The 115343-nt window shown below is 66.7% G+C and carries 100 protein-coding genes, 4 tRNA genes and 1 riboswitch; of the genes, 31 read left to right on the forward strand and 73 right to left on the reverse strand.

Going from position 1 to position 115343, the window contains the following annotated elements; genetic code table 11:
* From U7114_RS02680 to U7114_RS02705, 6 genes are all read left to right on the forward strand, one after another.
* Positions 1-1529 (forward strand): transketolase-like TK C-terminal-containing protein (locus U7114_RS02680; RefSeq protein ID WP_416235538.1); only part of this gene is annotated, 1529 nt, incomplete at its 5' end.
* Positions 1530-1683: 154 nt separating this feature from the next.
* Positions 1684-2928, forward strand: coding sequence for a PucR family transcriptional regulator (locus tag U7114_RS02685; protein ID WP_157241925.1), 1245 nt, complete (start codon positions 1684-1686; stop codon positions 2926-2928).
* Between the two features lie 88 nt (positions 2929-3016).
* Positions 3017-3946, forward strand: a complete 930-nt coding sequence (locus U7114_RS02690; protein ID WP_323056495.1) for an ACP S-malonyltransferase — start codon at positions 3017-3019, stop codon at positions 3944-3946.
* A complete protein-coding gene (locus U7114_RS02695; RefSeq protein ID WP_157241923.1) occupies positions 3943-5004 on the forward strand; it encodes a beta-ketoacyl-ACP synthase III in 1062 nt (353 codons plus the stop codon). The genes U7114_RS02690 and U7114_RS02695 overlap by 4 nt, the downstream gene beginning before the upstream one ends.
* Before the next feature lie 79 nt (positions 5005-5083).
* A complete protein-coding gene (locus tag U7114_RS02700; RefSeq protein ID WP_009359314.1) occupies positions 5084-5329 on the forward strand; it encodes an acyl carrier protein in 246 nt (81 codons plus the stop codon).
* 162 nt (positions 5330-5491) lie between these two features.
* Positions 5492-6727, forward strand: coding sequence for a beta-ketoacyl-[acyl-carrier-protein] synthase II (locus U7114_RS02705; RefSeq protein ID WP_321213783.1), 1236 nt, complete (start codon positions 5492-5494; stop codon positions 6725-6727).
* Between the two features lie 88 nt (positions 6728-6815).
* Here the strand turns inward: U7114_RS02705 and U7114_RS02710 are convergent, their stop codons facing one another.
* The 17 genes from U7114_RS02710 to U7114_RS02790 form a co-directional block, all read right to left on the reverse strand.
* Entirely contained in the window at positions 6816-7319 is a 504-nt protein-coding gene (locus U7114_RS02710) for a DUF3145 domain-containing protein (protein WP_157241921.1), read from the reverse strand.
* 242 nt (positions 7320-7561) lie between these two features.
* Positions 7562-8488, reverse strand: a complete 927-nt coding sequence (locus tag U7114_RS02715; RefSeq protein WP_323056496.1) for a tyrosine recombinase XerC — start codon at positions 8486-8488, stop codon at positions 7562-7564.
* Positions 8489-8577: 89 nt separating this feature from the next.
* The gene (gene dprA, locus U7114_RS02720) at positions 8578-9777 is read right to left on the reverse strand and encodes a DNA-processing protein DprA (RefSeq protein WP_157241920.1); all 1200 of its coding nucleotides are present in this window, start codon (positions 9775-9777) and stop codon (positions 8578-8580) included.
* Positions 9774-11318 (reverse strand): YifB family Mg chelatase-like AAA ATPase, encoded by a 1545-nt coding sequence (locus tag U7114_RS02725; RefSeq protein ID WP_323056497.1) that lies wholly within the window; start codon positions 11316-11318, stop codon positions 9774-9776. The genes dprA and U7114_RS02725 overlap by 4 nt, the downstream gene beginning before the upstream one ends.
* A complete protein-coding gene (locus U7114_RS02730; RefSeq protein ID WP_157241919.1) occupies positions 11319-11675 on the reverse strand; it encodes a YraN family protein in 357 nt (118 codons plus the stop codon).
* Between the two features lie 138 nt (positions 11676-11813).
* Positions 11814-12140: a DUF2469 domain-containing protein gene (locus tag U7114_RS02735; protein ID WP_157241918.1), complete on the reverse strand. Its 327-nt coding sequence runs from the start codon at positions 12138-12140 to the stop codon at positions 11814-11816.
* A gap of 50 nt (positions 12141-12190) precedes the next feature.
* Positions 12191-12991, reverse strand: coding sequence for a ribonuclease HII (locus U7114_RS02740; RefSeq protein ID WP_323056498.1), 801 nt, complete (start codon positions 12989-12991; stop codon positions 12191-12193).
* A gap of 2 nt (positions 12992-12993) precedes the next feature.
* Positions 12994-13821 carry a signal peptidase I gene (gene lepB, locus U7114_RS02745; RefSeq protein WP_323056499.1) on the reverse strand — a complete coding sequence of 276 codons (828 nt, stop codon included), beginning with the start codon at positions 13819-13821 and terminating at the stop codon, positions 12994-12996.
* Positions 13822-14499 (reverse strand): signal peptidase I, encoded by a 678-nt coding sequence (lepB, locus tag U7114_RS02750; RefSeq protein WP_323056500.1) that lies wholly within the window; start codon positions 14497-14499, stop codon positions 13822-13824. It lies immediately after the preceding gene.
* A gap of 85 nt (positions 14500-14584) precedes the next feature.
* The gene (gene rplS / locus U7114_RS02755) at positions 14585-14944 is read right to left on the reverse strand and encodes a 50S ribosomal protein L19 (RefSeq protein ID WP_050054723.1); all 360 of its coding nucleotides are present in this window, start codon (positions 14942-14944) and stop codon (positions 14585-14587) included.
* A gap of 270 nt (positions 14945-15214) precedes the next feature.
* On the reverse strand, positions 15215-16039 hold the full coding sequence (gene trmD / locus U7114_RS02760) for a tRNA (guanosine(37)-N1)-methyltransferase TrmD (RefSeq protein WP_157241914.1): 825 nt from the start codon (positions 16037-16039) through the stop codon (positions 15215-15217).
* Entirely contained in the window at positions 16040-16588 is a 549-nt protein-coding gene (rimM, locus tag U7114_RS02765) for a ribosome maturation factor RimM (RefSeq protein WP_323056501.1), read from the reverse strand.
* Between the two features lie 110 nt (positions 16589-16698).
* Positions 16699-16941 carry an RNA-binding protein gene (locus U7114_RS02770; protein ID WP_018759999.1) on the reverse strand — a complete coding sequence of 81 codons (243 nt, stop codon included), beginning with the start codon at positions 16939-16941 and terminating at the stop codon, positions 16699-16701.
* 1 nt (position 16942) lies between these two features.
* A complete protein-coding gene (gene rpsP / locus U7114_RS02775) occupies positions 16943-17365 on the reverse strand; it encodes a 30S ribosomal protein S16 (RefSeq protein WP_321213791.1) in 423 nt (140 codons plus the stop codon).
* A gap of 217 nt (positions 17366-17582) precedes the next feature.
* On the reverse strand, positions 17583-18023 hold the full coding sequence (locus U7114_RS02780) for a hypothetical protein (protein WP_321216262.1): 441 nt from the start codon (positions 18021-18023) through the stop codon (positions 17583-17585).
* A gap of 164 nt (positions 18024-18187) precedes the next feature.
* A complete protein-coding gene (locus tag U7114_RS02785) occupies positions 18188-19063 on the reverse strand; it encodes a VOC family protein (protein ID WP_157241911.1) in 876 nt (291 codons plus the stop codon).
* A gap of 99 nt (positions 19064-19162) precedes the next feature.
* On the reverse strand, positions 19163-20245 hold the full coding sequence (locus U7114_RS02790) for an amidohydrolase family protein (RefSeq protein WP_323056502.1): 1083 nt from the start codon (positions 20243-20245) through the stop codon (positions 19163-19165).
* A 79-nt stretch (positions 20246-20324) separates the two neighbouring features.
* A riboswitch (TPP riboswitch) is annotated at positions 20325-20432 on the forward strand.
* Here U7114_RS02790 and thiC point away from each other — a divergent pair.
* The gene (thiC, locus tag U7114_RS02795) at positions 20427-22247 is read left to right on the forward strand and encodes a phosphomethylpyrimidine synthase ThiC (RefSeq protein ID WP_323056503.1); all 1821 of its coding nucleotides are present in this window, start codon (positions 20427-20429) and stop codon (positions 22245-22247) included. Its footprint overlaps the riboswitch before it by 6 nt.
* A 4-nt stretch (positions 22248-22251) precedes the next feature.
* On the opposite strand, the gene U7114_RS02800 is transcribed toward thiC, so the two are convergent.
* Both U7114_RS02800 and ffh read right to left on the reverse strand, forming a co-directional pair.
* Positions 22252-22983: an alpha/beta fold hydrolase gene (locus tag U7114_RS02800; protein WP_157241908.1), complete on the reverse strand. Its 732-nt coding sequence runs from the start codon at positions 22981-22983 to the stop codon at positions 22252-22254.
* A 105-nt stretch (positions 22984-23088) separates the two neighbouring features.
* Positions 23089-24672 (reverse strand): signal recognition particle protein, encoded by a 1584-nt coding sequence (gene ffh / locus U7114_RS02805; protein WP_323056504.1) that lies wholly within the window; start codon positions 24670-24672, stop codon positions 23089-23091.
* Between the two features lie 118 nt (positions 24673-24790).
* Here ffh and U7114_RS02810 point away from each other — a divergent pair, with 118 nt between their 5' ends.
* On the forward strand, positions 24791-26194 hold the full coding sequence (locus U7114_RS02810) for a glucose-6-phosphate dehydrogenase (protein WP_323056505.1): 1404 nt from the start codon (positions 24791-24793) through the stop codon (positions 26192-26194).
* Positions 26195-26316: 122 nt separating this feature from the next.
* Here the strand turns inward: U7114_RS02810 and U7114_RS02815 are convergent, their stop codons facing one another.
* On the reverse strand, positions 26317-26655 hold the full coding sequence (locus U7114_RS02815; RefSeq protein WP_013601408.1) for a P-II family nitrogen regulator: 339 nt from the start codon (positions 26653-26655) through the stop codon (positions 26317-26319).
* The gene (locus tag U7114_RS02820; RefSeq protein ID WP_323056506.1) at positions 26652-28001 is read right to left on the reverse strand and encodes an ammonium transporter; all 1350 of its coding nucleotides are present in this window, start codon (positions 27999-28001) and stop codon (positions 26652-26654) included. The genes U7114_RS02815 and U7114_RS02820 overlap by 4 nt, the downstream gene beginning before the upstream one ends.
* Before the next feature lie 234 nt (positions 28002-28235).
* Between U7114_RS02820 and U7114_RS02825 the strand changes: the two genes are divergently transcribed.
* Complete coding sequence (locus U7114_RS02825) at positions 28236-29477, forward strand: MFS transporter (RefSeq protein ID WP_157241904.1); 1242 nt, start codon at positions 28236-28238, stop codon at positions 29475-29477.
* Between the two features lie 26 nt (positions 29478-29503).
* Here the strand turns inward: U7114_RS02825 and ftsY are convergent, their stop codons facing one another.
* The 7 genes from ftsY to coaD form a co-directional block, all read right to left on the reverse strand.
* The gene (gene ftsY, locus U7114_RS02830) at positions 29504-30712 is read right to left on the reverse strand and encodes a signal recognition particle-docking protein FtsY (RefSeq protein ID WP_323056507.1); all 1209 of its coding nucleotides are present in this window, start codon (positions 30710-30712) and stop codon (positions 29504-29506) included.
* A 76-nt stretch (positions 30713-30788) separates the two neighbouring features.
* Positions 30789-34376, reverse strand: coding sequence for a chromosome segregation protein SMC (gene smc, locus U7114_RS02835; RefSeq protein WP_323056508.1), 3588 nt, complete (start codon positions 34374-34376; stop codon positions 30789-30791).
* A 94-nt stretch (positions 34377-34470) separates the two neighbouring features.
* The gene (gene mutM / locus U7114_RS02840; RefSeq protein ID WP_157241903.1) at positions 34471-35451 is read right to left on the reverse strand and encodes a bifunctional DNA-formamidopyrimidine glycosylase/DNA-(apurinic or apyrimidinic site) lyase; all 981 of its coding nucleotides are present in this window, start codon (positions 35449-35451) and stop codon (positions 34471-34473) included.
* Positions 35452-35455: 4 nt separating this feature from the next.
* Complete coding sequence (gene rnc / locus U7114_RS02845; RefSeq protein WP_157243108.1) at positions 35456-36178, reverse strand: ribonuclease III; 723 nt, start codon at positions 36176-36178, stop codon at positions 35456-35458.
* A gap of 21 nt (positions 36179-36199) precedes the next feature.
* A complete protein-coding gene (gene rpmF / locus U7114_RS02850; RefSeq protein ID WP_009356569.1) occupies positions 36200-36403 on the reverse strand; it encodes a 50S ribosomal protein L32 in 204 nt (67 codons plus the stop codon).
* Between the two features lie 36 nt (positions 36404-36439).
* A complete protein-coding gene (locus U7114_RS02855) occupies positions 36440-36964 on the reverse strand; it encodes a YceD family protein (protein WP_323056681.1) in 525 nt (174 codons plus the stop codon).
* A 123-nt stretch (positions 36965-37087) separates the two neighbouring features.
* Positions 37088-37588: a pantetheine-phosphate adenylyltransferase gene (gene coaD, locus U7114_RS02860; RefSeq protein WP_157241901.1), complete on the reverse strand. Its 501-nt coding sequence runs from the start codon at positions 37586-37588 to the stop codon at positions 37088-37090.
* Positions 37589-37631: 43 nt separating this feature from the next.
* Between coaD and U7114_RS02865 the strand changes: the two genes are divergently transcribed.
* Complete coding sequence (locus U7114_RS02865) at positions 37632-38861, forward strand: aminotransferase class I/II-fold pyridoxal phosphate-dependent enzyme (protein ID WP_323056509.1); 1230 nt, start codon at positions 37632-37634, stop codon at positions 38859-38861.
* Positions 38861-39649, forward strand: coding sequence for a fused MFS/spermidine synthase (locus U7114_RS02870; protein WP_323056510.1), 789 nt, complete (start codon positions 38861-38863; stop codon positions 39647-39649). The genes U7114_RS02865 and U7114_RS02870 overlap by 1 nt, the downstream gene beginning before the upstream one ends.
* 30 nt (positions 39650-39679) lie before the next feature.
* Here the strand turns inward: U7114_RS02870 and rsmD are convergent, their stop codons facing one another.
* Genes rsmD through thiL form a run of 4 tightly spaced genes read right to left on the reverse strand, consistent with a single transcriptional unit; the run spans position 39680 to position 44565 of the window.
* Positions 39680-40303, reverse strand: a complete 624-nt coding sequence (gene rsmD / locus U7114_RS02875) for a 16S rRNA (guanine(966)-N(2))-methyltransferase RsmD (protein WP_323056511.1) — start codon at positions 40301-40303, stop codon at positions 39680-39682.
* A 45-nt stretch (positions 40304-40348) separates the two neighbouring features.
* Entirely contained in the window at positions 40349-42616 is a 2268-nt protein-coding gene (locus U7114_RS02880) for an ATP-dependent DNA helicase RecG (RefSeq protein ID WP_323056512.1), read from the reverse strand.
* Positions 42606-43592 (reverse strand): DAK2 domain-containing protein, encoded by a 987-nt coding sequence (locus U7114_RS02885; RefSeq protein ID WP_323056513.1) that lies wholly within the window; start codon positions 43590-43592, stop codon positions 42606-42608. The genes U7114_RS02880 and U7114_RS02885 overlap by 11 nt, the downstream gene beginning before the upstream one ends.
* Positions 43593-43614: 22 nt before the next feature.
* The gene (gene thiL, locus U7114_RS02890; RefSeq protein ID WP_323056682.1) at positions 43615-44565 is read right to left on the reverse strand and encodes a thiamine-phosphate kinase; all 951 of its coding nucleotides are present in this window, start codon (positions 44563-44565) and stop codon (positions 43615-43617) included.
* A 229-nt stretch (positions 44566-44794) separates the two neighbouring features.
* Between thiL and U7114_RS02895 the strand changes: the two genes are divergently transcribed.
* Entirely contained in the window at positions 44795-45298 is a 504-nt protein-coding gene (locus U7114_RS02895; RefSeq protein ID WP_321213809.1) for a DUF3515 domain-containing protein, read from the forward strand.
* A gap of 17 nt (positions 45299-45315) precedes the next feature.
* Here the strand turns inward: U7114_RS02895 and U7114_RS02900 are convergent, their stop codons facing one another.
* The 6 genes from U7114_RS02900 to leuC form a co-directional block, all read right to left on the reverse strand.
* Positions 45316-46464, reverse strand: a complete 1149-nt coding sequence (locus U7114_RS02900; protein WP_323056514.1) for a D-alanine--D-alanine ligase family protein — start codon at positions 46462-46464, stop codon at positions 45316-45318.
* Between the two features lie 2 nt (positions 46465-46466).
* Positions 46467-47519, reverse strand: a complete 1053-nt coding sequence (locus U7114_RS02905) for an NAD(P)H-dependent glycerol-3-phosphate dehydrogenase (protein ID WP_323056515.1) — start codon at positions 47517-47519, stop codon at positions 46467-46469.
* Positions 47516-48289 (reverse strand): lysophospholipid acyltransferase family protein, encoded by a 774-nt coding sequence (locus U7114_RS02910; protein WP_321213812.1) that lies wholly within the window; start codon positions 48287-48289, stop codon positions 47516-47518. The genes U7114_RS02905 and U7114_RS02910 overlap by 4 nt, the downstream gene beginning before the upstream one ends.
* 9 nt (positions 48290-48298) lie before the next feature.
* Positions 48299-49624 carry a UDP-N-acetylglucosamine 1-carboxyvinyltransferase gene (gene murA, locus U7114_RS02915; RefSeq protein WP_157241893.1) on the reverse strand — a complete coding sequence of 442 codons (1326 nt, stop codon included), beginning with the start codon at positions 49622-49624 and terminating at the stop codon, positions 48299-48301.
* A gap of 140 nt (positions 49625-49764) precedes the next feature.
* Positions 49765-50376, reverse strand: coding sequence for a 3-isopropylmalate dehydratase small subunit (gene leuD / locus U7114_RS02920; RefSeq protein WP_323056516.1), 612 nt, complete (start codon positions 50374-50376; stop codon positions 49765-49767).
* An 8-nt stretch (positions 50377-50384) separates the two neighbouring features.
* On the reverse strand, positions 50385-51839 hold the full coding sequence (leuC, locus tag U7114_RS02925) for a 3-isopropylmalate dehydratase large subunit (RefSeq protein ID WP_157241891.1): 1455 nt from the start codon (positions 51837-51839) through the stop codon (positions 50385-50387).
* A 113-nt stretch (positions 51840-51952) separates the two neighbouring features.
* Here leuC and U7114_RS02930 point away from each other — a divergent pair, with 113 nt between their 5' ends.
* Both U7114_RS02930 and U7114_RS02935 read left to right on the forward strand, forming a co-directional pair.
* Positions 51953-52672 carry an IclR family transcriptional regulator gene (locus tag U7114_RS02930; protein WP_009356552.1) on the forward strand — a complete coding sequence of 240 codons (720 nt, stop codon included), beginning with the start codon at positions 51953-51955 and terminating at the stop codon, positions 52670-52672.
* A gap of 55 nt (positions 52673-52727) precedes the next feature.
* On the forward strand, positions 52728-53279 hold the full coding sequence (locus U7114_RS02935) for a DUF1697 domain-containing protein (RefSeq protein ID WP_157241890.1): 552 nt from the start codon (positions 52728-52730) through the stop codon (positions 53277-53279).
* Between the two features lie 24 nt (positions 53280-53303).
* Here U7114_RS02935 and U7114_RS02940 read toward each other — a convergent pair whose 3' ends face one another.
* From U7114_RS02940 to U7114_RS02960, 5 genes are all read right to left on the reverse strand, one after another.
* Entirely contained in the window at positions 53304-54920 is a 1617-nt protein-coding gene (locus tag U7114_RS02940; protein ID WP_323056517.1) for a GTPase, read from the reverse strand.
* The gene (locus U7114_RS02945; protein WP_416235539.1) at positions 54917-56710 is read right to left on the reverse strand and encodes a dynamin family protein; all 1794 of its coding nucleotides are present in this window, start codon (positions 56708-56710) and stop codon (positions 54917-54919) included. Before U7114_RS02945 ends, U7114_RS02940 begins: the two co-directional genes overlap by 4 nt.
* Before the next feature lie 7 nt (positions 56711-56717).
* The gene (locus U7114_RS02950) at positions 56718-57806 is read right to left on the reverse strand and encodes an acyltransferase (protein ID WP_323056518.1); all 1089 of its coding nucleotides are present in this window, start codon (positions 57804-57806) and stop codon (positions 56718-56720) included.
* 87 nt (positions 57807-57893) lie between these two features.
* Positions 57894-57969 (reverse strand) — tRNA-Glu (locus tag U7114_RS02955).
* Between the two features lie 137 nt (positions 57970-58106).
* A tRNA-Gln gene (locus U7114_RS02960) sits at positions 58107-58178 on the reverse strand.
* Positions 58179-58338: 160 nt separating this feature from the next.
* On the opposite strand from U7114_RS02960, the gene U7114_RS02965 reads away from it, so the two are divergent.
* A complete protein-coding gene (locus U7114_RS02965; protein WP_323056519.1) occupies positions 58339-58992 on the forward strand; it encodes a hypothetical protein in 654 nt (217 codons plus the stop codon).
* On the opposite strand, the gene U7114_RS02970 is transcribed toward U7114_RS02965, so the two are convergent.
* The 16 genes from U7114_RS02970 to ilvD form a co-directional block, all read right to left on the reverse strand.
* Positions 58989-59726 carry an HAD family hydrolase gene (locus U7114_RS02970; protein WP_157241885.1) on the reverse strand — a complete coding sequence of 246 codons (738 nt, stop codon included), beginning with the start codon at positions 59724-59726 and terminating at the stop codon, positions 58989-58991. The genes U7114_RS02965 and U7114_RS02970 overlap by 4 nt on opposite strands.
* The gene (gene gltX / locus U7114_RS02975) at positions 59726-61240 is read right to left on the reverse strand and encodes a glutamate--tRNA ligase (RefSeq protein ID WP_321213816.1); all 1515 of its coding nucleotides are present in this window, start codon (positions 61238-61240) and stop codon (positions 59726-59728) included. The genes U7114_RS02970 and gltX overlap by 1 nt, the downstream gene beginning before the upstream one ends.
* A 50-nt stretch (positions 61241-61290) precedes the next feature.
* On the reverse strand, positions 61291-62067 hold the full coding sequence (locus U7114_RS02980; protein WP_321213817.1) for a fumarylacetoacetate hydrolase family protein: 777 nt from the start codon (positions 62065-62067) through the stop codon (positions 61291-61293).
* A gap of 41 nt (positions 62068-62108) precedes the next feature.
* The gene (locus U7114_RS02985) at positions 62109-62909 is read right to left on the reverse strand and encodes an MBL fold metallo-hydrolase (protein WP_323056520.1); all 801 of its coding nucleotides are present in this window, start codon (positions 62907-62909) and stop codon (positions 62109-62111) included.
* 82 nt (positions 62910-62991) lie between these two features.
* Positions 62992-64104: a branched-chain amino acid aminotransferase gene (locus U7114_RS02990; RefSeq protein ID WP_157241881.1), complete on the reverse strand. Its 1113-nt coding sequence runs from the start codon at positions 64102-64104 to the stop codon at positions 62992-62994.
* A gap of 104 nt (positions 64105-64208) precedes the next feature.
* On the reverse strand, positions 64209-65261 hold the full coding sequence (locus U7114_RS02995) for a 3-isopropylmalate dehydrogenase (protein WP_323056521.1): 1053 nt from the start codon (positions 65259-65261) through the stop codon (positions 64209-64211).
* A gap of 141 nt (positions 65262-65402) precedes the next feature.
* Positions 65403-66146 carry a class F sortase gene (locus tag U7114_RS03000; RefSeq protein ID WP_323056522.1) on the reverse strand — a complete coding sequence of 248 codons (744 nt, stop codon included), beginning with the start codon at positions 66144-66146 and terminating at the stop codon, positions 65403-65405.
* 125 nt (positions 66147-66271) lie between these two features.
* Positions 66272-67108 (reverse strand): hypothetical protein, encoded by an 837-nt coding sequence (locus tag U7114_RS03005; RefSeq protein WP_323056523.1) that lies wholly within the window; start codon positions 67106-67108, stop codon positions 66272-66274.
* Between the two features lie 222 nt (positions 67109-67330).
* Positions 67331-68893 carry a methionine--tRNA ligase gene (metG, locus tag U7114_RS03010; protein ID WP_323056524.1) on the reverse strand — a complete coding sequence of 521 codons (1563 nt, stop codon included), beginning with the start codon at positions 68891-68893 and terminating at the stop codon, positions 67331-67333.
* 34 nt (positions 68894-68927) lie between these two features.
* Positions 68928-69683 (reverse strand): ABC transporter ATP-binding protein, encoded by a 756-nt coding sequence (locus tag U7114_RS03015; protein ID WP_157241878.1) that lies wholly within the window; start codon positions 69681-69683, stop codon positions 68928-68930.
* Positions 69680-72475, reverse strand: coding sequence for an ABC transporter permease (locus U7114_RS03020; RefSeq protein ID WP_323056525.1), 2796 nt, complete (start codon positions 72473-72475; stop codon positions 69680-69682). Before U7114_RS03020 ends, U7114_RS03015 begins: the two co-directional genes overlap by 4 nt.
* A gap of 216 nt (positions 72476-72691) precedes the next feature.
* Positions 72692-74281 (reverse strand): phosphoglycerate dehydrogenase, encoded by a 1590-nt coding sequence (gene serA, locus U7114_RS03025; protein ID WP_321213824.1) that lies wholly within the window; start codon positions 74279-74281, stop codon positions 72692-72694.
* Positions 74282-74407: 126 nt separating this feature from the next.
* Entirely contained in the window at positions 74408-75433 is a 1026-nt protein-coding gene (ilvC, locus tag U7114_RS03030) for a ketol-acid reductoisomerase (RefSeq protein ID WP_321213825.1), read from the reverse strand.
* A 90-nt stretch (positions 75434-75523) separates the two neighbouring features.
* Positions 75524-76036, reverse strand: a complete 513-nt coding sequence (ilvN, locus tag U7114_RS03035) for an acetolactate synthase small subunit (protein ID WP_009356538.1) — start codon at positions 76034-76036, stop codon at positions 75524-75526.
* A 2-nt stretch (positions 76037-76038) separates the two neighbouring features.
* Positions 76039-77943 carry an acetolactate synthase large subunit gene (locus U7114_RS03040; protein ID WP_157241875.1) on the reverse strand — a complete coding sequence of 635 codons (1905 nt, stop codon included), beginning with the start codon at positions 77941-77943 and terminating at the stop codon, positions 76039-76041.
* Between the two features lie 384 nt (positions 77944-78327).
* Positions 78328-80046 (reverse strand): dihydroxy-acid dehydratase, encoded by a 1719-nt coding sequence (gene ilvD, locus U7114_RS03045; RefSeq protein ID WP_323056526.1) that lies wholly within the window; start codon positions 80044-80046, stop codon positions 78328-78330.
* A gap of 266 nt (positions 80047-80312) precedes the next feature.
* Here ilvD and U7114_RS03050 point away from each other — a divergent pair, with 266 nt between their 5' ends.
* Positions 80313-81386 carry a hypothetical protein gene (locus tag U7114_RS03050; RefSeq protein ID WP_323056527.1) on the forward strand — a complete coding sequence of 358 codons (1074 nt, stop codon included), beginning with the start codon at positions 80313-80315 and terminating at the stop codon, positions 81384-81386.
* 286 nt (positions 81387-81672) lie between these two features.
* Positions 81673-81745, forward strand: a tRNA-Lys gene (locus tag U7114_RS03055).
* A 220-nt stretch (positions 81746-81965) separates the two neighbouring features.
* On the opposite strand, the gene U7114_RS03060 is transcribed toward U7114_RS03055, so the two are convergent.
* Positions 81966-82424, reverse strand: coding sequence for a MarR family winged helix-turn-helix transcriptional regulator (locus U7114_RS03060; RefSeq protein WP_157243103.1), 459 nt, complete (start codon positions 82422-82424; stop codon positions 81966-81968).
* Positions 82425-82519: 95 nt separating this feature from the next.
* Between U7114_RS03060 and bcp the strand changes: the two genes are divergently transcribed.
* From bcp to U7114_RS03100, 8 genes are all read left to right on the forward strand, one after another.
* Positions 82520-82993, forward strand: a complete 474-nt coding sequence (gene bcp, locus U7114_RS03065) for a thioredoxin-dependent thiol peroxidase (protein WP_157241872.1) — start codon at positions 82520-82522, stop codon at positions 82991-82993.
* Between the two features lie 99 nt (positions 82994-83092).
* Positions 83093-83174, forward strand: a tRNA-Leu gene (locus U7114_RS03070).
* A gap of 245 nt (positions 83175-83419) precedes the next feature.
* Entirely contained in the window at positions 83420-84094 is a 675-nt protein-coding gene (locus U7114_RS03075) for a fasciclin domain-containing protein (RefSeq protein ID WP_321213829.1), read from the forward strand.
* 211 nt (positions 84095-84305) lie between these two features.
* Positions 84306-85976, forward strand: a complete 1671-nt coding sequence (locus U7114_RS03080; protein WP_323056528.1) for an ABC transporter substrate-binding protein — start codon at positions 84306-84308, stop codon at positions 85974-85976.
* Positions 85977-86055: 79 nt separating this feature from the next.
* A complete protein-coding gene (locus tag U7114_RS03085) occupies positions 86056-87558 on the forward strand; it encodes a malate:quinone oxidoreductase (RefSeq protein WP_323056529.1) in 1503 nt (500 codons plus the stop codon).
* 69 nt (positions 87559-87627) lie between these two features.
* Entirely contained in the window at positions 87628-90861 is a 3234-nt protein-coding gene (locus tag U7114_RS03090) for an efflux RND transporter permease subunit (protein WP_323056530.1), read from the forward strand.
* Positions 90862-90987: 126 nt separating this feature from the next.
* Positions 90988-92097 (forward strand): LLM class flavin-dependent oxidoreductase, encoded by a 1110-nt coding sequence (locus tag U7114_RS03095; RefSeq protein ID WP_157241868.1) that lies wholly within the window; start codon positions 90988-90990, stop codon positions 92095-92097.
* Positions 92097-92579 carry a MarR family winged helix-turn-helix transcriptional regulator gene (locus U7114_RS03100; protein ID WP_323056531.1) on the forward strand — a complete coding sequence of 161 codons (483 nt, stop codon included), beginning with the start codon at positions 92097-92099 and terminating at the stop codon, positions 92577-92579. The genes U7114_RS03095 and U7114_RS03100 overlap by 1 nt, the downstream gene beginning before the upstream one ends.
* Here U7114_RS03100 and U7114_RS03105 read toward each other — a convergent pair.
* Both U7114_RS03105 and U7114_RS03110 read right to left on the reverse strand, forming a co-directional pair.
* A complete protein-coding gene (locus U7114_RS03105) occupies positions 92576-93382 on the reverse strand; it encodes a transglutaminase family protein (protein ID WP_323056532.1) in 807 nt (268 codons plus the stop codon). The genes U7114_RS03100 and U7114_RS03105 overlap by 4 nt on opposite strands.
* Positions 93383-93456: 74 nt before the next feature.
* The gene (locus U7114_RS03110) at positions 93457-94269 is read right to left on the reverse strand and encodes a hypothetical protein (protein WP_416235540.1); all 813 of its coding nucleotides are present in this window, start codon (positions 94267-94269) and stop codon (positions 93457-93459) included.
* Between the two features lie 144 nt (positions 94270-94413).
* Here U7114_RS03110 and U7114_RS03115 point away from each other — a divergent pair, with 144 nt between their 5' ends.
* Positions 94414-95073, forward strand: coding sequence for a DUF1684 domain-containing protein (locus U7114_RS03115; RefSeq protein WP_157241865.1), 660 nt, complete (start codon positions 94414-94416; stop codon positions 95071-95073).
* Positions 95074-95101: 28 nt separating this feature from the next.
* On the opposite strand, the gene U7114_RS03120 is transcribed toward U7114_RS03115, so the two are convergent.
* From U7114_RS03120 to U7114_RS03140, 5 genes are read right to left on the reverse strand one after another with little or no spacing between them, the layout of a single operon-like run.
* Positions 95102-96256: a cysteine desulfurase family protein gene (locus U7114_RS03120; RefSeq protein ID WP_323056533.1), complete on the reverse strand. Its 1155-nt coding sequence runs from the start codon at positions 96254-96256 to the stop codon at positions 95102-95104.
* 7 nt (positions 96257-96263) lie between these two features.
* The gene (nadC, locus tag U7114_RS03125; protein ID WP_323056534.1) at positions 96264-97151 is read right to left on the reverse strand and encodes a carboxylating nicotinate-nucleotide diphosphorylase; all 888 of its coding nucleotides are present in this window, start codon (positions 97149-97151) and stop codon (positions 96264-96266) included.
* The gene (gene nadB, locus U7114_RS03130; RefSeq protein WP_323056535.1) at positions 97144-98949 is read right to left on the reverse strand and encodes an L-aspartate oxidase; all 1806 of its coding nucleotides are present in this window, start codon (positions 98947-98949) and stop codon (positions 97144-97146) included. Before nadB ends, nadC begins: the two co-directional genes overlap by 8 nt.
* Positions 98949-100253: a quinolinate synthase NadA gene (gene nadA / locus U7114_RS03135; protein ID WP_323056536.1), complete on the reverse strand. Its 1305-nt coding sequence runs from the start codon at positions 100251-100253 to the stop codon at positions 98949-98951. The genes nadB and nadA overlap by 1 nt, the downstream gene beginning before the upstream one ends.
* A complete protein-coding gene (locus U7114_RS03140) occupies positions 100250-100960 on the reverse strand; it encodes an NUDIX hydrolase (protein WP_104998334.1) in 711 nt (236 codons plus the stop codon). The genes nadA and U7114_RS03140 overlap by 4 nt, the downstream gene beginning before the upstream one ends.
* A 244-nt stretch (positions 100961-101204) precedes the next feature.
* Between U7114_RS03140 and U7114_RS03145 the strand changes: the two genes are divergently transcribed.
* From U7114_RS03145 to U7114_RS03155, 3 genes are all read left to right on the forward strand, one after another.
* The gene (locus U7114_RS03145; protein ID WP_323056537.1) at positions 101205-102635 is read left to right on the forward strand and encodes an amino acid permease; all 1431 of its coding nucleotides are present in this window, start codon (positions 101205-101207) and stop codon (positions 102633-102635) included.
* 67 nt (positions 102636-102702) lie between these two features.
* The gene (locus tag U7114_RS03150; protein WP_323056538.1) at positions 102703-103530 is read left to right on the forward strand and encodes an alpha/beta fold hydrolase; all 828 of its coding nucleotides are present in this window, start codon (positions 102703-102705) and stop codon (positions 103528-103530) included.
* Positions 103531-103549: 19 nt separating this feature from the next.
* Positions 103550-104197, forward strand: a complete 648-nt coding sequence (locus tag U7114_RS03155) for a phosphoribosyltransferase (protein WP_157241859.1) — start codon at positions 103550-103552, stop codon at positions 104195-104197.
* 131 nt (positions 104198-104328) lie between these two features.
* Here U7114_RS03155 and U7114_RS03160 read toward each other — a convergent pair whose 3' ends face one another.
* The gene (locus tag U7114_RS03160) at positions 104329-105783 is read right to left on the reverse strand and encodes an MFS transporter (protein WP_323056539.1); all 1455 of its coding nucleotides are present in this window, start codon (positions 105781-105783) and stop codon (positions 104329-104331) included.
* A 290-nt stretch (positions 105784-106073) separates the two neighbouring features.
* On the opposite strand from U7114_RS03160, the gene U7114_RS03165 reads away from it, so the two are divergent.
* Positions 106074-106808: an IclR family transcriptional regulator gene (locus U7114_RS03165; RefSeq protein ID WP_197432489.1), complete on the forward strand. Its 735-nt coding sequence runs from the start codon at positions 106074-106076 to the stop codon at positions 106806-106808.
* On the opposite strand, the gene U7114_RS03170 is transcribed toward U7114_RS03165, so the two are convergent.
* From U7114_RS03170 to U7114_RS03185, 4 genes are all read right to left on the reverse strand, one after another.
* Positions 106805-108211 (reverse strand): MFS transporter, encoded by a 1407-nt coding sequence (locus U7114_RS03170; protein ID WP_416235541.1) that lies wholly within the window; start codon positions 108209-108211, stop codon positions 106805-106807. The genes U7114_RS03165 and U7114_RS03170 overlap by 4 nt on opposite strands.
* Before the next feature lie 98 nt (positions 108212-108309).
* The gene (locus U7114_RS03175; protein ID WP_323056540.1) at positions 108310-111378 is read right to left on the reverse strand and encodes an SMC family ATPase; all 3069 of its coding nucleotides are present in this window, start codon (positions 111376-111378) and stop codon (positions 108310-108312) included.
* Positions 111375-112559, reverse strand: coding sequence for an exonuclease SbcCD subunit D (locus U7114_RS03180; protein WP_157241854.1), 1185 nt, complete (start codon positions 112557-112559; stop codon positions 111375-111377). Before U7114_RS03180 ends, U7114_RS03175 begins: the two co-directional genes overlap by 4 nt.
* Before the next feature lie 56 nt (positions 112560-112615).
* A complete protein-coding gene (locus tag U7114_RS03185) occupies positions 112616-113554 on the reverse strand; it encodes an aquaporin (RefSeq protein WP_157241853.1) in 939 nt (312 codons plus the stop codon).
* Between the two features lie 159 nt (positions 113555-113713).
* Here U7114_RS03185 and U7114_RS03190 point away from each other — a divergent pair, with 159 nt between their 5' ends.
* A complete protein-coding gene (locus tag U7114_RS03190) occupies positions 113714-114835 on the forward strand; it encodes an ADP-ribosylglycohydrolase family protein (RefSeq protein WP_321213836.1) in 1122 nt (373 codons plus the stop codon).
* On the opposite strand, the gene U7114_RS03195 is transcribed toward U7114_RS03190, so the two are convergent.
* Entirely contained in the window at positions 114816-115295 is a 480-nt protein-coding gene (locus U7114_RS03195; RefSeq protein ID WP_323056541.1) for a DUF4395 domain-containing protein, read from the reverse strand. The two genes, U7114_RS03190 and U7114_RS03195, sit on opposite strands and share 20 nt — an antisense overlap.
* Between the last annotated feature and the right edge of the window lie 48 nt (positions 115296-115343).

The following is a 115343-nucleotide window of genomic DNA, read 5'->3' on the forward strand; positions in this document are numbered from 1 at the left end:
TCAAGGGCTACGGCCTCGGACCGCACTTCGAGGGCCGCAACGCGACCCACCAGATGAAGAAACTCACCCTGGATGACCTGAAGAAATTCCGCGACCACCTGCGGATCCCCATCACGGACGAACAGCTCGAAAAAGACCTGTACCAGCCCCCGTACTACCACCCCGGCAACGACGCTCCCGAAATCAAATACATGATGGAGCGCCGCGCAGCCCTGGGCGGGGCCGTCCCGGAACGACGGTCCAAGCACGCCGAGATCACCTTGCCGGACGCGAAGTCCTACGAGGTCGCCAAGCGGGGCTCGGGCAAGCAGCAGGCCGCCACCACCATGGCCTTCGTGCGCCTGCTCAAGGACCTGATGCGGGACAAGAACTTCGGCAAGCACATCGCCCCGATCATCCCCGACGAGGCCCGCACGTTCGGCATGGACGCGTTCTTCCCCACGGCCAAGATCTACAACCCCAAGGGCCAGAACTACCTCTCCGTAGACCGCGACCTGGTCCTGGCCTACAAGGAATCCGCCCAGGGCCAGCTGATCCACCCCGGCATCAACGAAGCCGGCGCCGTGGCAGCTTTCACCGCCGCAGGCACCGCCTACGCCACCCACGGCGTGCCCCTGGTCCCGGTCTACGTGTTCTACTCCATGTTCGGCTTCCAGCGCACCGGCGACGCCTTCTGGGCCGCAGCCGACCAAATGACCCGCGGCTTCATCATCGGCGCCACCGCAGGACGGACCACCCTCACCGGCGAAGGACTCCAGCACGCCGACGGCCACTCCCCCCTGCTCGCCTCCACCAACCCCGCCGTCGTCACCTACGACCCCGCCTACGGCTACGAAATGGGCCACATCATCCGCGACGGCATCGAACGCATGTACGGGCCGGACTCGGAAGACCGGAACCTGATGTACTACCTCACCGTGTACAACGAGCCGATCACCCAGCCCGCAGAACCCGAGGAACTCGACGTCGAGGGCGTCATCAAGGGCATCTACCTGCTCGCCCCGGCAAAGATCGACGGTCCCCGGACCCAGATCCTCGCCTCCGGCGTGTCGGTGCCGTGGGCCATCGAAGCCCAGCGGATCCTTGCAGAAGACTGGTCCGTGTCAGCAGACGTCTGGTCCGTCACGTCCTGGAACGAACTGCGCCGCGATGGCCTCGCCGCCGAAGAGGAAGCCTTCCTCAACCCCGGCGAACCCGCCCGCGTCCCCTTCGTCACCCGGCAGCTCGAAGGAGCCACCGGACCCGTCGTCGCCGTGTCCGACTACATGAAAGCCGTCCCCGACCAGATCCGGCAATTCGTGCCCAACGAATTCGCCACCCTCGGCGCCGACGGCTTCGGCTTCTCCGACACCCGCGCCGCCGCCCGCCGCTTCTTCAAGAACGACACCCACTCCATCGTGGTGCGTTCACTGGAGATGCTCGCGCGCCGCGGTGAAGTGGATTCGCAGGCTCCGATCAAGGCGATTGAGAAGTACAGGCTCCACAACGTCAATGCCGGCACCACCGGCAACGCCGGCGGCGAGGCTTAGCACCTCCCCGCAGTAGAACCGCGACGGCGGCTCCCTCCGAAAGGCGGGGGCCGCCGTCGTCCGTTTCGGCAGGAGTGTCCTGTGACGCAGGCCAATGCGCATTGTAGCCTTTGCACAAATGGAGGTTGCGCGGCGGGGCCCGTATGCTCAGAGAATGCCAGCACCTGCCACCCCGTCCGCCAAGCGCAAACCGTCCACGCCCAGGGTCACGCCGGAGAAATCCGAGACGCTGAAGAAACTGCGGGCAAACGTGGGCCAGCTGTCCACCACCACCATGCGCGAGCTGGAAAAGTCGCTGCCTTGGTACAGCCGGCTCAGCTCGGACGAACGCTCGGCCCTGGGCATGGTGGCCCAGAACGGCATCGCCGCTTTTGTCACCTGGTACGAGCGGCCAAGCTCGCCGTCCTGGATCCTCACGGACGTCTTCGGCACCGCGCCCACCGAACTGACCCGGTCCATCAGCCTGCAGAAGGCGCTGCAGCTGATCCGGATCGTCGTCGAGGTGGTGGAGGACCAGGTTCCCGTGATTGCGCCGGAAGCCGACCAGCCATCACTGCGGGAAGCAGTGTTGAGGTACTCGCGGGAAGTCGCTTTCGCTGCCGCCGACGTCTACGCCCGGGCCGCCGAATCCCGCGGTTCCTGGGACACCCGGCTCGAAGCCCTCATCGTGGACGCCATCCTGCGCGGGGAAAACACGGACGCCCTGCGCTCCAGGATCGCGGCACTGGGCTGGAAGGCACAGGAGCGCTTCACCGTCATGGTGGGCAATTCTCCCTCGGAGCCCAGCGCCAGCTACGTCAGCGAACTGCGCCGGATGGCCGGCCGGTATGCGGAGGACGCCCTGGTGGGCATCCAGGGTGACCGGCTCATCCTCATCCTGGGTGGCGTCCAGGACCGGGAAACGGCGTATGTGAAGCTCAGCGAAATGTTTGCGCCCGGGCCGGTGGTGTACGGCCCGGAGGCCGGTTCCCTGCTGGAAGCCAGCGGATCGGCCCAGTCGGCCTTCGCCGGGCTGACCGCGGCCAGGGCATGGCCCGCCGCGCCGCGTCCGGTGGCCGCCGACGATCTGCTCCCGGAACGAGTTATATCCGGGGACGACGCCGCGCGCCGTTCCCTCGTCAAGAACATCTACCGCCCGTTGCTGGCGGCGTCCAACGGCCTGGTGGAGACCCTGGGAACCTACCTGGAATTGGGCCATTCGCTGGAGGCAACGGCGCGGGAACTCTTCGTCCATGCCAACACCGTCCGGTACCGGCTCAAGCGTGTCTGTGACGTCACAGGCTGGGATCCGCTCCTGCCCAGGGAAGCCTTTGTCCTGCAGGCTGCGCTCGTGGTGGGGCGTCTTTCCGCCCCGCCTAAAGCTGCCGCGGAGCGCCTGCCGTCCCGGAATCAAGCCTAAGGCGTTGTAGACTTCCTACAACCTGACCCCGTGAGCTTGGTGCGGACAAACACCGCTGGAGCACACAGTAATTTGGAAAGCTGGATACGTGCTTGCAATAGTTTGCCCTGGACAGGGCTCACAGACCCCGGGTTTTCTGGCCCCTTGGCTGGAACTGCCCTCGGTGGCAGGCCAACTGGCCTCCTTGAGCGAGATCGCAGGCATTGACCTGACCGCCCACGGAACCACCTCGGATGAGGAAACCATCAAGGACACCGCGGTCGCGCAGCCCCTGATCGTCGCAGCCGGCCTTGTTGCCGCGGGTTCGCTGTTTGATGTTGAGCTCAGTTCCCTTCCGGTTATCCTCGCGGGCCACTCCGTAGGTGAAATCACCGCGTCCGCCCTCGCCGGAGTGCTCACGGAGCAGGAAGCCATGACGTTCGTGCGCGAGCGTGCCAACAGCATGGCAGCGGCTGCGTCCGTCACTCCCACGGGCATGAGCGCCGTAGTTGGCGGCGACCCCGCCGAGGTCCTTGCGGCCATCACGGCCGCGGGCGCGACCCCCGCCAACGTCAACGGGGCGGGCCAGACCGTCGCAGCAGGCACTTTTGAACAGCTGAACGCCCTGGCCGCGAACCCGCCCGCTAAGGCCAGGGTCATTCCCCTTAAGGTGGCCGGCGCGTTCCACACCAGCCACATGGCCCCCGCCGTCAGCGCCCTCAAGGCGCTGCAGCCGCAGTTGAAGCCGCAGGCACCGAAGGTGCCGCTGCTGTCCAACTACGACGGCGGCGAAGTCACTGACGGGAGCGCCGCCGTCGACAGCCTTATTGCCCAGGTGTCACGTCCCGTCCGCTGGGACCGCTGCATGGAGGCGATGGTAGCCCGGGGCGTCACCGGCGTTATTGAACTTGCCCCCGCCGGCACCCTGGCCGGCCTCGCCAAGCGGGGCATGCCCGGCGTCAAGACCGTAGCCGTCAAGACCCCCGACGACCTTTCCGCCGCCCTGGCACTCTTCGCAGAACTGGAGGGAGACGCATGAGCGTTCCCACGCTGAAGCAGGCTCCCATCCAGGAGCACACCCGCATCCTTGGACTGGGCGCCTACCGTCCCAGCGTCATCGTCACCAACGAGGATGTCTGCCAGTGGATCGATTCCTCCGACGAGTGGATCCGCCAGCGGACCGGCATCGTGACGCGCCACCGTGCCCCCGCGGACATCAGTGTCATCGACATGGCCGAGGGTGCGGCACGCGAGGCGATGGAAAAGGCCGGCATCGAACCTTCCCAGCTCGGCGCCGTCATTGTGTCCACGGTGACCCACCCGTATGCCACCCCGTCCGCCGCAGCCAGCCTGGCTGACCGCCTCGGGGCAACCCCGGCTCCTGCCTTCGACATTTCGGCCGCCTGTGCAGGATACTGCTACGGCATCGCCCAGGGTGACGCCCTGGTCCGCTCCGGTGCCGCCAAGTACGTCCTGGTGGTCGGCGCCGAAAAGTTGTCCGATGTCATCGACAACAGGGAACGCACCATCTCGTTCCTGCTCGGAGACGGAGCCGGCGCCGTCGTCATCGGCCCCTCCGACACCCCCGGAATCGCCCCCTCTGTCTGGGGATCGGACGGCAGCAAATGGGACGCGATCGGCATGACCCGTTCCATGCTGGATGTCCGCGACCTCGGCATGGCCGCCCGGCAGTCCGATTCCACAGGCGACCTCGCCCTCCTGGAAGAGGCCCAGGAGTTGTACCCCACCCTTCGCCAGGACGGGCAGACCGTTTTCCGCTGGGCCGTCTGGGAAATGGCCAAGGTTGCCCAGCAGGCCCTTGATGCCGCCGGCATCCAGGCGGAGGACCTGGTGGCCTTCATTCCCCATCAGGCGAACATGCGCATCATCGACGAGATGGTGAAGAAGCTGAAGCTGCCGGAGAGCGTTACAGTGGCACGGGACATCGCTGACGCAGGCAACACCTCGGCAGCATCCATCCCGCTCGCCACGCACCGCCTGCTGCAGGAAAATCCGGAGCTAAGCGGCGGACTGGCCCTGCAGATCGGTTTCGGCGCGGGGCTGGTCTTCGGCGCCCAGGTAATTGTCCTTCCCTAGGAACGCCCCAACGGGCCGCATCCGCGGCCCGGACCATTTCCGGCAGCACCTGCCGGCAATACAAGAAAAGGAGCCATCAATGGCTAGCAACGAAGAGATCCTGGCCGGCTTGGCTGAAATCGTCAACGAGGAAACCGGCCTGGCCCCCGAGGCCGTGGAGCTGGACAAGTCCTTCACCGAGGACCTGGACATCGACTCCATCTCCATGATGACCATCGTGGTCAACGCCGAGGAAAAGTTTGGCGTCCGCATCCCCGACGAAGAGGTCAAGAACCTCAAGACCGTCGGCGACGCCGTCAGCTTCATTGCCGGAGCGCAGGCCTAGCCAAGGCTTCCGCCGTTACGGCATGGCAGGGCTGCCGGTCCGGATGACCGGACCGGCAGCCCGCCGCATTTTTCCGGCACCTTCCGCCCGTTGGAACGGTGCCGATCATCAAAACGCGGGACCTCCGGAAGACGGATTCCCCACCGACGAAAGAGTGATCCCATGACACGCAAAGTAGTCATTACCGGTCTGGGTGCCACCACGCCCATTGGCGGCGATGTACCCACGATGTGGAACAACGCGCTCAAGGGGGTCTCCGGTGCCCGCACCCTGGAGGACGACTGGGTGGCCAAGTACGAGCTGCCTGTCCACTTCGCTGCGCGCTGCAGCACCCCGGCCCTGGACGTGCTCAGCCGCGTCGAAGCCAAGCGCATGGACCCCTCCACCCAGTTCGGCGTCATTGCGGCCCGTGAGGCCTGGGCCGATTCCGGCATCACCGAGTTCGACAAGGACCGCCTCGCTGTTGCCTTCGCCACCGGCATCGGCGGTGTCTGGACACTTCTGGACGCCTGGGACACGCTCAAGGAGAAGGGCCCCCGCCGTGTGCTGCCCATGACCGTTCCCATGCTGATGCCCAACGGTGTCGCCGCTGCGGTCAGCCTGGACCTCGGTGCCCGCGCCGGCGCCCACACCCCTGTTTCGGCCTGTGCCTCGGGTACCGAGGCGCTGCACCTGGGCCTGGATTTGATCCGCTCGGGCAAGGCGGATGTGGTCATGTGCGGCGGCGCCGAGGCTGCCATCCACCCCATGCCCCTGGCGGCATTTGCATCCATGCAGGCACTTTCCCGCCGGAACGACGATCCCCAGGGGGCATCCCGCCCCTACGACACCGGACGTGACGGGTTTGTCATGGGCGAGGGTGCCGGCGCACTGGTCCTCGAAGCTGAGGAACACGCACTGGCGCGCGGTGCGCGTATCTATGGCGAACTGGCCGGAACGTCGGTCACTGCCGACGCGTACCACATCACCGCTCCCGACCCCCAGGGCCTGGGCGCCACGCGTGCGCTGAAGGCCGCCATGTTCGACGGCAGGATCCAGCCCGAGGATGTGGTGCACGTCAACGCGCACGCCACGTCGACGCCGGTGGGCGACAAGCCTGAATACACCGCCCTCCGCGCCGCCCTCGGATCCCATGTGGACAATGTGGCCGTCTCCGCCACGAAGTCCCAGATGGGGCACCTCCTGGGCGCCTCCGGCGCCGTCGAGGCCGTACTCACGGTGCTTGCCGTGTACGACCGGAAGGCACCCGTGACCATCAACCTGGAAAACCAGGACCCGGAAATCCCGCTCGACGTCGTCACCTCCGCCCGGGACCTGCCCGCCGGCAGCATCGTCGCGCTGAGCAACTCGTTCGGCTTTGGCGGCCACAACGCCGTGATTGCCGTCCGCAGCGTCTAATGCCCCGGATTTGATCCGTTTACGAGAGGAGGCCCCGCCGGTTGGCGGGGCCTCCTCTTTGCTATGGAAAACGTCAGCTCGACGGCGGTCAGCCCACCTGGTGGAGCCAGCGCACGGGAGCGCCTTCAGCAGCGTGCCGGAACGGTTCGAGTTCTTCGTCCCAGGCTTCGCCCAGGGCGAGGGAGAGTTCGTGGTAGACGGCGGCGGGGTCACCGGCGCCCGACTCGTAGGCGTAACGGATCCTGTCCTCGGACACCATGATGTTGCCGTGGACGTCGGTGACGGCGTGGAAGATCCCAAGCTCAGGGGTGTGCGACCACCGCCCGCCGTCAACGCCCTGGCTTGGCTCCTCCGTGACCTCATACCGAAGGTGCGCCCACCCGCGCAGGGACGACGCAAGCTTGGATCCTGTCCCGGGGGCGCCGGTCCATGACAGCTCTGCCCGGAACATTCCGGGCGCGGCAGGCTGAGGGGTCCACTCAAGATCCGTCCGCTTGTCCACGACGGATCCGATGGCCCACTCAACATGAGGGCACAGGGCCGTAGGGGCCGAGTGAACGAACAGCACACCGCGGGTCATTGCATCAGACATTCCATCCTCCATAGCTCTAGGTACGTCTTCCCCAACGACCTCTGCCTGGATGGAACTGCTGGTGCCTGCACTGCGGCGGCGTTCCTGCCTGCCTATTCAGATGTATCAGATAAAGCTGTGTCCGGACTTGCTGTGACGCGAAAAGCCGCAAGCTTCACGCAGGACTTGAAAGTTACCGGACGTGACTCTCATTGTGCCGTACCCCACGAAATTACGCCAGTGCGATTCATGGCGGTGCAGGCTCACGCCCTCGGGTGGGCCTGCTGGTAGCTCTGCCGGAGCCGGTCCACCGAGACATGGGTGTAGATCTGGGTGGTGGCCAGGCTGCTGTGGCCAAGGATTTCCTGTACGGCGCGGAGATCGGCCCCTCCGTCCAGCAGATGCGTGGCCGCCGAATGCCGCAGGGCATGCGGCCCCGAGGCCGAGGTATCGCCAAGCCCTGCGAAGAGGTCGTGGACCATGGCGCGGACCTGGCGCTGGTCCACCCGGCCGCCGCGGGCGCCCAGGAAGAGCGCCGGCCCGCTGCTGCCCTTGGCGAGCAGGGGCCTGCCCCGCCGCAGCCAGTCGTCCACGGCCAGGGCAGCGGGAACACCGTAGGGCACCGTGCGTTCCTTGTTGCCCTTGCCGATGACGCGCAGGGTGCGGCGGTCGGGGTCCAAATCATCGATGTCGAGCCCTGCCAGTTCGCCCACACGGACACCGGTGGCGTAGAGCAGTTCCACGATGGCACGGTTCCGCAGGGAAAGCGGCGCGCCCTCGGCCGCCGCATCGTCCAGGGTGGCCAGCAGCCGGGTCACCTGTGCGGCCTGCAGGACGCCGGGCAAAGCTTGTTCCCGCTTGGGAGCCTTGAGACGCAGGGCGGGATCCGCAACGATGAGCTCCTCCGCCAGCGCCCAGGCCGTGAAGACCCTTACGGAGGCGGACCGACGGGCGAGGGTTGCCCGTGCTGCTCCGGCCTGGCTCTGGTCCCCGAGCCAGCGACGGAGCGTTCCAAGCTCCAGGTCCCCAAGGCGGAGGGCCCCTTCCGCCGCGGCGTGGGACAGGAGGCTCCGGACGTCGCCCAGGTACCCTCGGAGCGTGTGTGGAGAAACGGCGCGCTCGGCGGACAGGTACCGCGCGAAGGCCTCAAGCGCCGCGCGAAGCTCCGCGGGCAGTTCCTCATTTTCCACCCCCCTACTGTCTCAGTTCCAGCGCCGAAAGGAGCGCTGACACGCACCTCCCGTCCCGCCCGTACGCCCACAACGGCGGATCAGGCGCATCAGCTGGTTGCCTTTCCGCGTTTCCAGCCGCCCCGCTCCGAGACGGCCAAGCCCAGTAAACCCAACCGGCCCAAGCCGGCCCGGACGGATTCCTGGCCCAGGCCCGCGACCGTGGAGAGCTTTTCGACGGACGTGGTGGAGCGCAGCGGCAGGGCGTCCAGAAGAATCAGATCCTCCAGGGTCAGTCCGTCCTGAACGGCGGCCTGGCCTTGGCGCGCGTCAGGAAGGGCAGAACCGCTGGGTCCCGCCAGTTCGGCAACCTCGGCGGCGTCCGTCACGCAAACGGCCCCGCCATCCCGAAGAAGACGGTGGCAGCCGGCCGAGTTGGCGCTGTGCACGGATCCGGGAACAGCACCGACAGCACGGCCGAGGGTCTCGGCGTGGTGGGCGGTGTTCAGTGCCCCGGACCGCCACCTTGCCTCGACAACGACGGTAACGGCTGACAGCGCGGCAATAATGCGGTTGCGCTGGAGGAACCTGTAGCGGGTGGGGGCGGACCCTGGGGGAACCTCGGCGAGGACTGCGCCCTGGTTGCACACGGCCCGCAGGAGGTCCTCGTTTCCCGAGGGGTAGAAACGGTCCACTCCCCCGGCCATCACCGCAATGGTCGGCAGGGAATCCGACGCACCGGCAAGGGCTGCCCGGTGGGCATGCGCGTCTATGCCGTAGGCGCCGCCGGACACCACGGTGAATCCGCGCTGGGCCAGGGAGTAGGCCATATCGCCCGTGACCGATGCTCCATAGCTCGTGCTGTCCCTGGACCCCACAATGGCAACGGCTGTGGCCGCATCGGGAAGCCTCTGTTCCTGGCCCCGCCACCAGAGGCAGATAGGCTCCTGGATTCCGAGGTCTGCCAGCTGGGCAGGCCATAACCCGTCCGACGGAATGATCAGGCGCCCGCCGAGCCGTGCCATGGTTTCAAGGTCGCGTTCGGGAGCGAGATCGGGGACGCGGGGCTTCCAGCGTTTGAGGGCGTTGGCCATCCCGGCCCAGACCGCGGCCGAACCGCCGTCCGTGAGGAGTGCGGTAATCTCCCGCTCCATATCCGGCCCTGCCGCCACCTCGCCGGTAGCGATCCGCAGTGCGTCCACCGCCCCGGCCACCTGCACAAGGGCCAGACCTGCCGCGTCCTGCGGCTCCATCAATCGCGAGAGGGCGGCACGGGAACGCCGTTCGATGTCCCTGGCTACTTGAGTCATGCCGCGGCCGCCGCTGCCTGCCGAAGGCCCAGGGCCTGCCCGATGTCGTTGGTGTCCGGCTGTTCCCGGTGCCCGAGGTCTGCCAGGGTCCAGGCCAGCCGGAGCACCCGGTCGTAGCCGCGGGCCGTGAGCACGCCCCGTTCCAGCGAATGGTCCAGGATGCGGGTCACGGCCGCCGGCAACCTAAGCTCACCCCGCAGGATGCGGCCCGGGACCTGTGCATTGGTCTCCAGCCCATAGCGTGCCAGCCGCTCGAACTGCCGCCCCCGTGCGCCGCGCACCCGGCACGCCACGGTGGCGGTATCTTCCTCCGCTCCGGCTTGTCCGAAGTCGGCCAGGGAGACCCGTTCCACCTGCAGCTGGATGTCCACGCGGTCCAGGAGCGGCCCGGACATCCTGGCGAGATACCGCCGACGCATCATGGGTGTGCAGGTGCACTCGAGTCCCTTTCCGGAAGCTTTGCCGCAGGGGCAGGGATTTGCCGCGAGGACGAGCTGGAAGCGGGCGGGATAGGCGGCGGTTCCGGCTGACCGGTGGATCACCAGCTCGCCGCTTTCCAGCGGTTGGCGCAGCGCGTCCAGCACCCGGCGCTCGTACTCCGGGGCCTCGTCAAGGAACAGGACGCCCCGATGTGCCCGGGAGGCCGCCCCCGGCCGGGGAAGCCCGGAGCCGCCGCCGATGATGGCAGCCGCGGTTGCCGAGTGGTGCGGGCTTTCGAACGGCGGCCGCCGGAGCAGCTGGACTGAGGAGGAAGGCAGCCCGCACAGCGAATGGATGGCTGTAACCTCCATGGACTCATGGTCGCCAAGATCGGGCAGGAGCCCGGGCAGGCGTTCCGCCAGCATGGTTTTCCCGGCGCCCGGCGGACCCGTCAGGAGGAGATGGTGCGCCCCGGCGGCCGCCACCTCCAGCGCACGCCGTGCATCGCCTTGGCCCGAGACATCGGCCATATCGGGGTACGCCCCCGATTCGCCGGCTGCCTCGTCGGCACTGTCCGCGTCCTCGGGTTCGAAATCCAGCGCGAGCTCCTGGGGATCTGCACCGAAGTCCAGTGCCAGCCTGGCCAGCGTGCTGTACCCCCGCACCTTGGCATCGGGGACCAGTGCCGCCTCCGCGAAGTTCGCCTGTGCCACGACGATGTCCGGATATCCGGCCTGCACCGAGGCCATCACGGCCGGCAGGATGCCCCTGACCGGGCGCAGCCTGCCGTCGAGCCCAAGCTCCGCGATGAACACGGTCCGCCCCGTGGGTTTGATGTCATTGGCGGCGCGGAGCACTGCCATGGTGACGGCAAGATCGAATCCCGAACCGCGTTTGGGCAACGAGGCGGGGATAAGGTTGGCGGTGATTTTCCTCCGGCTCAGGGGAATCCCGGAGTTCTTCGCGGCGGACCGGATGCGCTCCTTCGCCTCGTTGAGGGAAGCGTCGGGGAGGCCGAGGAGGACGAACGCCGGGAGGGTCTGGCCGATGTCGGCCTCAACCTCCACCATGTATCCGTTCAGCCCCACCAGGGCAATGGAGTAGGTGCGGCCCAGTGGCACTTATCCCACCCCCTTGAGGTGTTCCACCAGGGGTGTCCCGCCGCCGTCGTCTATCACCGCGATGACGTCAACACGCCGCAGCGGCATCCGCAGCTCCCGGTCCCTGCACCACGCAGCCCCAAGCCGGTGGAGCCGCGCAAGTTTTTCCGGGCCCACGGCTTCGAAGGGATGGCCGTAGTCCAGGGTGCGGCGGGTCTTTACTTCGGCGATGACCAGGGCGTCGCCGTCGAGGGCAACTATGTCTATTTCGCCTTCGGTGCAGCGCCAGTTACGCTCAACCACCAGCATGCCCAGGGTTTCAAGATAGCCGGCGGCGAGGTCCTCGCCGTGCCGGCCCAACAGGTCTTTCGATTTCATTTCTACCTCCGCAACCAGCCTGTGGTGGCTGGAGCACGGAGGACAGGACGATGACCGCCTATGTGGATTAAATGCGGTCAGGTGCCCCTGTGCAGGAGGAGTCCGCTTTACAGGGAGGGTCCGGCCGGCGGAACGGAGCTAGTTGCCCAGGTCGACGTCCTTGGGAAGGGAAAGTTCCTCGTTGCGGGGCAGCTCTTCGACGTTGACGTCCTTGAACGTGAGGACCCTGACGCTCTTGACGAACCTGGCCGAGCGGTAGACGTCCCACACCCACGCGTCCTGCAGGGTGAGGTCGAAGTAGACTTCGCCGTCGGCGCTGCGCGCCTGCAGGTCGACATGGTTGGCCAGGTAGAAGCGGCGTTCGGTTTCGACAACATAGCTGAACAATCCGACCACGTCCCGGTATTCACGGTAGAGCTGGAGCTCCATGTCGGTTTCGTAGTTTTCAAGATCCTCAGCACTCATGCTTCCATCTTGCACCATCGGCGGGGCAGCCGCTGCCCGCGCCGGAGCACTCAGGCGTCGACGGCGGGATCCTCGCCATCCGGATCTTCACCGTCCGGATCCTGCCCGTCCGGCAGCCCGCCGTCGAGCAGGTCTCCGCCAAGCAGGCGCCAGCTGACCCGGTGGTAGGGCGTCGGCCCGGCAGCGCGGAGGACGTCGCGGTGCAGGGCCGTGGCGTAGCCCTTGTTGATGTCCCAGCCAAAGTCGGGGAACTCGACGTGCAGTTCCCGCATCATCCTGTCCCGTTCAACTTTGGCGATGACGCTTGCCGCAGCGACGCTCAAGCACTGCATGTCAGCTTTGATCTTGGTATGCACTGGGGCGTCACAGCTGGCCTCGACAACGGGTTCGTCAAACAATGACAGCTGCTCCGCGGGGGAAAGCCAGTTGTGGCTGCCGTCCAGGAGCACCGCCTCCGGACGGATGCCTGCCTCAAGAACCTCCCGCCAGGCCCGTGTTCCGGCGAGGCGCAGGGCGGCAATGATGCCGATGGAGTCAATTTCCTGGGCGGAGGCATGGCCGACTGCCGAAGCCACGCTCCAACGGCGCACCAGCGGTTCGAGCCGCTCCCGTTCGGCGGGGCTCAGGAGCTTGCTGTCCCGCACGCCGGCCAGCGGCTTCTGGCGTTCCAGGTCCACCACGGCAATGCCCACGCTGACCGGGCCGGCAAGCGCGCCCCGCCCCACCTCGTCCACCCCTGCGAGGTACCGTATCCCCTGTGCCTTGAAGGCCCGCTCGTGCCTCAACGTAGGGGCCTTTGCGCGCGCGGGCGGCCTGGCGGGACCCGTCCCGGGCTTGATTGCCGTGGACATGGTCAGGGCGCCGCCGGCACGTTCCGGAACACGTCCGGGTAATTGCCAAGGGTGGTGATGCGGTTCAGCGGCCAGGCAATGACCGCCGCCTTGCCTTCGAGGTCGTCGAGGTCGATGAACCCGCCGTCGGAATCCATGTGGGCCCGGGAGTCGGCGGAGTGGTTCCGGTTATCGCCCATCACCCACACCTTCCCTTCAGGGACAACTACATCGAAGGTGCGGATCTGCGGCACCTCGGCGGGGTTGACGTAGCTTTCGTTGATTGCCGTCCCGTTAATGGTCAGTTTACCGCCGGCATCGCAGCAGACCACGTGGTCCCCCGGCAGTCCGATGACCCTTTTGACCAGGTGCTGTTCAGAGTTGTCCGGCAGCAGGCCGACGAAGGTCAGGCCGTCCTGGATCCAGGTGAAGGGCCCCTGCTCCTTTTCCGGCGCGGCAGGCAGCCAGCCCTTGGTGTCCCGGAAAACCACCACGTCGCCGCGGCTAAGCGAGAACGGTTCAGGCACCAGGAGGTTGACGAAAATCCGGTCGTCGACGTCCAGCGTATTGACCATGGACTCGGACGGGATAAAGAACGCCCGGAACAGGAACGTCTTGATGAGGAAGGACAGCACGACGGCGATCACCACCACAGTGGCGATTTCCTTCAGCCAGGCAAGGACCGGGCTGCCAGCGGATTTCCCGGCTGCCTTGGCGGCAGAGCGGCTGTCCGCGGCGGCGGGGGCGGGCGCCGCGGGATCCCGGGCGGCCGTCACCGGAACCGCATCGGCGGGTGTGCCCGAAGCCCCGTCCTGACGTGGTTCAGGAATCCGCGCGTGGTTCTCGGGCATCTACTGTCCGTTCTCTGTTGTTGGTCCTGCCGCAGGCGGACGTGGTACTGAAGCAAATCTATCAAGGGGCCAGATGATCTGGACCGGCCTGCCGATAACCCTGTCCAGCGGGACCATGCCGCCGCCGGGGGCACCGAGCAGGCTTCTGGAATCGGCGGACAGCGACCGGTGGTCACCCATCAGCCAGAGGCGCCCCTCCGGGACCACGACGCTGAACTTCTGGGTGCTGGGGGCGTCACCGCTGAAAATGTACGGCTCCTCCAAGGGCTCGCCGTTCACCGTCACGTTGCCGCCGGCGTCGCAGCAGGCTACCGAATCGCCCGGCATGCCGATGACCCTTTTGACGTAGGTTGTGTCGCTGCCCGTAAGGCCGGCCCATTGGGTAATGGCGGCCGCCGCATCCATGAGGGGGCCGTTGCCGCTCTTGAGCGGGGCGAAGGTACCCCGGCCGTCAAAGACGACGATATCCCCGTGCCGGACCGGTTCGTCCCGGAAGTCGGTCCGGGAAACCAGGATACGGTCCCCGCCTTCCAGCCCGGGCTCCATGGAGGCAGACGGGATGAAATAGACATCGAGCCACAATGAGCGGACCAGCCCGCTGACGGCAACGGCCAGGAAGACGGCGAGGAACGCAAAACGCCAGCCCGTTTTTCGGGGCTGGCGTTTTGTCTGGTCCATGGTCCGTATCCTGGGCGCTGGTGCTGGATGGCTCCGGCGCTGGCCGGATACGGCTGTGGCCCAGCCTCTGTAGGTCCGAAGGGACTTACTTGGCGGTGCTGAAGTCGCGCTTTTCCTTGATCTTCGCAGCCTTACCGCGCAGTGCACGCATGTAGTAAAGCTTCGCGCGGCGGACGTCACCCTTGGTGACGACCTCGATCTTTTCGATGATCGGGGAGTGAACCGGGAAGGTACGCTCCACGCCGACACCGAAGGACACCTTGCGGACGGTGAAGGTTTCGCGGACGCCTTCGCCCTGGCGGCCCAGGACGAAGCCCTGGAATACCTGGACACGGGTGTTCTTGCCTTCGATGATGTTCACGTGAACCTTGAGGGTGTCACCGGCGCGGAACGCGGGAACATCGGTACGCAGCGAGGCTGCATCGACGGAATCGAGAATATGCATAATGTGCACTCCTGGTGAACGCCACAGGTCATTCACTTTGGGTCACGGCAGGCAAGCCCGGACGCTGGTGGCGTACCCGGAGATTGCTGCCGAAAGTTAAGTGGTCCGGCCGCTTCACTGGTTGACGGGGCCGGTTGTCTTGGCTGTTGGTTGCGCTCCCCCTGTGGCAGGTGCGGACCCAGCAGACACAAGGACTAATTTTGCCACATTGCGGAGGCTACAGCCAATCCCCGGGGCCGCCGCCGAAAAATGGCTGCCCCGCCGCCCGCCCTAGGACCTGGATGAGTCCGCCTGGGCGCCTTCAGCACCGGGGCGGCGGCGCAGGCGCCCGTCGACGACGTCGTACCCCAGCTCCTGCAGTTCGGCGCGGTCCGCGCGCGGCAGCTTTCCGGCGTCGAACGTTTCAAGGAGGTCCGGCCGGCGCTCCGCCGTCCGGCGGAACTGTTCGTGCCGGCGCCACTGCGCGATCTTGCCGTGGTTGCCGCTCAACAGGACGGCCGGCACTTCACGGTCACGCCACACGGACGGTTTCGTATAGACGGGATACTCCAGGAGCCCGTCGGAGTGGGATTCCTCCACAAGGGACTCGGGATTGCCCACCACGCCCGGCAGGAGGCGGCCGATGGCCTCCACCATGGCCAGGACTGCCACCTCGCCGCCGTTCAGGACGTAGTCCCCCAGGCTGACGGGACGGACGTCGAAATGCTCCCTGGACCACTCGATGACGCGTTCGTCAATGCCCTCGTAGCGTCCGCAGGCGAACGCCAGGTGCTCCTGTTCCGCCAGTTCATAGGCCAGCGCCTGGGTGAAGCGCTCCCCGGCGGGCGAGGGAACTATCAATACCGGCCGGGCCGCCCCTTCCGGGCGGTCTTCGGCAATCGAGGCCAGGGCCTGCGCCCACGGTTCGGGCTTCATGACCATGCCGGCGCCACCGCCGTAGGGGGTGTCATCCACCGTCCGGTGCCGGTCCGTGGTGAAGGAGCGGAGATCGTGGACACGCAGGTCCAGGATCCCGTCCTGCCTGGCCTTGCCGATCAGCGACAGTTCCAGCGGTGCCAGGTACTCCGGGAAGATGCTGACGACGTCGATCCGCATCTACGCTTTGCCTTCCGGCTCCGAAGGGGCTGCTTCGGCCTCCGCGTTCAGCTCGAAAAGACCCTCCGGCGGCGTCAGGAGGATGTAGCCCTCCTCGATATTGACTTCCGGAACAATCTGTTCGACGAACGGAACCAGGATCTCGCCGCCTTCCGGAGTGGTGACCATCAGCAGGTCCTGCGCGGTACCGGTGTTGAGGGCGGCAACCTTGCCCACAACGGTTGAGCCCACCCGGGCCTCCAGGCCGACGAGCTCGTGCTCGTACCAGCCCTCGTCGTCGTCCTCCTCCAGCTCCTCGGTTTCGATGAAGAGCTTGGCACCGCGGAGGGTTTCCGCTTCATTGCGGGTTTCGATCCCGTCGAAGCCCAGCAGCAGGATGTCCTTGTTCCAGCGGGCACTGTTCACGGTGAGCGGGCCCACGGCCGCCGGATCAACCGTGAACTCGGCGCCCGGGACAAACCGGTCCCCAGGGGCATCGGTCAGGACCTGGACCGTTACTTCCCCGCGGATGCCATGGGGTTTGCCGATTCGTGCCACCTGAAGCTGCATGTGTTCCTCTGTTCGGGTTGTGGTTTATCCACGGTGTTCTGGTGAAAGCACTCCGGCCCCTCCACCGCGTTGGTGGAGGGGCCGGAGCTAAAACTGATATTGCCGAGCGCTCAGCGGCGGCGGTCGGTGTCGACGACGTCGACCCGCACCGGCTCCCCGCCGGCCAGGGCTGCCACCACGGTGCGCAGTGCACGCGCCGTGCGGCCCTGGCGGCCGATCACCCGTCCGAGGTCGTCCTGGTGAACACGCACTTCGAGGGTGTCCCCGCGGCGGTTGTTCTTGGAGCTGACCTTGACGTCATCCGGGGAATCAACGATTCCGCGGACCAGGTGTTCCAGCGCTTCTGCCAGCAATCTACTCAGCCTCGGTGGTCTCTGCTTCGGCCTCGGCGGGTGCTTCGGCTGCATCAGACTTGGATGCCTTCTTGGTGATGGCTTCCGGGATGATCACGGAACCCTTTTCCGGGGCAACGAAGGCAGCCTTCTCAGACTTGGTCTTCAGGGTGCCTTCCTGGCCCGGCAGGCCCTTGAACTTCTGCCAGTCACCGGTGATCTTGAGGATCGCGGCAACCTGCTCGGACGGCTGGGCGCCGACGGACAGCCAGTACTGCGCACGCTCGGAGTTGACCTCGATGAATGAGGGCTCTTCGGTGGGGTGGTACTTGCCGATTTCTTCGATGGCACGGCCGTCACGCTTGGTGCGTGAGTCCGCGACGACGATGCGGTAGTACGGTGCGCGCATCTTGCCAAAGCGCTTAAGGCGAATCTTTACGGCCACTGTTGTGGTCACTCCTGTTTCAGAAAAGGGGGTGAACCCGGCTTTCTGCACCCGTGGGGCGGGCCATACTTGCGGGCTCGAAGGACAGGATCCTGACGCGGAGAGAGGGGCCACGCAGATCGAGTACCTGTTTATTGTGCCAGATCAGCGTTCGGATTTCGACTTGACACGTCCTGGCGCGGCCCCGCCGCGCCCGGACAGACGGGGCAGGAACGGCTCAGGCGGACCAGACGTAGAGGCCGGCGCGCTCCGAGTCGGCGATTCCGCTGGCCATTTCAGCGAGCTGCCGCACGTAGGTGCGCGCCTGGGCGGCATCGAAGGGCATGTCATCCTGCGCCGCCCACTGCTCAGCGACGTCGTCGAGGACGTCGCCCTCCCCTTCGGTTTCATAGGAGAGCAGGTCGGCCAGGGCACGCACCATCGCGGGCGGAACCGCAAGGAGCGAATCGCTCGCCACGTCCACCATGGTCAGCTCATAGTCTGCCCCGCCGGCATGGACGGCGGTGCCGGCCAGGTCGCCCAGCTGTTCCACTTCAAAGTCGCTGATTCCCGGGATCCGGACCGCGTCGCCGGCAGGGGCGCTGCCGCCCTTGTCCAGGATGCCGCCGCGCTTCAGTGCGGCGTCGTGGGTGGCAACAAAGATTTCGGTGAAGCCCATGGGAAGTGCCCTCATTCCGTTGACGGTGCGGCCCGCCGGGATGCAGCGCGCGCTGCCCGGCAGTTCGGTTTCAGCCTAGTACAGGGACCGCCGGAGTTTTCCGGCAACGCCGGTCGGCGGCCCAACCACCGCAGGGTTCGCAACCTTTGCCCGGGGGGCGCCGGTCAGCGGACTGCCACCCGGATCCTGTTGCGCCACGGATCCTCGAACCGGAGTTCGGCTCCGGTGTGGTGGGCGGCAACACCGGCAACCTTGAGGCGGTCGGCGAGGGCGCCGACGTCGTCCCCCGACGGCACTTCGATGAGGACCTCACCCAGGCCGAGGGTGTCCTTGCGCGGCCCCGCGCCGCGGCTGTTCCATACGTTCATTGCCATGTGGTGGTGGTAGCGGCCCGCCGAGACGAACAGGGCCTGGCCGTGCCAGCCTGCGGTCTTTTCGAAGCCGAGGGTCCCCACGTAGAAGTCGCGGGCGGTCTGGACGTCGCCCACCTGGAGGTGCACATGGCCCACGCCCGCAACGGTTCCCCGCTGGCGTTCCAGGGACTCCTCAGTGAGGTGCTGCTCCAAATAGCGCTGCGGCGGAAGGGCCAGGCTGTCCATCACCACGTCAGTGCCGTTCCAGGACCAACTGCTGCGCGGCCGGTCCCAGTAGAGTTCGATCCCGTTGCCTTCGGGGTCGGTGAAGTAGAAGGCCTCGCTGACAAGGTGGTCTGCGCTGCCGGTGAAGGAACGGGGTTCAAACTGCGCGGCCGTGGCGATGGTCGCGGCCAGGTCTGCCTGGTTCTCGAACAGGAGCGCGGTGTGGAAGAGGCCGGCCTCTCCCCGGCCCGGAAGCGTCAGGCCCGGAGCGGGAGCCAGGTGCACCAGCGGTTTCTGCAGCCGGCCGAGGTAGAGCCCGCCGTCCTGCTCCGCGACGACCTCCAGGCCGAGGGCCCGCTGGTAGTAATCGGTCATGACCTTCATGTCGCCCACCTTGAGCATCACGGTGCCCATGGCGAGGTCGGCAGGAAGGAGATCCTGGCGGGCGGCTGCGTCGGTCATTTGAAGGCTCCTTGTATTGGAGGCCGTCCCGTCGGCGGCCTGTCACATATTAAAATTACTTGAAGCTTCAATTTATTCCAAGTGGCGGCCTCAAATAACTCAGCGGATGATGCGGCCGCCCAGCACCACGTGTTCCAGCGCCCTGATCGTTTCCGGGGTGGTCCGCGGGTCTTCGCGGCACACCACGACGTCGGCCCGCGCGCCTTCCTCCAGGTTGTCCGCTCCCAGCCACGTGCGGGCTGCCCAGCAGGCGGCATCCAGGGCCGCAGGCATGGGCAGGCCGGCCCCGTGCAGGGCGAGGATCTCATCTGCGATCCTCCCGTGGCGGACCACGCTGCCTGCGTCCGTCCCGGCAAAGATGCGTACGCCGGCGGAATGGGCCTCCGCCACCCGTTCCAGCCTGCGTTCCCACAGGGCACGCATGTGGGCGGCGTAGCGCGGAAACTTGGCGTCTGCCTGCTCCGCTATGTCAGGAAAGGTAGCGATGTTGATGAGCGTGGGCACGATCGGCACGCCCTGCTCCACGAACCGGGGCAGGTGGCGGGGCAGCAGCCCCGTGGCGTGCTCAATGCAGTCAATGCCGGCGTCCAGCATCTGGTCCAGGGTGTCCTCGGCGAAGCAATGCGCCGTGACCCGGGCACCTTCATCATGGGCAGCCTGGACAGCGTCACGGACGACGGCGGCAGGAAAGGAGGGCGCGAGGTCGCCGGCGCTCCGGTCGATCCAGTCGCCCACCAGTTTGACCCAGCCGTCGCCGTCGCGTGCTTGCTTCCGCACGGCCTCCACGAGCCCGTCGGGTTCGACCTCCGCCGCAAAGCCGCGCAGGTAGCGGCGCGTGCGGGCCACATGCCGTCCTGCACGGATCAGCACCGGAAAGTCCCGGCCGCCCTGCATCCAGCGGGTATCGGCAGGTGAGCCGGCGTCGCGGACCAGCAGGGTTCCGGCGTTGAGGTCAGCCAGCGCCTGTTCCCGTGCAAGGGCGGGTTCGACCGGGCCGGCGGGGCCCAGTCCGATGTGGCAGTGGGCGTCAGCGAATCCCGGCAGCACCCAGCCGTCGAGCTCCCGCGCCGGAAGGGCAGTTGGCCGGCTGAACGTGAGGCTGCCGTCCACCGACCAGAGTCCATGGCGTACCCGGTCCGGTGCGGTCAGGACGGGTCCGCGAAAGTGAATGATGTCTGCCATCGGGCTTCCTTTCGATGCCCGGTCAGGCTAGCACCCGCAAATGTGACACCGCCCTTCCGGGGGCGTGTGGTAGCTTACATCTTGACCACACGGGTGCCCCTGCAGGGGCTGAGATCGGGCTGACGCAGCCTGCGACCGTTGAACCTGTCCGGGTAATGCCGGCGAAGGAAGTGAGTATTCCTTGAGTACACAAAATGCACAGCTGAACCCTGCCCAAGACCGTCCGGCCATGGGAGCAGCCGGCAACCAGCCAACGGTGACCCAGTCCCTGAAATCCCATTCACTGGCCTACCTTGAGGATGCCGGCACGGGGATCAGGGTCCCGGTGACGGAGATTGCGCTGGAACCTTCCCCGAACGGGACGCCGAACAGGCCGTTCCGGACCTACCGGACGGCAGGACCTGGCAGCGACCCCGTCATCGGCCTCCCTCCCTTCCGGACGGACTGGATCGAAGCACGCGGAGACACCGAGGCGTACAGCGGCAGGGAACGGAACCTGCTCGACGACGGCCGCTCGGCTGTCCGCCGCGGCGCCGCCAGCGCCGAGTGGAAGGGAGCGCGCCCGGTGCCCCGCCGCGCCGTCGACGGCAGGACCGTGACGCAGATGCACTACGCGCGGCAGGGCGTGATCACCCCGGAGATGCGCTTTGTGGCGCTGCGCGAGAACTGCGATGTTGAACTGGTCCGCAGCGAGCTGGCCGCGGGCCGCGCCATCATCCCCAGCAACATCAACCACCCCGAGTCCGAGCCGATGATTATCGGCAAGGCCTTCCTGGTGAAAATCAACGCCAACATCGGCAACTCGGCCGTTACCAGTTCCATCGCGGAGGAGGTGGACAAACTGCAGTGGGCAACGCAGTGGGGCGCCGACACCGTCATGGACCTTTCCACCGGCGATGACATCCACACCACCCGCGAATGGATCCTCCGCAACTCCCCCGTCCCCATCGGCACCGTCCCCATCTACCAGGCCCTCGAGAAGGTCAACGGGGAAGCCAATGCCCTTACCTGGGAGATCTTCCGCGACACCGTCATTGAACAGTGCGAGCAGGGTGTGGACTACATGACCATCCACGCCGGCGTCCTGCTGCGTTACGTGCCCCTGACAGCCAACCGGGTGACAGGCATCGTATCCCGCGGCGGTTCGATCATGGCAGGCTGGTGCCTGGCCCACCACCAGGAGAACTTCCTCTACACGCACTTCGATGAGCTGTGCGAAATCTTCGCGAAGTACGACGTCGCCTTCTCCCTGGGTGACGGGCTGCGGCCAGGGGCGACGGCGGATGCCAACGACGCTGCCCAGTTCGCCGAACTGGACACACTGGCTGAGCTGACGGCGCGCGCCTGGGAATTCGACGTGCAGGTGATGGTGGAAGGTCCGGGGCACATCCCGTTCCACCTGGTCCGCGAGAACGTAGAGCGCCAGCAGGAGCTGTGCAAGGGTGCGCCGTTCTACACACTCGGGCCCCTGGTTACCGACGTTGCACCGGGCTACGACCACATCACCTCGGCCATCGGTGCCACGGAGATCGCACGTTACGGCACTGCCATGCTCTGCTATGTCACCCCGAAGGAACACCTGGGGCTGCCCAACAAGGACGACGTCAAGACCGGGGTGATCACCTACAAGATCGCCGCACACGCGGCAGACCTTGCCAAGGGCCACCCGGGGGCGCACGAGCGCGATGATGCGCTGTCCAAGGCACGCTTCGAATTCCGCTGGCGCGACCAGTTCGCGCTGTCCCTGGACCCGGTCACGGCGGAAGCCTTCCATGATGAGACCCTGCCCGCAGAACCTGCCAAGACCGCGCACTTCTGTTCCATGTGCGGTCCCAAGTTCTGCTCCATGAGGATCAGCCAGGACATCCGGGACGAATTTGGCTCGGCGGAGTCGCAGGCGGCCCTGGCGGCGGCCGCGGGGATGAAGGGGAAAAGCGAGGAATTCCGGGCGGCCGGCGGCAAGGTGTACCTGCCGGAGCCCCGTGTTGCCGCCGGAAGCTAGGGCGTCAGGAGGCGCGTGCCCGGACCCGGCTGGCATCGCCGATGAACGAGCGGATGATGCGGTCCCCCTCTACTGAATCCTGGGGCCGGTGCCCTCCCGCCGCAGTGCGGTGGAGGGCGCCGGTCTCCCGGAGGTAGCCCGCGATCTCTTCGTAGAGCGGCTCCCAGCCGCCCGTGAGGACGAGCGTAGGCACGCCCGGCACGATGTGCAGCGGAGCTTCCCACGACGGCACCTGCAGCCGGAGCCGCCGCGCGGACCGCTTCTCTTCCACGGTGACCGGGTGCTGCAGGTCCGTGGCGTAGACCCGGCGCACGAATTCCCGCTGGAAGTCCTCGTCGCCGAGTTGGTGCCGGACGTCCAGGAGCGGCTTCATCAGCGCAATGTGCGCCGCCGTCGCCGGCAGTTCCGCGGTCAGCGACAGGCAGGCCGGCTCCACCAGCGTCAGCGAGTAGACAAGGTCGGGGCGTTCGACGGCGGCCATCATCGCTGCGACGGCGCCTTGGGCATGTGCCACGACGTGCCCGCCGACGGCGCCCCTGCCGTCGTCGGCCAGTGACCGCAGCAGGATCCCCGCGTCCTCTTCGAAGGATGATTCCACCGGCTCTGCCACGGGATCGTAGCCGTGGCGGCGCAGGAACAGTGCGTCATAGGACAGTGCCAGGCCATGCTGGCGGGGCCAGGCCGCGGCGCCGAAGCTGCCCGCGCCGTGCACGAACACTACCCTCTGCTTGAACATGACCCAACCCTAATCCACAGCCCCGACATCCCAACTAAGTAGCGCCAAGTGTCGTTATGAACCGTCAAAACGACACTTGGCGCTACTTAGTTGGGCCAGGCGTGCTTACTTGCCGAGGAACTTGTCGAAGCCCTTGGGCAGGTTCAGCTGGGACGGATCGAAGTCGCCCGTCTGCTGGCCGAAGGCGGCGCCGGTCGGCAGAGCCTTGGCCGCGTTGGCCCGGCGGGCCTCGGCGTCCTTCCGCTCCTGGGCAGCCTTGGCGGGGTTGCCTGACTTCGCCTTCTTCTTGGGGGCGTTCTTGGCGTTCTTCCGCGCCCCGCCGCCGGCACCCGGCATGCCTGGCATCCCGGGCATGCCCGGCATGCCGCCCTGGGCCATCTTCTTCATCATCTTCTGGGCCTGGGCGAAGCGCTCCAGGAGGCCGTTGACCTCGGAGACGTGGACGCCGGAGCCGCGGGCAATACGGGCGCGGCGGGAGCCGTTGATGATCTTGGGCGCAACACGCTCGTGCGGGGTCATGGACCGGACGATGGCCTCGACGCGGTCGATCTCGCGTTCGTCGAACTGCTCCAGCTGCTGGCGGATGTTCTGCGCACCCGGCATCATCATGAGCATTTTCTTCATCGAGCCCATGTTGCGGATCTGCTGCATCTGGGCCAGGAAGTCCTCAAGGGTGAAGTCTTCCTGGTCGGCGAATTTCTTCGCCATCCGGGCGGCTTCGTCCTTGTCCCAGGATTTCTCCGCCTGCTCAATCAGCGTCAGGACGTCACCCATGTCCAGGATGCGCGACGCCATCCGGTCCGGGTGGAACAGCTCGAAGTCGTCAAGGCCTTCGCCGGTGGAGGCGAACATGACGGGTTTGCCGGTGACGGACGCCACCGAGAGCGCGGCACCGCCGCGGGCGTCGCCGTCGAGCTTGGAGAGCACGATGCCTGTGAAGTTGACGCCCTCATCGAAGGCGAGCGCCGTGTTCACGGCGTCCTGGCCGATCATGGAGTCGATGACGAAGAGGACTTCGTTGGGCACGATGGCGCGGCGGATCTGGCGCGCCTGCTCCATCATGTCGGCGTCGACACCGAGCCGGCCGGCGGTGTCCACGATGACGACGTCGTGCAGCTTCTGGCGGGCTTCCTCCACACCGGCGCGGGCAACGGCCACGGGGTCGCCGGCAGGGTGCTCGAGTTCGGAGGACGTGGCTCCCGGGTGCGGCGCGAACACCGGCACCTTGGCGCGCTGGCCCACCACCTGGAGCTGGGTGACCGCGTTGGGGCGCTGCAGGTCGCATGCCACCAGCATGGGGCTGTGGCCCTGGGCCTTCAGCCACTTGGACAGCTTGCCGGCGAGGGTGGTCTTACCGGCACCCTGGAGGCCGGCCAGCATGATGATGGTGGGGCCGTTCTTGGCGAGGCGGATCCGGCGGGTTTCACCGCCGAGGATCTCCACCAGTTCTTCGTTGACGATCTTGACGATCTGCTGGCTCGGGTTCAGCGCACCGGACACCTCGGAACCCATGGCGCGTTCCCGTACCCGGCCGGTGAATTCACGGACAACTGGAACGGCAACGTCGGCATCCAGGAGGGCACGGCGGATCTCGCGGACTGTGGCATCGACGTCGGCCTCGGAGAGCCTGCCTTTACCCCGCAGATTCTTAAAGGTTGCTGTCAACCGGTCAGAGAGTGAATTGAACACGCGACGTGCACTTCTTTCTGTGGATGATCAAAGGCTATGAATAATCAAAGGCTGTGGATGATCGGGACTCGACTATCTAGGGTACCAAGTCGGACCCCCAAGGTGGCATGCTGGCAAAATGACGAGCCAAGCATCTGTGAAAACCCTCCTCATCCTCGGCGCTTCCGGGGACCTAACGGGCCGGCTGCTCCTGCCGGGCCTGGCGCGCCTGGTGGCAAAGGGCCACGCCACGGATCTCCGGCTCGTCGGTGCCGGGTCAGATCCCTGGACCCCGGAACAGTGGCGGGAAAGGGTTCACACCTCCTTCGAAGCAGCAGCCGGGCCCGCAGGTCCCGAGGGAAAGGACGCCCTGCAGTCCCTTGAAAAGGAGACCGTCTACCACCAGCTGGATGTCACCGCCGACGGCGCCCTGGCCTCGCTCCTTGCCGCGCTGGACGGCCCAACGGCCGTCTATTTCGCCCTCCCGCCCAAGATCAGCCAGCTCGCCTGTGAAGCGCTCAGGCCCGACCAGGTTCCGGCCGGCACGCGGTTGGTGATGGAAAAACCCTTCGGCTCCAGCGAGGAGTCTGCCCGGTCGCTCAACCAGACACTGGTCCGGCTGGTTCCGGAAGACCACATCCACCGGGTGGACCATTTCCTGGGCAAGGCCACCGTGCTGAACATCCTGGGCCTGCGGTTCGCCAACAACTTCCTGGAACCCGTCTGGGATCGCCACCACGTGGAAAAAGTGGAAATCATCTTTGACGAGGACCTCGCGCTGGAGGGACGCGCCCGTTATTACGACGGCGCCGGCGCGCTCCGGGACATGATCCAGAGCCACCTCCTGCAGATCATGGCGCTGATGGCCATCGAACCGCCGGCCACCATCGGCGAACGGGACCTGCGCGACGCCATTTCCACGGTCCTGCGCGCGAGCAGCGTCCCGGAGCCCTACGCCGGTTCCAGCCGCAGGGCGCGCTACACGGCGGGTGAACTGGCGGGGAAGGAGGTCCCGGACTACGCGCGGGAGGACGGTGTGGACGCGGCACGCGGCACCGAGACCCTGGCCGAGATCCAGGTGAACATCGACAACTGGCGCTGGAAGGGCGTCCCCTTCATCCTCCGTTCCGGCAAGGCGCTGGGCGTTAAGCGCAAGGAAGCCGTGGTCACGTTCCGCCCGGTGCCCCACCTTCCCCGGGGCTTTACCGGCGTTGACAGGCCGAACAAGCTAAGGATCGGCTTCGGGCCGGACACCCTGGCGTTCGACGTCGATGTCAATGGTCCCGGCAACATCTTCAGCCTGGGCCGCATCACCCTCGGCGCGGAACTGAGCGCTTCGGACCTCCTCCCCTACGGTGAAGTCCTGGAAGGCGTCCTCGCGGGCGACCCGTTGCTTTCCGTCCGCGGCGACACCGCGGAAGAATGCTGGCGCATTGTTGAGCCTGTGCTCAAGGCCTGGCAGCAGGATTCTGTCCCGTTGGAAGAGTACGACGCCGGATCGGCCGGCCCCGCGGGCTGGCCGGGCACGGTGCCGGGAGACTAAGGCCAGCTTCCGCCGCAGCTGCATCCACGCTGGCGGCGGGGTATCGGACAGCACAGCGGAGCGGGCAGGAACACCTTCCGGTTTTCCTGCCCGCTCCGTCTTTTAGTTAGTGCTTTGCCGGCCTAGATTGCCGCAACGCCCCGTTCACCGGTGCGGACCCGCACCGCCTCCGAGACATCCACGGTCCAGACCTTGCCGTCGCCGGCCCGGCCGGTGTTTGAGCTGGCGATGATGACATCCAGGATGTCGTCTGCCTGCTCGTCCGTGGCGAGGACCTCCACCCGGATTTTGGGCAGCAGGTCCACGTTGTACTCCGCGCCGCGGTAGACCTCGGTGTAGCCGCGCTGCCGGCCGTAGCCGCTCGCCGCGCTGACCGTCAGGCCCTGTACGCCGTAGGCCTCCAGCCCCTCACGGATGGCCTCGAGCTTTTCCGGCCGGACGATCGCAGTAATCAGTTTCATGCCCCCACGCTTTCCTTACCTGTTGCTGATTCGGTCTTCACGGCGCCTGAAGTCTGTGCCGCGTCCGACTGGGTCTTGCCGGTGATCATGTCGTGCAGGGGCTGGAAGCTTCCGCCGTGTCCCCCGACGCCGAACTCGTAGGCGGTCTCAGCGTGCAGGCTGAGGTCCACGCCCACCGTTTCCTGTTCCTGCGAGACACGGAAGCCCATGGTCTTGTGGATGGCCAGGGCGATGATCGCCGTCAGGATGGCGGAGTAGGCGATGGCGATGCCGGCCGCTGCGAGCTGCGCCCACATCTGGGTCATGCCGCCGCCGTAGAACAGGCCGCCGCCCACGCCGTCGGTGGGCAGTGCAATGAAGCCCAGGGCCACGGTGCCGATGATGCCGGAGACAAGGTGGACACCGACAACGTCCAGTGAGTCATCGAAGCCCCAGCGGAACTTCAGTCCCACCGCGAGGGCGGAAGCCACGCCGGCCACGATGCCGAGGCCGAGGGCACCGACGGGGCTCACGTTGGCGCAGGCCGGGGTGATGGCGACGAGGCCGGCAACAACACCGGAGGCGGCACCCAGGGAGGTGGGGTGGCCGTCGCGGATGCGCTCGGTGACCAGCCAGCCGAGCATCGCGGCGGCCGGGGCGGCAAGGGTGTTCACCCAGATGAGGCCGCCCTGCTCAGCGGTGGTGGCGGCACCGCCGTTGAAGCCGAACCAGCCGAACCAGAGGATGGCTGCGCCGAGCATAACGAACGGGATGTTGTGCGGGCGGTGGTTCGGGTCCTTGCCGAACCCCTTGCGGTTGCCGATGATGAGGACCAGGACCAGGGCTGCAACACCCGCGTTGATGTGGACCACGGTGCCGCCGGCGAAGTCGATGGCCGGGCCGAGGGCCTGGCCCACTGCACCTTCAGGACCGAACAGTCCGCCGCCCCACACCATGTAGGCCAGCGGGCAGTAGACAAGCGTGACCCAGACGGGCACGAAGACAGACCAGGCGCCGAACTTGGCGCGGTCAGCGATGGCGCCGCTGATGAGTGCGACGGTGATGATGGCGAAGGTGGCGGCGTAGCCGACCTTGATCAGTCCGTCCGGGGTGTCGATGCCCTCAAGGCCGAACGTGGCAAACGGGTTGCCCACAATCTGGAAGAAGCCCTCGCCGGAGCTCATGGAGGCGCCCCAGAGGACCCAGACAACGCCAACCATGCCGATGGAGATGAAGCTCATCATCATCATGTTCAGCGCGGCCTTGGCCCGGGTCATGCCGCCGTAGAAAAATGCCAGACCCGGTGTCATGAACAGCACAAGCGCCGCCGACACCATGATCCATACGTGACCTGCGGTAAGTTCCATGGTGCACGCCTCTCTTATCGATTTGGTCGAAATTGCGGAGATGATCCGCCTGCCAACGCCTTTTTGCGTCCTGTAACGAGTGTGTCGGCGCTGTGTTTCGGCCGCGGAGGTTTTTTATTGCGGGGCTGTTACAACAACCTCTAGGAAGTAAATGGTGCATATCTGGCTTGTTACGGTTATGTTTCACCTCTCCCGCCGACGCCCCTCGGACAAGTACGCAAGGACCCCTCGACCATGACGGCAGAACCCCGCGTGAGCCGCGCCACAGCGCGGATTTTTTCCCTGCTGCGTCCCGGCAGGCAAAAGCTGCCGCGCGACATCAAGGTGATGCTGGCCGCGGCCTTCCTTATTGCCCTTGGATTCGGTCTTGTTGCGCCCGTGTTGCCACAGTTCGCCACAACCTTCGGCGTGGGAAATACCGAAGCTTCGGTGATCGTGGCGATCTTCGCGTTCATGCGGCTGGTCTTCGCGCCCGCCGGCGGTGCCCTCATCGGCCGGATCGGCGAACGGCCCGTCTACGTCATGGGCCTGCTGATCGTCGCCGCCTCCACCGCTGCCTGCGCGTTCGCCCAGGACTATTGGCAGCTCCTGCTCTTCCGCGGGCTTGGCGGGGCCGGATCGGTAATGTTCACGGTCGCTTCGATGGCGCTGGTGGTGCGGCTTGCGCCGCCGGAGAGCAGGGGCCGCGTTTCCGGCGCCTACGCGTCCGCCTTCCTCATCGGAAATGTGTGCGGCCCGATCGTCGGCGGCCTGCTGGCCGGCTTCGGCCTGCGCGTTCCCTTCCTGGCGTACGCGGCCGCCCTGGTGATGGCCGCCGTCGTGGTCCAGACACAGCTCAGCCACCAGCGCCGGGGCGGCGGGGACGGGCAGGACCGCGCACCGGACATGCCCCTGGGCGAAGCGCTTGCCATGGGCACCTACCGGACCGCCGTGCTGTCCAGCTTCGTGAACGGCTGGGCGACTTTTGGGGTCCGGATGGCCACTGTTCCGCTCTTCGCGGTGGCGGCCCTCGGAGCCGGACCCGAGGCGGCCGGGTTTGCACTGGCAGTCTTTGCCGCCGGGAACGCCGCAGCCCTTACCTTCTCGGGCCGGCTGGCTGACACCCTGGGCCGCAAACCCATGATGATTGCCGGACTGATTGTTGCCGGGGCCGCGACCGCTGCCATCGGTTTTACGTCCGGGCTGGGCTGGTTCCTTGCGGCATCGGCCCTGGCCGGGGCCGGCTCCGGCCTCTTCGGCCCGGCCCAGCAGGCCGCCGTCGCGGACGTGATCGGCAACGGCCGGTCCGGGGGCAAGGTCCTGGCCGTATATCAGATGACGTCCGACGTCGGCGCGATTGTTGGGCCCGTCCTGGCAGGTGTGCTGGCCGACCGGCTGGGCTACGGCTGGGCTTTCGGGGTGACCGGCGGCATCATGCTCGTGGCCGCGGTGGCCTGGGCCGCCACCCGGGAAACCCTGCGGACAGCCCGGCCCTGAGTCCTCCGGGCCAGTTCAGCAGCGGGCTAGTTCAGCAGCGCGTCCACAAAGGCCTCTGCGTCGAAGGGGGCGAGGTCATCCGCCCCCTCACCCAGGCCGATCAGCTTGACCGGGACTCCGAGGGTCTTTTGGATGGCGACGACGATGCCGCCCTTGGCGGTTCCGTCCAGCTTGGTCAGGACAATGCCCGTGATGTTCACGACCTCCGAGAAGACGCGGGCCTGGTTCAGGCCGTTCTGGCCGGTAGTAGCATCCAGCACCAGGAGGACCTCGTCCACCTCGGCCAGTTTCTCAATGACGCGCTTGACCTTGCCCAGTTCGTCCATGAGGCCCACTTTGTTCTGCAGCCTGCCGGCAGTGTCGATCATGACCACGTCCACTTCCTGGTCAATGCCGGCCTTGACTGCCTCGTAGGCAACGGAGGCAGGATCGGCGCCGTCGATGTCCGACTTCACAGTGGGAACGCCAACCCGCTGGCCCCACGTGGCCAGCTGTTCGGCGGCCGCGGCGCGGAAGGTGTCCGCAGCGCCGAGGAGGACATCCTTGTCCTCCGCAACCAGGACGCGGGCGAGCTTGCCCACGGTGGTGGTCTTTCCCACGCCGTTGACGCCCACCACCATCATGACGGCCGGCTTGTCCGCGTGGCGCTGGACGTTGAGGGAGCGGTCCATGGTGGGGTCCACGAGCTTGATGAGTTCTTCGCGGAGCAGCTCTTTGACCTGCTCGGGGGTCCGGGTGCCCAGGACCTTGACCCGTTCACGGAGGGCGTCCACGAGCTGCATGGTGGGTTCGGTGCCCAGGTCCGCCAGGAGGAGGGTCTCCTCCACCTCGTCCCACACGTTCTCGTCGATCTTGTCGCTTGAGAGCAGCGCCAGGAGTCCCTTGCCCATGATGTTGTTGGACCGGACCAGGCGCTCGCGCAGGCGGACCAGCCGGCCCGCCACGGGAAGCGGAGTCTCAACCGGAATGACCTCCAGCCCCGCGGCGTTATCCGGGACCTCAGCGGTTTCCAGCCCCTCCAGCTCCACCGGGCCCGGGGCCGTACGGTCCGCAACCGCGCCGGGCCTGTCCTCAACGGCAGTGCTCCCGCCCTGCGGCAGTACGGGGTCGTTGGCATCGCGTGTGCCAGGGTACCGGGTGATGTTCTTCCGGGTCTTCATCAGGACCGGAATCAGCCCGCCGATAACCACCAGGGCAGCAAGAATGGACAGGATTATGGGAAGGATGTCATTCACTCCCCTAGCTTCTCATACGCGCGGGGGCGCCCTTCCGGGGCAGGCGTGCAGTTGACCTGCCGTTACACCCGGCCGGTCATACGTCGGCCCCGAGCCGCTGGCTGATCACCGTGGAGACGCCGTCGCCGCGCATGGTGACGCCGTACAGCGCGTCCGCCACTTCCATGGTCCGCTTCTGGTGGGTGATGACAATGAGCTGGCTGGATTCCCGGAGTTCCTCGAAGATGGTGATGAGCCGGCCCAGGTTGGTGTCGTCCAGGGCAGCTTCCACCTCGTCCATGACGTAGAAGGGCGAGGGCCGTGCCTTGAAGATCGCCACCAGCAGCGCCACCGCGGTCAGCGAGCGTTCCCCGCCCGACAGGAGCGAGAGCCGCTTGATCTTCTTTCCGGCGGGACGGGCCTCCACCTCGATACCGGTGGTGAGCATGTCGGCAGGGTCGGTGAGCACCAGCCGCCCCTCCCCGCCCGGGAAGAGCCGGGCGAAGACCCTGACGAACTGGGCCTGGGTGTCTTCGAAGGCCTCGGTGAAGACGCGCTGGACGCGGTCATCCACCTCCTTGATGATGTCCAGCAGGTCCTTCCGGCTGGCCTTCAGGTCCTCGAGTTGGGTGCTGAGGAACTGATGGCGCTCCTCGAGTGCGGCGAATTCCTCCAGTGCCAGGGGGTTCACCCGGCCCAGGCTGGCGAGGTCGCGTTCAGCCTTCCGCAGGCGCTTCTCCTGCTCTTCGCGGACGTAAGGCTTTCCCTCGACGATTTCCGCGCCGGCGCCGTCCACCGGAGCACGAAGGGCAGCCCATTTGTCGCCGCTTTCTTCGGCCGGAACCGGAACGGGAACGTCCGGTCCGTACTCGGCTGCCAGGGCGTCCGGGGTAATGCCCAGTTCGTCGATGGAGCGGGTTTCCAGTGCGTCGATTTGCGCCCTCTGCCGGGCCCGGGCGAGTTCGTCGCGGTGGACGTTGTCCGTGAGGTCGGCCAGTTCACTCGCCAGGAGTTCATTGGCGGTCCGGATCTCCCCAAGTGCCTGGTCGCGCTGCTCACGGTTGACTTCGGCAAGGTCACGTTCATGCCGTGCCAGATCCACGGACACGTCAACGTGGCGGAGCGCCATGTCGACGGCGGCGGACACGGCGGCTGCGCGCCGCGCCTGGATGCGGCGGACACGGGCGCGCTCGGCGGCTTCCTCCCGGGCCCGGCGCTCAGTGGCGGCGGCCCGCTCCAGTGAGGCCACCCGGTTCCTGGTGGCTGAGAGCTGCTCTTCGGCGCTGCGAAGAGCCAGCCGTGCCTCAACCTCTGCAGCGCGCGCCTGGGCCGCCGCCTGGGCAAGGGCGTCGCGGTGTTCAGTTGACGGCTCCTGCTCCGCGGGCGCTTCCTGTGCCGCCGCCAGGCGTGCGGCCACGGCTGCGAGCGCTTCCTCCTCTGCCGCCACGTTCTCCTCCGCCCTGGCCAGCGATGACGCCAGGCGGTCGCTTTCGCCGACGGCGCTGCGGAGCACGGAGTTCAGGTGGCCGAGGCGCTCAGCCACGGCGGCCAGCTTCGCGTCGGATTCGTGCAGCCTTTCCAGGGCGGCGTCGGCCCGATCCTGCGCCTCCGCGCGCTTTGCCTCGGTGGCCGCGAGGGCGAACCTGTTCCGCTCCAAAGCTGCCGTGACCGCCGCAAGCCGGCTCTCGGCGTCGTCCACCGCCGCCTGCACCTCAAGGAGCGACGGCGCCTTGGCCGAGCCGCCGGTGACCGACACTGCGGTGAAAACGTCTCCGCCGGTGGTGACGGCCGTCAGCCCGGGGTGTCCCGCCACCAGGGCGGCCGCTGCCTGGATGTCCGGGACAACGGCAGTGCCGGCCAACAGGTCCGCAACCAGGCTGGCGGAGGAGGCGTCGCAGCTGGTGAGGTCCGCGGCCCAGCGCGCGCCCGGGGGGAGGGACATGTCGGTGCCGGTTGTGGGTCCAGGTGCAGCCCCTGCCGATCCGAGGAGCAGTGACGCCCGTCCGGCGTCGTCGTCCTTGAGGAGCTGGAGCACCGCCGTTGCCGTCTCCGCGTCCCGCACGACGATTGCTTCGGAGGCCTCCCCCAATGCCGCGGCTATCGCAGTCTCGAAGCCGGCTTCCACCGTGAGCCCGGCAGCCAGGGTTCCGAGGATTCCATCGAGGCCCGCGTGCAGCGCGTGCCTCGCCCCGTCTTTCCGTTCCAGGCCCAGCTTCAACGCGTCACGGCGCGCCGCCAGGGCGTCGCGCTTCCGGACCCCCTCACTGACGGCTGACTTCAGGCCGGCGATTTCCTGGACCACGGTGTCGAGGGCCTCATTGGCGGCCTCGTAGTCGGCGTCAAGGGATTCCTCTCCCTCCTCCACACCGGCCACCTGGTTTTCCAGTGCCGTGAATTCGGCCTGGGCACGTGCCCGGCGTTCGGTCCCCGCCGCAAGGGATTCACGGAGCCTGCCCAGTTCCGCCTGGGCGGACTCAACGCGGGACCTCGCCGCCGCAACCTGGCCTGCCAGCCGGGCCAGGCCTTCGCGCCGGTCAGCTGCAGCCCGCAGCTCCGCCGTGAGCCGTTTGTCCTCTTCGAGCGCGGCATGCTCAGCCTCGGCCTTTGCGGCGCTTGCTGTGTCCAGGGCGCTGCGCCGGTCAAGGATGCTGCGCTCGAGCTCAACCAGCTCCTCGCGGACCCTGGCCGCCTGGCGTTCCAGTTGTTCCGGGTCCCGGCCCGGCGGCGGTGCCTCCACGGAACCGAGGAGGCGGCTGCGTTCCTGTGCCAGGGAGCCCAGTGAACGCAGCCGCTCCCTGGCAGCGGACAGACGGTACCAGGCGTCCCGTGCGGCATTCAGCCGGGGGGTTGCTTCAGCTGCGAGTTGCTCCAGCTCGGCTTGTTGGCGGCGGCCGGCCTCAAGCTCCCGGCCGGCGAGGGCCCGCCGTTCTTTCAAGGCGGCTTCGTCCGCCACGTCCTGTTCCAGTGCCAGCTGGAGCTGGACCAGATCGTCGGCCAGCAAACGGGCGCGGGCATCGCGGACATCGAACTGGACCCGCTGGGCCCGGCGCGCCACTTCCGCCTGTTTCCCCAGCGGCGTGAGCTGGCGCCGGATTTCTCCCGTGAGGTCCGTGAGGCGCTGGAGGTTGGCCTGCATGGCCTCCAGTTTGCGCACGGTCCGTTCTTTGCGCCGGCGGTGCTTCAGGATTCCGGCCGCTTCCTCGATGAAGCCCCGCCGGTCCTCCGGCGTGGCATGGAGGACACGGTCCAGCTGGCCTTGGCCGACGATGACGTGCATCTCGCGGCCCAGCCCGGAATCGGACAGCAGTTCCTGGATGTCCAGCAGGCGGCAGCCTGCGCCGTTGATGGCGTATTCCGATCCGCCCGTACGGAAAAGCGTCCGCGAAATGGTCACTTCGGTGTACTCGATGGGCAGGGCGCCGTCAGTGTTGTCTATGGTCAGGGAGACGTGGGCCCGGCCAAGGGGCGGCCGGCCTGACGTCCCGGCGAAAATGACGTCCTCCATCTTTCCGCCGCGGAGCGTTTTGGCCCCCTGTTCGCCCATGACCCAGGCCAGGGCGTCCACCACATTGGACTTCCCGGATCCGTTGGGGCCAACCACCGCGGTGACCCCTGGCTCGAAATTGAAGGTGGTGGCGGACGCGAATGACTTGAACCCCCGGACGGTCAGGCTTTTGAGGTGCAAGGCTTTTCGGATCTCCTGAGTGGCTGAGGCGGCTGCTTCGCTGTCCTCAATCTACTGCGTGGGGGCCCAATATCCGGGATTCCCGCGGGCATTGTCACCAGCGCCCGTTCCGGGGACGGGGCTGGCAGACGGGGCAGGTGTGCGAGGACCGGTTCATGAACTGCTCGCGGCGGATGACGGCGTGGATTCCAGCTGCGGCGCAGCGTTTGCAGGCCTGACCTTCCCGGCCATAGGCGTTAAGGGACCGGTCAAAGTACCCGGAGGCGCCGTTGACGTTCACATACAGCGAGTCGAAGCTCGTTCCGCCGGCCGCGAGGGCATCCAGCATGACCTGCCGGGCGCTGGCGAGCACCCTTTCCGCATCGCCACGGCGCAGGGTGTCGGTGGGCCGGGCATAGTGCAGCCGGGCGCTCCACAACGCTTCGTCCGCGTAGATGTTTCCGATCCCGGAGACCAGTCCCTGGTCCAGCAGCGCCCGCTTTAGGCCGGTTTTGCGCTTGCGGAGGCGCCGGTAGAAAACGTCGAAGGAGAAGGCGGGGTCCAGGGGGTCCCGTGCAATGTGTGACGCTTCCTCAGCTATCAAGGGCAGGGGCGATTCGGCGAGGCCGCCGGGGCCGCCGTCGTCCGTGGGAACCATCGCCGTGACGAACAGCCCGCCAAAAATCCGCTGGTCCACGAACCTCAGTTCTTCCGGCTTGCCGTCACCGGGGCTGAGCCGGAAACGGACCTTCAGGTGCTTTTCGTCCGGGACGTCCCGGTCCTGCATCAGGAGCTGGCCGCTCATCCCGAGGTGGGCCATCAGGGCAATGCGGGGGCGTTCCACGGCTGGCGGCGGCGCGTCCCCGGCGACGCCGTCCCCGTGGCTGCCTTCCACCAGCGGCATCCACAAGAACTTGCCCCGCCGGACGACGTCTGCAACCGTGGCGCCTTCCAGGTTGCCGGTAAAGTCCTCCACGCCCAGGGCGTGGCGGCGCACCGACCGTGGATCAAGGACCTCCACCGAGGTGATGGTCCGGCCGCGGACCCAGCTCACCAGGCCGCGGCGTACCACCTCAACCTCGGGAAGTTCAGGCATGGCGCTACTTGGCGGGGACGGAACCGGCGGACTTTTTTGCTCCCGCTGCTGCTCCGGAGAGCACCCGCCACGCGTCCGCGGCGGCTTCCTGCTCCGCTTCCTTTTTGGAGTGGCCGGAACCCTTGCCATAGGCGGTTCCGCCCACATGGAGGACAGCCGTGAAAGTGCGGGCATGGTCCGGCCCGGAGCCGTCCACTGCGTAGTGGATGGTGCCGAGCTGGCGGCTTGCAGCGAGTTCCTGGATGTTGGTCTTCCAGTCCGTTCCGGCGCCCAGGGCGGCCGCGTCCTTCAGCAAAGGGCCGATCAGGCGCATCACCAGCTGGCGTGCGGTCTCGATGTCGTTGGACACGTAGGTGGCACCGATCAGTGCTTCCATGGTGTCGGCGAGGATGGAAGCCTTGTTGTTGCCGTGGGTGAGCTTTTCGCCCTGGCCAAGGTAGATGTACTCCCCGATGCCCAGGCTGCGTCCGATGCCGGCAAGTGCACGGGTGCTGACGACGGCGGAGCGCCGCTTTGCGAGCTCACCTTCGGGCAGTTCCGGGTTGTCCCGGTACAGGGCATCGGTAACGGAGAACCCGAGGATGGAATCACCCAGGAATTCGAGCCGCTCGTTGGTGGGGATGCCGCCGTTTTCGTAGGCGTAGGAACGGTGTGTGAGCGCAAGACGAAGCGTCCCGGCGTCTATAGAGACACCGAGACGCTTCAGAAGCTCTTCAGTTGAAGACATCATGTCAGCCTCAGGGGCCGATTAGACGTCAGCGACCTTGCGTCCCTTGTACTCAAGGAACAGCGCAGTGCCAGCCGAGTCGGTGACGACCTTTGCCTGGTGCGGCAGGCTGTAGGTGACCTGGCCGTTCTCGACGGTCTTCACCAGGTGGGGGGCGGTCGCCTTCCACTGGGAGCGGCGGGCGCGGGTATTCGAGCGAGACATTTTCCGCTTGGGAACAGCCACGGCTAACTCATTTCTCTCTAGACAAACACGTACAAATCAATTTTGCCGGTCAGGCTTAGCCATATCAGCTAGGGCAGCCCAGCGAGGATCCAAGACCTCGTGGTGGTGCCCCGGCTCGTCTTCCAGGCGAACTCCGCATTCGGAGCAAAGGCCCTGGCAGTCTTCCCGGCACACCGGCTGGAACGGCAGCGCGGTCACCACTGCGTCCCGCAACACCGGTTCAAGATCGATTACATCGTGCTCGACTCGACGTTGCTCTTCATCATCTTCTCCGTCCGAGAGCTCCACGCCCTCATAGAAGAAAAGTTCTTGCACATTGACCTCGAGGTCATACGCAAGGGGATCCAGGCATCGGCCGCATTCACCTGTTACCTCGGTGAGCACGGTTCCTGATACCAAAATTCCTTCGTGTACGGCTTCAAGCCTCAGAGCCAGCTCGATATCCGAGCCTTCCTGAACGCCAATGAGCGCCACGCCAAGATCACCTGGCGCGGGTACATGTTCCTTCAGTGTCCGCATGCTTCCCGGGCTGCGCCCGAGGTCCTTGACGTCGAACGCCAGGGGCGAACCAGCATCTCTTTTAATGAGAACTCCTGTTGAACATATGACCGACGTACTATCTTAGCCTGAAGAGCCACAGGGACTCAAACCGGCCGGCAGGGAGTGCCGAAGTACCGGACCAGCCTACCCCCTCGGCTGCTGGCCGGGGCCCGACTCGCCCGCAAGCATCCGCCGCAGCACCGACCGGGGCACGTATTCGGACACATTTCCGCCCAGGCCGGCCACCTCTTTGATCAGGGTGGAGGAAAGGTGGAGGTAATGGGCCTCTGCAGGCAGGAAGACCGTTTCAACGCCGCTGAGCTGCCGGTTCATGGTGGCCATGGGCAGCTCGTAGTCGAAGTCCGAGGACGACCTGAGTCCCTTGACGATGGCCGAAACACCGCGCTGCCGGCAATACTCTGCCAGCAGGCCCTCCCCGACTGGTTCCACCACGATGCCCTTGAGTGAGGCGAGGGTTTCCCGTGCCATGTCCAGGCGCTCCTGGAGGGTGAACCTGTACTGCTTGGCCTGGTTGGTGGACACGGCCACTATGACCTCGTCAAAGAGGCCGGCGGCACGTGCAATAACCTCGAGATGGCCGTTGTGGATAGGGTCAAAGGATCCGGGGCAGACAGCGCGTCTCATGCTCCGAACCTACCCCATGGGAACACCGGGATACCATGACTGGATGCATCCACCACGGGAACTTTCCACCCCCATGGCCCCTGCTCCGTGGCAGCGCGCCGCCCTCGGAGCAAACCTCCTGGCCCCCGACGGAGGCCTGGGCGTCACCATCTTCGAAGAGATGACCACCCTGGCCGTGCAGACAGGCGCCATTAACCTCGGCCAGGGGTTCCCGGACGAGGACGGTCCGGCGGAAATCAGGGAGGCCGCCCGGTCTGCCATCCTGGCGGGTGCGAACCAGTATGCGCCCGGCAAGGGCATCCCGGAACTGCGGGAGGCAGTCTCGGCCCACCAGCAGCGGTTCTACGGTCTCTCCCCCGACCCGGCAACGGAAGTCATCATCACCACCGGAGCCACCGAGGCCATCGCGGCCTCGCTCCTGGCCTTCGCCGGTCCAGGCGACGAGGTCCTCACCCTGGAGCCTTTCTACGATTCCTACGGCGCCGTGATCGGCCTGTCCGGTGCGACGCACGTGACTGCACCGCTCCTGGCCCCGGACTTCATGCCGGATATGGCCGCCCTCGAGGCCGCTTTCAGCGCGCGGACGAAGGTGGTGCTGCTGAACAACCCCCACAACCCCACCGGAGCGGTCTTCCCGCGGGACGTGCTCCAACGGGTCGTTGACCTGGCCCGCAGGCATGACAGCATCATCATCACGGACGAGGTCTATGAGCACCTCACGTTCGGCGTCCGGCACGTACCGGTGGCTTCCCTGCCCGGAGCGGCGGACCGAACCATCACCATTTCCTCGGCCGGCAAGACCTTTTCCCTGACTGGCTGGAAGGTCGGCTGGCTCACGGGACCCGAAGAGCTGGTGTCGGCCGCCCGGACGGTCAAGCAGTTCCTCACCTACAGTTCGGGCACGCCGTTCCAGTCGGCCATCGCCACGGGCCTGGCCCTGCCGGACTCCTTCTATGAGGGCATCGCGGCGTCCCTTGAGCACAAGCGGGACATCCTGAGTGAAGGCCTGCGTGCCGCGGGGTTCGAGGTCTTCTCGCCGCAGGGCACGTACTTCGTCAATGTGGACACCGCCCCCTTGGGCATCAGCGACTCCGTGGACCTGGCCCGGAAGCTTCCGGCACTGGTGGGCGTGGCCGCGATCCCGGTCCCGGTTTTCTGCCACGCCGAGGGAGCGGAGCGCACCCGAAGCCTGCTCCGTTTCGCCTTCTGCAAGAGGGCCGAGGTCCTGGAAGAGGCTGCCGGGCGGCTGGCTGCACTCAGCGGCAGGCTCTGATGCCCGGCGGGCGGGAAGTCCGGGCGTCCCGGTTCCTGCGCACCACCGGACAGCACGCGTCCATAGAACCCGACGCCTTCACTGCCGGCAGCTACGTCCTCAGCATCGGCGGCGCGGAACAGTCCCACGTGAACCTTCTGCAGCCGGAGGAGATCTTCTACGAATACCTGCGCCGGATCGGACACCTGGTGGACCTGGCGGCACCCCCCGGGGTTCCGGTCAGTGCGCTGCACCTGGGCGCGGGAGCGCTGACCCTGGCCCGGTACATCCAGGCCACCAGGCCCGGGTCGGTGCAGTATGCGGTGGAGCTGGAGCGTGAGCTGCTCGATTTCGTCCTGCGGGAGCTGCCCCTGCCCGAGGGGACGGACCTGCAGACCATCATCGGCGATGCCCGGGAGTCACTTGTCCGGATTGACCCCGAAGTCCGGTTCGACGTCGTCATCCTGGACATCTTTTCCGGGCCGGACGCGCCCGCGCACCTGACCACCGGCGCGTTCTACCGGGAGGTGAGGGAGCGGCTCAACCCTGCAGGACTGCTGATCGTCAATGTCGGCGACGAGCCGGGCCTGACCCTGGTCCGAAGCCAGGTGTCCGCCATGCGGCAGGCCATGGCGGATGTGGCCGCCGTCGCGGAAACAGGCATGTTCGAAGGCCGCTACCCCGGCAACATCATCCTCGCCGGCACCCTCACCCCGTGGCCGCCGGAATGGACCACTGAACTGACCGCCCGCGGGCCGCACCCGGCAAAAGTGCTGGCCGGAGTGGACCTCGACCCCTTTGCAGGATGACTCCGGGAGGCCAAAGTTCCCGCGCCCGGGCTAGCGTCCGGCCGGTTCCGGCGCCTCGGGAATGTCGTCATCGTCGATTGCATCGGGCACGAAAGGCTCCGCGAACCACAGCCTGGTCTCCCCGTATTTCTTCTCCGCAAACCGGGTGAGGGCCTCGGGCCACCGGGGCTCGGGCGAGCGGGAGGAGCGCTCCACCACCACCACCGCCGCCGGCGACAGGTGGGTGGACAGCTTCAGGAGCACTGCCTGCAAGCCAACCTCCTCGAGCAAATACGGCGGGTCCAGGAAAACAAGGTCCCAGACTGCCGCCTCCGATGCGCGTTCCAGGAAGGATTCCACCTTTGAGCGGTGGACGGTTACCACTTTCCCGCCCAGGACGCCGTTGACGAGATCGGCATTGCGCTGGCAAACGGCGCTGGCCCTGCCATCGGACTCCACCAGGTCCACTGTCCGGGCGCCCCTGCTGCCGCTCTCGACCCCCAGGGCGCCGGAACCCGCATAGAGGTCCAGCACGCGGGCGCCGGTAATGACGTTGAAGGCATCAAGGCGGGAAAAAAGCGCTTCCTTGACGCGGTCCGTGGTGGGCCTGGTGAGGGATCCCGGGACGCCGGTCAAAGGAGTGCCGCCGGCGGCACCTGCAATAATCCGGCTCATTCAACGCTCCTGTCTTGGCCGCCAGGATATCCGGCACCCACCATGCTAGCCGCGTTCAAGGAACGCCTCCTTCTCGGGATTGAGGTATTTGTCGATCGCTTCGGCAAGCTCCGGGCGAGCGGACAGGGCAGGGTCCTCGCGCACAATCTCCTGGGCGTCTTCCCTTGCCCGGGCAATGACGTCGCCATGCTCCAGGACGCGGAGCAGCTTCAGGGTGGAGCGTCCGCCTGATTGCGAGGCTCCCAGGATGTCGCCCTCGCGCCGCAGCTTCAGGTCCTCTTCGGACAGGACGAAGCCGTCGGTAGTCGCCGCCACGGCATCCAGCCGGCGGCGGCTGGGATGCCCGGGTTCAAGGGCGGTGACCAGCAGGCAGGTCCCTGGCAGCCCGCCCCGGCCCACCCGGCCGCGGAGCTGGTGCAACTGGGAAATACCGAACCGGTCCGCATCCAGAATGACCATCAGGGTTGCGTTGTGAACGTCCACGCCCACCTCGATCACCGTGGTGGAGACAAGCAGCTTGATGCGGTTGGCCGCAAAGTCTTCCATGACGCCGAACTTCACGTCCGGTTCCTGCCGTCCGTGGAGCGCCGCCAGGGGAACTCCGGACAGGGTGGTCTCTTCCCGCAGATGCTCGACGACGGCCGTCACCGAGGCGAGCTCCCGGCCGCCGTCCCCTTCCGCATCCCCCGCCGGAGGCTCCGCCTCCCCGGGGCTGAAGTCGCCGTCGTCGTCCGTTCCGATCCTGGGGCAGACGACGTACACCTGATGGCCCCTGTCAATCTCCTCCCGGGCGCGGGCCCAGATGCGGCCTGCCCAGGCCGGGTTCTCGGCAAGTCCCACCAGGTGGGTGGCGATAGGGGCACGGCCGGCCGGCAGTTCGTCCAGGACCGACGTTTCGAGGTCGCCGAAAACTGTCATCGCGACGGTCCGCGGGATGGGCGTGGCCGTCATCACCAGCAGATGCGGCGGCTTCCGCGCCTTGGCGCGCAGGGCATCGCGCTGTTCCACCCCGAAGCGGTGCTGCTCATCCACCACGATCAGGCCGAGATCATAGAATGACACGTTGTCGCTCAGCAGGGCATGGGTCCCGATGATGATCCCGGCCGTCCCCGAGGCGGCATCAAGCAGGGCCTGCCGGCGCGCCGCCGTCGGCAGGGAGCCAGTGAGCAGCGAAACCTGGACGGAAGCGCCGTCCATCCCGCCCAGCAGGCCGTCTCCGGAGAGTGGGCCCAGGGTCCGGCGGATCGATTCGAAATGCTGGGCAGCGAGGACCTCCGTGGGCGCCAGCAGGGCCGCCTGCCCGCCGGCATCCACCACCTGCAGCATGGCACGGAGCGCCACGATGGTCTTGCCGGAGCCCACTTCTCCCTGCAGCAGCCGGTTCATGGGGACGTCCCGGGAGAGTTCTGCCGCCAGGGTTTCCCCGACGGCGGCCTGCCCAGCCGTGAGCGTGAACGGAAGGCTCCGGTCGAAACTGGCCAGCAGGCCCTCCGGAGCGGGCCGGCGGGCGGTGGCTTCTTCCGAGGCCAGCTGTGCACGGCGGCGGGCCAGGGCGGACTGCAGCACCAGTGCCTCCTGGTAACGGAAGCGGCGACGTGCCTGCTGCCAGTCCGTGGCCGACTCCGGCTCATGGATCAGCCGGTAGGCTTCGGCGATCGGCAGGAACTTCTCCCGGGCCGCGATGGCGGGTGGCACGGGATCCGGCAGGGAGCCAAGGTCAGCAGTTTCGAGCAGGGTTGAGACAGCCTTCTGGATCTTCCAGCTGGGAAGCTTGGCGGTGGCCGGATAGATGGGAATGGGCATGGCGGCCAGCTTTTCCGGATCCCGGCCGCCCTCGCTGAACGGATCATCGTCCAGCAGCTGGTAGTCGGGGTTGGTGAGTCCAAGGGATCCCTTGAAGGACGTGACCTTGCCGGAAAACAGCGCCCGGCGGCCAGGGAGCAGGTCCGCTTGGGCCTTGTAGCCGTTGAAGAAGCTGATCTTGAGCGTACCCGGCGCTTTGCCCCGGTACTCCGTGCCGCCTACCACCCGGAGGCCCTGTCTTCCGTCGTCGTCGGAAACCACGACGTCGGTGATGGTGCCGCGGCGCGCCTGCATCCGGCGGGTGTTGCTGGAGAGCACCCGGGCGATCAGGGTGACTTCTTCGTCCCGGGGAATCTCGCTGATGGGCGTCAGCTCCCCGCGGCTCATGTAGCGGCGCGGGTAGTAATTCAGCAGCCCCTCGACCGTGGTGATGCCCAGATGCTTTTCTATGACCGCTGCGGAACGCTTGCCAAGCCGCCGTTCCAGCGCCAGGTCCAGTTCAGCGCTCATGCCCACTGGAGTTCACTGCATCCGTTGCCGGGTCCCGCGGCAGCGCGAGTTCACTGATGCTGATGTTGGCCGGCTCCCCCAGGGACCGGATGATGTGGACGGCGGGATCCGCCTCGGGGACATGGACGTGGACGCGCCACCGGTAGTTGCCGTCGGAATCGGGCACGCTGCCAACCTGGCTCATGATCACGGACTCGCCCACCTCGTCCAGCCGCTGGCGGAGGGTTGCCGCGTTGAGGGGTGACAGGCTGATGGTGCACATGACTTCCACGCCGTCGTCATCCGGCATGGCCGTATGGATGTGCGGGTCAGACACGTCGTAGCCGTGCAGGCCGTCAAGGAGTTCGCTTTGGAGCTCTTCGCCCAGGATCGCTGAGCGAAGGCAATCGAGGATCAGCAGCATCCCCACTCCGCCCGCATCAACCACATGGGCGGTCGTCAGAACGTCCAACTGGTCTTCGGTGTGGATCACCGCGGCGAGGGCGCCCTCCACAACGGCGTCCAGGGCAAGGCCCAGGGCGTGGTTGCTGTCGTCCCCGTTCTGTCCGGCGTCGACAGCGGCCGCGGCCCGGGCTGCCGCTTCCATGACGGAGAGCATGGTTCCCGGCACGGGATCGCTCAATGCCGACCAGGCACGGATCTGGGCACGGTTGAGGGCTGCCGCCAGCAGGGTGGAGGTCAGCCGGGTGTGGCCTGCCAGCGGCTCGGCGGCTGCGCATAGGAACACCGAGAAAAGGGTCCCCGAGTTTCCCCGCGCTTCCTCCATGGCGGCCTGGCCCGCGGTGGCAAGGACGGCACCGACGTCCATCTGCGCGGGGTGGTCACCCGTGGCAGCGAGGGAACGGGCTGCGGCGCGCACGGTGACGTAGAGGTTGGTGCCGGTGTCGCCGTCGGCCACGGGAAAGATGTTGATGGCATTCAGGCGGTCGCTGTGGTTGCCAAGGGCGGTCTCAGCCTTGCCCAACCATCTCTTCATCGCTTGCGCGTTAGCGGCAACCTTAGTGTGCAAAGTGATCCCATCCCCCGGTGTCCGCGGACCGGCCCGCAATTTTGACGCCCGGGCCTTCATTGATTCCCAGTGCTTGTACTGAGCCTATCGCAGTGAATCCGTGAGGCAGCGGCGAACCAGGAGGGAAGGTGGCAAGCAGTCCGTGGTCCTCCCCGCCGCCGAGGACCCACTCTCCAGGGTCCATGCCCAACAGCTCAGCGGCCGGCCGAAGGGCGTCCGCCAGCCGCTTCAGCGGGCCTGGATTGAGGTCGACGGCGACACGGCTGGCTGTTGCCAGCCTCAGCCCATCGCGCAGCAGCCCGTCTGAGATGTCCAGCATGGCGGTGGCGCCGGCGGCACGCGCGGCGGGCCCTGACGCCAGGGGCGGCCGTGGCCTGCACTGCAGTTCCACCAAGGCGCGTTGACCGTCGCTGAGGGCATCAACAGGCACGTCCGACTCCAACAGTGCGAGGCCTGCGGCAGCATGGCCGGCGGTGCCCGCAAGGGCCAGGACGTCCCCCGGCCTGGCGCCGGACCGGAGGACCGGCGCGCCGGCGTCGAGCGTTCCCAGCACGGCCACCGTGACGGAGATTTCGCGCCCGCGCCCCAGGTCCCCGCCCGCTACCGAGCAGGACGCCGCGCCCAGTTCCCTGATGCCCGCGGTGAGGCCGTCCGCCAGGTCCTCCACCCAGCCCACAGCCGTTTCGGGCGGAAGGGTAAGGCTTACCACCATCGACGTGGCGCGCGCACCCATGGCGTTGATGTCACTCAGGTTCTGCGCCGCAGCTTTCCAGCCGACGTCGAAGCCGGTAGTCCGGTAGCCGTTGGGCCATTGCAGCCTGAAGTCCTGGTCCTGGACCTGGGTGTCGATGCTGATGACGGTCCTGCCGTCAGGAGAAGCCACTATGGCGGCGTCGTCCCCCGGGCCGAGCAACGTAGCGTCGCTGTGCGCGCCGTCCATGGCCAGGCGCGGAAAGATCCGGGCCAGCAGCCCGGCCTCGGAGAGCGCAGAGACGGTCAGGGCGGAGACGGTCTGCGGCTCCCCGACGGCGGCAGCGCCTTCAGGCTGGGGCCGCCCGTGGTGGGTGATGGGATTCTCAGGCACTCCACTACGCTATCGCGGTACTCCGACATTGCCGGCCCACGGTGCCGCGTCAGGGCGGAGCCCACCGCGGCGATAGGCTGGAGACATGCACCGTCCCCAGCTTTCCCTGCCCGCCCGCGTTGCCAGGCTGGCACTGATTGGGAGCCTTGCGGCCGTTTCTTTAACCTCGTGCTCGCCTGCCGTGGATGTTCCGGCGGCCAAGGACGCGGCCAACCCGGCGTGCGCGCCCATGATGGTGGGCCTGCCTGATGCCATCGGCGAGTACGCGCTGCGAAAGACAAACAGCCAGGCCACGGCCGCGTGGGGCGATCCGTCCCTGGTGATCCTGCGCTGCGGCGTGAATGTGCCCGGGCCCACAACGGACCGCTGCGTGACCGTGAACGGGATCGACTGGGTCATCAAGGAAGGGGATCCGGTGTGGACCCTGACAACCTACGGCCGCGAACCGGCAACGGAGATCCTCCTGGACCCTGACAAAATCAGTTCAGCCACTGTCCTTGCCGACCTTGCGGCAGCGGCCGGCAAGGTGCCGGCCGCCAGGAGCTGCGTGGGGCAGGAGGATCTCCAGAACCTGCCGCCGAGCCAGTAGGCGGTGGCGGCTGACTCTTAGCGCAGCCCGGTTTTGCGGTTCAGCGCGAGGTAGATCAGTTCGTCGATGAGGTCGGCGTAACCCAGGCCGGAAGCCGCCCACATCTGCGGATACATGCTCTTGGGCGTGAAGCCGGGCATGGTGTTGATTTCGTTGATGATGAGGTCCCCGGCGGGCGTGTAGAAGAAGTCCACCCGGCTCAGGCCCTCGGCCCCCACGGCGTCGAACGCCGCCGCGGCAAGCTCCCGGACCCGGGCTATGGCTTCCTCGGGGATGTCGGCAGGGCAGCTGAGGGAGGCGGCGTCGTCCTCCACATACTTGGCGTTGAAGTCGTAGAACTCGTGGGTTCCGCCTGCCACGGAAATTTCACCGGGCATTGAGGTGCGTGGCGCGTCGGTGCCCCTGCCTTCGAGGACCGCACATTCGATCTCCCGGCCGGTGATGCCGGCCTCGATCACCAGTTTCAGGTCGTGCCGCCGGGCTTCCTCGATGGCTGCATCGAGGAGTTCCAGGGAATCCACCTTGGAGATACCCATGGATGATCCTGCCCGCGCTGGCTTGACGAAGACGGGAAATCCCAGCCGGTCCACCTGCTTGCGCACTGACTCCGGGTCCTTGCGCCACTGCCTGTCCGTCACCGCGACATACGGACCGACCTGCAGCCCGGCAGCCTCGAACACCACCTTCATGAAGTGCTTGTCCATGCCCACGGCCGAGGCAAGGACGCCGGCGCCGACATAGCGGGTATCCGAGAGTTCCAGGAGCCCCTGGATGGTTCCGTCCTCCCCGAACGGGCCGTGGAGAAGCGGGAAAACCACGTCCACCGTGCCGAGCTCCTGGGGTACCTCGTTCGGGGCCGTGACGATCAGCTGGTGCTCGCCCCCGATCTCGGCAAGGGTCACGGTCTGCGGCGAAGGCGCCACCTCAGGGAGGGATGTTCCCGCGAGGGACCACTGGGCCGTATCGGCTGACGCGAGGACCCATTGCCCGGTTTTGGCGATGCCAATGGGAATTACTTCGTACTTGTCCTGGTTGATCGCGCCGAGGACACCGGCCGCTGTCACGCAGCTCACGGCGTGCTCGCTCGAGCGGCCGCCGAAAAGGACCGCCACCCGGGGTTTGGCCCTGCGCGCGGGCTCCCCTGCAGCCAGGTTTTCATGGGACATCGTCAGTATTCGCCTTCAGGTTTCAGTTCCCGGGACAGCAGGACGGGCCCCAGTTGGTCAACGGACAGCTTGCCGGCCAGCACGGCAACGACGGCGGCTGTAATGGGCATCTCCACGCCCAGCTTGCCTGCCAGCTCGTGGACCGCCTGGCCCGATTTTATGCCTTCGGCGGTCTGTGTCATCTTCTGGCCCACTTCCTCAAGCGTGAGGCCCTGCCCCAGGAGCCGCCCGGCGGTGTGGTTGCGTGACAGCGGGGAGGAGCAGGTGGCCACAAGGTCGCCCAGGCCTGCGAGGCCTGCCATCGTCTTGGCTTCTCCGCCAAGGGCAAGGGCCAGGCGGGACGTTTCCGCGAGTCCGCGGGTGATGACGGACGCCTTGGTGTTGTCCCCCATCTGCCTGCCCTCGCAAATGCCGACGGCCAGGGCAATAACGTTCTTGACGATCCCGCCGATCTCCACGCCCACGACGTCGGCGGTGGTGTACGGCCGGAAGTAGGGGGCCGTGCAGCTCCTGGCGATCCAGCCTGCGGCGGCGGAGTCGGTGCAGGCAACCACAGAGGCAGTGGGTTCTTCGCGGGCGATTTCCATGGCCAGGTTGGGGCCGGACACAATGGCTATGCGCTCGGCGGGCAAGCCCAGTTCCTCGCTGATGACCTCGCTCATCCTGGCGTCCGTACCGAGCTCCAGGCCCTTCATCAGCGAGACAACCATGGCGTCCGGAGCGATCAGGCTTTTCCACTCCCGCAGCTGCGGCCGGAGCGACTGCGCCGGGACCGCGATGACCACAAGGTCAGCGCCCTCCAGGACAGCGGCGACGTCTGTTGACGCGGAGATGCTCTCCGGCAGCGGGATGTCCTTCAGGTACTGCTCGTTGCGGTGGTCCGCATTAATCCGGTCCACCACTTCAGCACGCCTGCCCCACAGCCTGATGCTGCGCGGCTCGCCCGCAGCAGCCGCGGCGTCAGCGAGGATTTTCGCAAAGGTTGTTCCCCAGGAGCCGGCGCCGAGAACAGCAACGGAGCGGGCCGAGCCCGTCTGCCTTCCCCCAGGGGTCACGGAGCTTCCGTTCCGGTACCGGTCTGCTGCTGCCCGCGCTCCACGAACCTGCCGTGCCGGGCCTGCTGCTTCTTGGCCGGATCCCACCGCTCAGCCGGAGGCTCTTCTCCCCTGATTTCGGCCAGGAGTCCAGTGATCGCATCCATGATCGCGTCGGTGGCCCCGGCAAGGGTTGCCTTGTCCAGCGGACGGCCGCTGAAGGCGCTGAGGTCAACGGGCTCGCCCACCACTACGGTCGACTTCTTGCGCGGGAACAGGTGGAACCGCTTGCCGTAACGGGGGAAAACTTCGTGGGCGCCCCAATGGGCAATCGGAACCACCGGAATGCCGCCCTCCAGGGCAAGCCGCGCAGCACCCGTGTGGCCTTTCATGGGCCACAGCGCCGGATCACGCGTCAGGGTGCCTTCGGGGTAGATGATGATGGCCCCGCCTTCGGCAACGATCTCCTGCGCGAGCTGCAGGGAGCGGTTCGCCCCCGCGGACGAACGTTCCACCGGGATCTGCTTTGTTGCCCGCAGGACCCAGCCCAGCACCGGAACCTTGAAGAGCCCTGACTTGGCAAGGAAGTGCGGGGCAATCTTGTGGTTGTAGAGGAGGTGGCCGACGATCAGGGGATCGATCTCGGTGCAGTGGTTGGGCGCGGCGATAAAACCGCCCGCAGGCAGCTTTTCCGTGCCCTCCCACTTCTTGTCCATCATGAGGTTGAACAGGGGGCGGACTATGCCGGCGACCACAGCGAGCGTGGCGCGGCTCTTGGCCGGTTCCTTCACGGCTGCCTGCTACTTCTCTGTGGTGATGTCGAAGTCGGCGCCAAGGCCGGCCAGCTTTTCAGTGAAGCGCTCGTAGCCGCGGTTGATGATGTCGATCCCCGTGACGCGGGAGGTGCCGGTGGCCGCGAGGGCGGCAATCAGGTGGCTGAAGCCGCCGCGCAGGTCCGGAACATCGATGTCGGTGCCCTTGAGCTGGGTGGGTCCGGAGATCACCGCGGAATGCAGGAAGTTGCGCTGGCCAAAACGGCACGGCACGCTGCCCAGGCACTCTCGGTGCACCTGGATGCTGGCGCCCATCCGGATGAGCGCGTCCGTGAAGCCGAAGCGGTTCTCGTAGACCGTCTCGTGGACGATGGACACGCCTTCGGCCTGGGTCAGGGCCACCACCAGCGGCTGCTGCCAGTCCGTCATGAAGCCGGGGTGCACGTCAGTCTCCAGCACCAGCGGATTGAGCTTCCCGCCGCGGTGGTAGAAACGGATGCCGTCTTCACCGATGTCCATGCCGCCGCCCACCTTGCGGTAGGTGTTCAGGAAGGTCATCATGTCCCGCTGGGAGGCGCCTTCAACGAAGATGTCACCCTTGGTCACCAGTGCCGCAGAAGCCCACGACGCCGATTCGTTGCGGTCCGAAAGCGCCCGGTGGTTGTAGCCGCCGAGGTCGCGGACGCCCTCGATGCGGATGGTGCGGTCAGTCTGGACGCTGATGATGGCGCCCATCTTCTGCAGCACGGCGATGAGGTCGATGATTTCCGGCTCTGTTGCAGCGCCGGACAGCTCGGTGATGCCCTCGGCGCGCGTGGCGCTCAGCAGCACCTGCTCGGTGGCGCCCACGGAAGGGTAGGGCAGGGAGATCTTGGCGCCGTGCAGGCCCTTGGGGGCTGAGATGTGGATGCCGCCGGGCCGCTTCTCCACCACGGCACCGAACTGGCGCAGGACGTCCAGGTGGTAGTCAATGGGCCGGTCGCCGATCTTGCAGCCGCCGAGGTCGGGGATGAACGCCTCGCCGATCGCGTGGATCAGCGGCCCGCAAAGCAGGATGGGGATCCGGGAGTCGCCCGCGTGGGCGTCGATGGCGGTGCTGGACGCCGTCTTGGCGGCCTTGGGGTCCAGCGTGAGGTCGCCGGTCACCGGGTCCTTCACCACGGTCACGCCATGGAGCTGCAGGAGGGAGGTGACGACCTCCACGTCCTTGATCTCCGGCACGTTCCGCAACACCGACGGTTCGTTGCCCAGCAACGCTGCCACCATCGCCTTGGGAACAAGGTTCTTTGCTCCCCGGACGCTGACGCGGCCTGTAAGCGGGACTCCGCCGCGGATTGTCAGAACACTACTCATATACCGGTTTCCTTACGATCACTCGCCCCCAAATCCTTGCAAAGGCTCCAACCAAGCATAGGAGGTTGCGTTACCTAACCGAAATACGCGGGCGACGGCGGCAGGGCGTGGCGTGCCGCCGTCGGCCCTGCGCGGCTGCTTCAGCCGTTGGAGGAAAGGCGTGCCGGCAGGGTTTTCGGCTTGAACGAAGGACGGGTCGCCTCGTAGGCCGTGATGTCCGCCTCATGCTGCAGGGTCAGCCCGATGTCGTCCAGGCCCTCGAGCAGGCGCCAGCGCGTGTAGTCGTCAATCTCGAAGGGCGCAACGATGTTTCCGCACACCACGGTCTTGGACACCAGGTCCACCGTGACTTCGGTCCCCGGAGCGTTCTCCAGTTCCTTCCAGATCAGCTCGATGTCATCCTGGGAGAGCTCGGCGGCCAGCAGGCCCTGCTTGCCGGAATTCCCACGGAAGATGTCGGCGAAGCGGGAAGAGAGGACGGACTTGAAGCCGTAGTCCTTCAGCGCCCAGACGGCGTGCTCGCGGGACGATCCTGTTCCGAAGTCCGGGCCTGCGACCAGGACGGAGCCGGCGTTGAACGGCTCATTGTTCAGGATGAAGGACGGGTCCTTGCGCCACGCCGAGAACAGCGCGTCCTCGAAGCCGGTCCGGGTAATCCGCTTGAGGTAGACGGCGGGGATGATCTGGTCCGTGTCCACGTTGCTCTGCCGCAGCGGGACGCCGATTCCGGTATGGGTGGTGAACTTTTCCATGGCGTGTCCTAGGCTGCGTCGGTGCGGATGGCGGCGGATTCGGGAGCCGGATCGAGGTCCGACGGCGAACTCAGCGTGCCGCGGATGGCAGTGGCTGCGGCAACCACCGGGGAGACCAGGTGGGTGCGGCCGCCTTTGCCCTGGCGCCCTTCGAAGTTGCGGTTGGAGGTGGACGCGCAGCGCTCCCCCACGTCCAGCTGGTCCGGGTTCATGCCGAGGCACATGGAGCAGCCGGCAAAGCGCCATTCAGCGCCGAAATCCTTGAACACGCGGTCCAGGCCTTCGGCCTCCGCTTCCAGCCGCACGCGTGCCGACCCCGGCACCACGAGCATGCGGATATTGGGATCCTTCCGGCGCCCGCGGATGATGTCCGCCGCTGCACGCAGGTCCTCCATCCGGGAGTTGGTGCAGGAACCCAGGAACACGGTGTCCACCCGGATGTCCTTCATCGGCGTGCCGGCCTTGAGGCCCATGTACTGCAGTGCCCGCTCGGCCGCTGCCTTGGCGTTCTCGTCACCGAAATCCTCCGGAGACGGGACGGACTCGGACAGGGAGACGCCCTGGCCAGGGTTGGTGCCCCAGGTGACGAACGGCTCCAGGGTGTCGGCGTCCAGGTCCACCTGGGCATCGAAGACGGCGTCGTCGTCGGTCCGCAGGGTGTTCCAGTACTCGACGGCGGCATCCCAGTCCGCGCCTTCCGGCGCGTGCGGGCGGCCCTTCATGTAGTCGTAGGTGGTCTGGTCCGGCGCAACGAGGCCGGCCCTGGCACCCGCTTCGATGGACATGTTGCAGATGGTCATGCGCGCGTCCATGGACAGCGCCCGGATGGCGGAGCCGCGGTATTCCAGGACGTAGCCCTGGCCGCCGCCGGTGCCGATCTTGGCGATCACGGCCAGGATGATGTCCTTCGCCGTCACGCCGGGACGCAGCGTTCCCTCGACATTGATGGCCATCGTCTTGAACGGCTTCAGGGAGAGGGTCTGGGTGGCCATGACGTGCTCCACCTCGGAAGTGCCGATGCCCATGGCCAGCGCACCGAAGGCACCGTGGGTGGAGGTGTGCGAGTCACCGCAGACAACGGTCATGCCCGGCTGGGTGAGGCCCAGCTGCGGGCCCACGACGTGGACGATGCCCTGCTCGGCGTCACCGAGGCTGTGCAGCCGCACGCCGAACTCTGCGCAGTTGTTGCGCAGCGTCTGGATCTGGGTGCGGCTGGTCAGGTCGGCGATAGGCTTGTCGATGTCCAGCGTGGGAGTGTTGTGGTCCTCCGTCGCGATGGTCAGGTCCGGCCGGCGCAGCTTGCGGCCGGCCAGCCGCAGGCCTTCGAATGCCTGCGGAGACGTGACCTCGTGGACCAGGTGGAGGTCGATGAAGAGAAGGTCGGGCTGGGCGTTGGCTCCATCACCATCACCTTTGCGCACCACGTGTGCGTCCCAGACTTTCTCGGCCAATGTCTTTGCCATGGCCATCTCCCTTCACTGCTGTTTGGCTGATGAGATCAACTGAATCAGGACGGCTCCGCACTGCGCCAGCCGAAAGATTTGCATCTCAGATATTGAGACGGCAATATCATTACATGGACAATTCTAGTGGAGTCGGTGTCATTGATAAAGCGGCCCAGGTGCTTGATGCACTGGAAGCCGGCCCCACCACCCTCGCGCAGCTCGTGGCGGCCACCGGCCTGGCCCGCCCCACTGTGCACCGGCTTGCCCTCGCCTTGGTGCACCACCGGCTGGTAAGCCGTGATATCCAAGGCCGGTTCGTCCTGGGGAGCCGGCTGGTTGAACTGGCCTCCGCCGCGGGCGAGGACCGCTTGATCGCCTCCGCCGGGCCCGTCCTGATGCAGCTGCGCGACGCCACCGGCGAAAGCGCCCAGATTTTCCGCCGCCAGGGTGACTGGCGGGTATGCGTGGCGTCGGCCGAACGGCCCATCGGCCTTCGTGACACCATTCCCGTAGGCACGCAGCTGTCCATGAAGGCAGGATCAGCCGCCCAGGTGCTGCTCGCCTGGGAGGACCACGACCGCCTGCTCGAGGGGCTTCAGTCAGCCCGCTTTACGCCTACCGTCCTGGCTGGTGTACGACGGCGGGGCTGGGGCCAGAGCCTCGGCGAACGCGAGCCCGGGGTGGCCTCAGTTTCGGCGCCGGTGCGCGGGCCGTCCGGCCGGGTGATCGCGGCAGTTTCCATTTCCGGACCCATCGAGCGGCTCACCCGCCAGCCCGGCAGGCTGCATGCGGAAGTGGTCTGCAATGCCGGCCGCATCCTCACCGAGGCCCTGCGGAAGAACAACGACTGACGCGCTGACACCAACCGGCGGCCCGTACCGGCGCCGCCGGGCTAGGATTTTCGGCATGGGCAGCTACGCAGTGTTTCTTCGCGGCATCAACGTGGGCGGCATCAACATCAAGATGGCTGATCTGCGGGAGGCGCTCAAGGCCGCAGGCTTTGCTGACGCCCGCACCCTGCTTGCCAGCGGAAATGTGGTCCTGGCCAGCCCCCTGGACGCGGACGCCGTCAAACGCGAATGCGAAAAATGCCTGCGGGACACGTTCGGCTATGACGCCTGGGTGGTTGTCCTCGAGTCAGCCCGGCTGTCGGACCTCGTGGCCGCCTGCCCCTACCCCGAGGACGACAAAACCACCCACAGCTACATCACGCTCTCCTCGGACACGGGTGTCCTCGATGAACTCGATGCGGCAGGGGCGGCGCTGGAGGGAAACGAACAGGAGAGGCTGGGTCCGGAGGCCCTCGCCTGGCTGGCACCGGCCGGCGGAACGCTGGACAGCCCCTTCAGCAAGATTTCCGCGAAAGCCAAATTCAAAGCCGCGACCACTACGCGCAACCTGCGCACCCTGCTCAAGGTAAGGGACGCCGCCGCCGAACTCGCGGCGAGCGGGGCTTAGCCCGCCTGCCCGGCCGCGCAGGCCCTATCCGGCCGCAGCCGTCCGGAGCGCGGAGTTAAAGCCGGCCAGCCGGCTGACCTCCACCTCCACGGGTTCCACGACGAGTTCCTGCGCCACCGCGGCCACGGCGGCATTCAACCGCTTCCGTGCCCTCGCCGCCCGTGCATTGGCCGCGGCGGCTGCAATAAAGCGGCCCGTGATGGCAAGGAAGATCCCCAAGGCCACCCCAAAAGCGATCATCAGCGTGGGCACAGGCCATCCTTCGACCCGGGGCACCTCCGGCACGGGCATCTGGAAGTATCCCAGTGCCGCCAGGACACCTAGCCAGCCCAAGCCACCCAGCACAGTCAGCAGGGCCAGCCACTGCACCACGTTGAAGACTCCCCACCACCAGGATTTACGGTTCGCGGCGAGGTCCGTTCCGACGATGGCCTGGTCCAGGGCATCAGGCAACCGCTCCCTGCCTTCACGGGCGGCCCCCCGGATGGCTGCACGCCAGGGGCCGGGGGCACCGGCACTGGCGGCGTCGGCGAACTCCCGCACCGCTGCGTCCGTGCGCGCCCGTTCCGGCGCCCCTGCCGGCGGCAGCGACGTCCGGTTCAACTCCGACGGCGCCGCGCTGCGCAGGTTGAGCCGGCGCAGCGGATCCGCACGGAACCTGGACAGCCACCGGGTCACCGGCCACCCCGTGCGCTTCACTGACTCCAGCCGGTAGGACTGCGCCACCGCCTGCACCACCACCGGCACGTTCGCTGCGATGGCCAGCTCATCAGCCAGGCGTGTCCTGGCTGCAGGCCGGACACCGGCAGCAGTCCCCTCGCCCGACACGGCACCAAGGTCGGCCGACGCCTTTGAGATATCCGCTGCAAGCCGCTGGGCCTGGGCTTTCCGCTTGACCGCAACACCACGGATGGCCGCACGGACCTGGTCCACCCCGGCCCCCGTCAAGGCGGAGGCCGCAAGCACCTGGACCTTGCCAAGTCCGTCCCGGGCAAGGATGGAGCGCAGGGATTCCAGGACGGGCTGCACATCGCGCTCCGGCAGCCGGTCCACCTGGTTGAGGACCACCAGGGTCACGGCTCCGTGGGAGGCCAGGCGGGACAGGAAGTCGTTGTGCACGGCAGCGTCCGCGTACTTCTGGGGGTCAAGGACCCACACCAGCACGTCCACCAGCCCCACCATCCGCTGCACCACTTCGCGGTTGGACGCCTTGGTGGAGTCAAAGTCCGGCAGGTCCAGCAGGATCAGGCCGGTGCCTTCGTCCGCGAACCCATCGACGGCGGCGGCGTGATGGCGGTTGCGGACTTCGAGCCAGTCGAGCAGCGGCTCGCTGCCTTCCGCCCCCCACACCCCTGCCAAAGGTTCCGATGTGGTGGGACGGCGGGCTGCCGCCGTCGCAATTTCCGCGCCGCTGACCGCGTTGAAGAGGGAGGACTTTCCGCTTCCTGTGGCGCCAAAGAAGCCCACCACGGTGTGGTCGGCGGAGAGGGAGCGCCGTGAACTTGCGCGTTCCAGGACGCTAAAGACCTCCTGCAGGGACTCATCCGGAAGGACTCCTTCGCCAAGTTCCCGGGCATCGTTGAGGGCTGAGAGCCGCCGGTCAAGCCGGGACGACTCGCGGGTATCGCTGTGGCGGCTCATGCCTTGTCCGCCAGCCGGAGCAGTGATGCGGCGTGGGCGGCGAGGGCTTCGGGCGCGCTTCCGTCGTATTCCGGCAGCCGGGCGAGGAACCTGCGTCTCTCCTCCTGCAGCAGCCGCTGGCAGCGGGCGTGCAGGTCCTTGCGCGCTTGTTCGGCCATCCGTCTGACGGCGTCCTCGCCGAAAACCGCTTCGAGCAGCCGCTGGCCCACGACGGCGGTGCCTCCTGCTACGCCCACCTCCAGTCCGGTGAGTCCCGCCGTCATCGAAAACACCACGATCATCAGCGCGGCGCCCAGCCCGTTGATGCCGAAGGACAGCCAGCGCGCCTGGGTCCGCTTGCCCTGGCCCTCGGTGCGGATCAGTTCCATCAGTGCTTCCTGCCACGCCCGGATCTCGGCGGCGGCGCGGTCCTCGAAGCCCGGCGTCGTGCCGGAGAGATCATCAGTCCCCAGCAGCTGCCGGCCGGCGGGGTCGTTGCGCCAGTGCTGGTCCGTGTCCTCGGCGGCGTTGGCTGCTTCGTCAACGATGACAGCCTGCAGGCCTGTCTCGATGGCTGCTTCCACCCTTACCGCGGGCGCCGGTTCACCCCGGAAGAAGGCACCCACGCGGTCACGGAAGCGGCCCACATTCTGTTCGAGGGCCCGGAAAAATTCTCCCGTGCCCACGAAGTCCTGCCAGCGGGCCAGCACTTCGCCCCTCAGGAGCGCGCCATCCCTTGTCGCGTCCAGGATGCGGTCCGCAGCGGCCTCATAGGCGGAGACGGCGGCGCCCTCCAGGTTCGCGGCCGCATGCTGCTGCTCCCGTGCTGCCTGCGCAACGGCAGAGACACGCTCCGCCATCGCCCTGACGGTTCCGTTCAGCGTGCGGCGGGCAATGTCGGACCGGCCGGCGGCGTCAGCGGCCAGCCCTGCCAGCCAGGTCCGCAGCGGCTGGACCGCCCCGGCGGGGAGCATGCCCATGGGATCCAGGCTGGTTTCAGGTATCACGAACATCTGCGCCGCCCCCAGGCCTTCGCGGTCCAGCAGGCCGCGCAGGTCCTCGCTGACTTCTGCCTCCGCCGCCGGAGGGACCCTGTCCAGGACCACCCCCACCATGATGTCCCGCGAGGCTGCATTCAGGAGCAGTTTCCATGGAACGGCGTCGGCATAACGGTTGGCGGTGGTGACGAAGACCCACAGGTCGGCGGCGGCCAGCAGCTGGGCTGCCAGCTTGCGGTTGTCATCCGAGATGGAATCCACATCGGGGGCGTCGAGGACAGCGATTCCTGCGGGCACCCCGGGGTCCGACACGAGGACGAGGGATGACATTGCAGCGGCGTCCGGAACCGCTCCTGCCCGGTTGGCAGGCACGGGACTGCTGACGATGGAACCGCGGATCCTGTTCAAGCTCGGCAGCACGCGCTGGCCCTCGAACCAGGCCGCCTCCGACGGGTGGTGCAGGAGGATGGGCTGGCGGGTAGTGGGGCGGATGGCGCCTGCACGGGTTACCGGGTGGCCTACGATCCCGTTCACGAGTGTCGACTTGCCGGCTCCGGTTGAACCTCCGACGACGGCCAGGAGCGGAGCGTCAAGGCTGCGGTACCGCGGGAGGATGTAGTCATCGAGCTGGGCCACGGCGCTGGCGGCCTCGCGGCGCGCCTGCTCAGCATCCGGCAGGGCAAGAGGCAGCTCCGCCGCCGCAAGATCATTGCGCACCTCTTCGAGCAGCGTTAAGGCCGCAGAGGCAGCAGCACTGCCGGAAGGTTTGCGCTGCGGATCCTGCGGGGCATCCTGCTCGTTCCGGGAGGTCACAGCAACATCATGCCAGTTCCCGAACTGTTCGCCGTACGCCCTGCGCGCGGTGCCATAGCTGGGCCGGCTTCTCCACGTAGCGGCAGGACAGCCACGCAACTGGTGCTACCAGCAGTAACGAGGCAGCCGCAAACACCAAAGGAGGCACAACGGAGTGTAGCCCGAGGGCGGCAAGGAACTGCTGCGCAGGCCAACCATAGATATAGATACCAAACGAAACGTCATAGCGGGACCCCACTCCGAAGAGGGGAAGATACAGTGACCCCAGGATGAGGAAAAGACTCAGGGGAAGGTGTACCAAGGATGACGCGAAGCCGAAGGATGACACCAGGACCACCAGGCCGGCGGCAAGCACGAGGGTTGTAGGGTTCGCGGGAATGACATCCTGGAAAAGGTAGATCAACGCTCCTGCGAGAAACGACAAGACAGGTATAAGCGGCCAGTCGTTACGCACGGGCGCGGCGATCCAACCGGCGTCGACGGCCACGGCAGCGGCTGAAGCGACGCTGAAGAGAGTCAGCAGCGCGAGGCGTACTAAGTCGGGCCGGAAAAGCCGGAACACTATTCCGATCAGGATGTAACAGGCGATCTCCCAGAACAGCGTCCACAGTGGGCCGTTCCACAATCGGGGGTCTGGCAGGCCTTCAAGCGACCCGGGAATGCCCCCGACTGCGATAAAGGGGGTGCCGGCGGACAGATTGGTGACAAAGTAGACCGCAGCACCGGAAAGCGAGTAATGCCGGCCCGTCGAGGCGGCCGTAACAGGGGCAACCACAAAAGCTACAGCGGTCACGCAAGCAGCAAGGCCGGGGAAGATCCGCAGAAACCTGGCTAGGCAGTAACTGCTGGCTGAACTCGCCCGTGTCCTGCTTCGCGTTATCAGGTATCCAGAAATCCCGAAGAAGCCCAGCACCGCCCAACTGCCGAGCTTTACACTCCCCGGACTGGGCTCGGGCCCATAGCCTCCCAGCCACCAGGAGTGGGACAGGATGACAGCCGAGGCCAATACCAGCCGGATGGCGTTCAAAGAGTTCTTGCTTCCGGCAAACCGGCTTCCCAGCACAGATTCCCCCAAATGGCTTCGATTTGGGTTCAAGGTATGGCAGCTTCCCCAAGAAACATGTCAGGTTTGCCGAAGCTTTAAAGAAAGATGGCCCCGGGCGTTTGCCCGGGACCATTTCGGTGGTGACCCCAGCGGGATTCGAACCCGCGTTACCGCCGTGAGAGGGCGGCGTACTAGGCCGCTATACGATGGGGCCGTGTACATTTCCGTACTTTTGCCAGCGTTTCCGCTGATCAAGCTCAGTGATTCTTTCACACACTTTGCTTTGGTTTCAAATCGGCGGACCGGCTGAAACCGTCTGTTTCGAGCTTCGGACTGCTGCTCAAACCAGAGCTGGGATACCAGGACTCGAACCTAGAATGACGGTACCAGAAACCGTAGTGTTGCCAATTACACCATATCCCAATGATACTTTCGGGCCGGATTTCAGGGGCTTTACCCTGCTCCGTGCGCCTCAGCACGAGAAATTACTTTACCTGAGACTCTTGGCTCGCACAAATCGGCGCGGGTGATGCTGGCCACGACAGCCTTGCATAGTGAATGGACGGACGGAAGGGGCGACGCAATGGCTTGGAGGGCGCGGACAGTCATCGGTTTGCTCGGTGCGGCCGGGGTCGCGGCGTGGGCTCGGGCCTGGCGCCCCCGGCACTTGACGTGGGGCGCAACCCCTGATGAGGTGGCCCGGGCGTTGCCGGGTGATGACCTGGTGCGGTCTCCGACTTTCAACGCCACCCGTGCCATCTCAGTCGGAGCTCCACCCGAACGGATCTGGCCCTGGCTTGTCCAGGTCGGGGTGCGGCGGGCCGGGTGGTACAGCTATGACCTGCTGGACAACCTCGGACGTCCCAGCGCCAGGCAGATCCGCCCCGAATGGCAGGCCCTGGAACCGGGCGACACACTGCCGATGAGTCCGGACGGCAAGCACGGTATCAACGTCTACTCAATGGACTACCCGCGCTCCATGGTCTGGGGAACCCCGGGTGACACCACATGGGTTTGGCAGCTTGACCCGCAACCGGACGGAACCACCCGGCTCCTCACCCGGATCCGCTCCCGCATCCGGTGGTCGCCGGCATCCATTGCGTTCTCGGCACTGCTGGAGGTTGCCGACTTCTGGATGATCCGCAAAATGCTGGCCGGCCTGCGTGAACGGGCCGAGCAGAGCGGAACTTCCCCGGGCGGGGAGGACGGCCGGACCCCTGCCCGGAGCGCTTCCTAGCCGACCAGCTCTGCCAGCGAGGACACGGCGTTGCCTTCAAACTCCGCCACCGGCTCCCCCACCCTGTTGAGCCAAACGCCGACCAGCCCCGCCGCCGTCGAGCCCTCCGCGTCCAGGAGCCGGTTGTCGCCCACATAGAGCGTGTCGGCCGGTGCGGTACCCAGCAGCCGGACACCTTCCAGGTAGATGGCCGGATCGGGCTTCGCCACGCCCAGCGTGTCCGTCCCCACCAGCCGCCGGACGCGTTCCAGTCCGGCTCCGTCCAGCTTGGCGCGCTGGTAATCATGCACGTTGTTGCTGACCGCCCCGTAAGGGATGCCTGCCTGGTCCAGGACGTCCAGCAGCGGCATGACATCCGGAAAGGGCTTTACATAGGCGGGCTGCTTTTCAATGTAGGCCGCCAGCCACTGGTGGGACTGCTCGCCCTCGTCCAACTCGACGCCGAAGTGGCCCAGGGCGGCACGGCCGCGCAGCAGCCGCTGCTCGTTGAACGTGAGTTCACCAGCCAGGTAGCGGTCGTAATAGTGGGTGGTTTCGTGCGTAAAGATACGGCCGAACCTTTCCCACCCGGCCTGGTCCAGTCCGGGCAGGAGGTGTTCGCTGACTTCCCGCAGCGCGGTTGTCATCGAGAACTCGAGGTCCACCAGTGTGTCGTCGATGTCGAACAGGATCCCCCGCACCGCCCCGAAGGGCGTGTCCAGGAAACTGGTGGAGGCAGCGGTGGGAGCTGACATCAGCCGCGGAAGGCCCGGAGCCTGCGGAGTGAGGATTCCCGGCCGAGGATCACCATGGACTCGAAGAGCGGCGGCGAGATGCGGCGGCCGGAAACAGCCGTACGCACCGGTCCGAAGGCGAGCCGGGGCTTGAGGCCCAGCTCCTCAACCAGGGTCCTTTTCAGGGCAGCCTGGATTTCTTCCGCCGTCCACTCCTGCACGCCGTCCAGGGCGGCGATTGCCGCATCGAGGACCTCCCCAAGGTTCTCCGGAAGTCCCTTCCGGGCGTCGTCCGCCACATCGATGGCGTCGTCATCCTTGAACAGGAATCCGAGCATCTCGGGCGCCTCGCCCAGGAGCGTGATGCGCTCCTGGATCAGCGGCGCGGCCTCGGTGAGGATTTCCTCCTGCCGCGCCGTGAGCTGCTCCCCCACGTAGCCCGCGGTGCGCAGGTACGGCACCAGCCGCTCCCGGAAGTCCTCCGGCGCGAGCATCCGGATGTGGGTCCCGTTGATGGCTTCGGCCTTCTTGATGTCAAAGCGCGCAGGGTTGGCCAGAACGTCGTGGACATCAAAGTTTTCGATCAGCTGGTCCACGGTGAAGATGTCCTCGTCCGCGGACAGGCTCCAGCCCAGCAGGGACAGGTAATTCAGGAGGCCCTCGGGAATGAAGCCGCGGTCGCGCAGCAGGAAGAGGTTGGACTGCGGATCACGCTTGGACAGCTTTTTGTTGCCTTCGCCCATCACGTAGGGCAGGTGGCCGAACTCCGGCATGTAGCTGGCAACACCGATTTCCATCAGGGCGCGGATGAGGACAACCTGGCGCGGTGTGGAGGACAGCAGGTCCTCGCCGCGCAGTACGTGGGTAATGCCCATGAGGGCGTCGTCCACGGGGTTTACCAGGGTGTACAGGGGGGACCCGTCCGCACGCACGATGACGTAATCCGGGATACTGCCGGCTTTGAAGGTGATCTCGCCGCGGACCAGGTCGGTGAACGTGACGTCTTCATCGGGCATCCGGACCCGGAGCACCGGCTGCCGGCCTTCGGACCTGAAGGCGGCCACCTGATCTTCGGTCAGCTCGCGGTCAAAGTTGTCGTAGCCCAGCTTGGGGTCACGGCCGGCCGCGCGGTGGCGCGCCTCGACCTCCTCGGGGGACGAGTAGCACTCATAGGCGTAGCCGGCCTCGATCAGCTTGGCCACGACGTCTTTGTAAAGGTCCAGCCGCTGCGACTGCCGGTACGGTTCGTGGGGCCCGCCCACTTCCACGCCCTCTTCCCAGGTGATGCCGAGCCACTTCAATGCTTCCAGCAGCTGCTGGTAGCTCTCCTCCGAGTCGCGTGCAGCGTCCGTGTCCTCGATGCGGAAGACGAAGGTGCCCTTGGTGTGCTTGGCATGGGCCCAGTTGAACAGTGCCGTGCGGATCAGCCCCACGTGCGGGGTGCCCGTGGGTGACGGGCAGAACCGGACCCGTACGGGAGTGTCGGCAGAAACGGAGGGCAAGGAGGCAGCAGTCGACGCGGAAGCAGTAGTCATAGTGGCTCCAACTTTACCGTCTGCCGCCAGGGGTGAAGGCGGGCCTGGCGTCAGCGGCGCACGATGGGGTTGGACAGGCGGCCGATGCCCTCAATCTCCACTTCGAAGCGGTCCCCCGCGTTGACGAGTCCTACGCCGGCCGGAGTCCCCGTCATGATGACGTCGCCGGGCAGGAGGGTGAAAGCCTGGGACACAATGGAGACCAGCTCGCGCACTCCCCTGACCATCTGGCTGGTGCTGCCGTCCTGCCGCAGCTCCCCGTTCAGCCTGCCCTGGATCTGCAGGTCCTCGGTATCCAGCTCTGTCTCGATCCACGGGCCCAGCGGCGCGGAGGTGTCAAAGCCCTTGGCCCGGGTCCACTGCAGGTCGGTTTTCTGGACGTCCCGGGCAGTGAGGTCGTTGCCGCACGTGTAGCCGAAGATGACGTCGTCCACGCGGTCCTCAGGGACGTCCTTGCAGATCCTACCGATGACCACGCAGAGCTCAGCTTCGAAGGAGACTTCCTCGGAGAACTCCGGCAGCACTACAGGATCGTTGGGGCCCACCACGGCGGTGTTGGGCTTCAGGAACAGGAGGGGCTGGGCCGGGACTTCGTTGCCGAGTTCATGCGCGTGCTCCACGAAGTTTCGTCCCACGCCGATGACCTTGCTGCGGGGAATGATCGGGGCCAGCAGCCGGACGTCCTCCAGCTTGTGGCGGACGGAGGTGCGCTCCACCCCGTTGAAGAACGGGTCTCCGTGGATGACAGTGATTTCCTCACTGCCCGTGTCACCTTCGACAACGCCGTAGAGGGGATCAGAATCAACGACAAACCTGGCAATACGCATGGCTCCTACCCTACCGTCTCGCCACCCCGCGCCTGCCAGCGCTACGTCTGGGCCGCAGTGCCCCGGAGGTAGTGGAGCTGCGCCGCCACGGAAGTTTCAGCGGCCCGCCGCACGGAAGGGTCGACGTCGGAATACACTGCGCCGGCGACGTCCCGGGCGGTTGCGTCCCGGCCCAGGGTGTCCAGCGCAGCGCGGACCTGTTCCAGCCGCTCGAGGCGGTGGCTGCGGTAGGCGCGCGCAATTTCCGCCAGCGACGGAAGAACGGGACCATGGGCGGGAAGCACTGTGGCGGGACCAATCGCTTCCAGCCGGTCAAGGGAGGCAAGGTAGTCCGCGAGGGTTCCGTCAGGGTAGTCGATCATTGTGGTGCCGCGGCCCAGGATGGTGTCCCCGGTCAGGACCGAGCCGTGGGCACCGTCGCCGGGGAGGTGGAAGCAGACGGAATCGGAAGTGTGGCCGGGAGTGGCCACCACCCGGATGTCCACGCCCGCGGCGGAAAGAACTTCGCCATCCTGCAAAGGAGTGCCGCTCCCGTGGCAGTGGACGGCGTCGGCGGCACGCACGGGGGCGCCGGTCAAGCCATGGAGCCGGGCGGAACCTGCTGTGTGGTCCGCGTGGCGGTGGGTGATGAGGATGAGGTCCACGGGGCCTGCCGCTGCCAGGGCCTCCAGGTGGGCCTCGTCGAACGGACCGGGATCCACCACCACAGCGCCGGGGTTACCGGGTGCGTGCAGGACGTAGGAGTTGGTCCCCGCCAGGCTCATGGGTCCTGGATTGGGCGCCAGGAGACACCGGGTCAGGGCCGAGCTGCGCTGCAGGACGGGGCCGGAAGCTGAAGTCACCACACCATCCTTGCAGACGCGAAAGGCGCCTGCCGGAGCAAAGTCCGGCAGGCGCCGTCGTACGCGTCTGGAAAGTGGGCGCCTAGGCCAGGCGGGTCAGCCAGCCGTGGGTGTCCGGGACAGTTCCGGTCTGGATGCCGAGCAGCTGCTCGCGGATGGCCATGGTGGTCTCCCCCGCCTTGGCGTCCTCGGAGCCGATGAACTCGGTGGCGTCCTTGAGGACTCCGATCGGGGTGATGACGGCTGCGGTACCGCAGGCGAAGACCTCGGCAATCTCGCCGGAAGCAACGCCGTCGCGCCATTCGTCAAGGGTGATCTTGCGCTCGGTGACCTGGCGGCCCATGTCCTTGGCCACCTGGATGACGGACATCCTGGTGATGCCTTCCAGGATGGTGCCGGTCAGCGCGGGGGTGACCAGCGAGCCGTCCTTCATCACGAAGAAGACGTTCATGCCGCCCAGTTCCTCGACTGCATTGTCGTTGAAATGGTCGAGGAAGAGGACCTGCTTGCAGCCGTTGGCTTCTGCTTCCTGCTGGGCAATCAGCGACGCGGCGTAGTTGCCGCCGCATTTGGCATCGCCCGTTCCGCCGCGGCCGGCACGGGCGTATTCACGGGAGATCCAGATGGATACGGGCTTCAGCTCACCGCCGAAATAGTTGCCGGCCGGTGAGGCGATCACCCGGAAGGAAACTTCGCGTGCGGCGCGCACACCCAGGAAGGCCTCGGTGGCGATCATGAACGGCCGCAGGTAGAGGGCCTCGCCGTCGCCGCCGGGAACCCAGTCCCTGTCCACGTTCACCAGGGCTCGGATCGCTCCGAGGAAGTATTCAGCCGGCAGCTCGGGAAGGGCAAGCCTGCGGGCTGACTTGTTCAGGCGGGCCGCGTTTGCTTCGGGACGGAAGGACCAGATGGAGCCGTCGGCATGGCGGTAGGCCTTGAGGCCTTCGAAAATCTCCTGGCCGTAGTGCAGCACGGCGGCAGAGGGATCCAGGACGATGGGACCGTACGGTTCAATCCTGGCGTTGTGCCAGCCGCCGTGGCCGTTCTCGTCCACGCTGTAGTCCACCACGGCGGTGTGGTCGGTGAAGTGGTTGCCGAATCCCGGGTTGGCCAGGATGGCTGCACGCTCTTCAGCAGACTTCGGGTTGGCCGAAAGCTGCTGGCTGAATTCGACGCCATGGGCGGTCTGGGTCATGGTTCCTCCACGATCGGCCGCCCCGTGTTCAGCACTGAACGGCGCGGCGGCATTTGGTGATTCGAGACAAGCTTACGCCCGATGCCGGAGCCCCTGGCGCGGTGTCAGAGCCCGGCGGCGATGGCGTCGCCCACGGCACTCGTGGTGCGTGAACCGCCGTCGCGCTTCTCGACGTCGGCAACCACTGCCGCTTCGATCCTGCGGGCCGCTGCGGCGTAGCCGAGGTGGTCCAGCAGGAGCGCAGCGGAGAGGATGGCAGCCGTTGGGTCTGCCTTGCCCTGGCCCGCAATGTCCGGGGCAGACCCGTGCACGGGTTCGAACATGGAGGGGGCCGTGCGGTCCATGTTGATGTTGCCGGATGCCGCCAACCCGATGCCGCCGGTGATCGCGGCGGCCAGGTCGGTGAGGATGTCGCCGAAAAGGTTGTCAGTGACTATCACGTCGAAGCGGGACGGGTCGGTGACCATGAAGATGGTGGCGGCGTCCACGTGGAGGTAGTCGTGGGTGACCTCCGGGAACTCCTGCGCCACCGCCTCAACGGTGCGCTTCCACAGGTGCCCCGCGTAAACCAGGACATTGTGCTTGTGGACCAGGGTGAGGTGCTTGCGCTCCCTGGCGCTGGCCCGGCGGAACGCGTCCCGGACTACCCGTTCCACGCCGTGGGCAGTGTTCAGTGAAACCTCGGTGGCCACCTCGTGGGGCGTGCCCGCACGCAGGGTGCCGCCGTTGCCCACGTAGGGCCCCTCGGTGCCCTCGCGGACCACGATGAAGTCAATGGTGCCCGGGTTGGCGAGCGGGCTTCCCACCGTTCCATAGAGCCGGGACGGCCGCAGGTTGACGTAGTGGTCCAGGCTGAAGCGGAGCTTGAGCAGCATCTCGCGTTCAATAAGTCCCGACGGGATACGCGTGTCTCCCGGGGCGGCGCCCACCGCGCCGAACAGGATGGCATCCCGGGTCCGGAGGTCCGCCAGGACCTCGTCCGGCAGGGTCTCCCCGGTGGCCAGCCAGTGCTCTGCACCGAGCTTGTAGTGGGTCTGCTTGAGCTCCACGCCCTCCGCTGCCACGGCCTTTTCGAGGACCTTAATGGCCTCGGCAATCACCTCGGGGCCAATGCCGTCGCCGGGAATAACTGCAAGATCAATGGAGGATGCGCTCATGGATTCAGGTTAGCCAAAACATCCATATGCTGGTCAAGCCGTCTCAATATTCGAGAAGATGCCGAGGGCCGCCGCAGCGCCGGGCGGCAGGAGGCGCCGGGCGGCAGGAGGCGCCGGGCGGCAGGAGGCGCTGGGCGGCACTCACTGGGCTACCGGGGAGGCACTGACAACGACGTTCGTGCCCCAGAGGTCGTCCGTGTAGCACGAGATGAGGACCAGCCTGTTGGGCGCAACATCCCAGACAGGACTGTCCTTGAGTCCCGATTTTACGTACGTGGTGACAGAGTCCACCTGGTATTCAAGCTCACCCGCGGACGTGGCAACCGTTAGCCTGTCCCCCGCTGCCGCCTTTGAACTGAGCCGGTTGAAGGGCGCCTCAAGGTCCTGCCAGCTGTGGCCCACAACGTAGGTGGTGTTGGTGGAGCCCGCCCCCGGCATTCCGTAGGGGGTCAGCCAGTATCCGTCCATGGTGGGCGGCGGAATTATGGTCTGGGAGGCAACGTCCGAGCTGCTTGGATCGAGCGGATGGATGGGGACGTCGATATCCGCAGCTGGATAGACCAGCCGCTCCGGAGGAGCAGCCGGCGGCCCGGCGGCGGCCGACGGCACTTCCGGGGTGATGGCCGGAACAGGGAAAACTGAAACGGCGCCCGTCTCGGACTGCAGTGGAACGGGCGCTGAGGCCACCGCAGTTGCGCCGCCCGGCGGCGACGTCCGCGCCCCGGGCTCAACCAGCGCAGGGAGAAGGGCCACGGCAAGGAAGCCCACGGCTCCGGCCAGGGCCAGCAGAACAACGGTCCTGAGAGTTGACAGCCCGCGACCGTGGCCGGTTGTCCCGGATGTTGCGTTCTCTCCCGGTACTTCCTCCGGGTCATTACCTGCCATGAATTGTCCTCATGCTTCGGTTCAGCGTGGGGAAAATGCCGGGAGACGCAAAGCGCCGTGCAACACCTGCACGGCGCTTCGCGTCCCTTTTACCCGAATGCCGCCGGGGCGGCGGCTACCACGCGCTATCCGCGCTGCTGTCCGCGGACGGCAGTCCTAGCCATCGTCTTCCGGACGGCAAGGGCGGCACCGGCAACCATCACGGCGGCCAGGCCGCCAAGCCACGGAGCTGCACCCGAACCGGACGGCGCCGAGACCGCGGTCTGCACGTTGAAACCCTCGTTTGGCGAGGCCACTGCACCCGCACCGCCTCCGGCAACAGCGCCGCGCGGATTCGTCCCGGGCACCACTCCACCGGCAGGAGGAACGACATTTCCACCCGGCGGTACCGTCGGCGGGGTAGTCGGCGGCGTCGTGGTAATTTTCACCGGAACGCAGTTGTTGTTGAAGGTTGCCTGCCCCTCAGCGGTCCAGTTCTGGCCGGCAGGAATCACTTTTCCGCTGTTCGGCGGAATGATGTCCTCGCTGTGCTGGTGGTGGGCGCCACCGTGGCCGTTCAGGCCCTGCAACGCGATTGAAAGGACCACGTAGGGGTTCTTTTCCGAACCCGTGGCGTGGCAGATGGTGATCTTCTTGTCGTTGTCCTTGGGCGGCCCGGCGGGATTTCCACCGGGCTTGGCGCAACCGGCGTTCCACACATCCACTTTGTCCAGGTTCTGGCCGCCAGGCAGGACCTTCCCGTTGTTGGCCGGGATGATGTCCTCTTCATGCTGGTGGCCGGCGTGGCCGTTCAACGCATTGAGGTCAATGGTGATCGGCACGTAGGGGTTCGTTTCCGATCCCGTGGCATGGCAGATGGTGATTTTTTCACCGCCGCCCGACTCGCCTGTGGCGAATGCCGTGGCTGTTGCACCCAGGAGTGCGAGGCTTGTGACCCCCAAGGTGGCAAGGATCCGTTTCATTTCCGTCTCCGTCCATAGTCTGCTTCAGACTGTCCAGACGCGAAGGAGAACGCACCGCCCCAACCTGACGGATCAACCCGGAGTAACGGGTCGAAGGGCAAACAGACAGCATCGGGGCGACGGTTCTCCCAGATGCGAACTGTCAGTTTGCTAACACGTTCAGGCTATGGATTTTCCTGTCCGGAATCCCCAGTAGGACGTACTTATCTTCGGAATACGGAACTACTTGGCCTCGGCCGGCTCTTCGTACTTCGGGAACACCGGCGAAGGGGCCGGCAGCTCCGTCCCTGCAACGATCGGGGTGCCAATGGCCGCGAACTGCCGGGCTTCCCCTTCGGGCTGGCCCAGCGTCTGCAGAAGCGCCGCCGTTGCGGCGGGCATGACCGGCTGTGCCAGGATGGCCACGATCCGCAGCACCTCGAGCGTCACGTAGAGCACGGTATTCATCCGCTCAACGTCGGTTTTCCGCAGCACCCATGGCGCCTGCTCGGCGAAATAGGCGTTGGTGTCGCCGAGGACTCCCCAGATCGCTTCAAGGGCGCGGCTGAATTCCTGCTTATCAAAGGCTGCCCGGGCCGCGGCGAGGAGGCCGCCGGCCTGCTCCAGGATGGCGTTGTCCTCCGCAGTGAACGCGCCGGGAACGGGGACCGTGCCCCCACAGTTCTTGGCGACCATGGACAGCGAACGCTGGGCCAGGTTGCCGAAGTTGTTGGCCAGGTCCGCGTTCATCCGCCCCACGATGGCGTCGTGGTTGTAGCTGCCGTCAGCGCCGAACGGCACTTCGCGGAGGAAGAAGAACCGCACCTGGTCCACGCCGTACTGGTCCACGAAATCGGATGGAGCCACCACGTTGCCCAAGGACTTGGACATCTTCACTCCGTTGTTCTGCAGGAAGCCGTGGATCATGACGCGCTTGGGCAGTTCAAGGCCTGCGCTCATGAGGAAGGCGGGCCAGTAGATGGCGTGGAAGCGTGAGATGTCCTTGCCGATGATGTGCACGTCGGCGGGCCAGTACTTCCGGAACTTTTCAGATTCGACGTCGGGGTAGCCAACTCCCGTGAGGTAGTTCGTCAGGGCGTCCACCCAGACGTACATGACGTGCTTGTCGTTGCCCGGAACCGGGACGCCCCAGTCGAACGTGGTGCGGCTGATCGACAGGTCCTCCAGGCCGCGCTTCACGAAGCTGATGACTTCGTTGAAGCGGTACTGCGGGGCACCGAACTCCGGATGTGACTCGTAGAGCGCCAGGAGCTTGTCCTGGTAGGCGGACAGCCGGAAGAAGTAGCTCTCCTCCGCCGTCCACGTCACCTCCGTGTCCGTCTCCTTGGAGTAGCGCACGCCGTCGTCCTTGACCACGGTGTCGTCCTCAACGTAGAAGGCTTCGTCCCGGACGGAGTACCAGCCCTCGTACTTGGACAGGTAGATGTCCCCGTTGGCTTCCATCTTTTTCCAGATGGCCTGCGACGCGGCGTAGTGGTCCTCGTCAGTGGTCCGGATGAAACGGTCGTACGAGATCCCCAGCGCGGCATGCGCCGCCTTGAAGGCTTCGACATTCCGGTCCACCAGTTCCTTGGGAGTGATGCCTTCCTTCTCGGCCGTCTGGGCGATCTTCATCCCGTGCTCGTCCGTGCCGGTCAGGAACATCACGTCGTAGCCGTCCAGCCGCTTGAAGCGGGCCATTGCGTCGGTGGCAATGTACTCGTAGGCGTGGCCGATGTGCGGCACCCCGTTGGGGTAGGTGATGGCCGTGGTGATGTAGAACGGCGTTTTCTCTGAAGCAGTCACGTAGAGGACGTTACCTTCGGTGCGGAGGGGCGGGCTAGATGAGTTCGGTCAGGGTATCGCTGAGACGGACGAGTTCGTGGTCGTGCGAGGCCACCAGGACGGCGATTCCGTCCGACGTGGTGTCCTTCAGGATGCTGATGATCCGGTTGGCAGAGGCACGGTCGAGGCTGGCAGTGGGCTCATCCACCACCAGGACGCGCGTGCCCAGGATCAGTGCCCGGGCAATGGCGACGCGCTGGCGTTCACCGCCGGAGAGCTGGGCAGGACGGTGCCGCATGCGGCGGCCCAGCCCCACGAGGTCCAGCAGGTCCTTGGCCATGTCGCGGCGCTGGTCCACTTCGCCGTCAGGGACAGCGGGCAGCAGCACGTTCTCGAGGGCGCTCATCCCGTCAATCAGTGCACCGCCCTGGTCGACGTAACCGATCAAGGCACGACGGCGGTCGGCGATTTCGTCGTCGCCCATGCTTTCGAGGGAATCGCCTTCCCAGTAGACACGGCCCGACGTTGGCAGCGTCAGTCCCGCGCCGACGGTGAGGATGCTGGTCTTGCCGGAGCCGCTGCGGCCGGCAACGCAGTGCATCTCGCCGGCGTGCAGGGTGAGATCGAAGCCTTCCACCACGCTGACGGCTTCGGCACCGCCCTTGCCCCCGCCGTAGCGGATGGTGATGTCGTTCAGTTCCAGCGGGGTCCCGTGGTCGGCGGCCTTGACGATGGTGTTGGCGCGGGTCTGCAGGGGGACCTCCGCGGAGCCGGACCGGCGGCTCCGCTGGACATTCGTCGGGTTTGTCATTGGACCACTTTCGTTGCAATCGGTATCCAGCAAAGTACAGCCACAAGGCCTGCCACGCCCGCCCACAGTGCAGCGTACGGCGCCAGCAGCAGGCCTATCCCCAGGGCGCCCAGCACGCCCAGCGGCAGGGCAAGGGTTCCCACCAGGGCATTCTCGAACAGCCGGACCTGGCGCAGCATGTCCGGGTTCCAACCCATCGCCTCGAGGATGCCGAGGTACTGGCGCTTGGCGTTGAGCTCAAACCGCCCGGTGACCAGCGTGAGCACCAGCCCGACAGCCACGCCCGAAAGAGCAAGGAGGATGCTGGGCAGGGCAACACTGGCTGCGGCCAGGCCACTCAGGGCACTGGCGCCGGCAGCGCGGGGAATGTCAATGAGCAAGGCGATGAGGCCGCCCACTGCAGCGCCGAACACGCCTACGGCCAGGGCAAGGGAGATCGTGTTGAATTTGTTGGTGCTCAGCTGGCGGTTGGCGAAAGTCAGCGGCGAGTCCACCGGAATGAGCCGCTCGTCATGCTGCGGCTCCTGGTCCACGACGTGGCCGTGGCGCAGCTGCTGCGCTGCGAAGAAGGCCGCAGCGGCGTAGAGCACAAGGACGGACACGGACACGAGGGCCGTGGCAAGGCTCCAGCTCACCAGGCTCAGCACGGTCCCGGCGACGGCCAGCAGGACGGCGCCCACTCCGAACTCCTCCAGCACCCACCGGCGCACCCGGCGCTGGGTCCAGCCCATGGCCCGGAGCGTTCCGGCTTCGCTCCTTCGCTTGCGGATGTAGCTGACGGTGGATGCCCCCGTCAGGAGGGCTGCACCGCAGAGCGTCAGGAAGAGCAGCGTGACGTTGGTGCCGGACAAGGATCCGGTGACGGCTTCGGCAGCGTTCTGCCGCACCCAGGACTGCCGGACGGTGCCCAGGGCGGATTCCTTCCCGGCGCCGTCCTTGGAGTAGCCGGGAACGAAGATGCTGGCATCCTCGCGTGCGGAACCGGCCACAATGGTGGCTTCCAGGCCCATCGAGCGGATTTCGCCCGCCAGCTTCTCGACGTCGGGCTGCGCCTGCTTCCAGCTGCCCGGCGCCTTCGCGCGGACCCGGACGGCGTCGATCACGCTGGCGTTGTCGGTGTAACCCCGGGCAGCGGCAAGCCCGTAGTAATCGGTGATGGCACCGGCGGACTGGCTGGCCAGGCCGGTGGCGCTCAGGGAAGGTTCCAGCTCCGTGGCCGGGACATCGTTTCCGGCAGCGTCCTTGACCAGGGTGAACGGGGTGGGGTCGTAGCCACCGAGCGGCAGCTTGTTGACGTCGCCGGCGGCGGCAGCAACGGCAGAGGGGTCGAACGTGCCGTAGACCATCGCCAGCGGAGCAGCTGCCTGCGACCCCGTTTCGAGGTTCTCGCGGTAGGAACGTTCGTCCACGGGTTCGCGCTGGGTCTGGTCAACAGGGGCGCCGTTGGCGCTCTTCTCGGGCAGCCGGTTGACGGTCACCCATTCGCCGGGAACTGCTGCCTTGTCCACGGCGCCGTTCGCAGCCGTTTCGCCGTCCGTGTACTTGGGTGCGGCGGCAAAGTCGGTGCTCCACGTGGCCGGGGTGTAGAGGCCCTGGTTGAAGTTGCCGGTGCTCCCCAGCAGGGATGAGTGGTCCGTGGAGCCCGGCCAGGAAAGGACGAAGGGGTCCTTGGAGACGAACGGGAGGTAATCCTTGTCCAGGGACCGGGAAACGGTACCGACGTCCTTGACGACCTTGCCGGCGCCGTCAATCTCTTCGATCTTGACGTTGTACTTGAGGTCCAGCGACGTGCCGGAGCGCACGATCAGCGGAATGGCCTGGGAGTCGGCAGTCAGCTGCCCGGTCCGCTTGGCCTGCTGGTACTGCGTCATCAGCGGTGCCCAGTACTTGAGCTTGACGCCGAGGAAGTCCGGCCCTTCCTTCAGCTGGTCCAGGCTGATGCCGTTGGTGAAAAGTCCCTCAAAGTAGCGTCCAATTGCCCCGGCGTCGCGGGCGTCGGCCGGCGGCGCCTTTTCCAGCGGAGCCAGGAAGTCACCGGCGGAACCCAGGAGGGCGCGCTCTGCGGCCGGATCGACAGCAACCACCGATTCGGTTACCTCAGGGGCGAGGGGCAGTGATACGGACAGGTTGAAGAGGTTGTGCTCGGAGCCGCCGGCCGGGGCGGGAAACTTGATGCCCGTTTCATCCTTGGGTGCAGCGATCCTGATACTGCTGCCTCCGGCGGCCTTTTCTTCAACGAGCTTGGCCTTGCCCAGGGTGCCTTCGGCAGTGGACTTGAACAGCGTCTGCTCAGAGACGCCGTCGGAGCTGACGGCGCTGGCGGTCAGGCGGTACTTCTTGCTTTCGTCGCTCAGCACGGATTCGGCGGCAGGCCACTGGTCCGGGGCGGTTGCCCCGGCGGCCTGGTCGGCGGTTGCGGTGCCGGCCAGCCCGGCGTTGTAGCCCAGGTAGTCCATGGCCTCCAGGCGGGGCGACTCGAGGTTCTGGGTCACCCGGGAGACGAGGCTGATGGGGGCTGCCACGGAGGTTCCGGTCAGCTTTTTGATGGCTTCCAGCTGTTCAAAGCTGATGCCTCCGGTCCCGTTGGCGATCTCCGGCTGCATCAGCGCGCCGGAAGGCGCCTTGGCCTGGACCAGGATGTCATAGAGTCCCCGTGAATTTTCATCCACGGTCCTGTTGAGTGCAGCCTGTGACTGGCTTTGGACGAGGACCGACAAGCACATGGCTGCGATCAAGATGGCCGCGGTCAACAGCAGCACCCTGCTTCTGATGAACCTCTGGACGGCGTTCATGGAACTCCCTGAAACCTGGAATGCGTGCGCACATTCGAGTCCGCGCGGGGCGGACATGGACTATTACGGACTGATGTGCAAAAGGTAATTGGCCGGCCTGCCGGCCCCGGTCCTGAATCAGGACCAAGCCATTGTAAGCAGACCGGCCAATCATACGTGGCCTTGCGGGGACTCGCCGAAGCGGGTCCGGCGGGTACGGCGTTTCGCTGCCTTGGACTAGTCCTCCAGGTCCACTTCACGTACCATTTCGGCGCCGATGCCGGCCTTGATGGCGTCGAGGACCTGCTGCGGCACCGAGCTGTCGATGGTCAGGAGCGCGAGCACCTGGCCACCCTCGTCAGAGCGCGCAACCTGCATGCCGGCGATGTTGATGTTGTTCATGCCCAGGATATGGCCGATCGTTCCGATCACGCCCGGGCGGTCGGTGTAGGCCACTACCACCAGGTGTTCGCTGATCGGGATTTCCACCTCGAACCCGTTGATGCCCACCAGCTTCTGGATCTGCTTGGGTCCGGTCAGGGTACCGGCCACCGAGATCTGGCTGCCGTCGCTGAGGGCGCCGCGGAGGGTCAGGACGTTCCGGTAGGACTCGGTTTCCGGGGTGGTGATCAGGCGGACGTTAATGCCCCTCTGCTCGGCGATGACCGGCGCGTTGACATAGGAGACCTGCTCGGTCACGACGTCGGCGAAGATGCCCTTGAGGGCGGCCAGCTCCAGGACCTTGACATCGAGGGATGAAATCTCGCCGGCAACCTCAACGTCGAACTGGGTCAGGGAGGCATGGGTCAGGGCTGTGAAGATCCGGCCCAGCTTCTCGATCAGCGGGATGCCGGGGCGGACGTCGGGGGCGATGACGCCGCCTGCCACGTTCACGGCGTCGGGCACCAGTTCACCGGCGAGGGCGAGGCGGACCGACTTGGCGACCGAAACGCCGGCCTTTTCCTGGGCTTCGTCGGTGGAGGCCCCGAGGTGCGGGGTGACCACCACGTTGTCCAGCTTGAAGAACGGCAGGTCGGTGCTCGGCTCCTTGGAGAAGACGTCCACGCCGGCGCCGGCGATTTCGCCGTCCTGCAGGGCCGTAAAGAGTGCTTCCTCGTCCACCAGTCCACCGCGGGCCACGTTGACAACGTAGGCGGTGCTCTTCATCTTCTTGAAGGCGTCCGCGCCCAGCATGCCCACCGTCTCCGGCGTCTTGGGCATGTGGATGGTGATGAAGTCCGCCTGGGCCAGGAGCTCATCCAGGGTCACCAGCTGGACGCCGAGCTGTGCCGCACGGGCTGAGGTGATGTACGGATCGTAGGCGAGGATCTTGGTGTCAAAGCCCTTCAGGCGGGCAGCGACGAGGGCGCCGATCCTGCCGAGGCCGATGATGCCGATCTTCTTTTCGAAGAGTTCGATGCCCGTGTACTTGGAGCGCTTCCACTCCCCGTCCTTGAGGGCGGCGCTGGCCTGCGGGATGTGGCGGGCCAGGCTGAGGATGTGTCCCACCGTGAGTTCTGCTGCCGAGACGATGTTGGAGGTGGGCGCGTTCACCACCATGACACCGGCCTGCGTGGCTGCCTTGATGTCCACGTTGTCCAGGCCTACTCCCGCACGGGCGATGACCTTGAGGTTCTTCGCAGCGGCGATCGCCTCGGCGTCCACCTGCGTTGCCGAGCGGACCAGGATCGCGTCAACGTCGCCAATGGCGGAGAGCAGCTGGGAACGGTCGGCGCCGTCGGTCTGGCGGATCTCGAAGTCCGGGCCCAGGGCCTCGACGGTAGCGGGGGAAAGTTCTTCGGCGAGCAGTACTACGGGTTTTGACACGGCTGATCCTCTGCGTTGCAGTCCGGGGGATAAAAATAGTCTAGGCCGACGGAAAGGCCGGGCTCACATTGTTAAGTGTGAACCCGGCCTCACAGTCTGACTTTATAACGGCACGTTGGGCCAGCCTTAGCGGGCTGCGGAACCTTCGACGTAGTCCACGTCCTGCTGCTGCCAGGCGAAGAGGGAGCGCAGTTCGCGGCCAACAGCCTCGATGGGGTGCTGCTCAGCCTTGGCACGCAGGGCCTTGAATTCGACGCCGCCGTTGTCCTGGTCCTCGATGAAACGCTTGGCGAAGGCGCCGGACTGGATGTCGGCCAGGACGGCCTTCATGTTTTCCTTCACCTCCGGGGTGATGACGCGGGGACCGGAGACGTAGTCGCCGTACTCAGCGGTGTCCGAAACGCTCCAGCGCTGCTTGGCAATGCCGCCTTCCCACATGAGGTCGACGATGAGCTTGAGCTCGTGGAGGACCTCGAAGTAGGCGATCTGCGGCTGGTAGCCGGCTTCGGTCAGGGTTTCGAAGCCGTACTGGACCAGCTGGGACACGCCGCCGCACAGGACGGCCTGCTCGCCGAAGAGGTCCGTTTCGGTTTCTTCGGTGAAGGTGGTCTTGATGACGCCGGCGCGGGTGCCGCCGATGGCCTTGGCGTAGGACTTGGCCAGCTCCCAGGCGGAACCGGTGGCGTCCTGTTCGACGGCGATGATGTCCGGGATGCCGCGGCCGGCTTCGAATTCGCGGCGCACGGTGTGGCCCGGAGCCTTCGGGGCGACGAGGATGACGTCAACGCCCTCCGGAGCCTGGATGTAGCCGAAGCGGATGTTGAAACCGTGGGCGAAGGCAAGGGCCTTGCCGGGCTTCAGCTTGTCCTTGATGGAGTCGTTGTAGATCGAGCGCTGGTGCTGGTCCGGCGCCAGGATCATGATGACGTCGGCCCATTCGGCGGCGTCGGCAACGTTCTTGACCGTGAAGCCTGCGTCCTCGGCCTTGGGTGCGGACTTGGAGCCGTCCTTCAGGGCGATAACAACCTCGACGCCGGAATCGCGCAGGTTAAGCGCGTGGGCGTGGCCCTGGGAACCGTAGCCAACAATGGCTACCTTGCGGCCCTGGATAATCGACAGGTCGGCGTCGTCGTCGTAGAACATTTCAGTCACTTGCGTAACTCCTCTTGAGTGGATTGTAGATAGGTGTCTTGCGTGGTGCGGTTACGGGCGTTGCGTACTGCCGCGCGGGGTCTTGAGGGCCTAAGCGGAGCGCAGCGCCCTGTCACTCATGGAGCGGGATCCCCGTCCAACGGCCAGGGTGCCGGACTGCACGATTTCGCGGATGCCGAAGGGCTCCAGCACTGAAAGCAGCGCTGCGAGCTTCTCCGGGGTACCGGTTGCCTCGATCACCAACGAGTCTGTGGACACGTCGACGACGGCGGCACGGAACAGGTCTGCGGCCTGGGTAACCTGCAGGCGTGTTGCGGCATCCGCACGTACCTTGACCAGGATGTGGTCGCGCTGTACGGAAGATTCGGAAGTCAGCTCAACGATCTTGATGACGTTGATCAGCTTGTTGAGCTGCTTGGTGACCTGCTCGATGAGGTCGCCGTCGGCGTCGACAACGACCGTCATCCGGGAAATGCCCGGAACCTCGGTGGGGCCGACGGCCAGGGAGTTGATGTTGAAGGCGCGCCGGGCGAAGAGGCTCGCAACCCGGGTCAGGACGCCCGGCTTGTCTTCCACCAGGACGGAAAGTGTGTGGCGGCTCATGGTCAGTCCTCTTCTTCCCATTCCGGGGTCATGTTGCGGGCAACCTGGATCTGGTCGTTGCTCACGCCGGCGGGCACCATCGGCCACACCATGGAGTTGGGGCTCACCACGAAGTCGATGACTACGGGGCGGTCATTGATTTCGAGGGCCTTCTGGATGGTGGCGTCGATGTCCTCGTCGCGTTCACAGCGGAACGAGGCGCAGCCGTACGCCTCCCCCAGCTTGACGAAGTCCGGGATGCGGACGGTGTCGTGGCCGGTGTTCAGGTCGGTGTTCGAGTAGCGGCCTTCATAGAAGAGGGTCTGCCACTGACGCACCATGCCCAGGGAGGAGTTGTTGATGACGGCAACCTTGATGGGGATCTTGTTAATGGCGCAGGTGGCCAGTTCCTGGTTGGTCATCTGGAAGCAGCCGTCGCCGTCGATGGCCCAGACCACCCGGTCCGGCTCGCCCACCTTGGCGCCCATCGCAGCCGGCACGGCATAGCCCATGGTGCCGGCGCCGCCCGAGTTGAGCCACGCATGCGGGCGCTCGTACTTGATGAACTGAGCCGCCCACATCTGGTGCTGGCCAACGCCTGCCACGTAGATGCCTTCCGGACCGGTCAGGGCGCCGATCCGCTCGATGACCTTCTGCGGGGCGGTCAGGCCGTCGTCCGGCTCGGTCCAGCCCAGCGGGTAGGTTTCCTTGAGGTTGTTGAGGAAGGCCCACCAGGTGGTGAGGTCCGGGGTGCCCGACGCCTCGAACTGGGTGCGGACGGCTTCGGTGAGCTCCGGAATGATCTCCTTGACCGAACCAACAATCGGCACATCCGCAGTGCGGTTCTTGGAGATTTCGGCCGGGTCGATGTCCGCGTGGATGACCTTGGCCATCGGTGCGAACGTCTTCAGCACGCCGGTGACGCGGTCGTCGAACCGGGCACCGAGGGTGATCAGCAGGTCCGACTGCTGCAAGGCAGTCACCGCCGAAACAGTGCCGTGCATGCCGGGCATTCCCATGTGCTGCGGGTGCGAGTCCGGGAACGCGCCCTTGGCCATCAGCGTGGTGACGACCGGGGCTCCCGTGGCCTCGGCGAGTGCCAGCAGCTCAGCGGATGCGTGCGCTTTGATGACACCGCCGCCCACGTACAGCACAGGTTTGCTGGCCGCGGCAATCAGCTTGGCGGCCTCGCGTACCTGCTTGTTGTGCCCTCGGGTGACCGGGCGGTAACCGGGCAGGTCGATGCGCGGCGGCCAGGAGAAGGTCATCTCGCCTACCTGGGCGTCCTTGGCCACGTCCACGAGGACGGGACCGGGGCGCCCGGTGGAAGCGAGGTGGAACGCTTCCGCCATGACATGCGGGATGTCGTTGGGGTCGGTCACCAGGAACGAGTGCTTGGTGATGGGCATGGTGATGCCCACGATGTCGGCTTCCTGGAACGCGTCGGTGCCGATCACACCGCTGGACACCTGGCCGGTGATGGCCACCAGCGGAACGGAGTCCATGTGGGCATCCATGATGGCGGTAACGAGGTTGGTGGCGCCCGGGCCCGAGGTGGCGATGCAGACGCCCACCCGCCCGGTCACCATGGCGTAGCCTTGCGCGGCGTGGCCGGCTCCCTGTTCGTGACGGACCAGCACGTGGTTCATGCTGGAGGCCATCAAGGGGTCGTAGGTGGGCAGGATCGCGCCACCGGGCAAACCGAAAATATCGTCGACGCCGAGTTCTTCGAGCGAGCGGACAATTGCTTGCGAGCCGGTCATCACCGTCGGGGGTACGACGTTGTTCGGCCCAAGGACAGGAGAGACGGCGGCAAGCTCGGCGACGACGGCGTTCTCAGCCGTCCGGTCGGCGCGGTCCGGAGCCTTGGCGGCTCCGGCGGACTTGGTGGCCATCAGCGAGGGGCTGATGGGCGATCCTTTGCTCATCGGACTCTTCCTTGTGGATCATCTGTGGTTCGTGGAAACTGCGGGAAATAAAAAAACCCCTCAGCCTGGCGGCTCTTCGAGGGGTTCGCGCGTGACAGTTCGTTGCCGGGGCTAGTGGGCCACGCGCTTGCTAAGGACGACGACTGCTTCTGCAACAGCGCAGCTGGTAACGAAAGTCATGCGTTCAGTTTTCCCTCTGGGCGAGATGCGTGTCAACGAGCCGTGCCACGATCTCACCATGTGGACCCCATTGTCCACTTATTGATCCTCCAGCGGAAGGATCAAAACCTACAGCCAATCACCCTGGCCCGGAAGGGCTTAACAAGGGTGATGCCGAGGGGCCCCTTGCATGAGGCGCTCAGCGCCTCATGCAAGGGGAAGGCATCAGCCGCAGTATGCGCCTGTGCTGGCACTGTGCACCAGCTTGGCGTACTTGGCGAGCACGCCCTTGGTGTACCTGGCAGGGAGCGGCTCCCAGCCCACCCTGCGGGCTTCGAGCTCGGCCTCGTCCACCAGCAGGTCGAAGCTGCGGGCTGCGATGTCCACGCGGATACGGTCACCGTCCTTCACGAAGGCGATGGGGCCGCCGTCGACCGCTTCCGGGGCCACGTGGCCGATGCACAGGCCTGTGGTGCCGCCGGAGAACCGGCCGTCGGTAAGGAGCAGGACGTCCTTGCCCAGGCCCGCGCCCTTGATAGCGCCCGTGATGGCGAGCATCTCGCGCATGCCCGGACCGCCCTTGGGGCCTTCGTAGCGGATAACGACGACGTCTCCGGCGTGGATCCGGCCGTTGTCCAGGGCGTCCAGGGCTCCCTGTTCACGCTCGAAGACTCGGGCGGTGCCTTCAAAGACATCGGCATCGAAGCCTGCGCTCTTCACCACTGCGCCCTCGGGCGCCATGGAGCCGTGCAGGATGGTGATGCCGCCGGTCTTGTGGATGGGGTTGTCCAGCGCGCGCAGGATCTTGCCGTCCACATCCGGCGGGTTGATGGCGTCGAGGTTCTCGGCCACGGTCTTGCCGGTGACGGTGAGGCAGTCGCCATGCAGCAGGCCGGCGTCGAGCAGTGCCTTCATGATCACCGGCACGCCGCCGATCCTGTCCACGTCGGTCATGACGTAGCGGCCGAACGGTTTGAGGTCGCCCAGGTGGGGGATCTTGTCGCCGATGCGGTTGAAGTCATCCAGCGTCAGCTCAACTTCGGCCTCGCGGGCGATCGCCAGGAGGTGCAGCACGGCGTTGGTGGAGCCGCCGAAGGCCATGGTGACGGCGATGGCGTTCTCGAACGCTTTCTTGGTCATGATGTCGCGCGCAGTGATGCCCTGGCGGAGCAGGTTGACCACTGCCTCGCCTGACTTGCGGGCGAATTCATCACGACGGCGGTCTGCCGAGGGCGGGGCGGCCGAGCCGGGCAGGGACATGCCCAGGGCCTCGCCGATGCAGGCCATGGTATTGGCCGTGTACATCCCGCCGCAGGCACCTTCGCCGGGGCAGATGGCCTTTTCGATGCGGGTCAGGTCCTCCATGCTCATCTTGCCCGCGGCGCAGGCACCAACGGCCTCGAATGCGTCGATGAGGGTGACTTCCTTCTCGGAACCGTCCTCAAGCTTGACCCAGCCCGGCATGATGGAACCGGCGTAAAGGAAGACGCTGGACAGGTCCAGGCGGGCAGCTGCCATCAGCATGCCGGGGAGGGACTTGTCGCAGCCGGCCAGCAGGACCGAACCGTCAATCCGCTCCGCCTGCATAACGGTCTCCACGGAGTCGGCAATGACTTCGCGTGACACCAGGGAGAAGTGCATGCCCTCATGGCCCATGGAGATGCCGTCGGAAACCGAAATGGTGCCGAACTGCATGGGGAACCCGCCGCCGGCGTGGACGCCTTCCTTGGCGCCTTGCGCAAGCCGGTTCAGGGAGAGGTTGCAGGGAGTGATTTCGTTCCAGGAACTGGCGACGCCGACCTGGGGCTTGGCGAAGTCGTCATCTCCCATACCGACCGCCCGGAACATGCCGCGGGCGGGCGCCGCGTGGATTCCGTCCGTTACGACCCGGCTCCGGGGTTTGATGTCAGGCTTGTTCTCGGTTGCGATCTGGGCGTCACTCATAGGGGAAAGTCTAGGGCTCGGCTGCACACCGGAACGACAGGTTCACGCCCCTCAATACCAAAAGCCTGAAATTCGATGCCGGATCATGGACTGCCATCCCGCATAGTGAGACGAGTCGTTCGAGGCCCGTCCCGCCGGGCGCCGGCTCACGGGCGTCTTCCATGCCCCGCGCCGCGCAACAGCCACTGCCGTCAATCTGGACAGTCGTGGCCGCCGGACGTAGCGTCAGGAAAAGACACCTTGCCATCCGGACTGAAGGGCCTGCCATGGATTTCGTTTTCTGGATCATCCTGATCATTGTCATCATCGGCGTTGTGTGGTGGTTGCTGAACCGCAACAGTGCATCCAAGCCGTCCGGGGAGTCCGGCGCCGAGCGCACGCGCACCGACGGAGCGCTCTCGGGCGGAAGCGCCGCTGCCTCTGCTGAAGCAGCCGGCACCACCGGCCTTCCCGGCGCAGCAGGTTTCGGCCGTCCGGCCGAACCTGCAGCGCCGACCACCGCAGAGGAACCTGCAGATACGGCGGCATCGGCTGCAGTCCCGCCAGTACCCGGCCAGGACGAGCGCCGCCGCCAGGACGAGGACGAGTGGGAAACCAAATGGTCCGAGGCCTCGGGCTCCTCTGTCGTTGCAGCCGGCGGAGCATCGCACCGCGGGCCGCAGGAAAGTCCTTTGCAGGAAAGCCCGGCCGGGACCGGTGGCGCGTCCATGGCGGCTCCTTCCCCGGCTCCCGCGGACCAGCCGGCAGAACCGGCGCCGGCATCCCGGCCGGTCCATCACCCTGAATACACGGAGCCGCAGGCCCCCACCCTCCCGGGCGCCGAGACGGCGGCGGTGGAGGACCTGGACGACGCCGGTCCGGCGGGCCGGGCTTCCACGCCGGCGGGTGCCGGTACTGAAAACGGCACTGCACGTGGTGCTGAGAGTAGTGCTGCGAGTGCCTCTGCCGCCGGCCAGCCCGCCGGTGGCGGCGCGCCCGCAACGCCGACAGCTGCCGTCGTTCCCGACAGCGCTCCCGCGGCAGAAACGGCGGACCGCACCCAGTCGTCCGCCGTGACTGAAAACGGAGCCGACCACGCCCGACAGCCCCAGGCCGCAGCAGCGACGGAACCCGCAGGACACCTGGCGGCGGATGAACCCTACGGGGCGGGCTCAGCGGCCGCGGGAGCGGATGGCAGCGGACCGGCCGGCTACACGGTCAAGGGTGACGCCGGAACCATGGTCTATTACGAGGAGGGGCATCCCGAATATGACCAGGCGCGGGCTGAGGTCTGGTTTGAGTCGGCCGCCCATGCCGAGGCCGCGGGCTTCCGGGTTCCCCGCCGGAGGCGGCTCGAGTAAGGCCCGCGCCGGCGCCTACGGCACCACCATCGGTTTCACTGCTGCCCTGTGGCCCATTTCACAGGCCCGTGCGGCACGATCCGCGTCGTCGCCAGGACGCCGGAGGGCGGATTCCGGCTCCCACCCGGCAACAAAAACCCTGATTTTGTGCTGGTTCTGCCCCCTCCCCCGCGATGCGGGCCCGGCTTTCCACCCGATTTCACATGCGCAAAAAGTTCGTGTAGAGTTTCATGTCGTTGCGGAGATCAACCGGGAAAGAAAAGCCCGGTGATCACAGCAAAAAGATGCACCTCTAGCTCAATTGGCAGAGCAATTGACTCTTAATCAATGGGTTCCGGGTTCAAGTCCCGGGGGGTGCACGATTGGGAAAACAGCCTCCTGCTCGCGGAAACGCGAGCAGGAGGCTGTTTTGTTGTGTCCCCACTTGTTTCGGCCCCTGGCCACCGCGGAGGGACCTGCATGGCGCCGACGTGGCGGCGGTGGCCGGGGGCCGTCCTCGGGCAACAAAAAAGGCGTGACCGCAGCCCGTGGAGGCCGCAGTCACGCCTGCCCGCCGGCGACTAGTCCGGCGTCTTACTTCTAGGGTGTGTTCTCCACCAGCGCGCCGTTGGCGGAGCTGGGGGTTGTGGCGAACTGGCTGGCCAGTTCGCGCACGACAGCCTGGAGTTCCTGACGCAGCAAGTCCGGATCAATTGAGGCTGACGCCAGCACCGACCGTTCCATTTCCACCGCGGCCTTAACGGCTTCTTTGCCCTGCTCGGTGAGGGACACCACATGGCTCCGGCGGTCCGACGTGCTGCGGACGCGGACGATGTGTCCGTGGGCCTCAAGGCGGCTGAGCGTCTTACCCATAGTCTGCGCCTGGACACGAACGTATTGCGCAAGCTGCGCCTGGGTCATGGGGCCTTGCGCATCGAGAACCTCGATGGCAATGACTCCCGCATGGGTGAGGCCGATGGCACCCAGTTTTTCATTCCAGGAGTGTTCAACGAGGCGCGCAGCAGTGGACAAGAGGCGCCCCGTGGGCCAGTGATCCATATCAGGCATGCAGCAAGTATAGCCAAGTGCCGATTAGCACTGGTTCCCTGCCCTTACTAGGCTGGTGTGTCCCGCCCGCGAAAAGGAGAAAAACATTGGCTGACAGACTCGTAACCGGCGACGACGCGCCCGGTTTCACACTGAAGGACTCTTCCGGCGCGGACGTCAGTTTGTCCGGGCGCCCCGGCCGCCACACCATTGTGTACTTCTACCCGGCAGCCGCAACACCGGGGTGCACCAAGGAGGCGTGCGATTTCCGCGACAACCTTGCCTCTCTCCAGTCGGCCGGCTACGACGTGCTGGGCATCTCCCCCGATCCGGTGGAAAAACTGGCGAAGTTCGCGGCAAAGGAAGAGCTCACTTTTCCCTTGCTCTCGGACGCGGACCATGCCGTTGCGGAGGCGTACGGTGCCTGGGGCGAGAAGAAGAACTACGGCAAGACCTACGAGGGACTGATCCGTTCCACCATCGTGGTGGACCCCGAGGGCAAGGTTGCGCTGGCCCAGTACAACGTCAGGGCCACGGGCCACGTTGCCAAGCTGCGGCGGGACCTTAACCTCGACGCCTGACCATGCGGCGCTAACCAAGGCCCTGCCGTGGCGACGCTACAATGGACACTGGCATCCGCCGTCGGGCCCTGCCGAAGGGAAACGGCGGCAGGAAGCCCTGCGCGAGTGGTGAAATTGGCAGACACGCAGGATTTAGGTTCCTGTGCCTTCGGGCGTGGGGGTTCAAGTCCCCCCTTGCGCACTATATGGTCCCCCGGCTGTGGCCGGGGGACCACTCCGTTTAACCGGCCCGCCACCTGCGCGTATGCACGGCAAAATTCGCAGGCCGCCGAAAAACTCCTTGGAATGCACCCATCCGCGTCCCACCCCCGGCCGAATACCCAGTGAGACACCGGCCAAGGGCAGGTGCCCACCAGCAAGATTCGAACGACGCCGTCCGACAGTGTGTCCGCGGCGGGCAGACGCCACAATCCAAGGAGAACCGAAATGCAGACCATCAAGCGCACAACCTTCACCGTCGCAGGCGTAGCAGCAGCAGCTCTGCTCAGCCTCACCGCCTGTGGCGGTTCGGCATCGACGTCCGGCTCCTCCGCTCCCGCGGAATCGCCGGCGGCTACGAGCATGGCGCCTTCACCGTCCGCCACCGCCTCCGCTGCGGCCATGGATCCGGCGGCCAACCTGGTTGGCCCGGGCTGCGCGGGCTACGCCGAAAAGGTCCCCTCAGGTGCAGGCTCCGTTGAAGGCATGGCCCTCGATCCGGTGGCGGTTGCAGCGTCCAACAACCCGATCCTGACAACCCTCACCGCGGCCGTTTCCGGAAAGCTGAACCCCAAGGTTGACCTGGTGGACACGCTGAACGGCGGCGAGTTCACGGTCTTCGCTCCGGTGGATGACGCCTTCGCCAAGATCGATGCCGCCACCATCGAAACCCTGAAGACGGACGACGCCCTCCTGAGCAAGATCCTGACCTACCACGTGGTTCCCGGCCAGATCACCCCCGACAAGATCGCCGGCACCCACGCTACGGTCCAGGGCGGTTCCGTTACTGTCACGGGCAGCGGTGACCAGCTCAAGGTTGATAACGCCAACGTGATCTGCGGCGGCGTCCAGACCAAGAACGCCACCGTCTACCTGATCGACTCGGTGCTGATGCCCAAGTAACCACCAGGTGCGGACACCCCAACGCGTCCGCGGGAACAGCGAAGCCGGGGGCCTGCCGAAAGGATGGCCCCCGGCTTCCCTGTGCCGCGGAGGCCGCGGCGGCCCCGCGGGCCGGAACACCCGGCGGCGCCAGGGACCTGCAGGTGGCGTCTATTAGACTGGGCTTCGGTCCGCACGCGGCGGCTCCGGCAGATCCAGAGGTGATAAACGAGTGCCCAGCAGTACTTCGCGGCGGACAGTCATCAAGACGGGCGCTGTCCTCCTGGCGTTGGGCGTGACCTCCTGCACGGCCGTCCCCGCCCCCTCGCCGTCGTCGGACTCCCCCAGCGCAACAACCGCCGCCAAGCCCGCCGCCACCTTCAATTTTGGAACTGCTGCCCAGCCCCTGGGCCTGGATCCTGCCCTGTCCAACGATGTCGAGTCCCAGCGCATTACCCGCCAGATCCTCGAAGGTCTGGTGGGAGTGGACCAAATCACCGGAAAGCCCACGCCATTGCTCGCCACGGAGTGGACTGAATCGAACGAAGGCCGTTCCTACACCTTCAAACTCCGCTCCGACGTCGTTTTCCAGGACGGGACCCCGTTCAACGCGGAGGCCGTCTGCGTCAACTTCAACCGCTGGTTCGCCTTTTCCGCGGAGTTGAGGCGGCAGGCTCCGGGCGGAACCTTCAAGGGTGTCTTCAAGGCGCATTCGGATGAGCCGGAGCTCTCCATCTTCAAAAGCTGCACCGCACTCTCAGCGGACACTGTGAGGATTGACCTTACCCAGCGGTTCACCGCCTTCCTCCAGGCCCTTACGCTGCCGGCCTTTGCCATGGCCTCCCCTGCCGCCCTCGCCGCGGGCAAGGCCGACGTCCTAGACCAAAGCCGCGGCGGCCAGCCCGTCTCCGCCTTTGGCACCAAGCCGGTGGGAACCGGTCCGTTCAGCCTTTCCTCCTGGGACGAAGGAAGCGTGACGCTGGCCACCAACAAGTCCTATTGGGGCGAACGCGGCCAGATTTCCACCATCAACTTCGTCGCCTACGACCACCCGCAGGCCAGGCTCCAGGCCCTGCTCGACGGCAAGATCGACGGTTATGACGCCGTAACGGTGGGCAACTTCGACCAACTGGTCAAGCGCGGAAAGCAGATCGTCCAGCGCGACCCCTTCTCCGTCATGTACGTGGGCATCAACCAGGATGTCCCCGTGCTCCAGAACCTGAAGGTCCGCCAGGCGATCGAAATGGCGATCGACAAGGAGACCCTGATCCGCAGGTTCTTCATCGACAACACGGCCAAGGCCACGCAGTTCGTCCCGCCCAAGATCAGCGGATTCAACAACGAGGCCCCGGAGTTGGGCCACGACCCCGCCAAGGCCAAGGAGTACCTGAAGGAGGGCGGGTACGCCGGCGAGGAACTCAAGTTCTACTACCCCCTGAACGTCACCCGCCCCTACCTGCCCACCCCCGAGAAGGTCTATGCCGAGATCAGCCGCCAGCTCACCGCCGTCGGATTCAACATCCAGCCGGTTCCGGTGGACTGGTCCGACGGCTACCTGCAGAAGGTGCAGTCCCCCGGCGACCACGCGCTCCATCTCCTGGGCTGGAACGGCTCCTACTCCGATGCCGATAATTTCGTGGGCCCCCTCTTCGGGGAGAAGAACGGCGAGTTTGGCTACCATGATCCCCAGGTCTTTTCGAAGATCAACCGGGCGCGCGGGTTGCCCGAAGGCAAGGAACGGGATGAGCAATATCACACCATCAACGCCCAGATTGCGGCGACCGTACCCGCAGTCCCCGTCGCCTTCCCCATCTCCGCCCTGGCCCTGTCCGACCGTGTCCTGAGCTATCCGGCGTCGCCGGTCTTAAATGAAGTTTTCACGAAGGTGCAACTAAAGCCTTGACGGAGCGGCCCAATTTCAGTATGTCCGCTGCCCGGGGATATTCTGTGACAGCCAGAGCCGCTGCAATCGGAGACTGATCGTGACCTTCATTTCCAAGACCCCACATGCCGACGTCGTCCTGATTGGCGGCGGCATCATGAGCGCCACACTGGGGGCATTCCTCAAGCAGCTGGAGCCGGACTGGACTATCTCCCTGTTCGAACGGCTGGACCAGCCCGGGCTGGAAAGCTCCGGCCCGTGGAACAATGCCGGCACCGGCCACGCTGCCCTCTGCGAACTCAACTATTCCCCTGCAGCCAAAGACGGCTCAGTGGACCCCTCCAAGGCACTGCAGATCAATGAACAGTTCCAGTTGTCCCGCCAGTTCTGGTCCCATTTGGTGGACCGGAACCTGATCGGCTCGCCCAAGGGCTTCATCAACACCGTGCCGCACATGAGCTTCGTAATCGGCGAGGACCACACGCGCTTCCTGCGGACCCGGTACGAGGCACTCAAGCCCCACACCCTGTTCCGGAGCATGGAGTACTCCGAGGACCACGGCCAGATCGCCAAGTGGGCGCCGCTGATCGTGAAGGGGCGCGATCCCAAGCAGCGCATCGCCGCTACCCGCGCCGCAGAGGGCACCGACGTCGACTTCGGGGCACTCACCCGCGAACTGACCACCTACCTTGGGAACAACGGCGTCGAAATCAACTTCGGCCATGACGTCACGGGCATCTCCAGGGCGTCCGACGGCGGCTGGGACCTTTCGCTGAAGTACCCCAAGTCAGGCGAGCACGGCAAGATCCACGCCAAGTTCGTGTTTGTGGGTGCCGGCGGCGGCGCCCTGCACCTGCTGCAGGCTTCGGGCATCCCGGAAAGCAAGGGATACGGCGGGTTCCCGGTCTCCGGGCAGTTCTTCCGCTGCACGGACGAGACCATCGCCGCCCAGCACAGTGCCAAGGTCTACGGCCAGGCATCGGTGGGCGCGCCGCCCATGTCGGTGCCCCACCTTGACACCCGGTACGTGGACGGAAAGCGTTCGCTGCTGTTCGGACCGTATGCCGGGTTCTCCACCAACTTCCTGAAGAACGGTTCCTACCTCGATCTTCCGCGGTCCATCAGGCCGAGCAACATCATTCCAATGCTGGCGGTGGCGAAGGACAACATGGACCTCACCGCGTACCTGGTCAAGGAAGTGGCCAAGCGCCACGGCGACAAAGTCGAAGCGCTGCGTGAGTACTACCCGGAGGCCAAGGATGGTGACTGGGAACTGATCACAGCCGGCCAGCGTGTACAGATCATCAAGAAAGATCCGCAGAAGGGCGGCATCCTCCAGTTCGGAACTGAAGTGATCGCCGGCCGTGACGGTTCCATCGGCGCGCTCCTGGGCGCGTCCCCCGGAGCATCCACTGCGGTCCCTATCATGATCGAACTGCTGAAGAAGACCTTCCCGCGGAACTTCAAGGGCTGGCAGTCCAAGCTGAAGGACATGATGCCCGGCTACGGGGTCAAGCTGGACGAGAACCCGGAGCTTGCCGTCGAGCTGGAAAAGGCAACAGCCAAGTCGCTTCAGCTGGAGAGCGTTTCCGCCAGCCGCTGACCCTGCCGGGGCCGGCGGCCGGCACGTCCGGGTCCGTATCCGTCAGTCAACCCCTCAGGAGACCATGCGATGTTCCGGCTGGCACAACTCTCACTTGCGAACCGGGCCCTGATCGCACTGGTTACTGTCTTCGCGTCCGTCTTTGGCGTGATCACCATGTCGTCGCTGAAGCAGGAACTCATCCCGTCGATCGAGTTCCCGCAGATCACCGTGCTGACCGCCATGCCGGGTGCCTCCCCGGAGGTGGTGGACAAGCAGGTGAGCGGGCCGCTGGAGACTGCCCTGAACGGCGTGGAGGGGCTGGAATCCACCTCCTCCACGTCCCGCAACGGCGTCTCCCAGATCACCATGGTGTTCACGTACGGTTCCAACCTGGACCGGGCACGGAACCAGATTGACCGGGCCATCTCCAACGCCAAGCGGACCCTGCCCGAGGACGTCCAACCGCAGGCCTTCGCCGGCAGCATCAATGATTTCCCCATCGTTTTCCTGGCGGTTTCCTCGGACAAGGGCCTCAGCGAACTCAACGCCGACCTCCAGCGGCTGAGCGTGCCCCGCCTGCAGAAGATCGACGGCGTCCGGGGCGCCGACGTGACAGGCGGCGCTACCCAGCACATCGAGATCCTTCCCCGGCCCGACGCGATGGCGGCATCGGGCGCCACCATCGCCTCCATCCGGGATGCGATGGCCAACAACGGTGCGCTGATCCCGGCCGGAACGCTGGAGGAGCAGGGCAAGACGCTGTCACTGCAGATCGGCAGCCCGGTCGATTCATTGGACGCCATCAAGGCGCTTCCGCTTGCCGGGGCCAGGAACGCCGCCACGATCGGCGCCGTGGCGGACGTCGCCCTCAAGGATGACGAACGCACTTCCATCACCCGGACCAACGGTTCGGAAACGCTTGCCGTGTCCATCACCAAAAAGCCTGAAGGCGACACGGTGGGCATTTCGCACGCAGTCCGGGACACCCTCGACGAACTCGAAGCCGAACTTGGCTCGAACGCCAAGTTCACCCCGGTGTTCGACCAGGCACCGTTCATCGAAAAATCCATCAAGGACCTCACTACCGAGGGCATGCTGGGGCTGGGTTTCGCGGTGGCGGTCATCCTTGTCTTCCTGATGTCCACCCGCTCCACCCTGGTCACGGCAGTCTCCATCCCGCTCTCGCTGCTGATCACCTTTATCGGCCTGTCCGCCACCGGATATTCCCTGAACATCCTGACGCTCGGCGCGCTCACCATCGCCATCGGCCGGGTGGTGGACGACTCCATTGTGGTCATTGAAAACATCAAGCGGCACCTGAGCTACGGCGAAGACAAGGTCACCGCCATCCTGACCGCCATCAGGGAGGTGGCGGGGGCCATTACCGCATCCACGCTCACCACCGTTGCGGTCTTCCTCCCCATTGCCTTCGTGGGTGAGCTCGCGGGCGAGCTGTTCAGGCCGTTTGCCCTCACGGTCACCATGGCGCTGCTTGCATCCCTGCTGGTTTCGCTGACCATCGTCCCGGTGCTGGCGTACTGGTTCCTGAAGAACACCGGCGCCGCGGCCGGTGCGGCTGCGGCAGGTTCAGCAGCTGCCCGCCGCAACGCGGACGAGGTGCGGGAACGGGCGCTGGAAGCGGAACAGCGGAGCAGGCTCCAGCGCGGGTACCTGCCCATCCTCACCAAAACCCAGAAGCATCCGGTGCTCACCCTTGTTGCCGCCGTCCTGGTGCTTGGCGCAACGGCGGCCATGACGCCCCTGCTGGCCACGAACCTCCTGGGTAACTCGGGCCAGAACAGCCTCACGGTCCGCCAGGTACTGCCCGCCGGAACCAGTTTGGCGGACACCAGTGCAGCGGCCGTCCGGCTGGAAGAAGTCCTTCGAGGCATCGACGGCGTGAAGGACGTCCAGGTGACGTCCGGCAACGCGCAGGCCGGGTTCGCCGCGCTCACCTCCACCGGGTCCTCGAACTCCACGTTCACGGTGGTCACGGACGAAAAGGCGAACCAGGCACGGCTGCAGGAGACGGTGCGGAGCGAACTGGCAAGGGTCCCCGATTCCGGGAAGGTCTCGGTGGGCACCCAACAGGGCGGCTTCGGCACATCGTCCACGGTGGACATCACGCTCAAGGCCGCCACCACCGCCGACCTCCGCGAGGCCAGCGACACCATGGTTTCGGCGATGACCGGCGTACCGGGCACCAGCGAGGTGGCAACCAACCTCGCGGCAAGCCAGCCGGTGGTCCAGGTCAAGGTTGACCGGGCGAAGACCGTCGCCGCCGGGCTCAACGAGGAACAGGTTGCGGGCGTGCTCGCAACCACCATCAGCCCCATCCCCGCCGGAACCGTCCGGATCGACACGGATGACTTCCCGGTCCGGATCGGCAAAGGCACCAGGTTCACCAGCATCGACGCCGTCCGGCAAATCCCCCTGCCGGCAGCCGGGGGCCCTGTCACGCTCGGCACCATCGCCGCGGTTGAACAGGTGGACGTCCCTGTATCCATCACCGCCAGCAACGGCCAGCGCACAGCGCGGATCTCCGTGACGCCGTCGGGCTCCAATCTGGGCGCCGTCAACGCGGAGGTCCAGAAACGGCTCGAAGAAGTGCAGCTGCCGGCGGGCGTCACTGCCGAAATCGGCGGTGCCACCACCCAGCAGCAGGAGTCCTTCCAGCAGCTCGGGCTCGCGCTGCTGGCGGCAATCGCCATCGTCTACGTCATCATGGTGGCCACCTTCAAGTCGCTCATCCAGCCGCTGATCCTGCTGGTCTCGGTGCCGTTCGCGGCCACCGGGGCCGTCGCACTGCTCCTGGTCACCGGGGTCCCGCTGGGACTGCCTTCGTTGATCGGCATGCTCATGCTGGTGGGCATTGTGGTCACCAACGCGATCGTGCTCATCGACCTCATCAACCAGTACCGGCAGCCGCGCGACGGACGGCCGGGCATGAACGTTGCGGACGCGATCACGCACGGGTCGCGCCAGCGCCTGCGTCCCATCCTGATGACAGCCCTTGCAACCGTGTTCGCCCTCACCCCCATGGCGCTGGGCCTCACGGGCGGCGGCGGCTTTATCTCGCAGCCCCTGGCTGTGGTGGTCATCGGAGGGCTCATCTCCTCCACGGCCCTCACCCTGGTCCTGGTGCCTGTCCTGTACAGGCTGGTGGAGGGCCGGCGCGAGAGGAAGGCCCTGCTCCGGGAACTGCAGGCGAGGCCGGAATTCGGCCCCGGGGCTGACGTCGATGAGGAGTTCCGGGACTGGACCACCGGCATGGTGCGGAAAACCAGCGGCAGGCGCGCTGCACCCGGAAGCCCCGAATAGGCAGCGCCGACGGCAGGCCCGGAATATTTTCCCGCAGGACGCGTTGTACCCGTCGATAGATGCAAATGCATCTAAATTGGACTACACTGGGAACAAGCCAGCAGTCCAGGAACGGAAAGGCACATCATGCAGATCGGTGTTTTCAGCGTCAGCGACATCACCACGGACCCCACGACGGGCCGGACCCCCACCGAGAACGAACGCATCAAGGCCTCGGTGGCCATCGCCAAAAAAGTGGAGGAAATCGGGATGGATGTCTACGCCCTGGGCGAGCACCACAACCGGCCGTTCTTCTCCTCCTCCCCCACCACCACCCTTGCCTACATCGCCGCCCAGACCGAGCGGATCACCCTTTCAACGGCGACCACGCTGATCACCACCAACGACCCGGTCAAGATCGCCGAGGACTTCGCGATGCTCCAGCACCTGGCTGACGGCCGGGTGGACCTGGTCCTGGGCCGCGGCAACACCGCGCCGGTGTACCCGTGGTTCGGCAAGAACATCCAGGACGGCGTGGAGCTGGCCATCGAGAACTACAGCCTGCTGCGCAAGCTCTGGGACGAGGACACCGTCAACTGGTCCGGCAAGTTCCGGACCCCGCTGCAGAACTTTACGTCGACGCCCCGCCCGCTTGACGGCGTCGCCCCCTTCGTGTGGCACGGTTCCATCCGCACGCCGCAGATCGCGGAAGTGGCGGCCTACTTCGGGGACGGCTTCTTCGCCAACAACATCTTCTGGCCCAAGGAGCACTACCAGCAGCTGATCGGCCTCTACCGGGAGCGCTACGAGCACTACGGCCACGGCAAGGCGGACCAGGCGATTGTGGGCCTGGGCGGCCAGTTCTTCATGCGGAAGAACTCCCAGGACGCCGTCAAGGAGTTCCGCCCCTACTTCGACAATGCCCCTGTGTACGGGCACGGCCCGTCACTGGAGGACTTCACCTCCCAGACGCCGCTGACCGTCGGCAGCCCGCAGGAGGTCATCGAAAAGACGCTGACGTTCCGGGAGTACTTCGGCGACTACCAGCGGCAGCTGTTCCTGATCGACCACGCCGGCCTGCCGCTGAAGACGGTGCTGGAGCAGCTGGACCTGTTCGGCGAGGAAGTCCTGCCCGTCCTGCGCAAGGAATACGCCGCCCGCAAGCCCGCGCACATTCCTGAGCCGCCCACGCACGCCGGCCGGGTTGCCGCGCTGCTGGCAGCGCAGGACGCCGAGAAGTCTGCTGCGGAGGCGTGATGGCCGGCAAGGCTCCTGAATCGCCGGTCCGCCTCGCAGCAGAGACCTGGGAGTCGCTGTTCCGGGCCCAGGTGGCGGTGATGCGCAAGCTGCAGTCCGGGCCTGCGTTCCGGAAGCTCGCGGTGAACGAGTACGACGTCCTGTTCACGCTGTCCCGCTGCCCGTCAGGCTGGCTGCGGCTCAACGAGCTCAATGACAACGTCCTGCTGAGCCAGTCCAGCCTGAGCCGCCTGGTGGAGCGGCTGGAGAAGCGCGGGCTCGTGGCCAGGATGCCGGCACCGGAGGATGGCCGCGGCGTGCTCCTGAAGCTGACTGACGAGGGGCGGGAGCTTCAGAAGGAGATCGGGCGCGAGCACGTGCGCGATATCTCCGCCGTCCTGGGTCCCGCCCTGACACCGGCTGAGCAGAAGGAACTGACAAGGCTCACCACCAAGCTCAGGAGCTCCCTGGGACCGCGCCCGCCCCGGCAGGAACCGAGCTAGCCCAGCGCCACCAGCCGGGCGGGATCCTCAACCGGGAGGTCTCCGTTGACCACGGCGGTGACCTGCATCTGGTTCAGCGTCAGGCTTCCGCCCACCGTGGACAGGAACGCCGTGTCGGCCGAGTCCCTGCCCGCCGTGATCCGCAGCATCGACTCCCGCGGGGCCAGCCCGGTGGGATCGATGACGTGCCATGCGCCTTCCACGTATGCTTCGGCCACGGCGTGGAAGTCCATGGGGCTCAGGCCGGGGGCGTACACGGCCGCCAGGCGTGCGGGTATGTCCTTGGACCTCAGCAGCGCAATGGCCAAGTGCGCAAAGTCGCGGCACACCCCGCGGCGGCTGAGGAGTGTCTCCACCGCACCGTCCGTGCCGCGGGAGGAGCCGCTCATGTACCGGAGTTCCCCGTTCACCCAGTTCCGGACGGCGAGCAGCAGTTCGCCGCCGCAGAGTCCTTCGAACTCGGCATACGCGGTGGGCAAGAGGCGGTCAGATTCCGCGTAGCGGCTGGGCCGGACGTACCGGATCCGGTCGGCCAGCCCGGTTTCCTCGGGCAGTGCCTTCCCCGCCACCGTCGCGGAGTATTCCACGGTCACTTCGGCCGGGTCGGTGAACTCCATGTAGTGCAGCCTGCCGCCGTGGTGATCCGGCACCTCGGACACGGGAACCTGCCGGCCGCCGGCTGTGATGGACAGGCTTTCCTCAAACGAGGAATAGCCGTCGTTCCTCGCCGCGGCTATGGCCATGGCCACCTTGGTGTTGGCTGTGGTCCTGAAAACCAGGCGTGCGGAAACAGTGCGTTCCATGACTCTCCGGGGGTGTCGGCAGTGGAAGGAAGTCGCCGGTTGTCGCGGCCGTTGATGTGGGCCGGGAACGGGGACTAGTTCTTGATCTCCAGAGACATTAGCATCCGCTGGACGTTGGCGAAGTCGCTGCTGTCACCGACGTACTGTGCGGCCTGGCCAAGAGTGTCGAACGCCTTGGCGGGTGCCACTTTTTCGTCTGGCGCGAATGCCCTGACGGCTACCAGGTCACCGAAGGAGTAGTCCCCCTTGCCGGCCGGGCCCCGGATGACGTTGCGCAGTTCGCAGGCCTGGCCGTCCGCCCCGCCCACAAGGTTCGTGACCCCGTACGAGCCGAAGTACCGGTACCCCTGGATCACCCTGAACACAACCCTGGGCGGAATGGTTCCCTCCCCGCCTTCGGCTTTCAGGTCCGACGGCACGCTGCTGATCACGGTGTAGGGCCGCCGCGCGTCCTGCGGACATTCAGCGGACGACGGCGGGAGTCCCGTCCGCAGTGCCGCCATGAAGGTGCCGTCGGGCTTCTTCACCTCGACCTTCAAGGCCCCGGGCAGGGCACCCTCCTCCGGGGCCACCGACTGCGCTATCCACTCCTGCGGCAGCTCGAAACTCACGCTCTTTGCAGGGTCCGAGAAGGTTTTCCAGGCGGAAGCCGTGGCCACGGGCCCGGCCGTAGCGGACTCCGTGGCACCGGGCGTGGCGCTTCCGGAGGCCGTTGCTGACGCTGATGCTTCCGCCGGCGCGGTGGAGGCGGCCGCGGTGCCCGGCCCGCCAGGCTCCGCTGTCCATCCCGGCCCGCTGTTTGACGGTGTGGAGCATCCTGCCAGGAGCGCGCCGGCCACGAGCACTGATGCGCCCGCCAGGGCCCTTGATGTTGCCATGCCTTCCATGCAGCCAGCCTAACGGGACGCGGCAGCGTCGGGTCCTTTCCCCGGACGGTGTTTCGGCCTGCGCCGATGCGCGGAAGCCGTATGGCAGGGATGCGTGTCGCCGTCGGACGCGCAACTCCGGCGCCGGGGACTAGGCTGGTGCTTATGGAAGCCCACCACGGCACGGCCGAAGAAGATTTGGCGGACATTTCCGCCGTCGACATCGCCGACTGGCGCCTCCGGACCTTTGGCCTGTACGCCAATGTCCGCAAAGTCTCGGCCGAGAGTCCGGCGGAAGCGCATCTGTATTGGCGCCACCAGCGGGACCTCATGTTCGCCACGCACCCTGCATCCCCGCTGACTGCCGAGGAGAAAGCACGCTTCGGGGGCTTGAAGACTGCGGACTATGATCCGATTTTCCGTTTCCACGTTCCGCTGACCAAGGAAGGTGCCGGACGGGAAATGAGCATCGAAACCGGGACCGACGGCGTGGTGAACTTCGTCAGGATGGGCACGTTCGACCTCCCCGAGATGGGGCAGCTCGCCGTGTGGAAGCTGCGGGGCTACGGCGGCGGCATCTTCGTGCCCTTCCGCGACGCGACCGCAGGCCAGCCCGGCGGAAGCTACGGGGCAGGCCGCTACCTCCTGGACACCATCAAGGGAGCCTTCCACGGCGTCCACGGGACAGGACCGGATGCCCCCTTTGTCCTGGACTTCAACTTTGCCTACAACCCGTCCTGCGCCTACAACGAGGCCTGGGCGTGCCCCCTGCCGGGCCCGTCAAACCGGCTGGCCGTGGATATCCCCGTCGGAGAGCTCTACTAGCAGGTCGCACCGGGGGCATCCGTAACGGCTAGGAGCCGAGGGTCCGCACGCTTGCCACTGCCTGCCGGACAGCTTTGGCGGCGACCGCCAGGTCTTCCCCCGCCACCGCTGCGTCAAAGCTGAACCTGACCGCTGTCTGGGCCACCTCAGCCTCGAACCCCATGGCCGTGAGGACCGGCGACGGCGCATCTGATCCGGCTGCGCAGGCGGAGCCGCTCGAGCACACCACCCCTTGGCGCTCCAGTTCCAGGAGCACCGATTCGCCGCTGGTTCCGGGGAAGCAGAACGATGCCACGGAGGGCAGCCGCTCTGCGGGGTGCCCGGTCAGCACCGCCCCCGGTACCCCCGTGAGCACGGCGTCAATAAAGCTGTCCCGCAGGGCGGCCACCCGCCGTCGTTCTTCCTCCTGGCCGGCCTGGGCGAGTGCCAGCGCGGCGGCCAGCCCCACGGCACCTGCAACGTTCTCCGTCCCCGAACGGCGGCCGCGCTCCTGGCCGCCGCCGTGGATCAGCGGCTCGATCCTGGTGCGGCCGCGGACGAAGAGCACCCCGCAGCCCTTGGGTGCCCCCAGTTTGTGGCCCGAAAGGCTCATCGCGTCAACGCCCAGCGCCCTGGTGTCAAGGGGCAGCCAGCCCGCCGCCTGCACTGCATCCGCATGGAAGGGAACCCCGTGGCTGCGTGCTGCGGCGGCCAGTTCCGCGACCGGCTGGACCGTCCCCACTTCGTTGTTGGCGTACATGATGCTGACCAGCGCGGTTTCCGGGCGCAGTACTGCGAGGAGCGCCTCGGGAGTGACCTGCCCGGTCCCGTCCACCGGCACCACGTCAACCTCGAAGGCGTGGAAGCGTGCCAGGTACCGTGCGGACTCCTCAACGGCCGGATGTTCGACGCCGCTGATCACCACCCTGTTCAGCGCGGGGTCGGCTGCCTGCCGCGCCAGGGCAATGCCTTTGACGGCCAGGTTGTCCGCTTCGGTGCCGCCGGAGGTGAAGGTGACCTCGCCGGGCCGGCAGCCCAGGACCGCTGCCACCGAGGCCCTTGCATCCGCGAGCGCCCTGGCGGCAGCCTGGCCCAGGGTGTGGTGGCTGGAGGGGTTTCCGAATTCGCCGGTCAGGTAGGGCCACATGGCGTCCAGCACCTCGCGGCGGACCGGGGTGGTGGCGGCAGCATCAAGGAAGATCATGGTGTATTCACCCGGCCGTCAGTTCCACGTCCAGGCCGAGGTCCAGCGCGGCCACCGTGTGGGTGAGCGCGCCAACGGAGATGACGTCCACCCCCGTGGCGGCAATTCCCGCGACGGTGGTGAGGTTGACGTTGCCGCTGGCCTCCACCCGTGCCCGGCCTGCGACCAGGGCAACGCCGGCGCGCAGCTCCTGCACGGTGAAGTTGTCCAGCATGATGGTGTCCACGCCCGCCGCCAGGACAGGTTCGATCTGGTCCATCCGGTCCACCTCGACCTCGAAGTGCGTGGTGTGCCCCAGCTGCGCCTTGGCGGCCAGGAGCAGTCCCGTGAGCCTGGCGGGGTCCCCTCCGGTCATGACGGCCAGGTGGTTGTCCTTGGCGAGAACCGCGTCCGACAGGCTGTACCGGTGGTTGGCGCCTCCCCCGCAGCGCACCGCGAAGCGCTCCAGGATCCGCAGTCCTGGGGTGGTCTTGCGGGTGTCGGTAATGCGGGCGGGCGTCCCTTCGGTGAGCTCAACGAATTCCGCGGTCCTGGTGGCGATCGCGGACATCCGCTGGACCAGGTTGAGGGCCACGCGTTCGGCAAGCAGTACCGAGCGGGCCCGTCCGCTGACCCTCGCGAGGTGCGTGCCGGCGTCGAACCTGTCGCCGTCCCCCCGCAGCAGTTCCACGTCCGTGTCCGGGTCCGCCAGCAGCATGGCGTCTCGGAACACGGTGGCGCCGCTGAAGACGCCGGGCACGCGGGCGTTCAGCACGGCGGTGGCGCGGGCTTCGGCGGGGATGAGCAGCTGGGAGGTGATGTCCCCCGCCGGAGCGTCTTCGGCGAAGGCGCGCTCCAGGATCTCCCGCACCGGCGCCGACGGCAGCGCCAGGTCAAGCAGGGTTGTTTCAGTCATGGAGGACGCTCACTTTCGGGCGGTTCGGGTACGTGGTGTCGAATTCTTCCCTGATGCCGGAAGCATCCTCCGGGCAATCGCTGCGGTAATGGGCGCCCAAGGACTCCTGGCGTTCCTGGGCCGCAGCCACCAGGAGCTGCGCTGCCAGCAGCAGGTTCCGGTCCTCATGCAGTCGGGCGTCCGCAGCAGGGGCAACAGTGCCGGGACGAACGACGGCGGCCCACCGCCCCAGGGTGTCCCCCGCTTCCCGGAGCAGCTCCCCGGAACGAAGCACCCCGGCCTTGGCAGTCATCAGCCGGCGCAGGGCCTCACGGGAGAACGGCTCACTCCCCCCACCGAAGTTGGACGGCCGGCTCCCACCCAGTGCATCGAACCCGGCCCCGGCGCCTGCTGAAGTCGCACCCAAGGCGGACCCGTCTTCGGCGCCTTCCGGGGCTCCGGAAGCGAGCGTCAAGGGGAGGCCGCCCGCGGCCGAGCCAGCGAGCGGAGGAGCGCCGGCAGGCGCACCCCAGCCGGGAACGTCAGGAGATAGGAAGTGTTCAACAGCGCGGCGGCCGAAGACGAGTCCTTCCAGGAGGGAGTTGCTGGCCAGCCGGTTTGCCCCTTGGACCCCGGTGCACGCAACTTCCCCGGCCGCATACAGTCCGGGAACCGTGGTGCGCCCGTGGAGGTCGGTAAGGACTCCGCCCATCCAGTAGTGGGCCGCGGGTGCCACCGGAACCAGTTCGCGGGTCCAGTCGATGCCGGCGTCGAGGGTCCTCTGCGTGAGGGTGGGGAACCGCATTGCCAGGAATCCGGGACCCTTTGCTTGCTCAATGACGCGCGCGTCGAGGTAGACGTGGCCGTTGGGATCGCCGAGCTTGGCAAGGTGCAGGGCAATGCTGCGGGAGACCACGTCGCGGGGGGCGAGTTCGGCGCCGGGGTGGTAAGCCCGCATGAATCGCTTCCCGTTGCCATCGACAAGGACGGCTCCTTCGCCGCGGACGGCTTCGGAGATGAGGAGCGGATCCTGGTCCAGCCCGCGTGCGGTGCCCGGGCCCGGGGTGCCGGCGCCGGGCACCAGGCATGTGGGGTGGAACTGGAAGAATTCCAGGTCGGACACTGCTGCCCCGCTGCGGACGGCGAGCGCAAGGCCGTCGGCGGTGGCCACCACGGGGTTGGTGGTCTGGGCAAACAGCTGGCCTGCTCCGCCGGTGGCGAGCAGCACGGCGTCCCCGCGCAGTGTGAGTGTCCGGCCGTCCTGCAGGAACTGGACGCCGTTGACGTGGCCGTCCGTTTGCCGGAGGGCTGTGGCGTGGGCGCCGGTATGAAGTGCCAGGGAGCCGCCTGCCTGCCGGGCCAGCACTGCACGGATCAGGGCCGCGGCCACCTTCGCGCCTGTGGCGTCGCCGCCCGCGTGCAGGATCCGCGGGGCGGAATGGGCGGCTTCCAGCCCCAATGCCGGGCCGCCGTCTGTACCGGGATCAAAGACCACGCCGAACCGTTCCAGCCCGGCAATGTCCCTGCGGGCCTCCGTGCACATGAGCCGGACTGCCTCTTCGTTGCAGTGTCCCGCACCTGCCTGGAGGGTGTCGGCAATGTGGGCCGCAACGGTGTCCCCGGGGGTGGGCTCGTCCAGCACGGCTGAGATGCCGCCCTGGGCGTACCAGGTGTTGCTCTCGCAAAGCTGGCCCTTGCTCAGCAGCACCACGTCTGCCCCGGCGTCGGCCGCCAGCAGTGCGGCGTAAAGTCCGGCAATACCGCTGCCGACGACGACCAGCCGCCGGCGCGTGCCGGGCACAATGGGCGCGGCGGACATTATGGCCTGGCGGCGAGCATGCGCTCGAGCGCGGTCCGTGCATGGTCCTGGACGGAGTCCGCCACCGTGATCCGGTTGACGATCCGCCCGGCCACCAGTTCCTCCAGCACCCAGGCAAGGTAGCCCGGGTGGATGCGGTACATGGTGGAGCAGGGGCAGATCACAGGATCCAGGCAGAAGATGGTGTGCTGCGGGTATTCGGCGGCGAGCCGGTTCACCATGTTGATCTCGGTGCCGATGGCAAAAGTGGTGGGTTCCGTGGCCGCGGCGATGGCCTTCCTGATGAAGTCGGTGGAGCCGGCCGAATCGGCAGCGTCCACCACCTCCATGGGGCACTCCGGGTGCACGATCACCTGGACGCCGGGGAAGTCGGCGCGGGCTTTCTCGATCTGGGCCACGGTGAAGCGCTTGTGCACCGAGCAGAACCCGTGCCACAGGATGACGCGGGAATCGAGCAGCGCCTGTTCGTCGTTGCCGCCCAGGTCCTTGCGCGGATTCCACATGGGCATCTGCTCCAGCGGCACACCCAGGGCCTTGGCAGTGTTGCGGCCCAGGTGCTGGTCCGGGAAGAACAGCACCCGCCGGGCGCGCTGGAACGCCCACTCAAGGACCGTCCTGGCGTTGGAGGAGGTGCAGACGATGCCGCCGCGCTCGCCGCAGAAGGCCTTCAGGGCGGCGGAGGAGTTCATGTAGGTGACGGGGATGACCGGAACCCGGCCCTCGGCGTCGGGCTCCGTGCCGTAAATCTCCTCAAGCTGCTCCCAGCACTCAGCCACGGAGTCGGCGTCGGCCATGTCCGCCATGGAGCAGCCGGCCGCCAGGTTGGGCAGGATGACGGCCTGCCCGGGGGCGGAGAGGATGTCAGCGGTTTCGGCCATGAAGTGGACGCCGCAGAAAACGATCGCCTCTGCGTCCGGACGGGTGAGTGCGGCGTTGGCCAGCTGGAAGGAGTCGCCCACGAAGTCGGCGTACTGGATCACTTCATCGCGCTGGTAGAAGTGCCCCAGGATGACGGCCCGGTCCCCCAGCGCAGCCTTCGCGGCCAGGATCCTTTCGCCCAGCTCGGCGTCGCTGGCCAGTTTGTATTCCTCGGGCAGCTGGCCCTGGCGGGGGGTGGCGGCGGGAGCCACGTCCGCACTGGAGGCACCCGGGCCGTAGGCGGGAACGCCGGCGAGCGCCTCGGCAAGGTCGTAGTCCCAGGGGCCCTTGGCCAGGGCCGGGCTGCAGGTGCTGCCCTTTGCGGTGGCGCCGTTTTCGGCCTGCTCGCGCGTGATCAGCTGGATTGCCGTGTTGACGCTGCTCATGGTGTGCTCCTGTTGTCTGGGTCAAGGCCGGGCCGGCCGGTAAAGCGGTAGAGGCGCGGTGGACGGTGCTTGCCGCCCTGGAGGTACTCGCCCGTTTCCTCTATTTCGGGGGTGGACTTGAGCTGCCTGCGGAAGTTCGCCGGATCCAACTCGCGGTCCAGGACGGCTTCGTAAACCTCCCGCACCTGGGCCAGGGTGAAGTATTCCCCCAGCAGGTGGTAGGCCACGGAGCCGTAGGCCAACTTGTTGCGCAGCCGCCACAACGCGTAGTCCACGATCGCGTTGTGGTCAAAGGCGAGTTCGCCAAGGCGGTCCGCACGGAACCACCGGACGTTCTCGGACTCATCCGCGAGCGCGGCTTCGGTCGGCTGGACCAGGGCCCAGTAGACGATCGAAACCACGCGCTGGGTGGGTGAGCGGTGAAGCCCGCCGAACGCGTACAACTGCTCCAGGTAGCTGGGGGCAAGTCCTGTTGTCTCCCTCAGGTTCCGTGAGGCCGCGTCCTGGAGCGACTCCGCGTGGCTCAGCGGGCCGCCCGGCAGCGCCCATAGTCCTTTGAAGGGTTCCCGGATCCTTCGCACCAGCGGCAGCCAGAGCGTAGGGCGCCCGGATTTTTCACTGGGGCGGAGCGCGAAGATGACCGTGGAGATGGCCAGCGACGGCGGCGCGGCCTGGCGCTCGGAGACGTTGGCAGAACTGGAGTACATGTCCCACCGCCTTTCCGGGGACCAGGGGCTCGCCCTCCGCAAAGGCGCCCGACTGAGTTATGGTCATTTTGACCAAAACTAATTCTACGGCCTGCCGCTCCATAAACGCCAACTATTTCGGAAGTTTGCCGTCCCGGGGTTCCCGCCGCCCGGGGGCATCAAATTCCGCTACGGGACCGTAAACGGTAAATTCAAGAGGTCCCACAAGGCGGCACCATCCAAACCCCAAGAAGGTTCACGGCACATGACGATGAAGTCCACCACAGCCCGGCCCACCGGAAAGCCCGCGCATCCTCCCCACAGCATGAAGCCCCGGCAGCTGACCATGATGGGGCTCGGCAGCGCCATCGGCGCCGGCCTGTTCCTGGGCTCGGGCGCGGGAGTGCAGGCCGCCGGCCCCGCCGTCCTCATTTCCTACCTGGTGGCCGGCACCCTGATCATCCTGGTCATGTGGGCCCTGGGCGAAATGGCTGCCGCGAACCCCAACAGCGGCGCCTTCTCCGTTTACGCGGAACGCGCTTTGGGGAAGACGGCCGGCGCCACGATCGGCTGGCTCTGGTGGCTCCAGCTCGTAGTGGTGATCGCCGCCGAAGGGCTCGGGGCAGCCGCACTCCTCTTCTCCGTCTGGCCGGTCATTCCAGTGTGGGCGCTGGCACTGGTGTTCATGGTGGTTTTTACCGGCATCAACCTCGCGGGGGTCCGGAACTTCGGCGAGTTCGAGTTCTGGTTCACCATCCTCAAAGTTGCCGCGATCGTGCTGTTCCTGGCCGTGGGTGCCGCCCTCCTCCTGGGCCTGCTGCCCGTCACATCACCCGGACTGTCCAATATCACCGGCGACTTTGCGCCGCAGGGGCTGGGCGGCATTGCGTCCGCACTCTTCGTGGTCATCTTCGCGTTCGGCGGGACGGAGATTGTGTCCGTTGCCGCGGCCGAAACACAGGATCCGGAGCGGAGCGTGGCCAAGGCCATCCGCACTGTTGTCTGGCGCATCCTGGTGTTCTACATCGGCTCCGTGTTCGTCATCGCCGCCGTCCTTCCGGCCACCTCGGAAAGCCTCGCCTCACCCTTCGCCGGCGTGCTGGACGCGGCGCGAATCCCCGGCGCCGGAACGGCGATCACCCTGGTGGCCGTCGTCGCACTCCTCTCCGCACTGAACGCCAATCTCTACGGGGCGTCCCGGATGGCCTGCTCCCTCGCACAGCGCTCCGCAGCGCCCCGCATCCTCACCCGCCTGGGCGGCGCCAACGTCCCCATGCTCGCGGTGGGGGTATCGGTCGCCTTCGGTTTCATCGCCACCGTCCTGGAGCTGCTGTTCCCCGAACGGATCCTTCCGGCCCTGTTCCAGCTGGTGGGCTCCACCTGCCTGGTGGTCTGGGGAAGCGCCCTCGTCTCGCAGCTGATCCTGCGGCGGCGGGCGGACCGGGCAGGAATTCCGCTGCCCCTCCGGATGAAGGGTTTCCCCGGGCTGACCATCCTGGGACTTGTCCTGCTGGCCGTCATTTTCGCTGTGGGGTTCAGCGCGGAAGAGAGCCGCCTCCAGCTCTTCAGCACCTTTGCCCTTATCGCCGCGATTGCCCTGGCCTGCGCGGCGGGCGCCCGGCTCACCGCCCGGACCCGCCGCCCGGGGGCTGCCGCCGGTGAGGGGAAACAGCCGGGCGGCCGGCAGGTAGAGTAAAACCAGTAGCACGAGGTTCCGAAGCGCCGGGTCCGCCTGGGCGCCGTACTTGATGAGGACTGACACCATGAGCGGCAGGCACACCGGCCAACAGCACACGCACACCGTGGAAGGCACGGACCCGCAACTCTACGTGGCGGTGCATGATCCTGCGGTTGATGCCGGGTTCCGCCCGGTCCTGCTGGTGCACGGATTCTCCTCCTCCAGCAAGCTCAACTGGGAGGACACCGGGTGGGTGGCCGCGCTGCTGGACGCCGGCCGGCGGGTCATCACGGTGGACCTGCCCGGCCACGGCCGCAGCGGCGCCCCGGAGGACCGGGACTCCTACTCCCCCAGCAGGATCCGCGCAGACCTGCTTCAAACAGCGTTCGACGCCGGCGTGCGGCCTTTGCAGGAGGGTGACCCTTCCAGCGGCCTCGACATTGTGGGCTACTCGCTGGGCTCCAGGCTCGCCTGGGAATTCGGCGCCACCCAGCCGGAAATCACCCACCGGCTTGTCCTTGGCGGCCCCAACATTTCTGATCCGCTGGCCGAGTTCGACCTTCGCGCCGCGCAGGATTACCTTGCCGACGGCACACCCATCGCCGACGAGTCCACGGCCCGGCTGCTCAAGATGGCACTCCTGCTGCCCAGCAACAACATCTTCGCGCTGCTCTCCCTGGTGGAGGCCATCAAGGCCGAGCCGTACGACCCCGCAGAGGCAGTTCCCCACGTGCCGATGCTCCTGGTGGCGGGGGAAATGGACGAACGGGCCGCCAGCCTGCCGCAGCTTGAAGAACTGGCGCGGAAGGCCGGTTCCATGGCCGAGCAGCTTATCCTGCCCGGCAGGAACCATACGAACGCTGTGACGAGCAGGGCCTTCAAGCAGGCTGCCATTTCCTTCCTGGCCGTCTAGCCTTTTCGCGGAGGGACTGATGCGCACGTTCTTCGAAGACCGTACGGACGCCGGCGAACGCCTTGCGGCCATCCTTCCGCAGTTCCGGGAGCGGCCCGACACCCTTGTGCTTGGCTTGGCCCGCGGGGGAATCCCCGTGGCAGCCGCGGTGGCAAAGGCCCTCCATCTTCCACTCGGAACCGTCCTGGTCCGGAAGCTCGGAATTCCCGGCCATGAAGAAACAGCCTACGGCGCCTTGGCCTGGGTCCACGGCCGAACCGTCCGGCTGGTCAACAAGCCCCTGCTGGACCGCGTCCTTGAACACGGCGTCCGCCAGGAATGGCTCGACGCCGTGGAGCAGCGGGAACGCGCCGAGCTGCTCCGCCGCGCGGAGCTCTATCCGGGCGTGGACCTCGACCTCGCCGGAAAGACCGTCCTCCTGGTCGATGACGGCCTGGCGACGGGAGCCACCATGCGCGCAGCAGTGGAAGCAGTGCGCGACGGCGGTGCGGCAACCGTCGTGGCGGCTGCCCCGGTCGGCTCCATTGAGGCAGAGGCCTCCGTGGAGCGCGCATGCGACGCCGTCCTGTGCCTGCACCTGCCCGGAAAGTTCCGCGCGGTCGGCAGTTTCTACCGGCACTTTGAGCAGTTGTCCGACGACGATGCGATCAGCATCCTGGAGCAGTAACACCGCAGGCCATGTCCTTTCGCAGTATGGCAAAGGAGACGAACCGGCACGGCACAGGCGGCCCAGACGGCGAAGCGGGCCGGACCGCCATGGTCCGGCCCGCCGTCGTCCTGCACTGGGCGGTGGTGGGATTAGTGGTGGCTGACGCCGAGTGGCCGCCCCTTGGTTTCCTTGGCCAGAACCACACCAATGGCGGAGATGACGCACAGGACCATGATGTAGATGCCAATGGACCCGGTCCACTTGGTGGACTGCAGCAGCGTTTCAGCGATGGTCGCCGCGAATGCCCCGCCCAGGATGGCGCCGAAAGCGTAGCCGATGGAAATCCCGGAGTACCGCACATTCGCGGGGAACATCTCGGCGTACATGGCTGACATGGGCCCGTAGGACAGCCCAAGCCCGATGGTGAGGACAAACAGCGCCAGGCCGTAGAACCAGATGTTCTTCGTGTCGATGAGGGCGAACATCGGGATCATCCAGGCAAAGATGATGGCGTAGCCCGTCAGGAAGGTCTTGACCCGGCCGATGCGGTCCGAGAGCCAGCCGCCTGCAAGGGTGAAGATCAGCCAGCCGAAGGAGGCCAGGGTGGTGGCCAGCAGCACCTCCGCGGTAGGCATCTTCAAGGTCCTGGTGGCGTAGGCGATGAAGAAGGCAATCAGCAGGTAGCCGGCCGCATTGTTCCCGATGAAGATCATGGTGGAGTACAGGACCGGCTTCTTGTGGCTGCGGACCAGCTCGCCCAGCGGGGCCTTGCTTTCCTGCTTCCGGGCAGCCATCTCCCGGAAGACGGGGCTTTCGGCCACCGCACGCCGGATCAGGTAGCCCACCACGATAAGGACGATGGAGAGCAGGAACGGCACGCGCCAGCCCCAGGCCGCGAAGTCCTCCTTGGACATGCTGGTGTTGAGGAAGAAGAGCAGGCCGGTGGCCAGGATCATGCCGATGGGCACGCCGATCTGCGGGTAGGCACCGAAGAGGCCGCGCTTGTTCAGGGGCGCGTGTTCAACGGCCATCAACGCCGCGCCGCCCCACTCGCCGCCGGCTGAGAAGCCCTGGATGATGCGGAGCGTGATCAGCAGCACAGGTGCCCAGGCGCCGATCTGGGCGTAGGTGGGCAGCATGCCGATCAGGGCGGTGGCTGCACCCATCATCACCAGGGTGAAGACCAGCATCGCCTTGCGGCCCAAGCGGTCGCCCAGGTGGCCGGCCACCACGGCGCCGAGGGGCCGGAAGAGGAAGCTGATGCCGATCAGGGCGGTGGCTGCACCCATCATCACCAGGGTGAAGACCAGCATCGCCTTGCGGCCCAAGCGGTCGCCCAGGTGGCCGGCCACCACGGCGCCGAGGGGCCGGAAGAGGAAGCTGATGCCGATCAGGGCGAATGAGAGGATCTGTGCCAGCCCGGGGTTGGACTGGTTCAGCGGTGCCAGGAACAGCGGCGACAGCAGCGTTGCGGTCAACTGGGCAAAAATGAAGAAGTCGTACCACTCGATGGTGGTTCCGACGAGGGTGCCGGCGAGGACCTTGCGTTCCTCCCGCCGGGTGCTGGGACCGGCGAGTGTGTCCACCTTGGAAGGTGTGGTCATTGAAACTCCATTGTTCAAGGCAGCAGCGCTGCCGGGACGCCATCAGGATTACCGACAGAACGGTCAGTTAGTTAGTAGGGTACTACGAAAATGTGAGGCACAACACGGCCCGCGCAAACTTTTATGCGCAGCCGGTTGAACTGCGGGAACCTGCAGGAAAGCCGACCTGACGTTTGGGCTCCGCGATCACCCAGTTCTATATTTGAATTGCCCTTTCGAATTGAGGACACCGCGCGCCTGGCCGGATCCCCGGCACCCCCTGCCGGAACCTGCCACCTAGGATGGTCACCATGAATCCCACCGCTGCAGCGCCGGCCGGAGCAGCGCCGGCCCAGGCGTCCGCGTCGCAAACCCTGTCCCGGGGAATCCGCGCCCTGGAGATCCTCGCGGCAGCGCCCGGCCCGCTGACCATTGCGGAACTGGCGGACGCGATGGGCGTGCACCGGTCGGTGGCATACCGCATCCTCCGGACCCTGGAGGACCACTCGCTGCTGGTGCGGGACGACGCCGGGCGGGTCCAGCCGGGGCCGGGGCTGGCTGTCTTGGCACGCGGGGTTTCGCGCAACCTGCAGGCGGCAGCCCTTCCGGAGCTGACGCAACTCGCCAATACCCTGGATATGACGGCGTTCGTGGCCGTGTGGGACCACCACGACTGCATCACCCTGCTCACGGTGGAACCCAGGCACTCGGGCGCCACTGTGGCCCAGCACCCCGGCACCCGCCATCCCGTCAACGCCGGCGCCCCGGGCATCGCCATCCAGTCGGCGCTCACCGAGGCCGAATGGGACCGGCTGGCCACGGGAATCCCCTACCGCCCCGAGGCCGCCGAGGCCCGCCGCGCCGGATACTCGGCCAGCCACGACGAGGTCATCGCCGGCGTATCGTCCCTGGCTGCGCCCGTCCGGGTACCCGGCAGCCGCCCGGCCGCCCTCGCCGTCGTCTATATCCGCTCATCCCATGACCCCGCGACGGTGGGCGCGGCTCTGGTGGAGAGCGCCGCCAGGATCGAGCGGCAACTGGCTTAGGGCCTGCGGCGAAGAACAACGCCGGACGCGGCACCCAGGAGTGCCAGGACCGCTGCGGCACAGACCGGGACAACAAACGCCGCTGCGTAGCCGTGCAGTTCGGCCAGCTGGCCGCCCAAGGACGAGCCAAGGGCAGTGCCGGCCACGATGCCGCTGGCCAGCGCCGTCATTACGGTGCCGAGCCGGCCCGCCGGAGCGACGGCACCGCCGACGCCAAAGACCGTGACCATGACCGGCCCCACCGGGAGGCCCAGGACCAGCAGCGCCGCCACCATCCCGGGCATCGAGGACGGCAGCAGCAGGAGCAGGGCCAGCGCGGCCATCAGCCCGGCGCAAAGCGCCCACCGCCCGGACAGGCTGAAGGCCTGCGGCCAGTAGGCAACCGACAATGCCGCCGCGGCCGAGCTCAGGCCCATCGAGGCGTACAGCAGGCCGGCAACCTCCGAGCCTCCAAACAATCCCGAAAACGAGCTCAGGGCCGCCTGCGTCGAGCCAAAGAACGTTCCCATGCACACCATGGCAAGCACCGGCAGGGCCACCGCTGCCGGGAGGCGCCCGGCAGCGGTTCCTGCACCCTGCGAACGCCGGTCCGCGGCGGTCCGGGCCGCGCTGCCCGCCGGAGCAGCCCTGATGACCGGAACGGCACGATGGGTGCGGTGCACGGCGAAGGCCGGAACGAAGGTGATGGTCATGGCGGCCGCAAGGGCAAGGGGCAGCCAGGGCGCCAGCAGGCTGGCCAGGATTCCCACCAGGGCCGGCCCAAGGACAAAAGTCACTTCGTCCGCGGTGCTTTCGTAGGAAAGGGCAGTGTGCAGGTCCTTCGCCCTGTCCGCGGCCGGCCCCCGTGAGGCCAGGGCCATCCACCGCACCCTGGCCAGCGGTCCGACCTGCGGACAGCTTGCACCGGACACGAAGGCGGACGCCAGCACCGCCGCAGTGACACCGCCGAACTCCCCCATGGCCCACACCGCAAGCATCAGGGCCACCACTGCCGCGGTATTAAGGAGGGACGCGATCAACAGCACGGGACGTTGTCCGCGCCGGTCGGCCAAGGCTCCCAAGGCCGGAGCGCCCAATGCCGAACCGATCCCGACCGCACCGGCAGCCGTCCCGCCCAGTGCGTAGGAACCGCTGGCTGACGTAACCAGCGTGAGTGTCCCGACTGTCAGCATGGCCAGCGGAAGCCGCGCAAACAGCCCCAGCGGAATAAAGCTGCGGCCGGCAAGATGGGGCAGCCGGGCGAAGCGGCTGCCGCCGAGAGCCGGGTTGGCGGACGTCGGGTTGGCAGCTGGCTGGTTGGCGGCGCCAGGCGGCTCAGGGACGTGGACGGGTGCAGGGAAAGGCGACGGCTGGCCGGCAGGGACAGTTACTTGCGGGCTGTCAGGTGAGGTGGATGAAGTCAATTCCGGGCTCGTTCATGTTGTGCACACCGTCCCTCCTCCCGATGCGCGCAACCCGGTAACTGTCCAATTATATCCGGCTGCCGAGACGGCCGGCGCGGTCACAAAGGAGCATCCACCGCGTCGGAGATCCGCAGCGTCGATCCGTTCCGGCCTTTCAGTACCTGGAGCTGGGCGCCGATCCGCTGCTTCATCTCTGCCACGTGGCTGACAAGCCCCACCACGCGGCCGCCGTCCCGGAGGCCTTCAAGGGCGTCCATCACCTGTTCGAGGGACTGCTCATCCAGGCTGCCGAACCCTTCGTCCACGAACAGGGTTTCGATCTCCACTCCGCCGGCCTCCTGCTGGACCACGTCCGCCAACCCGAGCGCCAGGGACAGGGAGGCCATGAACGACTCGCCTCCGGACAGCGTGGAGGTGTCCCGGCGGAACCCGGTCCACTGGTCCACTACCTCCAGGCCAAGCCCCGACTTTGCGCCGCGCGCGGCCTTGGCATCAGTGTGCTGGAGCAGGTACCGGCCATCGCTCATGGCCACCAGCCGCTCCGAGGCCGCCAGGGCCACCTGCTCCAGGCGGGCGGCCAGGACATAGCTGTTCAGGCTCATCCGGTAGGTGTTCTCGCCCCGGCCTGCTGCGGCATCCGCCAGGCCCGCGAGCATCTGTGCCCGCTCGGCAGGTTGCCGCGCCGATCCTGCCAGATCGCTGTACTCGGCCCGGATACCCCGGAGCGAGGCCAGGCACCTGGACGCCATGCCGGCAGCAAGGTCCGCGTCCCGGGCTTCCTGCACGGCGGTGGCCGCAGCTTCCCGGAGCGCCGCAAGCCGCGCCGGGTCCACTTCGTAACCGGCCGACTTTTCTTCCAGTGCCAGCACAACATCCGCGGAAACGAACAGTTCCGCTACCTTTGCCTGCTCGTCCTGGGCGGCCCGCACGCTGGCCTGGAGGGCAGTTGCCTCGGCGGCCTCAAGCAGCTGTTCCCGGGCCTCGCCGGCGGTTGCGAAGCCGGCGGCAGGAAGAGCCTGTTCCAGCTGCTCCCGCGCCTCGGTGACCTGGGCCTCCGCCTGTTCCAGCTGGGCCTGTGCTTCAACCGCCTTATTGAGGACTGCCACTGCGTTTTCCAGCGCGCGCAGCCGCTGGGCCAGGCTCCGGTGGCTTCCCCTGAGCCCGGCCAGTGCCTGGTCAAGGGCGGCGGACTGTTCGGTCACATCGGCCAGCGAGGCCACAGTCCGGGCAAGCTCGGCTTCTGCGTCCGTCCTCGATTTTTGTGCTGCTTCGACAGCGTCCTCAAGCTTCTCGAGCCGCAACCGGACAGCGCTGAGTTCCTTGACCGCGGCCTCTGCCTCGGCAGCTGCCAGGCGCGCGCGGACCGCGCCGTTTTCGGCCTCTTCCGCGGCTGTTTCCCCGCCCTGGCCCGCCAGGACGGCCACCAATTGGCTGGCTTCTGCCAGTTCATGGGCAACCACGGCACAGGCGGCCTCCGCCGCCTCGTGGACACGCCGCGCTTCCTCCTCCTCCTGCGCGAGCCCTGGACCACCCGGACCGCCTGCGGCGGGGGCGGGATGATCGGTGCTGCCACAGACGGCACAGTGTTCGCCCGGTACCAGCTTGGCGGCCAGCTCAGCAGCCGCGTTTGCGAGCCGCTCTTCCCTGAGGTCCAGCCAGTGGCGTTTTGCTTCCAGCTGGCTGTCCCGGAACCCGTCGTACCGGACTTTGACCTGGTCCCGGACAGCAACGGCCCCGCCATAGCGCCTGACGACGTCGAGCAGCTCCTCCGCGGCCGCGGCTTCCTTCCGCCGCAGGGCCTCGGCACCCGCTCGCTGCTCGAGATCCTGCAGCCCGTCCTGGAGGCGGCGCCGCTCGGCCTGGAGTTCTTCGGAGCGGCTCCCCGCCTGCACGAGGACGGCGGCGAGTTCTTCCTGCTTTTTCACCAGCCCGCTGTGGCGCTTCCGGAGGCCCAGCAGCCTGTCCTCGTCCGGCACCCGGGCCTCCACGACGGCAAGGAGCGAACGCAGGCGCCCCAGTTCGGCGGCGCAGCCGGCAGCGGCTCCTGCCCCGTCCGCAGGCGGGACCGCGCCAATTCCCAACTCCAGTTGGGCCAACTCGGGGTCTTCCCCTGCGGCCATGCTGAGCAACGTAAAGGCGGACTCCACGGCAGTAGCGGCCCGCCGGACCTTCGCGGCACCGGCATCAACGTTCAGCAGCTGCCCGTGCAGGACCTCGGCTTTCCGGTGCCGGGCCAGCCGGAGGAGCTGTTCCTCCAGCAACTGCGCCCCCTGGTCCACGGCCGCTTTCCGGGCCGCGGCGGAATCGAGTTTGCGGCGCCGCTCCCCGCGCGCTGCTTCCGCTTCCACGGCGTCCCTGCATTCGGTGCTTGCGGCTTCCGCCCGTTCCGCTTGGCCCGTGAGTTCCGCCAGCCGCCGGTTTACCGCGCTTTCAAGCCATTCAAGCCGGGCCACCGCATCATCCGGGGATGGAGCGCCGGCCCCGTCCAGCCCCAGGGGGGCCGTCTCCGACTCCGCCCGCGCCGCCAGGATTTCGAGCTGGCCGGCGAGGAGGGAGACTTCCTCCTTGGCTGCCTGCGCCTGGCGGCCCAGTTCCTGCTCCACCGATTCGAACCGCTCGGTACCAAAAAGCTTCTGCAGAAGTTCCAGCCGGTCGGCGGCCTTGGAACGGAGGAAAGCGGCGAAGTCGCCCTGGGGCAGCATCACCACCCGGGTGAACTGCTCCCGGTCCATGCCAAGCAGGGCCAGAATCTCTGCGCCTGCCTCATCATTGCGGGCGGACTTTTCCGTCCAGGTTCCGCTGACGCGTTCACGCAGCAGCGTCTTGGCCTGCTGCGTGGTGAAGCCGTTCTTCCCCCGGGCGCTCGGCTTGTCCCAGGCCGGGGACCGCGTCACTTCGAAGCGGCGGCCCTGGGCCGAGAACTCACAGGCGACGGCAGGCTCCTGCGCCGGTTCCGCATGGTCGCTGCGGAGCCTTTTCCCGTCCTGGCGGGCCCCGGGAACGGAGCCGTACAGGGCAAAGCAGATGGCATCCAGGACGCTGGTCTTTCCTGCGCCTGTTGGGCCGTTGAGCAGGAAAAGGCCATGGGCGCTGAGCCTGTCGAAGTCAATCTCCTCGGTACCGGCAAAGGGCCCGAACGCGGAGATCAGGAGGCGGTGGATCCTCATCGTGAAGCCTCCAGGAGCCGGACGTTCTCCAGGGCAGCAGCCACCGCGGCTTTTTCGGCCGCATCGGGTTCCCTGCCGCGCACATGTTCCAGGAAGCCGCAGCACACCGCGAGGTCGTCCGGCGCCTCGGCCAGCCTGCTGCTGTAGCTTGAGGCGGCGGCCTGGGCTCCGCCCTCCGGATCGAAACCAAGGACCAGGGTGTCCGGGAACCGGGAACGGAGCCGCTCCATGGCTCGGGCGGGCCGCTGGGCGTCGGTCAGGGTGACCTGGCAGTAGGCGGTTTCGGCCCACTGGTGCGCGGGCGATTCCAGCAGCTCAGCCAGGGGCCCGCGCAGCACGGCCAGTGCGCGCGGCGCCGGCCACAGGACTTCCCGCACTGAGGTGACTCCGTCCGCGCCGAGGTCCACGAGCCAGCCGCCTTTCTGGTGGGTGGCTTCCGAAAAGGAGTAAGCGAGCGGCGAGCCCGAATACCTCACCTGGGGCGACAGGGTTTGGCGTCCGTGCAGGTGCCCCAGTGCGGCGTAGCTGAAGCCCTCGAAGAGGTCCAGCGGTACGGCCCCGACGCCGCCGATGCTGAGGTCCCGCTCACTGTCCGAGCTGATCCCCCCGCTGGCGAAGGTGTGGGCCAGGACCACGGAATGAACGGTGGCCGATGCTGAACGCCGCTTGATGTCCTCGCGGATCATCCCTGTTGCGGCCCGGGTAACTTCAAAGTGGCTGGGGGTGTCCGCACCGAGTTGTTCGGCGACGAGCCGGGGTTCGAGCCACGGAATGCCGTAGATGGCCAGCACGGCCTTGCCACCTTCCCCGGCAGCCGCGTCCCCCAGCGGCAGCAGCAGCGGTTCGTCCAGGTCCTCGATCCTGGTGCGGAGGTGCACTCCCCCGCGTTCCAGGAGCCGGGACGCAAAGCCCAGGCGGATGGCGGAATCATGGTTGCCGCTGGTCAGCACCACCTTGGCGCCGGCAGCGGTCAGGCGCACCAGGGCCTCGTCAAGCAGGCGTACCACGTCCACGCCGGGAAGGGCGCGGTCATAGACGTCCCCCGCCACCAGGACAACGTCCACGCCGTGCTGCTTGACGGCACCGACCAGCTGGTCAACGAAGGCGCGCTGGGCGTCCAGCATCCCGACGCCGTGGAAAGACCGGCCCAAATGCCAGTCCGAAGTGTGTAGTAACCGCATGTTCCTAAGCTATCGGCTGCCACTGACAGCGAAGGCAACCGCCGCGGGCACCGGGATCAGCCCCGCGTTCCTTCAAAGAAGTCCTGGGCTTCGCTGGTCCCCGGCCCGGGCTTGTCCGTGCGTGGATCGGGGCGTCCGTCCGCACCGGAAACGGCGGGCACTGCGGGCGGGGACACGTCTGCGCCCTGCGTCCCGGGGACCGCGCTGACAGCCGGCCGGCGTCCGCCAGCGGCCGCTCCGAAGCTCCGGAACACCAGTCCCGCAAGGGCAGCGCCCACCACCGGGGCAGCCAGGAAAACCCACAGCTGCCCGGCAGCCCAGCCCGAGCTGAAAAGGGCGGACGAGACTGCGCGGGCAGGATTAAACGGCAGGTTGCCCACCGACTGGCCCAGCTGCAGGAGGACCGCAAAGGACAGGCCGACCGCCACGGCAGCGGCGGACCGGCCGCCGCCGTCCTGCGAGTTGTCCCTGCCGGACGTCCCCAGGAAGACCGCAACAACGATTGCGGCGCCGAGCATTTCAAGGAGCAGCACCGCAGCGAGCGGCGCCTGGATGATGGAGTGTTCGCCAAAGCCGGCCGTGACGGTGTCGAAAGCGGTGCGGCTGTCCGCAATCCCCGGGAGGGTGCGCAGGATACCGAAGAGGGCGAGGGCACCGGCCAGTCCACCGGCCAGCTGGGCACCGGCATAGGCGGCAGCGGCGCCGGCCCGGATCCGTCCGGCCAGGAGGTGCCCCACGGTGATGGCCGGGTTGAAGTGGCCGCCCGAAACGTGCGAGAAGGCGAGCATCGCGGCGGTCACGGCCAGGCCGGCTGCAAGCGCCGCAGGGAGGGGGCTGGAGTCCGGGATGGTGAACAGCGGAACACCGAGGCCGGCCACCACGATGAACAGCGTGCCGAAGGCCTCGGCCCCCAGCCTGGGCAGCAGTCCGGGGCGTGAGGCCTCCGGACCGCGGGGCAGCAAGGCGTCGTGATGGTCAAGGGCGGGGGTGCTCATGGTGGACCCTTTGGTAGGCAGGAGATGGCGGTGCGGCCGCCGGGCAACCCCTCCATTATTCCAGCTGCTTCCGGGCGTTTGCCGCGCCCGCGCGTTGACCCGGACGGCGATGGCCGGCACCCGTCAGGAAGCCGGCCGCTGCCGCGGTAAATTTGCAGCATGAGCATTGAACCCGGCCCGTCCGCGCCCGCACTGAGATCACGCATCCACGGCTGCCTGCTGGGCGGCGCGTTGGGCGATGCCCTGGGCTATGCCGTCGGCACGGACTCGATGGAGGAGATCCGGCGCCGGTTCGGCGGGCACGGCCTTACCGGTTTCCATGAGCTGTCCGGGAGCCCCTTTTCGGACGAGACCCAGCTGACCCTTTACACGGTTGACGGACTGGTGGAGGCACTTGAGTGGGCGAATTCCGGGGTGGGCGCGGACGTCAACGCCTGCCTGTGGCTCGCGTACCTCCGGTGGCTGGCCACGCAGGGAGAGTCTGCCCCTGCGGCGGCCCCCGCACCCCAGCCGCGGTGGATCGACCGCCAGGCAGTGCTCCACGAGCGCCGGCGTCCGGACAAGGCGTCCATCTCCGGGCTGGCCACAGGTGAGATGGGGACTGTCTTCCGCCCGGTAAATCCGGTGTCGAAGGGCTGCGGAACGGTGGTGCGGTCGGCGCCGTTCGGGCTGGTCCCGCACATCACGCCCGACGCCGTCTATAAGCTGAGTGCAGACGCCGCCTCCCTGACGCACGGGCACCCGGCGGCGCGCCAGAGTGCCGGAATCTTCAGCCTGCTGATCCACCGGCTCGTCACGGGCGAAGGGCTCCACGAGGCGGCTGCCGCAGTGGCCGCCCGCTCCCGTTCGCTCAACGAGGTGGCACCGGAACTGCCCGACCGCCTGGACTACGCCCTCCGGCTCGCGGGCAAGGGCGTAGTCAGCCCGGAGGAACTCACGGAGGCACTGGGGGAAGGCCGGACCGCGGCGGAAGCACTCGCCGTCGCGCTTTACGCGGTGCTTGCCACTGCGCCAGGCACAGGCGGTACGGGCGGGGACAACCAGGGCACGGACGACGCCGGCGCAGGCACGCTGCCCGTCCGGCACTTCCGGGCGGCGCTGGCATTGGCGGTGAACCACGGCGGGAACAGCGATTCCACCGGTTCGCTGGCCGGGAATATCCTGGGGGCCTTCTACGGCGAGGAGTGCCTGCCCGCAGACTGGCTCGGATCGCTGGAAGCGCCCGAGGCGGTCCGCGGCATGGCCGATCTGCTGGTGGGGGTTACGACCGCCGAAGGCTGATGTTGTTGCACGCCTCGCAGACGTCCTCTGGAATCAGTCCGTTCCGCTGCAGGAACCCGAAGATCACGCACCCCAGGCAAAAGCCTGCAAAAGCCTCAAGTGACGCCGCGACGACCAGGATGCCCAGTGTTGCCCATGCTGCGGGCGCTGCCCCGGCCACGAACAGGACCAGGGCGGTGGTGGACACTGCGGCCCCAATCCCCTGCGCGAAGCGCTTGGGCGGTCCGGGGACCAGCTTCACCCGTCCCAGCCGCGGCGTGATGACCTTCACGGACAAGAGTGCCAGCGGCGAAACCCTCGGCCCGAACAGCACGCGCAGCCAGAACCCGACGGCGATGGCCAGCAGGCCCCACACTGAGCCGCTCGCTGCCGTCACAACCGCGAGCAGCACAACCAGGCCCGCGGTCACGCGTGCGGCGTACTCATTGACGGGATTCGGGAAGGCGAACACGGAACTCATGAGCCAAGGCTAGGAGCGGTCTGTCCCGCAACCAAGGTTTGTTGCGCC

Origin of the sequence: Pseudarthrobacter sp. C1 (assembly GCF_034720455.1) — a bacterium.
In the GTDB taxonomy this organism is placed as follows: Bacteria; Actinomycetota; Actinomycetes; order Actinomycetales; family Micrococcaceae; genus Arthrobacter.

Bases quoted from the DNA above. Each gene is read 5' to 3' on its own strand.
- U7114_RS02685 (WP_157241925.1), top strand. From the start codon at position 1,684: ATGCCAGCACCTGCCACCCCGTCCGCCAAGCGCAAACCGTCCACGCCC.
- U7114_RS02695 (WP_157241923.1), top strand. From the start codon at position 3,943: ATGAGCGTTCCCACGCTGAAGCAGGCTCCCATCCAGGAGCACACCCGC.
- U7114_RS02700 (WP_009359314.1), top strand. From the start codon at position 5,084: ATGGCTAGCAACGAAGAGATCCTGGCCGGCTTGGCTGAAATCGTCAAC.
- U7114_RS02705 (WP_321213783.1), top strand. From the start codon at position 5,492: ATGACACGCAAAGTAGTCATTACCGGTCTGGGTGCCACCACGCCCATT.
- U7114_RS02710 (WP_157241921.1), bottom strand. From the start codon at position 7,319: ATGTCTGATGCAATGACCCGCGGTGTGCTGTTCGTTCACTCGGCCCCT.
- dprA (WP_157241920.1), bottom strand. From the start codon at position 9,777: ATGACTCAAGTAGCCAGGGACATCGAACGGCGTTCCCGTGCCGCCCTC.
- U7114_RS02730 (WP_157241919.1), bottom strand. From the start codon at position 11,675: ATGAAATCGAAAGACCTGTTGGGCCGGCACGGCGAGGACCTCGCCGCC.
- U7114_RS02735 (WP_157241918.1), bottom strand. From the start codon at position 12,140: ATGAGTGCTGAGGATCTTGAAAACTACGAAACCGACATGGAGCTCCAG.
- U7114_RS02740 (WP_323056498.1), bottom strand. From the start codon at position 12,991: ATGTCCACGGCAATCAAGCCCGGGACGGGTCCCGCCAGGCCGCCCGCG.
- lepB (WP_323056499.1), bottom strand. From the start codon at position 13,821: ATGCCCGAGAACCACGCGCGGATTCCTGAACCACGTCAGGACGGGGCT.
- lepB (WP_323056500.1), bottom strand. From the start codon at position 14,499: ATGGACCAGACAAAACGCCAGCCCCGAAAAACGGGCTGGCGTTTTGCG.
- rplS (WP_050054723.1), bottom strand. From the start codon at position 14,944: ATGCATATTCTCGATTCCGTCGATGCAGCCTCGCTGCGTACCGATGTT.
- trmD (WP_157241914.1), bottom strand. From the start codon at position 16,039: ATGCGGATCGACGTCGTCAGCATCTTCCCGGAGTACCTGGCACCGCTG.
- rimM (WP_323056501.1), bottom strand. From the start codon at position 16,588: ATGCAGCTTCAGGTGGCACGAATCGGCAAACCCCATGGCATCCGCGGG.
- U7114_RS02780 (WP_321216262.1), bottom strand. From the start codon at position 18,023: ATGGGCTTCACCGAAATCTTTGTTGCCACCCACGACGCCGCACTGAAG.
- U7114_RS02785 (WP_157241911.1), bottom strand. From the start codon at position 19,063: ATGACCGACGCAGCCGCCCGCCAGGATCTCCTTCCTGCCGACCTCGCC.
- U7114_RS02790 (WP_323056502.1), bottom strand. From the start codon at position 20,245: ATGGCAGACATCATTCACTTTCGCGGACCCGTCCTGACCGCACCGGAC.
- U7114_RS02800 (WP_157241908.1), bottom strand. From the start codon at position 22,983: ATGTTCAAGCAGAGGGTAGTGTTCGTGCACGGCGCGGGCAGCTTCGGC.
- U7114_RS02810 (WP_323056505.1), top strand. From the start codon at position 24,791: ATGACGAGCCAAGCATCTGTGAAAACCCTCCTCATCCTCGGCGCTTCC.
- U7114_RS02815 (WP_013601408.1), bottom strand. From the start codon at position 26,655: ATGAAACTGATTACTGCGATCGTCCGGCCGGAAAAGCTCGAGGCCATC.
- U7114_RS02820 (WP_323056506.1), bottom strand. From the start codon at position 28,001: ATGGAACTTACCGCAGGTCACGTATGGATCATGGTGTCGGCGGCGCTT.
- U7114_RS02825 (WP_157241904.1), top strand. From the start codon at position 28,236: ATGACGGCAGAACCCCGCGTGAGCCGCGCCACAGCGCGGATTTTTTCC.
- mutM (WP_157241903.1), bottom strand. From the start codon at position 35,451: ATGCCTGAACTTCCCGAGGTTGAGGTGGTACGCCGCGGCCTGGTGAGC.
- rnc (WP_157243108.1), bottom strand. From the start codon at position 36,178: ATGTCTTCAACTGAAGAGCTTCTGAAGCGTCTCGGTGTCTCTATAGAC.
- coaD (WP_157241901.1), bottom strand. From the start codon at position 37,588: ATGAGACGCGCTGTCTGCCCCGGATCCTTTGACCCTATCCACAACGGC.
- U7114_RS02865 (WP_323056509.1), top strand. From the start codon at position 37,632: ATGCATCCACCACGGGAACTTTCCACCCCCATGGCCCCTGCTCCGTGG.
- U7114_RS02870 (WP_323056510.1), top strand. From the start codon at position 38,861: ATGCCCGGCGGGCGGGAAGTCCGGGCGTCCCGGTTCCTGCGCACCACC.
- rsmD (WP_323056511.1), bottom strand. From the start codon at position 40,303: ATGAGCCGGATTATTGCAGGTGCCGCCGGCGGCACTCCTTTGACCGGC.
- U7114_RS02880 (WP_323056512.1), bottom strand. From the start codon at position 42,616: ATGAGCGCTGAACTGGACCTGGCGCTGGAACGGCGGCTTGGCAAGCGT.
- U7114_RS02885 (WP_323056513.1), bottom strand. From the start codon at position 43,592: ATGAAGAGATGGTTGGGCAAGGCTGAGACCGCCCTTGGCAACCACAGC.
- thiL (WP_323056682.1), bottom strand. From the start codon at position 44,565: ATGGACGGCGCGCACAGCGACGCTACGTTGCTCGGCCCGGGGGACGAC.
- U7114_RS02895 (WP_321213809.1), top strand. From the start codon at position 44,795: ATGCACCGTCCCCAGCTTTCCCTGCCCGCCCGCGTTGCCAGGCTGGCA.
- U7114_RS02900 (WP_323056514.1), bottom strand. From the start codon at position 46,464: ATGTCCCATGAAAACCTGGCTGCAGGGGAGCCCGCGCGCAGGGCCAAA.
- murA (WP_157241893.1), bottom strand. From the start codon at position 49,624: ATGAGTAGTGTTCTGACAATCCGCGGCGGAGTCCCGCTTACAGGCCGC.
- leuD (WP_323056516.1), bottom strand. From the start codon at position 50,376: ATGGAAAAGTTCACCACCCATACCGGAATCGGCGTCCCGCTGCGGCAG.
- leuC (WP_157241891.1), bottom strand. From the start codon at position 51,839: ATGGCAAAGACATTGGCCGAGAAAGTCTGGGACGCACACGTGGTGCGC.
- U7114_RS02930 (WP_009356552.1), top strand. From the start codon at position 51,953: ATGGACAATTCTAGTGGAGTCGGTGTCATTGATAAAGCGGCCCAGGTG.
- U7114_RS02935 (WP_157241890.1), top strand. From the start codon at position 52,728: ATGGGCAGCTACGCAGTGTTTCTTCGCGGCATCAACGTGGGCGGCATC.
- U7114_RS02940 (WP_323056517.1), bottom strand. From the start codon at position 54,920: ATGAGCCGCCACAGCGATACCCGCGAGTCGTCCCGGCTTGACCGGCGG.
- U7114_RS02965 (WP_323056519.1), top strand. From the start codon at position 58,339: ATGGCTTGGAGGGCGCGGACAGTCATCGGTTTGCTCGGTGCGGCCGGG.
- U7114_RS02970 (WP_157241885.1), bottom strand. From the start codon at position 59,726: ATGTCAGCTCCCACCGCTGCCTCCACCAGTTTCCTGGACACGCCCTTC.
- gltX (WP_321213816.1), bottom strand. From the start codon at position 61,240: ATGACTACTGCTTCCGCGTCGACTGCTGCCTCCTTGCCCTCCGTTTCT.
- U7114_RS02980 (WP_321213817.1), bottom strand. From the start codon at position 62,067: ATGCGTATTGCCAGGTTTGTCGTTGATTCTGATCCCCTCTACGGCGTT.
- U7114_RS02990 (WP_157241881.1), bottom strand. From the start codon at position 64,104: ATGACCCAGACCGCCCATGGCGTCGAATTCAGCCAGCAGCTTTCGGCC.
- U7114_RS02995 (WP_323056521.1), bottom strand. From the start codon at position 65,261: ATGAGCGCATCCTCCATTGATCTTGCAGTTATTCCCGGCGACGGCATT.
- U7114_RS03000 (WP_323056522.1), bottom strand. From the start codon at position 66,146: ATGGCAGGTAATGACCCGGAGGAAGTACCGGGAGAGAACGCAACATCC.
- U7114_RS03005 (WP_323056523.1), bottom strand. From the start codon at position 67,108: ATGAAACGGATCCTTGCCACCTTGGGGGTCACAAGCCTCGCACTCCTG.
- U7114_RS03015 (WP_157241878.1), bottom strand. From the start codon at position 69,683: ATGACAAACCCGACGAATGTCCAGCGGAGCCGCCGGTCCGGCTCCGCG.
- U7114_RS03020 (WP_323056525.1), bottom strand. From the start codon at position 72,475: ATGAACGCCGTCCAGAGGTTCATCAGAAGCAGGGTGCTGCTGTTGACC.
- ilvN (WP_009356538.1), bottom strand. From the start codon at position 76,036: ATGAGCCGCCACACACTTTCCGTCCTGGTGGAAGACAAGCCGGGCGTC.
- U7114_RS03040 (WP_157241875.1), bottom strand. From the start codon at position 77,943: ATGAGCAAAGGATCGCCCATCAGCCCCTCGCTGATGGCCACCAAGTCC.
- ilvD (WP_323056526.1), bottom strand. From the start codon at position 80,046: ATGAGTGACGCCCAGATCGCAACCGAGAACAAGCCTGACATCAAACCC.
- U7114_RS03050 (WP_323056527.1), top strand. From the start codon at position 80,313: ATGGATTTCGTTTTCTGGATCATCCTGATCATTGTCATCATCGGCGTT.
- U7114_RS03060 (WP_157243103.1), bottom strand. From the start codon at position 82,424: ATGGATCACTGGCCCACGGGGCGCCTCTTGTCCACTGCTGCGCGCCTC.
- U7114_RS03075 (WP_321213829.1), top strand. From the start codon at position 83,420: ATGCAGACCATCAAGCGCACAACCTTCACCGTCGCAGGCGTAGCAGCA.
- U7114_RS03090 (WP_323056530.1), top strand. From the start codon at position 87,628: ATGTTCCGGCTGGCACAACTCTCACTTGCGAACCGGGCCCTGATCGCA.
- U7114_RS03095 (WP_157241868.1), top strand. From the start codon at position 90,988: ATGCAGATCGGTGTTTTCAGCGTCAGCGACATCACCACGGACCCCACG.
- U7114_RS03100 (WP_323056531.1), top strand. From the start codon at position 92,097: ATGGCCGGCAAGGCTCCTGAATCGCCGGTCCGCCTCGCAGCAGAGACC.
- U7114_RS03105 (WP_323056532.1), bottom strand. From the start codon at position 93,382: ATGGAACGCACTGTTTCCGCACGCCTGGTTTTCAGGACCACAGCCAAC.
- U7114_RS03110 (WP_416235540.1), bottom strand. From the start codon at position 94,269: ATGGAAGGCATGGCAACATCAAGGGCCCTGGCGGGCGCATCAGTGCTC.
- U7114_RS03115 (WP_157241865.1), top strand. From the start codon at position 94,414: ATGGAAGCCCACCACGGCACGGCCGAAGAAGATTTGGCGGACATTTCC.
- U7114_RS03120 (WP_323056533.1), bottom strand. From the start codon at position 96,256: ATGATCTTCCTTGATGCTGCCGCCACCACCCCGGTCCGCCGCGAGGTG.
- nadC (WP_323056534.1), bottom strand. From the start codon at position 97,151: ATGACTGAAACAACCCTGCTTGACCTGGCGCTGCCGTCGGCGCCGGTG.
- nadB (WP_323056535.1), bottom strand. From the start codon at position 98,949: ATGTCCGCCGCGCCCATTGTGCCCGGCACGCGCCGGCGGCTGGTCGTC.
- nadA (WP_323056536.1), bottom strand. From the start codon at position 100,253: ATGAGCAGCGTCAACACGGCAATCCAGCTGATCACGCGCGAGCAGGCC.
- U7114_RS03140 (WP_104998334.1), bottom strand. From the start codon at position 100,960: ATGTACTCCAGTTCTGCCAACGTCTCCGAGCGCCAGGCCGCGCCGCCG.
- U7114_RS03145 (WP_323056537.1), top strand. From the start codon at position 101,205: ATGACGATGAAGTCCACCACAGCCCGGCCCACCGGAAAGCCCGCGCAT.
- U7114_RS03150 (WP_323056538.1), top strand. From the start codon at position 102,703: ATGAGCGGCAGGCACACCGGCCAACAGCACACGCACACCGTGGAAGGC.
- U7114_RS03155 (WP_157241859.1), top strand. From the start codon at position 103,550: ATGCGCACGTTCTTCGAAGACCGTACGGACGCCGGCGAACGCCTTGCG.
- U7114_RS03160 (WP_323056539.1), bottom strand. From the start codon at position 105,783: ATGACCACACCTTCCAAGGTGGACACACTCGCCGGTCCCAGCACCCGG.
- U7114_RS03165 (WP_197432489.1), top strand. From the start codon at position 106,074: ATGAATCCCACCGCTGCAGCGCCGGCCGGAGCAGCGCCGGCCCAGGCG.
- U7114_RS03175 (WP_323056540.1), bottom strand. From the start codon at position 111,378: ATGAGGATCCACCGCCTCCTGATCTCCGCGTTCGGGCCCTTTGCCGGT.
- U7114_RS03180 (WP_157241854.1), bottom strand. From the start codon at position 112,559: ATGCGGTTACTACACACTTCGGACTGGCATTTGGGCCGGTCTTTCCAC.
- U7114_RS03185 (WP_157241853.1), bottom strand. From the start codon at position 113,554: ATGAGCACCCCCGCCCTTGACCATCACGACGCCTTGCTGCCCCGCGGT.
- U7114_RS03190 (WP_321213836.1), top strand. From the start codon at position 113,714: ATGAGCATTGAACCCGGCCCGTCCGCGCCCGCACTGAGATCACGCATC.
- U7114_RS03195 (WP_323056541.1), bottom strand. From the start codon at position 115,295: ATGAGTTCCGTGTTCGCCTTCCCGAATCCCGTCAATGAGTACGCCGCA.